Below are 91,679 nucleotides of genomic sequence, written 5' to 3'. Positions count from 1 at the left end.
TAAACTTATATAATTTTCAAAGAGCGAGCAATTCTATGAAAAATCAAGCTATTTTTTCATATCAGCTTAACAGATTCTATTAAATATAATTTTTATTATGTATTACCAAATCAAGATTTTAATTAAGATAATACTAGCACTCTTTTATTTTATAACGTATTTGCAGTTATTGTCAATTTATTACATTTTTATCATAATTACTTTTTTTGCAATAACAAAGTTGTCATTAAATATAATTTTCTTGGTTAAATTAACAATACCTAATAAGAATTGCTATATGAATTTTTATCTTTATATATTGAAATTAATAAAATCCTAATGTATAAAAAAAAATTTAAATACATTAGGATTTTTACCTATAAATTTAATATATTTTTGAATCTGATTCTATTATAAATTCTACTAAAACATCTTTTATTTCATTTATTAATTCAACATCAATAATTTCCATACTATCATTGGTAGTATGAACTACATCTGAAATTCCACATTGACCTATTATTAATGATGCGCTATCATACTTGCTAAATACTGCATGATCACTAGTTCCTACTATTCTTCCATCTTCATTCATTGCATATGGCACCATTTCATAATTAACATCATTTTTATCTAAAACATCAATAAAATCATTATATAATTCTTGTGATCGTTCAACATTATTTTCAACGGCCAAACCACCTTCATCTTTAATGCCAATACAATCAATATTTATGTTATACCATTTATCATAATTATCCTTAAATTCTTGAACAAATGCCATACTCCCTATTAGTCCTAACTCTTCTGCATTAAATGCTGCAAATATAATATCATGAGCTGGCTTTTTATTTTTATAGTATTTAGCCAAATCCTTTGCACTTTCAAGTAGTGTAGATACTCCAGATGCATTATCTACAGCACCTTGAAGCTTAGTATTTTGAGCATTATTTAATATTATATGGTCAAAATGAGCTGATATTACTACTGCATTTTTATTATCTTCACCCTTTATAACGCCTATTACATTCTTAACATCTGTATTATTAGGAACTCCTAGCTGATTTAACAACTCTCCTCTCATTCCTCTAACATCATGATAATAGTCACCATTGTTAAAAGGTTGTAATCCAATAGCTTCAAAGTAATTTTTTATAAATTTCATAGCCTTTATATTTTCTTCTGTTCCTACTTTTCTTGATAAATATGTATAACAAGTAAGTTGCTCCATAATTCCCTCAATATTTAATTCATATGCATTAGCGCCATCCTTAAAAGTTGTGGAATCTTCGTCTAAAGATTCTATCTCTTCACTTATTACTTCTTCAGCTACTAATTTATTTTCACTCTCTATATTACTATTCTTTCCTAATTTATCTTTATCATAAAACTTATATCCTGATAAAATTAAACTTAAAACTAATATACTTGATAAAATACTTATTATTTTATTTTTAATATTCATGCTTACCTCCTATTCTAAATTGCTTTTATACCATTAATTTACATTATAGATGTTTGATTATACTCCGTCTATATAATTTGAATTATTATCCAAACTACTATAATCTAACTATTTTTATATTATGTAATATAGTTAGAATTTATTTAATTATTGATTAAATAAAAAATGTGAGATTATTAAACCTCACATTTTTAAATATTTAAACTTATATCAAATTTTCTAATTCATATATTAATTAAATTATATTCAAGTCTTTTTACTCTTCAATCTTTATATTGTTTTCTCTTGCATAATAAAAAAGATATTGCTGAGCAAGTCCTGATAGTTCTCCAAATTTTTCTCTACCAAAAACTCTAATTTTATTTAAAGAAACATCAGGTGCTAAGTAAAAATGAATCATTGCTCTTTTTATCCAAACATCAACCGGAAATGCTGAATGTTTGCCCATTGAAAATAACATTATACAATCTGCAACTTTAGCTCCTACACCCATAAAGTTTTGAAGCGCCTTGTGGCATTCATCACTTGGTAATGATTTTATATAATCAAGATCAAACTGTCTTAATTCTTCTGTTAATTCTCCTTTTTGCTTTGCTTCAATAGCTGCATTTACATTTCCAATAGTATCAACTATATATTTACTTCTAAAAGATGCTCCTGTTTCTTTAATTTCATCTAATGTAGCTTTTTTTAATTGTTCAGGAGTTGGAAAAGCGTAATATATATTTCCCTTATACTCTAACTTATCTCCCCATTTTTCTGAAATCTTTTTAATAGTCTTCATTATTGATGGAATACTGTTTCTAGCAGATATTATAAAACTTATTAATATTTCAAAAGGATCTTGATTTAATATTCTGATTCCATAACCAAATTCCACACTCTTTCTTAGCAATTCATCTTTTGATAATTCTTCTTTAATTACTCCATAATCTCTATCTAAATCAAAATAAGATTTCCATATTTCATTAAAATCTTTCATGTTTGTGTTATATATTATAACTTTGTTTCCTTCTTGAACTACTTCTATTACTCTTCTAAACGCAACTATTATGTAATTTGTATCAGTTATTCTTTCCCATCTAAAGCATTGTCCACACTCAAGAATTTGTTTTATATTAAAGTCTTTTACATCCTCTATTATTATTGAATTTTGTTGTTCTACTACATTTGTGTAATTCATTTTTCACCTCTCCTATATAATAAAAGTATAGCTATAATATTATAACCATACTTTTACTATATATTATTATTTATTTGTGTATTCATTATACCTATTAATTATTTTTAATTAATAATTATTATCTTTAATTTTATATTAAACAATCATTCTTTTCAATATTATAATAAGTTATTAATAACTTTTATTAGATATATTTTTAGGTCTATAAAAACCAACAAATGCCGTTTCAATATCTTTATTCTTTAGATTTATTTTTATACTATTACTTATAGGATTTGCCTTAGATCCATAATAAGTTTTCCTAGGTTTGCAAACCTTTAATCCTTCTATACATTCAAATTCTATTCTATATCTTCCCGGAGCTAAATTATCAAATTCAAAATATCCATTAAAAAATTTATTCTTACCTGTTACTGTTAAATCAATAAGCTCATTTTTTTCATTATAGATTTTCATTATTATATTATTTATCCCACTATCAACATTTTCATAACTACAGTTCCTATTGTAATCCCAAAATACTACCCCTAATATTTTAAATAACTTTCTAAGACCTACAATAATATTTATTCCTTCCTTATTATTATAAATTCTATCAGATATAAGTGTTTTAGGACTAATATTTGAATACTCTCCCTTTTCTAATAAACCATATCCATTTGGAACCTTTATTCTTATATAATATTTATTTAATTCTATATCCTTAAACTCATAATATCCATTGGAATCTGTTAATTGTATTCTAAATGGTTTTTTTAAATTATCATAGGTATATAGTTCTACCTGTATATTTTCCAAATAAATATCTCCTTTATCTTTAACATTGTCATTATTAATATCCAAATATACAACTCCACTTATTGGATAACTTTCTTTTTCTATAGCCTTTTGTTTTTTATTTTGTCTACAATTACTATTGTTTTTTATACCTTTACTATTATTTTTTGTAGCTTTTTTTTTATTTTCATTTATATTTTTTTTATCTATATTATTTCTACTTACTTCTCCTATAATTGATGGTTCAAAAGATATTTTAGAATCAGAATCAGAAATGATATTACTTGAAAAATTTATTATTGCCATTTTTCCTCCTATTAAAAATTAAATATGATGTATATAATACTACTTTTTTTAATCTTTAATATAAATTATTATTTAATAAATATTAATAGTAATAGAGCAAATAGCTATAAACTATTTATCCTATTAATTTTTAAATTATTTCAACACAGTCTATACCTAAATATCCAGCTGTACCTTGATCTTTACCTGTAATAGTCATTCTGATAGTAAATTCTCCATCAGAAGGAATTTCAAATTGCCATAATCCCCATCTGTTTTGATACACATTAGTTTTTAAATCTATACTATCTATTAGAGTGTCTCCTGAATCAAAAAGCTCTACTTTTGCTATCTCAATTTGTCCTGGTACACTGATTTGTGCATACCCTTGAATCCTTTTTCCTTCACATGATTCAAAGCTTTGTTCAATATAAAGTTCATCATCAGAATTTGATTGTAAAAGTGCAAAATAGTCTCCACATTCTGCTGTAGGAATTCAACCTCCATTAGTTGTTACTGTAGCAGTTGCCTCTTCTGATTCACCTTCTACATTCCATCCATCAAAATTTTGTGTTTCAAAACTTCCATTTACTATTTCTTCACTTACACAATCATCCGGACATTGAGGACAAGCTGGAAACTCTATTTGGAATAACATTGAAACACAGCATATATAATGGCAAGGTATATCAAAATATGGAGTTGCTTCTCCATCATCTACTTTTTTTCTTAATTGAAGCGTATAATTTCCTGGTTCAAAAATATGACATCTTTCTACTTGATAATCTGTACCGTTATCACTAACAACCCAAAGTTCATAATCTTCTCCAATGCATAAGCTCATTAATTTTAGGCGAATTGGATCTTGTATCTCTAAAGTATCTTCAACAGATGGATTTTCATTAGCTTCATCATTTTCACATGTTATTTCACCATCATTTCCAAATACTAATACAAAACTAATATCATCACCTTTTCCGACTGTAGGATTTCCTTGATCATCATTAGGATTTTCAATATGAAAATATTTTTCACGCCATAACTTTACTTCTGCAAGAACAGGAATATTTATAATTATCTTGTTTCAAAAAAATAATATGTAAATATACTTTCAAATTATTCTCTTCTCAATAAATAAAAAAACCAGCAGGTCATATTTTAAATATTCCTACTGGCTTTATTATTAAGTTTAATTCATATCTCTATCTATATACTGTATATTTATCTTTATTTTTATATATTATATCATCCAAAGTTATTGCTGCCACTTCCATCATTTTAATACATCTATTTTCTGTATCCTTATAATGCATTTCTTTTAATGGAATACAATCAATTGCTCCTAATTTTTTATTAAATTCATTGATAAATTTAATTGTCATTTCTTTAACTTGAGGACTAGCATGTCCTCTATCTTTAGTAAACATAATACCAAGTACTGCAATACATCCTGTAATAGCTCCACAAACAGACCCTATTCCCATTCCACCACCAAATGCTGACATTGATTTTATAGCTACTTTAGGTAATCCTAAATCATATTCCTCATTTGCAGCAGTTAACATACACTCTGCACAATTTAAATCATACTTCTTATCATAATATTTTTTCATAGTTTCAACTAACACTTTATAAAAACACCTCTTATTAATTAAACTTTTGTTTTCACTTATTTACATTGTTACATAATTATTTATAACATCAAATACCTTCTTAAGTAACAAATCCATATTTTTCCCTTTTAAAAATTTCATTTCAACTTCTATTCCACCAGTTAAAAATAATTTTATTTCAGAATCCATATCAAAATGACCTGCTGTTTCTATTGCATAAGTAACTATTTTACTATATGGAACTGCATAATATTCCACCTTTTTACCAGTAATCCCTTGTTTATCGCATAACAATATTTTTTTATCAGTAAATAATGCTACATCTCTAACTGTTTTTACTGCAAATAATGGTTGTTCATATTGTCCAACAAATCCAATTAAGTGTTTTGGAATATCAGTTTCCCCATAAAAGTTAAAAATCTTTTTATTTCCTATTTGCTCCATGACTTTCCTCCTAAATTTATTTACATTACTTTTAAAACTTTTATTTTAATAATTTTTGAATTCAACTCTTTATAATAATATAATTCAATTATAGTATACTTTTGATATTTTTTTCTTGTACAACTGCAATAAATATATAGTTTTATAATAATTCTTATTACATTTCTTTTCTCTTTTATTTTATAGTAAAAATAAAAGAAGATAACCACCCGTCGATAGTTACCTTCCTCTATTAAAATAAAGCTCAAAAATTAAATTTTCTTTTCAAATATATTATTATTTCTCTTCAAATATTATTTTAAATTAATATAGTAAAAACTTTTTATTAATTCTTTTCTTTTTATAAACTTGTATTATTAACCTTGAAATACTTTAAAAAAATATTTCTTTCTTAATTTTATATACTTAAATAAATTAAGCGTTATAGTTATAGAATCCTCTTCCAGTCTTTCTACCTAACCATCCAGCTCTAACATATTTTCTTAATGTACTGCTAGCTCTGTATTTAGTATCACCAGTTTCATTATATAAAACATCCATTATTGCTAAACAAACATCTAATCCTATTAAATCTCCTAAAGCTAAAGGTCCCATTGGATGGTTTGCACCAAATTTCATAGCTGTATCTATGTCTTCAACTGATGCAATTCCTTCTTGAAGAATAAATGAAGCTTCATTAATCATTGGGATAAGTATTCTATTAACTACAAATCCTGGAGCTTCTGCAACTTCTACTGGTTCTTTTCCAATAGCTAAAGATAATTCTTTTACAGCATCAAAAGTTTCTTGAGATGTTGCCATTCCTCTAATAATTTCAACTAGCTTCATAACTGGAGCAGGGTTAAAGAAATGCATTCCTATAACCTTATCTGGTCTCTTAGTAGCTGATGCAACTTCTGTTATTGATAAAGAAGATGTATTTGAAGCTAAAATAGTTTCTGGCTTACAAATAGAATCTAATTCAGCGAATATTTCTTTTTTTATTTTCATGTTTTCAATTGCAGCTTCAACAACTAAATCACAATCTGCAGCTAAAGACATATCAGTTGTTCCTGAAATTCTAGATAATATATCTTCTTTAGTTTCTTCAGTCATCTTTCCTTTAGCTACTTGCTTAGATAAACCTTTATTGATTCCTGCAATTCCTCTTTCAACAAATTCATCTTTAATATCTCTAACTATAACTTGATAACCCTTTTGAGCAAAAGCTTGAACTATTCCAGCACCCATAGTTCCAGCACCTAAAACAAATATCTTTTCCATATTTTAACCCTCACTTTATACTATAATTCTCAATTTCTATACTCATACATTTTTATATTATTTATATGAATAGATTACTACTTTAAAATTAAACATAATTCATACACTAAAAGATTTTATTCACAATTATTAAAAATATTATAACTAATTTTCCACAAGCACTGTTTATAAAATAAAACTCCTAGGCTGTTTTACTTTATAATACATTAATCATAATTGGCCTTTTATAACTGCTTACTTATAAATTTATATTATTTCACTTTAATTTGTTATTAGAAGCTCTATTTCTGAGTTTCTTTTTTAAAATCCTATAGTCTTTTAAATTATACTAATACTTCTACGGCAGCTTCATTCATTGCATTTAATTTATTGATCATTTCTGGTAATACTTTATTTATATCTCCAACAATTGCATAATCTGCAACTTTCATTATTGGAGCTGTTTCATCTTTATTTATAGCAATAATCACATCTGATTCTTGCATACCTGCTACGTGTTGAATTGCCCCTGAAATACCACACGCAATATAAATTGTTGGTCTTACAGTTTTACCAGTTTGTCCAACTTGGTAATCTCTTTCAATCCATCCTTTATCAACAGCACCTCTTGATGCTCCAACTACACCACCTAAAATATCAGCTAATTGTTGTAAAAGTGCAAAGTTTTCTTTACTTCCAACACCCCTACCACCAGCAACAATAACTTTAGCTTCTCCAATATCAACTATGTCTTTATTTGCTTTTACTACTTCTAAAACTGTAGTTCTAATATCAGTTAATTCTAAGCTTACAGAAACATTTTCTATATTAAAGTTTTCTCTTTTTTCGTTAACTTTAGAGAACACTCCTGGTCTTACTGTAGCCATTTGTGGTCTATGATCTGGGCAAGCAATAGTTGCCATTAAGTTACCACCAAATGCAGGTCTTGTTGCAAGTAAATCACCATTTGTAACATCTACAGCTAAAGAAGTACAGTCAGCAGTTAATCCTGTTGAAAGTCTAGCTGCAACTCTTGGACCTAAATCTCTTCCAATGAAAGTTGCCCCAATAAATAATATTCCTGGTTTTCTTTCATTAGCTAACTCACAAATAACTTTTGTATATCCATCAGTTGTATACTTTTCTAATAATTCATGTTCAGCAACTAATACTTCATCAGCACCATGTTCACCTAAAATGTCTGCTAAAGCTGATACATTATTCCCTAATAATACAGCTGTTAAATTAACTCCTAATTCATCAGCTAGTCTTCTACCTTCTCCTAATATTTCTAAAGAAACCTTTTGTAATTCACCATTTCTTTGTTCAGCGAATACCCAAACGCCTTTATAATCTGCTATATTCATCGTAAATACCCTCCTACTACCTTTAGATGTAATGTTTTTCTTTTAATTTTCCTAAAACATATGCTACTGCTTCTGGAGCTGATTCTTTAACGATTTCTCCTGCGCCTTTAGCTTCTTTAGTCATTGATTTCTTAACCTTTGTTGGAGAACCTTTTAATCCTAATTCTTCAGCTGGTACGTTAAGATCTGCTGCAGTCATAACTTTTACTTCTTTATCTACTGTATCAAAGATATATTGAACATTCATATATCTTGGATGATTTAATTCTTCAATAGCTGTTAAAAGTACTGGAGTTTGAACTTTTATTAATTCATATCCATCTTCTAAAGCTCTGTTTATTACTAATCCATTTTCTTCAACTTCAACACCTTGTACATATGTTACTTGAGGTACATTTAAGTGTTCTGCTATTTCTGGACCAACTTGTGCAGTATCTCCATCAATGGCTTGTCTTCCAGCAAATATTATGTCATATTCTAACTCTTTAATTGCTGATGCAATTGTTTTTGAAGTTGCTAATGTATCAGCTCCTCCAAATGCTCTATCTGTTAAAAGAATAGCTTCATCAGCTCCCATACATAAAGCTTCTCTTAATGCATTTTTAGCTTGTGGAGGTCCCATGCTAATTACAGTCACGTGCGCTCCATGATTTTCTTTTAATTGTAATGCAGCTTCTAAAGCATGCTTATCTTCTGGATTTATTATTGAAGGAACACCATCTCTTATAAGAGTCCCTGTTTTTGGATCTATCTTTACAGCTGTTGTATCTGGTACTTGTTTTACACAAACTACTATCTTCATTATTAATGCCTCCCTATTATCTTAATGCAGCGCCTGCAATAACCATCTTTTGAACTTCTGAAGTTCCTTCATAGATTTCAGTTATCTTAGCATCTCTCATCATTCTTTCAACTGGATATTCCTTAGTATATCCATATCCGCCATGTATTTGAACAGCCTTAGTTGTTACATCCATAGCAACTTCAGCAGCAAATAATTTTGCCTTAGCCGCATCTACTGAATATGGAAGCTTATTTTGTTTAAGCCATGCAGCTTTGTAAACTAATAATTTAGCTGCTTCAATTTTTGTTTCCATTTCAGCAATCATCCATTGTAATCCTTGGAATGCTGATAATGATCTACCGAATTGCTTTCTTTCCTTCATATATTTAACAGCTTCTTCATAAGCTCCTTCTGCAATACCTAATGCTTGAGCAGCTATACCAATTCTTCCTCCATCAAGAGTTTTCATTGCTATACCAAATCCTTTACCTTCTTTACCTATTAAGTTTTCTTTTGGTACTACACAGTTTTCAAATATAAGTTCAGTAGTAGAAGATGCTCTAATTCCTAGCTTGTCTTCTTTCTTTCCAATTGAGAATCCTGGGAAGTCTTTTTCAACTATGAAAGCAGATATCCCTCTAGTTCCTTGTTTTTTATCAGTCATAGCAAATACTATGAAAGTATCTGCAACTCCACCATTTGTTATGAATATTTTAGAACCATTTAATATATAGTTATCGCCTTCTAAAACAGCTGTTGTTTGTTGTCCTGCAGCATCTGTACCTGCACCTGGTTCTGTTAAACCAAAAGCACCTATCTTTTCACCTTTTGCAAGTGGTACTAAATATTTCTCCTTTTGAGCCGGAGTTCCATTTTCATATATTAATGAAGCACAAAGTGAAGTATGAGCTGAAACTATAACTCCATGTGTTCCACAAACTTTTGATAATTCTTCAACAGTGATAATATATGATAATACATCTCCGCCAGCGCCACCTAATTCCTTAGGAAATGGTATACCCATCATGCCTAGCTTAGCCATTTTTTCTACATTTTCCATTGGAAATCTTTCTGTTTCATCAATTTCAGCAGCTATTGGTTTTACTTCATTAACTGCAAATTCTCTAACCATTTGTCTTACTAACTCTTGTTCTCTAGTTAATCCAAAATTCATTGCTTTTTTACCTCCCTGCAATACCCTTATTGTGTAAATATATATACACAACTTACTTATATATTTGAATAAATCAGTAGTCTTTAGCTTGTACTTAGTAGTTTAAGATGAAATATCCAAACCCTTAACCCTAACCTCTAACTGCTAATTATTAATCCCTAATTATTTTTAAAGTTCTTTGCTCTTCTTTCTAAGAAAGCTGTCATTCCTTCAACTTGATCTTCTGAGTCAAAGCATTTACCAAAGTCTTCTGCCTCAATCTCTATAGCTTTATCCATATCTACCTGCATTCCTCTATTAATTGCATCTTTACAAAGCTTTACTGCAATTGGAGCATTAGCATTTATAGCTGCTGCCATTTTCTTAGCTTCATCCATTAAATTTTCTAACGGAACAACCTTATTAACTAATCCAATTCTTAAAGCTTCTTCAGCATTAATCATTGCACAAGTATAAATTAATTCTTTAGCTTTACCTAGTCCAACTATTCTTGGTAATCTTTGGGTTCCTCCAAATCCTGGAGTAATTCCAAGCCCTGCTTCCGGTTGAGCAAATTTTGCCTTTTCTGATGCAATTCTTATATCACATGCCATAGCAAGTTCACAACCTCCACCTAATGCAAATCCTGAAATTGCAGCTATTACAGGTTTATTTAAAGTTTCTAATCTTCTAAATACTTTATTACCTAAAAGTCCAAACTCTTCTCCACCCTTAGAATCTAAATCTTTCATCTCAGCAATATCAGCCCCTGCAACAAAAGACTTTTCTCCTGCTCCTGTAAGTATCACACAATAAATATCGTTATCATTTTCTATATTAGTAATAGCAACATCTAAATCCTTTAAAGTGTCAGAGTTTAAAGCATTTAATGCTTTTGGTCTATTTATTGTTATAATTGCTAAATTCCCCTCTTTTTCAAGAGTTACATTTTTTAACTCTTCTTCTAAGATTACATTTTTAATTTCCATGATTCTTCCTCCCTTTTATACCCAAATTCATTTATACCCTATAATTCTTTGTTAATTATGTAACAAATAAATCAAAAAAAATAACTCATAATCTCATCTTTGGTTAGAAGATTCTGAATAATCTTAACCTACTTATAATTATAATAGCTAAATTTAGCATTTGCAATTAATATTTTCTTTTTTAGTATATTAATTCTTTATTTTCAATTTTTTTCTTGGAATACGTTTACTATTATCTCTTTTTTCCCTTTATTTTCTTTTGTATAATAAATAACAATTTAAATATTAAATTACACATTAAAAACGTATAATAGACTTAAATTTTAATAATAAAAAAAATAGCATACATCTTAAATCATGTATGCTATCATTTTACTTTTCATCTTTATTCATTAAATATACCAAAGTTAATAAACTTTCTGAAAGGTGTACATTCTCCACAGTAACATCACTTGGTACTGATAAATCTACAGGTGCAAAATTCCATATAGCTTTTACTCCACCCTTAACTAATATATCACTAACTTTTTGAGCATTTATTCTTGGAACACAAATTACTCCAATATCTATAGTATTACTTTCTAAATACTGTGCTAATGTATCAATATCGTTTATTTCTACATCTCTAATTTTCATTCCTACAAGCTTAGGATTTGCATCAAATATAGCCTCTATTGATAATCCATCATCAGAAAATCTTCCATAGTTTGCAATTGCTTGCCCTAAGTTACCTGCTCCAACTATTACTCCTTTATAATCCTTATCTAATCCTAAAATTAAACTAATTTGTTTATATAATTCTTTTACATTGTACCCATAACCTTGTTGACCAAAATCTCCAAAATTATTTAAATCCTGTCTTATTTGAGATGCAGTAAATCCTATTTTTTCTCCCAATTCTTTGGAAGAAATTCTATCTACTTCATTTCTCATCAACTCTTTCAAATATCTATGGTATTTTGGTAATCTTTTAATTACTGCCATAGAAACATTTTTTTTCTTCTCCATAGTATATGAATCTCCTTATTCTTTTAAAAATTCTCTATTTTACCAACCTAACACTTTGATAATATAATAACATACTTTTTATTTTAATTCTATATTTACAAATATGATTTAAAATTTTTAAATACTTATATAATTTAAATTAAAACTCATTTTTAATTTAAATTTAATTTTATTAACTTTTAACTTAAAAATATTTTATTTCAATTTATATATTTTTTCAATGCTTACTTTCATCTCAAACTTATTTTTGCCTAAAAATAGAGACTTATGTATAACGTAGCAGATCCGTTATACATAAGTCTCATTTAAATGCAAAGTTAGATTCTACAATCTAACTTTATACAAGAGTCAAAGCTGATCTTGTATGCTACACCCTTATGCCTTAAAAATGTTCTCGACTTAAATTATTATAATTAACATAATATATTTTGTCAATATTTATCGAATGATTCTCATTGAATTTAATACTGCTATTAAGGTTACTCCAACATCTGCAAATACAGCTGCCCACATGTTTGTTAAACCTAAAACAACTAATATCATTACTGCAATCTTAACCCCTAGTGAAAAAATTATATTTTGCCATAATATTTTACTTGTTCTTTTTGAAACTTGTATAGAATCAACTAATGAATAAATATTATCTTGCATTAATACAACATCAGCAGCCTCAATTGCTGCATCTGAACCAACGCCACCCATAGCAACTCCAATGTCAGCTCTCGCTAATACTGGTGCATCGTTTATTCCATCACCAACAAATACTACTTTTCCTTTTGTATCACTTCTATTTAATAACTCTTCAACTTTCCCAACCTTATCTCCAGGTAATAACTCTGAATATACTTCATCTATTCCTATATTCTTAGCTACCTCTTCTGCAACTAATTTATTATCTCCAGTAAGCATTACTGTCTTTTTAATCCCTGCTGATTTTAATGACTTTAAAGCTTCTTTTACATTTTCTTTTATCTCATCAGATATAACTATATTCCCTTTATATAATCCATTAATAGCAACATGTACTATAGTTCCAATGGATTTTTTTTCTTCATAGTTTATATTATAAGATTTCATTAGCTTACTATTTCCAATTAGTACGTTATTATCCCTTATACTAGCTTCTATACCATATCCGGAAATTTCTTTATAATTCTTTATCTCTTCTTTATTTATATCTTTTCCATAAGCTTGTATTATTGATTTTGCAATAGGATGATTAGAGTGACTTTCTCCAATTGCAGTAATCTCTAAAAGCTCACTTTCACTTATATTTTCTGTATTTATTTCAGTTACTTTAAACACACCTTTTGTTAAAGTTCCGGTTTTATCAAAAACCACTACTTCACTTTCTTTAAGTGCTTCTAGATAATTTCCTCCTTTAACTAGTATACCTTTTTTAGATGCAGCCCCTATTCCAGAGAAAAATCCTAAAGGAATTGATACCACTAAAGCACATGGACAGGATACTACTAATATGGATAATGCTTTATAAATCCATTCTGAAAATGTAGCATCTTTTAGTATTAATGGTGGTATTATTGCTACAACTATAGCTACTATAACTACTATTGGAGTATATACCTTTGCAAATTTTGTTATAAACTTTTCTGTTGGTGCTTTTTTATTTGAAGCATTCTCAACTAATTCTAATATTCTTGCTACGGTTGATTCACCATATTCTTTATTTACCTTAACCTTTAATACTCCATTGGTATTTATAGCTCCAGATAATATTTCATTTCCTTCTTTAATTTCTCTTGGAACTGATTCACCTGTTAATGCAGCTGTATCTATAAAGCTTGTTCCTTCAATTACTACACCATCTAGAGGTATTCTTTCACCTGGCTTAACAATTATAATTTCATCGATATAAACATCCTCTGGTGAAACCTTTATTTCTTTATTATCTCTTAATACATTTGCATAATCTGCCCTTATATTCATAAGAGATGAAATTGATTTTCTAGATTTATTTACTGCATATCCTTGGAACATTTCTCCTACTTGGTAGAAAAGCATAACAGCCACTGCTTCTGGATATTCACCTATAAAAAATGCACCAATTGTAGCTATACTCATAAGGAAATTTTCATCAAATATTTCTCCTCTAGCTATATTTTTTATTGCAGTTAAAACTACATCTCCTCCTATGATCAAATAACTAGTTGCAAATAAAATTATTGATAATAAATTTCCATCCCCTTTAAATATTAATGCAATGACATACGCTACTATACCTATAATTAACCTTAAATTGTCTTTAATATAAAATAATAATTTATTATCTGTGCTCCCTGACATTGCTTTTATTTCAGAAGTATCATTATTAACTTTACATTTATTATCATTACATATACTATTATTTGCTTTCGTATTCTTATTGGTATAAATTTCTTCAACTACAACATTAGGTTCTAAATTTAAAACTATTTTTTTTATTTCATTTATCGTATCTTTCTTGTTATAGCCTTCTTTTATTTCTACATTTAATGTTGTTGTAGTAAAATTTAAAATTGCTTCTTTTACACCTTCTAATTTACTAGCTTTATTCTCAATTTTATTTGCACAATTTGCGCAATCTAATCCCTTTAGTTCTAATTTAAATTTTAATTCTTTGTTGTCATTATTATCTTCTAAATCACTACACTTAATATTTTTACATATCTCTTTACTACTATTTATTGTTTTATTTTGTTTTCTTTCCTTAACATTAACATGTGGCTCTAATTTGTTTACTATTTCTTTAATTTGATTTATTATTTCATCCTTCAGACTTTCTTCATGAATTTCTGCAGTTAAAACACTTGTTGAAAAATTCAAATTTGCTTCTTTAATTCCATTTAACTTACTTACTTTATCTTCAATTTTATTAGCACAATTAGCACAATTTAATCCTTCTAATTCTAGTTTTACTTCCAATTATATTCCCTCCTTATCTTTAATAACTAAAATAAATTTTTATTCAGTTATATGTTTTAATCCTTCATCAAATATATGCTTTATATGTTCATCATCTAATGAATAATATATAACCTTTCCGTCTCGTCTAAACTTAACAAGCCTTGCTGATTTTAAAACTCTTAATTGATGTGAAATAGCTGATTGACTAATACTTAAAAGTGCTGATAAATCACATACACACATTTCTGATTCAAAAAGTGCACATAAAATTTTAATTCTAGTACTATCTCCAAAAACCTTAAAAAGTTCTGCTAAATCATATAATGTTTCCTCCTTCGGTAGCTTTTCTTTCACCTTAATTACAGTATCTTTATGTATTACATTACATGAACATTTTTCTATATTATTTTCCACCATTTAACTACTCTCCCTTTAACTTTTCATTAAAACATATGAATAATTGTTCATATGTTTATATTTATATTATATGCATTTCATATCATTTTAGTCAACATTCCTAGAAATTTTTTTCATTTAAAAATTAAAAACTTTTAATTTTATATTACTGATAAATCATCATTTTTTAACAAATATACCCTTAAATTCTTATTTATATGTATCCTAATAGGAACTTATAATAAATTTTTACATAATTCTAACTTTATTGTATTTTCTTAATTGTATTTTAATGGTATAATTAATACATAAACCTACCAGGCAAAAAATAGGTTTAAAACGAAGGTAGTCTGCTAATGCCTTCGTTTTGTTTTTTGTAAACATTTTAATATTTTAAGTAAACGTTTAAAGGAATTATTGTATTCTCATTGAAATATATATGTATAAGGGTATTTTTAATATATAGAAATGAGGTGTATTATGGAGGGCATATACAAGCATAATGAAGATTGCTTTGACGTATTTATTAATGAAAGAACTATTACTGATCCAGATGAATTTTTAGGAAAAGTTCTATTATATCTAAAAAATAGTGGCTATACAGTTTCATTAGAAGGTTTTGATAAATATAACAGACCATTAGTTTCTGTAAATGGTGTATTGCATACTGCAGACAAAAATTTTGCTGCTTGTGTTGTAGAAAGGTTTATTAATGTGAAATCTACCGTTTCATTATTTGAAAATAAAGAACGTTATAATAAAATTATTGAATATATTCAATAATTTTTATATAAAAAAACAAAGTACTATTCAGTGTTATAGCGCCCATTGAATAGTACTTTGTTTTGACTAAATATATAACTACAATATTACTTTTTAAATTTGATATAAAAGCCAGTCTAAAAACACACCATAAGAAAGTATAACAAATCCATTTAAAATTATTACTGTTTTATATGAAAACTTTTTATACTTTTCTTTCCACTCTTCAATATGTTCCAATTCTTTTTCTGATCTTTTTTTTAAGATTAGCATAGACCCTAAAATTACAGCTAAGCTACCTATCATTAATAGTGCTCCTCGTATGATATAAACACTTTCTAAAATATTTCCCTTATTAATCAAAAGTCCTATTATTCCCATTAAAACAACTATAATTAATGAAAGTAAACTTCCAAGCTTTATACATTTAAGGCTATCACTAATTATTCTTTTGTACATATTATATCAACTCCTGATCTTTAATTAATGCTTAGGTAAATCTAAAATTAAATTTACCTAAGCATTTCATACATCTATTTGCATAAATGACATGCTACAAAGTGATCTTTTTCCACCTCTTTTAATTGTGGAGCTTCTTTCTTACAAATATCCATAACTTTACTACATCTACCTTGGAATTTGCATCCTGGTGGAGTATTAATTGGACTTGGAACATCCCCTTCAAGCATTATTCTTTGTCTGCTTTCTTCTACATCTGGATCTGCAATCGGAATTGCTGACATTAATGCTTCTGTATATGGATGTTTTGGATTTTCATATAAAGTTTCTGATGCAGCAACTTCAACCATGCTTCCAAGATACATAACTGCAACTCTATCTGATATATGTTTAACCATAGCTAAATCATGGGCTATGAAAAGATATGTTAATCCTAATTCCTTTTGTAATTTGATTAAAAGATTAGCAACCTGAGCTTGAATAGAAACATCTAATGCTGAAATAGGTTCATCACAAAGAATAAATTTTGGTTCAACAGCTAATGCTCTTGCTATACCTATTCTTTGTCTTTGTCCACCTGAAAACTCATGAACGAATCTATTAGCATGCTCCTTATTAAGCCCTACCATTTCAAGTAGATTAAATACTTTTTCATCTCTTTCTTTTGAATTTTTAGCTAATCCATGAATGTCTATTCCTTCTGCAATAATATCTGCAACAGTCATTCTTGGATCAAGAGATGCATATGGATCTTGGAATATTATTTGTACATCTTTACTAAAAGCTTTCTTTTCTTTTCCTCTTAGTGCATGCACATCTTTTCCATTATATAATACTTGTCCGCCAGTTTTATCATACATACCTATAACAGTTCTACCACACGTAGTTTTACCACATCCTGATTCTCCAACAAGTCCTAAAGTTTCACCTTCTCTTATTGAAAAAGAAACATCATCAACTGCTTTAAGAATTTGATTTTTTCCTACTTTAAAGTGTTTTTTTAATCCTTTTACTTCCATTACAACTTTACTTGAATTACTCATTGATGTTACCTCCTGTAGCTGCAACTTCTAAAACTCCCTTTGGAGCATTTTCATGGTATAACCAACACATAGCCTTATGACCTTCTTCAAAACTATATACTTCTGGTTCTTCTTCTAAACATATATTCATGCAATATTTACAACGTGCTGCAAATGCACAACCTTTTGGTGGTGCTATTAAATCTGGAGGAGTTCCTTTTATTGTTTGAAGCAATTCTTTATTCTTCCATTCAAGCTTTGGAACAGAATTTAATAATGCATGTGTATATGGATGCTTTGGATTATAGAATATTTCATGCTTAGCACCACTTTCTATTATTTTACCAGCATACATTACAGCAATCTTATCTGCCATACCAGCAACTACACCAAAATCGTGTGTAATTAATATAACGGCTGTATTTAATCTATCTTTTAACTCTTTTATAAGTTCTAATATTTGTGCTTGTATTGTAACATCTAGAGCCGTTGTTGGTTCATCAGCGATTAATATTTTAGGATTACATGCTATAGCAATAGCTATCATAACTCTTTGTCTCATACCACCTGAAAATTCATGCGGATATTGATTAACTCTCTTTTCAGGTGTAGGGATTCCAACTGCTTCTAAAAGTTTAATTGCTTCTTTTTTAGCTTCAGCTTTACTTAATCCTCTATGCCCTATTAAGTTTTCCATAATTTGAGTTCCAACTTTCATTGTTGGATTTAGTGAAGTTAATGCATCTTGGAATATCATTGCACAATCTCCACCTCTAAAATTTCTTATTTCTTTTTTATCAAAATCTAATATATTATTACCATTGTAAAGTATTTTACTTTCTTTTTTAATTTCTCCTTGAGGAGCTTGGATAAGAGACATTACAGCTCTTGAAGTAACACTTTTACCACATCCTGATTCCCCAACTATTGCAAGAATTTCTTTTTCATCTACATCAAAAGAAACTCCTCTAACCGCTTGCACCTCTCCAGCATAAGTATGATAAGAAACTTTTAAATCCTTAACCTCTAGTAAAGGTACTTTCTTTATATCTTTAGATTTTATTTTATTTTCCATTAGCCAATACCTCCTAATGTCTTAATTTAGGATCTAGAGCATCTCTAAGCCCATCACCTAAAAGGTTAAATGATAAAACAAGTAAACATAATACTATTGATGGAAATAGTAATTGATATGGATAGAATGACATCGTTGCTTGTCCTGCTGATAATAATGATCCTAAACTAAATTCTGGTGGTTGAAGACCAAGGCCTAAGAATCCAAGTACAGTTTCACTAAATATAATTCCTGGGATAGATGATGCTACATCTAATATTAATAATCCAATTGTGTTTGGTAATAAATGCTTAATTATTACTCTCATATTTGAAGCACCTAATGCTTTTGATGCAAGAACATATTCACTTTCTCTAAGCTGCATAATTTGTCCTCTTATCATTCTAGCTGTTGAAGTCCATGCAGTTATACATAAAGCAATTAATAAAGGTACATATCCATTACCAAGTACAACTATTATAAGCATTGTTAAAATAAAACTTGGAATACTATTTAAAACTTCAACAACTCTCATCATTATTTCATCTACAACACCACCAGTATAAGCCATTACAGCTCCATAAAGTGCACCTATAACAACTTTAATTAATGTTGCAACTAATGCAATTATTATAGAAATTCTTGCCCCTGCCCATACTCTTGAGAATAAATCTCTTCCTAGAGCATCAGTACCAAACCAATACTCTGAATTTGGTGATTGATTTTTAGCACCTGTAACTATAGTTTCATAATCTAATCCTCTAAGTTTAGGACCTATTATTGTCATAATAATAATAGCTATAAGCATAAATAATGCAGTCATGGCTACTGGATTCCTTTTAAGTCTTCTCCATGCATCTTGCCAATAACCAACATTAGGTCTAACTACTGCATCTGCATTTAACAATGATGTATCTACAAATTCAAATCTTTTATCTTTTAGCGCATTCATTTTATTCTCCCTTCTGCTTACCCTTTAACTATTTTTATACGTGGGTCAACAACTGTATATAATATATCTGTCACAAAAATTACTACTAAATAAATTGCTGAGAAGAAAATAGTTTGTCCCATAACCATAGGTATATCTCTTCCTTGTACAGCTTCAACGAAGTACTTACCAATACCCGGTATAGCAAATACTCTTTCTATAAATAATGAACCAGATATTACACCTGCTATAGTCATTGGTAATACAGTTATTATTGGAATAAATGAATTTCTTAAAATGTGTCTTGTAACTACTTTAAATTCAGATAATCCCTTTGATCTTGCTGTTAAAACATATTCTTGATTTATTACATCTAGCATACTTGTTTTCATTAATCTCGCATATGATGCTATATATCCACATGCACCAGCTATTGTTGGAAGAATTGTATATTCCCAGCCTCCAAACCATAAATCTTTTCCACTTGGCCATCCTATGATAGGCAAATTAAAGAAATTTGAATTTGCTGCTCCATATTTTTGTAGTAATAAAGACAACACCAGGGATGGCATTGATATAAGTATCATTGCGACTACAAGTATTATGTAATCTATTGCAGTAGCTCTTTTCATTGCCGCTATAATTCCTAAAATAATTCCTAATGTAACTCCTACTGCAACTTGTTGTACTCCTAATCTTGTTGATATTGGCATCTTATCTCTTAATATTGTATTTAAGCTTTCACCTGGTCTATTTACTGATTGTCCAAAATCGCCTTTAAAAATCATATTTTTCATAGTTATAACATATCTTTCAAGTAATGGCTTATCATATCCATATTTAGCTAGCATTTGTTCTTGAATTTTTTCTGGGAATTTTTCAATTTTACCTGTTAACGCATTACCAGGTATTACACCTAAAAGAAAGAATGTTGATGTTGCTATTAAAAATAAAGTTAATATCATTTCACCAAATCTTCTTGCTATATATTTAGTCATTTTTCCTTCACCTCTTTATTTTTGTCGCTTATTTAAGAAATAAGGCTGATGCAAATAAATCATGCACAGCCTTTTAAGATTATTTGTTTTTTTAGTTTAAAATCTTAACTTCCTATTTACCTTCAATATGTGCCCATCTAAATTCATAGCTTGGCCCAAATACTGGCATTTGGAAATCTTTAACATAGTTATGCTTAAAGCTTCTATTATCTCTGTAGAATAATGGTGCTATAGCCATATCACTTAATAATACTTCTTCTGCTTTAGCATAAGTTTCTTTTCTCTTTTCTTCGTCATTTTCTGTCTTTAATGAGTTAATTAATGTATCATATTCTTCACTTGAGTAACCAACTGAATTGTTGCTTCCACCAGTAACCCACATATCTAAGAATGTCATTGGGTCATTGTAGTCTGCTGTCCAACCACTCATTAAGATATCATGCTTATTTTGATTTTTAGCAGCTGTGAATAATGCGTAGTCACCTTCAACTTGAACATTAACTTTGATTCCTAAGTTATTTTCAATTTGTTGCTTCCACCATTCTTGTCTTTGCTTTTCTAACTCACTATCACCATAAGTTAAGTAAGTAATTTCAATTGTGCTTAAGTCATCTGTATCTTTACCAAGTTCTTTTAGACCTTCATGTAATAAAGCTTGTAAAGCTTCTGGAGTGTTATATTTTTCTGATGGTGCTTTCATTGGCTCTTCTACTACATCTCTATAAAGATCATCACCTATGTTAATAACACCTGGTACAAATCCATAAGCTGGAGTATATCTTCCATATAATTCACTAGTTAATTCTTCTCTGTCTAAAGAATAAGCAATAGCTTGTCTAACTTTTTGGTTTGACATTAATCCAGTAGATCCACCATTAACTTGGTTAAATTCAATATAGAATACTGATGGTGCTTCACTAATGTTAGCTTGGAATTGTCCTTCTTCAGCAGCCTTCATCCATTTTTCAACATATTCATTAGTTGCACCACTAACGTCTAATTGCTTAGCTTCAAATAATTGAGCTTGAGTTGCAAACTCTTTTATTTCAGTCATGTTAACTGTTTCTAACTTAACATTTTCTGAATCCCAGTAATTTTCATTTTTAGCGAATTTAATATAGTTTCCACTTTCATATCCTTCAATTACGAAAGGTCCATTGAATACACCCTTAGTGTAATCTGTAGCATAAGCATCACCAGCAGCTTCAATTACGTCTAATCTAACTGGCTTAAATACTGTATATGATAATTTAGATAAGAAATATGGTACTGGATTTTCTAAAGTAATTTCTAATGTCTTTTCATCTAAAGCTTTAATTCCAACTTCATCAGCAGTAGCTTCTCCATTATAGAAAGCTTCACCATTCTTTATATCAAATCCAAAGAATGCATATGGGAAAGCACTTTCTGCATTTAATAGTCTGATTACAGAATCAACATAATGTTGAGCTACAACATCTTCTCCATCTGACCATTTATTATCTCTTAATTTAAATGTCCATACTAATCCATCTTCTGATGTTTCCCAGCTTTCTGCTCCTGCTGGTTCAATAGTATCTTTAGTTCCATCGTTTGATATTCTAACTAGCCCTTCGTATACTGCCCCTAATACTGTAGTTGAGTTTGAATCATAACATGCATTAACATCCCAAGTTAACGGATCAAGCATAATTAAGTTTAATACTTGTTCTGAATCCGATGTTTGAGTTTGTGATGCGTTATTATCTGCACTACCTTCATTAGTTGTTTTATTTCCACAACCGGCAAAAATCGATAATGTTAAGACAGATGCCATTAACATACCTAAAAGTCTTTTTCTTTTCATAATATTTCCCCCCAATTAATTTTATTTAATACTATTATTTTTTTTAATAATAGATTTTTTGACTAAATTTACCTCAAAAATATATTTTTGTTAATTATTTATAAATTTTAGAACTATATTAAAAACTTGTCAATACATTTTTTATCAATTTATTACTATTTTGGCTTATTTACTAATTTTATAGAATTATTATCATTTTATAATTTTATTTTCTCAAACTAGTTCAATAATTAGTACCGTGTGACACGGACACTTTTTTAGGTGCTTTTTGTCACTTTCAGTATCTGTCCGTCTCGCTTATAACTTTAAATAAATATGTTTGTTTTAAAAATAAGTTTTCTAAATTTCTCTTGTTTCTTGTTTTAAAAATTCAACTTCATCTTTGCTTAAATATGAATTAAGCTTTTCGAAAACAGTTTTATGATAATTATTTAGCCAATTTTTTTCTTCTTCAGTCAACATATCTACTACAACTGCATTTAAATCTATTGGACAATATGATATAGTATCAAATTTGTAGAATTCTCCACTTTCAGTTTCTCTATCTTTAACAACTAAAAGTGTATTTTCAATTCTTATTCCATACTTTCCTTCTTTATAAACTCCTGGCTCATTTGTAATTATCATTCCTGGTTCTAAAGTAACAGTATTTCCATAAGGTCTAATACCTTGTGGGCCTTCATGAACACTTAAAAAGAATCCTACTCCATGACCAGTACCACACTTATAATCTAATCCCTCATCCCATAATGGTTTTCTTGCTAAAATATCTAGTGTAGAACCATTTGCACCTTTTAAGAACTTAGCTTTTGCTAATCCAATATGTCCTTTTAAAACCAATGTATAATTTTTCTTTTCTTCATCAGTTAAATTTCCTAAAGCAAATGTTCTTGTAATATCTGTAGTTCCATCTAAATATTGTCCACCTGAATCTAATAAGAATAGCCCTTCTTCTTTAAGCTCATAATTACTTTCTTCAGTTGCAGAATAATGCATCATAGCAGCATGATCTTTATATCCAGCAATACTTTCAAAACTATCCCCTTTAGAATTTTCTGCTGTAGCTCTTAAAGCAGATAACTTATTAGTTGATGAAATTTCAGTAATTTTTTCTTTTCCTATATTTTCTCTAAGCCACTTAATAAATTTGACCATTACAACACCATCTCTTACTTGAGACTTTTCTATATTACTTATTTCAACCTTATTTTTTATAGCTTTTAAGGTAGTAGTTATATTAGTACCCTCAATAATCTTTACCTCTGGGTTTATATTTGAATAAATTCTTGCATTTGTTTTTGCTGGATCTATTAAAATTGAATCTTTTATCTCTTTTATATCATCAATTATTAAACTATAGTCAATAATTTCTATCCCTTCAGAATTTAAATTTTCTTTTACTTTAGTATTAACTTTATTAATATCTATATATAATTTAGCCTTTGTTTTGCTTATTAAAGCATAAGAAATTGCTACTGGAGTAAATTTAACATCAGTTCCTCGTATATTAAATAACCACGCTATATCATCTAAAGATGAAATTATATAATTCTCTGCCTTTAACTTTTCCATCTTTTCTCTAACTTCTTTTATTTTTTCACTTGCAGTTTTTCCTGCAAATTTTGAATCATGAAGGAATATTTCATCACTAGGTAAACTCGGTCTATTTTCCCAAACTTGTTGCAATAAATCTTCTTCCATTGCTATATTAAATTTGTTTTTTCTTGATATTTCTAATAATTTTTTATAGTCATTGCAACTATAACAACTTCCATAAAAACCTACATTTTCATTTTCATTAACGTTATTTTCTATCCATTCATTTAAAGTTGGATAACCTTTTTCATTCATTTTCATTAAATCAATTCCAGTACCTTTTAATTGATTTTCTGCTTGTATAAAGTATCTTCCATCGGTCCAAAGCTTTGCTGAATCTTCTGATACTAAAAGGGTTCCGGCTGATCCAGTAAACCCTGATATATAAGCTCTCCCTTTGTAATATTCAGCAACATATTCACTTTGATGAGGATCACTACTTGTAATTATGTAATGATTTATTCCTTTAATATTCATAATTTTTCTTAATTCTAATAATTTATCCATTTTTCTACCTCCTCTATTTGAAATAATTATACCCATATTTTTCTATTTGTTACAAGATATAATTCTTTCTTAGTTTATCTTTGTTATTTTTATTTAAACATATTTAATATTTCAATAAAAAAATATAGAACCAAATTAAATATAATTATCTAATTCGGTTCTATATTTTTATTTTCTTATCCAATTTTATAAGTCTTATTTCTATTTGTTTTCTAGCTTATTTTAAAATTCTTTTTGGCATAAAATAAGCGCCTATCATAAACAATATTCCTACAATTAATAATCCAATATATCCACTTTCAAAAACAGATGGATATTTATCACTTATATTAAATAAAGTTATTTTACCGTAATCTAAGGTGTTAAATAGTCCCATATCTTTAAATGCACCATAAGTCATGGAAAATGTAAATGCACCTAGCAATCCACCTATAATTGCACTTATAGCTTTCTTAATTCCAAATACTCCTCCTATAGAACCTACACAAGTACCTGGACATGTTCCAGCACCACCAAATCCAACTCCAAATATAAGTCCACCAATAATAACACCAAGATTCATTGATTTAACGCTTAAATGTGAAACATTAAATATACCTAATAGAGCAGACATTGATAATAATGTACTTGATAATCCTATAGCAAATAAAATAATTTTTGCTAATGATAAATCCTCTAGTCTAAGCATTTTAGATATATTACTAAATCCTGTTGCCCCTACATAATATAATGCAAAGCCAAAAAATCCACCTAATAATATTGCAAGTAAAATGTTAATATTCATTATATTAAGCCCTCCTATTTTTCAGTTTCTTAACTATCAAAGCTGTTGGAATGGCAGTTGCAAAAGCCGCCGCTGCAAATATATATCCACTGACGCTACCTTGCATCATACCACTCATCATATGACCACTGGTACATCCATCTGCCATTCTAGCTCCAAATAATAATACGAATCCACCTATAAAAGGTATTATATAAGTGCTTAATATCGGTCTATTTTTTCCTATTTCACAATTTTCAACTTTTTCATCATCTCTTCTTTTTTTAGTTTTATTTTTTAATAGTAAAAAACCTATAAGACTTCCAATAGGTATTGACAATACAAATACATTGCTATAGTTTAAAGGTCTTTTTATTTCTTCAGCTATTTTTCCATCATCTTTGTCATAATAAGCATTAGTACTTCTATAACCACTTTCTCTTGATGGGTCTGGTATAATTATGTCCTTCTCTATACTACTTTGAATTATTCCAGATAAAACTGAAAATTGAGTTGAAACTCCTACAGGTTTTACAATAAATATAGCAAGAAAAAATGATAATCCTAATATTATTGCACCTTTCATCCATGAATTATCTTTCATATACTACTCCTCCCAAAAATTCATAAATAATATTTTTTAATATCTCTGACTTAGTATAAATTAATTTTTAATTAAAATTAGTGATTAAATCACATTTATAACAATACTTGTAGAAATTTATTTATTTTTCATATTTATATTATTAATAATTAAAATATTTTTATTAGCGTTAATACGTAATTTTGAAATTATAAAATAAAAAAGCATTAGTTAAAGAAAATATCTAAAACTAACACTCTTTTTATAAATATTAAATTAAATTATATATTAACTCTTTCTCAATATTACCCTAAATAAACTCAATGACTCCTTTATCTAATCTAGAAATTCTAGCTAAAGAATAAACATCATAGCCTTTCTTATTTAATAAATCTCTTCCTGGTTGAAATGACTTCTCTATAACAATTCCTAAACCTACAACTTTAGCTCCAGCCTCTTCAACTAATCTTATAGCTCCAAGTGCAGCTTCACCATTTGCCAAAAAATCATCTATAATTAATACCTTATCATTTTCATTTATAAAATCTTTAGATAAAGTTAATTCATAATCTAAATCTTTTGTAAATGAATGTACTGTTGTTTGATATACATTATTATTTAAAACTTTTGAAGTTTGCTTTTTTAATATAACCATAGGTAATTCCATTTGCATTGCTGTCATTACAGTTGGTGCTATACCAGAACTTTCTATAGTAAATATCTTTGTTACACCATGGTTTTTAAAATACTCTTTAAAATTTTCTCCTATTTCATACATAAGTCTAGCATCTACACCATGATTTAAAAACGAGTCAACTTTCAATATTACTTTACTTAATGCACGACCTTCTTTTAAAATACGTTCTTTTAAAATCTCCATTATCCAAATTCTCCTTATATGATTCTAAACAAATTCATTTCTATAAATTGTTTTTTATTAAACTAAAGCAGCACCTCAAACAAAATTGAGGTGCTGCTTCTTTGCAAATATTTATAAAATATTTATAACAGATCCTCGTAGTCTGCTATTTTACGGTTAGCAGGTAGAAACACTCGGACCATATTACCGATTTATACGAGTTTTTTGTAATATATGTATATTACTATTATATCACGAACATTTTTATTGTAAATATAATTTTTATTTGTATTTAAAATTCTTTACTTAACTTTAAAATCACAAAATAATTTTTCTAATTCGTACTATTTCAAAAATAAATGTCCAAATGCATATCCTAAATATATAAATGCACAATTCCAAATTGCTATTCCTATAGTTGAGTAAATTATAAACTTTATAAAATCAACATCAAATGCCCCTGCTACTAATGATATCAATGTTCGTGCCACAGGAATAATTCTAGAAATTAATATTCCTTTATTCCCATATTTATTTATACATTTAAATGTTTTATCTATAGCATTTTTTGATTTAGGAAACTTTTTTTCAAATTTACCTATTATGGGTCTTCCAAAGTAATGCCCTAATGCATATAAAACCAAACTACCAAGTAATCCGGCAACAATCGAAATAATTATTGTAATAAAAAGATTTAAATTACCTGATTTAATTAAAATTCCTGCAGCTGGCATTATTATTCCAGCTGGTAACCCTGGTAAGTTTAAATACTCCAAAAAAACTACTATTCCTAAAAATAAATATCCATACCTACTAAAATACTCTAATACATTTTGTATATTGTTCATTTTTATCTTCCTCGTTAATATACCTTCCCCAAAAACAATACAACTGTTAAAACTCCACAAAAAAAACCTATTATTCCTCCACCAATAACATCTGAAGGATAATGTACTCCTAAATAAACTCTAGAAAAAGCAATTAAACTTGCCAAAACTATTATTTCAAAAGAAGCTACATTTTCTGTTTCAATAAAAATGGCCGCTACTGCAAAAGATGATGCTGTATGACCTGATGGAAATGAATATGTAATTGGTCTTTTTATTAATAATTGCTTTTCTTTATCTTTTGAAAAAGGTCTTTCTCTTTTTATTATGTGTTTTATTATTCCTTCTCCTATAATTGTTGTTATTATAAGAGCCGTAATTATCATTTTTCCTAATAACCTATAATCTCTCTTAGCCAATAAAAATACCGAAATAATAACCCATACTATTCCTAAATTTCCTGCTGCAGTTATTATAGGCATTATCTTATCAAAAAATTTATTTCTTAAATTAACATTTATCCATTTTAAAATTTTTTCATCAATTATTTTAAAATATTTTCTCATTATGTGCTCACTTTCAAAGTAATTTTTATACTAGTTATTATTTCCACATACTATTCATCTATTCACTTAGTATTTATATCTAAATTAATAATTTTCACCTTATTACGCTCTCTATTTATATATCTTTTTAGCTCTTGAAGTGTTGAATTCATTTTGATATAATTATTAAACATAGGGAATGAAGTTCTCCCTTGATATCTATCAAAATCGCTAATAAGCTAATGACTTCTACAACCTTTTTTGTTGTAGAAATCATTAGCTTTTTTTATTATTTTAGGAGGTCATTATGTTTATTAATTTTTTAGTAATTATAATTAGCTTAATTTTAATTGGAATCTTTTCAAATCTCACTGGTAAACTTACAGAATTTATTAAATTGCCCTCACTTATAGGTATGATTTTTTTTGGAATGATTATAGGTCCATCTTTTCTAAATATTGTTCCAAATATAACCTTAAAAATATCACCATATATTAAGGATATAGCTTTAATAACAGTTTTATTTATAGGCGGTCTTGGAATAAGTCTAAAGCAAATGAAACAAATAGGTAGACCAGCTATTGCATTAAGTATTATTCCTGCTACGCTTGAAGGTCTTACTATTAGTATTTTATCAATGATATTTTTAAAATTTACTTTTGTTCAAGGTGCAATTTTAGGTTTTATAATAGCTGCCGTAAGCCCTGCAGTGTTAGTTCCATCTATGGTAGATTTGATAAACAGAAAAATAGGACAAGATAAAGCAATTCCACAAATGCTTTTAGTTGGAGCTTCAGCTGATGATACTGTAGCAATAACTCTATTTACAACTTTTTTAGGAATATATATGTCTGGGATTAGTGGTCAATCATCTTCTATAATAAATGAACTTATTTCAATTCCATTTACTATATTTATAAGTATACTAGTTGGATGGATACTAGCTTTAATTACTAAGAATCTACTAAATTCTATTAAAAATAATAGTATTAGAGTGGTTTTTTCATTAGTTGTCTGCCTAGTTATTAGATTTATAGAAAATAAATTTAATTTTAAAATGTTTAATTCCTTATTAACTATAATGATTTATGGATTCTTTTTAAGAACATATTTAGGGGATTTAGCTAAAAAAATTCAAGATGAAATAAATATAATTTGGAAATATGGTAAATTATATTTATTTTCTTTTGTTGGAATGGCGATAAATCCTCATTTAGTCGGAGAATATTTATTAATTGGTATAATAATGCTTATATTATCATTAACTATTCGTTCTATAGGTGTATTTATTTCTTTAATAGGTACAAATTTAACTTTAAAAGAAAAAATATTTTGTGTAATAGCTTACTTACCAAAAGCTACAGTCCAATCTGCTAAGGCAGGAATCCCTCTTCAAATGGGAGTTATAGGTGGTGAAATAATGCAGGCTATTGCAATCTTAAGTGTATTAATTACTGCACCTATTGGGGCAATAGGCATTAAACTTACCTCATCAAAGTTCTTAAATCAAAGTATTGAAGAATCCTCTATTATTGCTTAAAAATTTATAATTAAATATGAAAACAGGTGAAATTTCAAAATTATTAAGAAATTTCACCTATTTTAAAAGTATTTGATATTTATAAGTAGATATTATTAGTATGGGATATAATCATATGGATCTACACGTTGTCCATTAACTATTATTTCAAAATGTAAGTGTGGTCCTGTACTTTGACCTGTGCTTCCAACAAAAGCTATTACCTCTCCTTGAGATACAGTTTGTCCATATGTCACATTAAATCCTTGAGCATGTCCATATAATGATTGTACTCCATTACCATGATTTAATATTACAGTATTACCATATCCTTCAATCCAACCAACATATTCAACAACACCACTCTTTGTTGCTAAAATTGATTCTCCAAAACTTCCTGCATAATCCATACCATTATGATTACCTGGTAAACCTGTAACTGGATTTATTCTTGGTCCAAAATATGTAGTAATTTCTCCACCAACTGGTCTCAAAAATCCACTTTCGCTTGGAAGTTGATCCACCTTATCTTGATTTTCTGAACCATTGTTAATATTATTTATTATACTATCTATCTGTGCTTGTAACTCCTGATTGTAAGCTAATAATGAATCAATTTCCTCATCTATTTCTATTCCATCATTTTCAAGTGCAATTATCATCTCTTGCTTTTCTGCTTCCATTGCTGCAAGTTCATCATAATACCCTTGTTCTTCAGCTTTTTTAGCCAATACTTCATTTTGAGAACTTACTAATTCTTTTTGCTTTACCTCAATTAGTTCTTTATTAATTTCTTGTTCTTTAATCTTTTCATCAATAGCTGCTATTTCATTCTTTATTTCTTTTTGAGTTTCTTTCAAATTTGCGATTAAATCTTTATCGTATTGCAATATTTTTCTTATTGTATTTAAATTTTGAAAAACCTCACTTATACTTTTACTAGTTATTATCATATAAATATATTGGTTAGCTAAATTTAATTTATAAACACTTCTTACTCTAGCATCTAATAATTCTTCTGTTTTAATCTCTTCTTCTTCTAATTTTTTTGCGTTAGCTTGTCTCATTTCTATTTCAATTTGACTCTCTTCAATTTCAGCTGTTACATTATCTATTTCGTGTTGTAGTTCATCAATTTGTTCTTGATATTCAGATATAATATTGTTAACCTCATTTATTTTAGCTTGTTGAGCGTCAATTTTTGCTTGAATATTACTAACTTCTTGTTGTCTTTCTTCTATATCATCATTTATATCATTTCTTTTTTCTTCTAAATCTTTGATAGCCTCATTATTACTATCCATTTCCTGTTGAAGTGAATTAGTATCTGTTGCAAAAGCATAACTAGTATTTACTAATAACGATATAACAATTATTCCTGCTATTTTTCTCTTTAGTTGCAATTTTTAACCCTCCATGTATATATCTATTATATTACTTTACTAAAAGTTTTATATTTTATAATTAGATAAAACTACATTTTTATCTAATTAACGTCTCTAAATAATTTTTCACTATTAAGGTAATCATATTATAAACTAGCTTAATGATAGTTACAATTGAATATAATTCACATATAGGTTATTTTTAACATATGATTTTAATTCTTTTATTTTTTATATTTAATTCTTAGTTAACCTTTACCTCTTAAAGTATCTATACTTCAATTTTTTCTAATTTAATATATTAAAACTAAATCCATTAATACATTGGTATAATAAGTTAATTTTTTAATATCACAGCGATCTATATTAGACAATATTCCTTCTATATTAATACATAAATCATCTAAATACTTTATTAAATATTTTTTACTATTTGTATATCCTTTAATATTATCGTCATCTTTTAATTTATTAGATATAGGTTTTATAATATTCAATACAGATTCAAGTCGTCTTTTATTCCTTATTTCAAAATTATCATCAACAGATGAAGTTAATATAACAAACCCTCTTATTTCTTCACCTATCTCTCTTAAATTATAAATTGAATCATCTAAATCAACAGAATCTTTTTTACCGATAAGTTTTAAAATTAATCTTCTATCCACATCTATCCTCTCCCTTCAATTATTCATTCTATATTTAGTTTAATTATATCAAACATGTTAGTACGTAGGAATTTATTAATAAATAAAAAAGATGATTTCTGAGTTTAACAGAAATCATCTTTTTATCGTGTGTGAACCTTTATTTTAATTATTATTTATATCTATACAATTTATTAATTATAATGATTTTATATTATTCATATTCTTTCATTTTATTAATTATTGCTTGACTTATTATATTCCCACTTTTAATATACGCAAGTAAACAAGCCCCTAAATGCGGTGATAATACCGGTGGTATAAGTTTTATATTATATTTCATTAAAGCAGTTCTTATAGGATTTAATATTAATTCTTCTGATTTAAATACTCCCCCTGTATAAGAAACTAAAACTACTTCATTTTTGTCAAAATTTCTTATAAGAACTTTTATAATTTCAGCAAGTTCTTCTCCTGCTTCTTTAAAAATATTTATAGCATTTTTATCACCATCTAAAGCTGCTATAGAACAAAAACGTGCAAGTTTTGCAATTTCTCCTCTATCATTTTTGATAACTTCATTCAAAAATGTAATTATTTGATTTTCATCATCTAGATTAAGTTCCTTCATAAAAACATCATAAAGAGCACCTTTTTCTAATCTTCCATCACATTCTTTACTAAAAACTTGTATAGATTTTTTTCCTATCCAAAAGGCTGAACCTTCATCTCCAACCGAAGGTCCCCACCCTCCACATCTATTAATTTTTTCTCCATTTATAGAAAGTCCAATTGATCCTGTTCCTGCAATTACATTTATACCATCTTTTCCACTTAAGGCTCCAGCTATAGCAACTCTAATATCACTATCTACAGTATATTCTAAACCTTTAAAAGCCGCCTTTGCTGCAGCCTCTATTTTAGGTTTAGCCTCTTGAACCTTCCCATATCCAGCTAGTCCTAAAAAAGAATGTTTAATTTCTTCTTTAGATATATTAGCTTCAGCAATCATATCATTTAAGCCAATTTTTAGAAGAATTTCAAGCCCCTCAAACCCTATCTGATTAAAATGACAAGTTCCCTTTGTTATTGAATGTACAACTTCCCCATTTTCATTTATTAAAGTAAAGGTAGTCTTAGTTCCTCCACCATCAACGCCTAAAAAATACATATTACTTCTCCTTATTTAGCTTCTTTAAAACTGAATTTTTGCCATGGTTTAATATAATCTAATATAAATACTTCTTCTTCTCTTATGTGTCCTACAACATTTGATTTACCACTATTAACCATATCATTTAATGCAATTTGAACTTCTCCTGCATAATGTCCATATTCACTACTTTCTATTATTACATCTCCTCTTTTTATTATTTCTGGAGCATTAAATAATGCAAAATAGTGACCTTTATATTTAACACGACTTTGAGTAGATCTTAAGAAATTATCAGATACATCACCTCTATTAAAGTGCATTTCTTCAAAAAGAATTTTTCTTTCAATTTCTGGTGTATTTTCATTTAATGTTATATCAAATGTAACCATATCTTTTCTCATTGATCCAATAGATTCTAATTCTTCATCTGTTGGATAACAGTTTGAAATAATTATATCATTAATATTTCCTAAAGCTATTAAGTGTTTAGCTTGAACATCTATAGGTAAATTTCTGTGTAATTCTAAAGTTGGTAATCCATATGCTACAGGCCATGGTCCAAATGTACCTTCTTTTTGGCTTGTTATAAATGCAGCTGTTCTTAACCCATACTTAGTGAAATTTTCTGTACATTTCATAAAATGATCGAAGTTTAATCCACTATAATTGTGGGGATAGAAGTTATGACAACCAATTAAGTTATCTTTGTTTGGCATATAATCCATTATCGTATCTATATAATGAGTATTATTACTCATGTTTATTTCTATTTTTAAACCTTGTGGGTTAAATGTCATTAATGATTCTTCCGAACCAGTAAATCCTGCATCTAATCTTAATCCATCTGCTCCTATTTCCTTAAAAAAACTTAAATCATTATAACTAATTCCTAAGTTTTCAAATATTCTTGGACTCACATCTACAATTATTTCAAATCCTCTTTCTTTTGCATATTGATTAGTTACTTTAAATTTTCTTACTATTTCTTTTTTGCTCTCTTCTACTGATAAAAGACAAGAGAATATTCTTGAAAATCCTTGTTTTGCAGCTCTATCTATGTAATCTAAAATTTCTCTTTCCGTTGATTTTTCTTGATATATTGATATCCCTAATTTTCCCATCCTAGTTCTCCTTTTTTATTTCAAAATTTTAATTATATGTATTTTATATAATTAAAGTGATGAACAAATATTCATCACTTTATATTAATTATGAAATAACTTTTTTCTGTGGCTTAAAGTTGTAAATTCCATTTATTAAATCAAATATTTAGAATCTTATTTATGTTTAACATTTATTATTTTCCTAATATTTCATTAACTTGCTTAAATAGCTTTGGTCCACCTAATGGACTGTAAGCTTGCGGTTGAATTAAGGCACATGGAACTCCAGCATTACTTGCTGCTTCCTTTAATATGTCAAATCTATGTCTAATTTGTGGAGCAACCATTGATACGTCCCATCCATTTTTAACTTCTTGCTCAAATTCTTGAGTACTTACTGCAAGAACTTCCATTTCAACACCGTTCTTTTCTGCTTCTTTCTTTAACGCATTTACTGCTATGGCACTTGACATTCCTTGTGAACAAACAAATAATACTTTCATCTCTAGTCCTCCTAAAATTAAGCTTTAAATTAAGCTTTTTGAAATCATTTTCAACTTACTTAAATTATAATTCTTTTTTCTTAGTTTTGCAATATATTTTTTATATTTTTTATAATTTTAACGAAATTTTATTTCATTAACTTTTATCTATCACTTTTAAAATATTATTTCAAAACTTTTCTTTAACCCCTCAGCAACAACTTTACTATCATGATTTCCTTCTACATAATAACCTTTTATATAAATATTATTTTTATTACAGTAATCTACAAACTTATAACAATTTGAAATGTCAACTATTTCATCTTGTAATCCATGAATTACTATATACTTATTTTTATTTAAATTTTTTATATTTTTAAACCAACTGTTATTCATCCATTTTTCTTCATCAAAAGGTCTTCCAAAGGCACACATCTGCCTAACACTACAATTTTCTGGTGGTACTGGATTCCATATTGCTGGCGAAATTAATATTATATTCTCAAATAGGTCTGGATATTTTAATGAAAGCCTTAAAGCTCCAAATCCCCCCATTGATACTCCACCTAACGTAATGCCTCTAATATTAATATTTTGCATTAAAAATGGAATAAGATCATTTATTATAGCTTTTTCTACTTTATCTAAATAATAAGAGTTAAATCCATTTGGTAATATAATTATTTTATTCTTATATTTCTCTACTATTTCTTGCATTGGAACTCTATCAACTAAAGTTCTATTATTTCCATTAGTTCCATGTAATAATATTACTACATCATACTCTTTTTCTTTTAAATAATTCCCTGGATAATAAGCTGTAAAACACCAATCCATTTCTAATGCTGTCGAATATATAAAGTCAGTTGTAATCATATTTATTACTCCTCATGCTATTTTCTTTTATTTATTCTATTAAAAAACATTTTATTATATAAAAAAAGAAGACTTATAAAGCCTTCTTTTTTATTTCTAAGCTGCTTCGTTTTCTTCACCTAATTCTTCAGCTAATAATTTCTTATCATACATTTTGAAGAATGGGTAGTAAACTAAAATTGATACAAATACTAAAATTAATGCTAATATAGCGGCTTTCCAGCTACCACCTGTTGCCATCCAAGCAAATAGTGGTGCAGGTAATGTCCATGGTGCAGCTATGTGCATTGATGGTACAATACCAGAAACTGTTGCTCCCCATGCTATTACTATATTAATTATTGGAGCAATTATGAATGGTATTATTAATATTGGATTTAATACTATTGGAGCACCAAACATAATTGGTTCATTAATATTAAATAGTGATGGTATTACTGTAGTTTTTCCTAACATCTTACCATATTGTGATTTAGCTCTTACAGCTAAAAGTATTGCTAATCCTAAAGTAGCACCTGCTCCTCCGATAAATACATATCCTTGGAAGAATTGTTCTGGGAATATATGTGGTGCTGCCTGTCCAGCTGCAACTGCTGCTGAGTTGTTATCTAATAATGTTAACCATAATGGTCTAGCTAAAGATCCTATAATACTCATTCCATGAATACCAAATGACCAGAAAAATCCTATTAGTGTTGAAATAAATATAGCTGATGGTAAACTATCCGCTGCTGATACTAATGGTGATATTACTTTTCCTATTATTCCATGCCAATCGATACCTAAGAAATATGTAAATATCGCAAAAAATGTTATTATAATTGCTGCTGGTGTTAAAGCTTCAAAACTTCTTGATACTGATGCTGGAACTTGTTCTGGCATTTTTATAACTATATTTTTAGTTTTAGTAAATCTTAAAACTTCAACTGCAAATATAGAAGCTAAAATTGCTACGAACATTCCTCCACCACCAAGGTTAGCCATAGGCATTGCCCATCCCATACCCTCAACTGTTTGTGGAACTAAAGTTAATAAGAATGATGTAGCTGCTAAAGTTCCCCCAGTAACTCCATCAAGATTATAAGATTTAGATAAACTATATCCTATTCCCCATGCAGCATATAAAGACATTATATACATTGTCATTCTATATGGTAAAAGAATAGTTCCTGCATGCTCACTTAACCATGATTTTATAGCTGTTCCTTCTGGAAATGGAAACAGTGCTATTATTAAGAATAAACTCCCAACTATTATAAGTGGTAAAGTTGAAATTATACCATCTCTTACTGCTCTCAAGTGACGTTGTTCCGCTAATTTAGCCATTGGTGTTGAAAGCTTTTCATCTAAAAATGTACTTAATTTTTCTAACATATTTTTTCCCCCTTGTTCGATCTATATTACTTTATGAAATTGTTTTCTTCAATTTACAAATTCATTTTAACACTTTATGAAATTGTTTGCAATATTTTTTTGGAATTTTTCTATTTTTTTTGAAATTTTATTTCTAAAACTTTTGAAAAGTATTTTTATTTATACATATACGCTCATAATTAACCATAAGAACCCTATAACGCAGAATGATACTGCAAAAATTAAATATGTATACCAGAACTTTTTGCAATAACCTTTTTTACTTTCAATAAAATACCTTGAATATGCTACAGCATAACTTGTAATTAAGGTATTTGCTATTATAGCAACCACTTCAAAATTCAATCCAGTAAATTGTAAAAGCATAGGTATAACTATTGTGGATACTATAGCAGCTCCTACTATCAACAAAGCACTTTTAAAACCAAATGTAGGAATATCGTAATCAGTTTTTGTTTTTCTCATATCTCCTACTGGCATTTTAAAACCTTTTTGATTAGATATTATACTTGTTTTTCCTTTTGTTAACTTTTCTTTACTCATTTTTACACTCTCCTAATTGGATTTGGTGTTATGTTACCTAATATAACTTTTTCTTTTGCTCCTGTGGCACTTGGAACATTAGAAAAATTATTATTTAAAGTTTCATTTCCTAATATAACAAAAGCTATAGCTTCCTTTGCATCTGATGATAAACCTATGTCATCTTGAGTAACTATACTTACATTAGGTAACTCATTTTTTAAATATGATAATAAAGTTTTATTATGTGCACCACCACCACCAATAATAACTTTATTTAAATTAACTTTATTCATTATGAAATTCTTATAATTTACTGCAATAGATTTTGCAGTAAACATAGTTACAGTTGATAAAATATCTTCCGGCTTTTTATTATTATATTTTTTTAATAATTCATCTACAAACTGCTGTCCAAACTCTTCCCTTCCAGTAGTTTTAGGTGGAAAAGCATTAATATATGAATGAGACATTAAATCATCTAATATATCATTTTGAATTTCTCCATTAGCAGCAATTTTTCCATCCTCATCGTAATTTAATTTAAATAATCTTTGACACACTTCATCTATTATCATATTTCCTGGACCAGTATCAAAGGCGAATATACTATTAATATCTCCACCTTTAGGAATCACTGTAACATTTCCTATACCCCCAATGTTTTGAAGTGCTATATTTTCTTCATCACTTCCATAAATAATATATTCACTATATGGCACTAACGGAGCTCCTTCTCCACCTGAAGCCATATCCATAACTCTAAAATTAGATACAACTTTTACTCCTGTTTCATAAGCAATTATAGCTGGTTCGCCAATTTGTAAAGTAGACGGTATAAAACTGTCTCTACTTTTAGGTAAATGATATATTGTTTGACCATGAGAAGCTATAAAATCTAAATTTTCTAAGGTTATGCCTGCTTTATTACAAACGTTTTTTGTAGCTTCTGCAAATAAATATCCTAGTTTAAAATTTAAACTGCATATTAAATCTACTGATGACTGTTCTTCCGAACAAGCTCTCTTAATTTCATCTTTTACATCTAATGGTATGGATGTAGTTATAAACTCAATTAACTTAATCTTTGTTTTTTTTCCAAAGTTATCAATTTCAACTAAAGCTGCATCTATTCCATCTAGAGATGTTCCCGACATCAATCCTACTGCATACATAAGGACCTCCGATTAATTTTAATATTCCAAAATTTATATAATTTATACTGCTTTTATGTATGGAAAAAGGATTGTTTAAAACAATCCCTTTTATTTACTTTAAATTAGCTAATTTAGTATCTATTATTTTATACATCTTAATCATTTTTTCTATTAGATTTCTAGCCTCAATAGCTGTCATTAAATGATCTTGAGCATGCACAAAAAGAACTGAAACTTCTGTATTTTCTCCTCTAGCTTCTGCTTGAATTATATCAGTTTGAACTTTATGTGCTTGGTTTAAAGCTTCATCTGCTTCTTTTAATAACTTTTCAGCTTCTTCAAAATCTCCATTTTCAGCAGCTGCTAACGCTTCATATGCTAATCCTTTAGCTGTTCCACCTGTACTTATTATTTCAAAAATTATTAATTCCATTTGTTCTGTCATCTTAAACTCCTCCTACGTATTAATGCTTTCTAAAGCTTTTCTTATATTGTTATCGTTTTTACTTAAAAATTCTATACTTTGTTCTTTATCTAAGTCTGATAGTATCATAAATATCGAAAGACGGACATCATCCCCTGTAATATTCATGTATTCTTCAGCTACTTCTCTTGTACATCCTGTACATTTCATTATTATTCCCTTAGCTCTTTCAACAAGCTTTTCGTTAGTAGCTTTAACATCTATCATAAGGTTTCCATAAACTTTACCTAGTTTAATCATTACCCCTGTTGAAATCATATTAAGAACCATTTTCTGTGCTGTTCCTGATTTCATTCTTGTTGATCCAGTCACAACTTCAGGTCCAACTATAACCTCTACTGGAAAATCTGCAATCTTTGAAATTTCAGAATTATTCACACAGGAAATTGATCCAGTTCCTGCCTTAATCTTTTTAGCATATTCAAGACCACCAATAACATAAGGTGTTCTTCCTGAAGCAGCTAAACCTATAACCATATCTTTTTCTGTTAAGTTTATATCTTTCAAATCTTCTACTGCTAATTCTTTAGAGTCTTCAGCTCCTTCTTTAGCTTTAAACATAGCGTCTTTTCCACCAGCCATTATTCCTTTAACTAATTCAAAATCAACTCCGTAAGTTGGAGGACATTCTGAAGCATCTAAAACTCCTAATCTACCTGATGTACCAGCACCTATATATATTAATCTTCCACCTCTTTTTAATCTATCATAGGTTTCATCAACAACAGATGCTATATTAGGAATAACATTTTCTACAGCTAATGCAACTTTTTTATCTTCATTATTTATAGTAGTAATCATATCAATAGTTGATAAACTATCAATACTCTTTGTATTTTCGTTTACTTGCTCAGTATCAAGTTTCTTTAAATCTATTTCCATATATGTCACCCCCGCGTTTCTTACAATTCACATTATATACACTTTCGAATAAAATTTCAATATTTTTTAAAATTTTAAGAAATTTTATTTCTGTAAACATATTCTTTATTCTTTTCTATTTTATTTTTCTTAAAAAAATAAAATGGATGTATAGAAATATATTTCTTCTTATAAATATATTTCTATACATCCATATATAATAAATATAAATTTATTTTATACTATTAATTGCCTCTCTAGTGCTCTTTATATATTCTTTTGTTTGCTTAAATTCATTCCTTGCAACACCAAGATATAAAATATCAACTATTGTTAAAGCATCTATTCTTGATGTTATAGCTCCAACTCTAAATTCTTTTTCATAATTAGGAAGATATATAGCATAATCTGAAATCTTTGAAAGAGAATTTTTATTATATCTTGTTATCGCTATAGTTTTTGCACCTTTTTCCTTTGCTATTTTTAAAGGAACATTAACCTCTTTGGTTTCTCCACTATAACTTATTCCTATTGCAACATCTTCCTTTTCAATATGAACAGCTGATGCAATTTGAGTGTGTGGATCAATTTGATATAATGTACTTTTATTTATTCTAAGAAGTTTTTGCTGTAAATCTAGTGCAACTAACCCTGAAGCTCCTATTCCAAATAAATATATTCTTTTTGCATTTATCATAGCCTCTATAATGTTTTTCATTGTATCAACATTCATTAAACCTATAGTTTCATCGATACTTGATATATTAGAAACTTTAACTTTTCTTATTATATCTTTTAAAGAATCATCTTCATTTATAATTACGCTAGTTTCATCATCTCTTTCATCTCTATCTTTAGCCAAATCTACTTTTAGTGCAGTAAACCCTTTATATCCTAGAGTTTTTGAAAATCTAACTACTGCTGCTGGTGAAATATCAGCCTTAGAAGATAATTCTTGAGCTGATAATCCTACAACCTCATCCTTATTCTTAATGATATACTCTGCTAATTTTTTTTCAGTATTTGTAAAGCTATTAAACCCTTCTTTAATTTTAAATATACAACTCATAAAATCACCTTTCATTAGTTTACTTTTATTTTAAAATCACTCTCTATCTCACTATGTTTAAATCTTACTTTATTTATAAACTCTATAGTTTATATTATCTTTTAAATATAATTTCTGCAATATTTATATTTTTAATTTTCTCTATTTCCATATGTAAAAACTAAAAAAGTAGCAAATTATAGTTATGATTTAACCTTAATTTACTACTTTTTACTCTTCATTAAATAAATGCCCCGTAATCATCAATTTCGTTGATATCATTAAGAAGATGTTTAATTTCTTGATCTTTATCCTTATCCATAACAAGTATAACATCACCAGCATCAACAACAACTAAATCTTTGACTCCAAAGCCTATAATAAGTTTTTCATCGCCTCCGAATATAGAACAATTTTCACAGTCTTGAATATATACATTGTTACTTATTTTATTGTTTCTATATTCATTTAAATATCTACTTAATGCATTAAAGCTACCTATATCATCCCACTTAAAGTCACCTTTTATTACATAAGCCTTTCTTGTTCTTTGCATTACACCAAAATCAATAGATATTCCATCTATTAAATTGTATTCCTCATTTACTACTTCTTCTTCATCTTTTTCTCCAAGATGTTGATATATATTCATTAAAGACTTATACATTTTAGGCAAATACTTTTCAATTTCTCTTAAAATAACATCTGCTCTAAAAACAAACATCCCTGAATTCCACAAATAAGTTCCCTTTAATAAGAAGTCTTTTGCCACTTCAATATTAGGTTTCTCAGTAAATCTTGCTATTTTATACGCCTGTTCAGACGAAACTATCCTTTCACCCATTTCAATATATCCATAAGCAGTTTCAGGTCTAGTTGGAGTTATTCCTATAGTAACTATACCCCTACGTCTATTTGCTATTTCAATTGCTTCCTTAAGTGTATCTAAATATACTTTTTCATTTTCTATATGATGATCTGATGGTAAAACTACCATTACAGCATCATTATCTTTCTTTAGTAGCTTTATTGCAGATAATCCTATACAAGTAGCAGTTTCTTTATTTTGAGGTTCAGTAAATATATTTTCTGAATTAACACCTGATAACTCTTGTCTTATTCTTTCTAAATAATCCTTATTAGTTACCACATAAATATTTTCCTTCTTAATTAAAGGAGTAATTCTTTCTACTGTATTTACTAAAAAGCTTTTATTATTAATAAGCTTTAAAAACTGCTTCGGCTTACTTGATCTTGATAGAGGATATAATCTTGTACCTTTTCCACCTGCTAAAATTAGCCCGTATATCACAAAATTCCACTCCACGTAGTACTATGTTTTATTATATGAGTGATTTTTTACAATTGTGAAATTATAAATAAATTAATAGTATTTTATAAATAAAAAATATTAAATTAATATCTTGTTAAGTCGCTCTATTAGTAACCTACATGTATATTTTCTATTTTTATTTATTTCATAACTTTTTTCAAAAGTTTAAACTTATCATTATATGGTGCAAATCTAACATTAAATTCAGTAAAAGTTCCTCTCACCATTACTGCTCTTTCATGAGTAAAAACATCAAAGCTTGCCTTACCATGATAATTTCCCATTCCACTACTTCCAACTCCACCAAAAGGTATATTAGAATTGGCTACATGAATGATTGTATCGTTAATAGTAACTCCTCCTGATGTTGTTGATCTTAATATATTTTCTATTTTATTTTTACTTTCTGAGAAATAATATAATGCTAATGGCTTTTCTTTATTATTCACATATTCTATTACTTCTTGTATATCGCTAAATTCTTTAACTGGAAGAATTGGACCAAATATTTCGTCTATCATTACATTTGCATCTTCATTAATATCTGTTAATATAGTTGGCTCAAAATACAAATCATTTTTATCTACTTCTCCACCAAAATAAACATTTCCCTCTTCAATATAAGATTTTAATCTATCTATAGTTTGAGTATTTATAATTCTTGGATAATCTATACTTTCTTTAATATTGTCTCCAAACTGTTTATGTATTTCATTTACAATCAATTTTAATAATTTATCTTTTATAGATTTATGCACATATAAATAATCTGGTGCAACACAAGTTTGTCCTGCATTTAAAAATTTTCCCCAAACTATTCTTTTAGCAGAAAGTTCTAGATTTGCATCATTATCTACTATACAAGGACTTTTACCTCCAAGTTCTAATGTTATAGGAGTAAGATACTTTGCCGCCTTCTCCATTACTATTTTTCCTACTCGCACACTACCTGTAAAGAATATATAGTCAAAAGGTAAATTTAATAATTCAGATACTACCTCTTTACCCTCAAGTGCTCCTACTACTTGAATATAGTTATAATCAAAATTTTCGTTTATTAACTCTTGTAACAGTATAGCCACATTTTTACTATATTCTGATGGTTTTATAATTGCAGTATTTCCAGAAGAAATAGCACCTATTAAAGGTGCTATAACTAATTGAAAAGGATAATTAAAAGGTCCAATTATTAATGTTACCCCATATGGTTCTTTATATACATAACTTTTTGAAGGATAATATAATATAGGAGATTTTCTTTTTTCCCTTCTAGCCCATTTTTTCACATTTCTTATATGTGTATTAATTTCTTCATATACTATTCCTAATTCTGTAGCATATGCCTCAAATTTTGATTTACCTAAATCTTTATTTAATGCCTCTAATATTTTATCCTCATTATTTTTAATTATATTTTTTAATTTTTTTAAGTTGTCTATCCTAAATTTAATATTAAGTGTATTTCCTGTGCAAAAATATTCTTTTTGATTATTAAAAACTGATAATATATCTTTCATACATACGCCTCATCTAATATCTATTATTTCCTTTTCTAAATTCTATCATAAATTAAATTACCATCCAATAACTTATGAGGTATAATAAATTCTGATATTCCTGATGCATACGGAGCTATTTCGTATAATCCAAAATAAATTACAAGAGAATTATTTTTAATATAAAAGCTTTGATTTTGCTTTATTCCATTAAATCCATCCTTCCCCATAAAATATCTATCTGGATCCTTTGCTATTTGTCTACCTATTTCTTTATCTATAACTCTTTTAAAATCAAACTCCTTCTTAAACAAGTCCTCTACCATCAATTCTGCACCTGTATATAAATCTACATTATATGCAATTCTAGTTGTTACTCCATGTGCTCCACCTGTAAACTGATAGTAATCTATATAAAAACTTAATATATCGCTGTTATTAGTAATCTTATATCTAGCATATAATTGATATGGCATTAATGGTGCTGGTGCATTTTTAAAATAATCATCTGCAACTTCTTTAACATCATTTATCCATGCTTCTGTCCACTTTATAATCTTATCATTAACATTTTTTTGTTGATTTTCATTAGTTAAATTTTCAATCTGAGGAATTATAACATTGACATCTAAGTACTCATTTTTACTTTTATAAACTTTATCCACAACATTAGCTTTATCAGTATATTGAATACCCACACACTTTTTCAACATTGCTTGTGGATAACTATTTAAAATTACTAACAACATAAATCCCCCTAAAAAGCCTATAATTAGACGTTTCATGTAATATCCCTCCTACTTTTCTGATAAAATTCTTCTTTTTTATATTATTATCTACATTATTGTTAATAATTATTAACAATAATATCAACAAATTAACAACAACTTATCCACATGTGGTTGTGGATTATGTGTGAAACCTCTATTTTTTGTTAATTCTTTAATTTTTTACATAGTAATTTTATAACTTATTTTTAAGAAATAAATATCAATATTTCATTTTAATATCATTTTTATCCACCTTTATTATTTATTTAATAATTAAATAGGCGTTTTAAACAAATTTTAATTTTTATCAACATTATCAACAGCACTCTTTCAATAACTGTTAATAACTTAATTATCCTTATTAGTATTAACAAAATTAACTTTCTTATAAACCTTTTTTTATTTTTTACAAAAATAAATATTTATAAAAATAACTCCTTGTTAGTAGTTTAATAAAATCACTAACAAGGAGTTCTCATTTTTATTCTTCTTCATCAACTTCTTTAGTTTTACCGGAGGTAGTTATTAATTTATTTATTACTTTTAACTCATCATAAGTTAAATCTCTCCATTTACCCATTTTTAAATCGCCTAAATCAATATTCATTATTCTTATTCTTTTTAACTTAACTACCTGATATCCTAGCGACTCACACATTCTTCTTATTTGTCTATTTAACCCTTGAGTTAAAATAATTCTAAAAGTGCAATTTCCCTCTTTTTTTACATAACATTTTTTTGTAACTTGCCCTAAAATTTTAATTCCATTTCCCATTCTTCTAATAAATTCATCATTAATAGGTTTATTAACTGTTACTATGTACTCTTTTTCATGATTGTTTCCAGCTCTTAAAATTTTATTAACTATATCACCATCATTAGTTAATAAAATTAACCCTTGTGAATCTTTATCCAATCTTCCTATAGGAAATATTCTTTTTTCATGATTAACAAAGTCAACAATATTACCTTTAACCTTATGCTCAGTAGTACAAGTAATTCCAACTGGCTTATTTAAAGCTATATAAACTAATTCCTCTTCTTTAGAAATAAGCTTACCATTTACTTTAACAACTTGACCCTTAGCTACTTTAGTTCCCATAGTAGCCTTTACGCCATCTACCATAACTTTTCCTTGTTCTATTAACTTATCTGCTTCTCTTCTTGAGCAAAAGCCTGACTCACTTATATATTTATTTAATCTTATAGTATCTCCTCTATCACTGTGTACAATTACCTGTTGATTATTTTTTCGTGACTTTTGCTGCATATTTACCTTCCTTTGTTTAATTAATTTTATGTTCGCTACCTACATTATTTAATTTAGCATTAATACCATTATTATAAATATATTTTTCACTTTTTTCTATACTTCCATACTTAATTGGTTTTCCACTAATTGTTATTATTATTCCCGAATCTAAAATCATATTGTTTTTATCTATATACTCTATAAAAGTACTTAAAGCTGTATCCATTTCTTTATCAACAACATCAATTTCCTTTATAATTTCACGACCTTCATTAGTTGTAGCTAATATATCAAAAACCCTACCATAAGTATTAACTTGTATTTTTACTTTTATTAAAGCATTATTCTCAACAACTATAGTTCTTACAATATTTCTATAGGTATATGTTATTCCTAAAGTTAAAGTAGTTATAATTATTAATATTATTGCTATATGAATCTTATAATCGCTTACAGTTTTTTTAGCAACTCCATCTCCTTCTTCACCTTTAATACATTGATTTAATAACCTTATTCTTTTAAATTCACCTAGAGATGTTATTATAATAGCACTTTTTTTATTTCTATATATGATAATACCTTTTAATAAATTGTTTTCCTTAAATTCTATTAATTCTTTTCCAATTTCATCTTTATTATTTTCTACAATTTGTACATATTCTCTAATATATCTATAAGCCGGATTTCCAAATATAATTACATATGCTATTATATATTGTTTATACTTTTCAATATAACTTTTTAACTTATTAGTTTCCTTACTAATTTCATCAACTGGTAATTCTTTACTTTCAATAAACTTATCATATAGCTCTACATTTTCAGTAATAAATAGAGCTATATTTAATATCTCATTTCTAATTTCGTAGCTTATATCATTCTCTATTAAATCTCTTATTAAAACTTTATATTCAATAAGCTCTGAAGTTATCTTATCTATCTCCTTACTTCTTGCCTCAATTATATCATCTCCAAGTAACACTAATGGGCAAGCTGAAGAAAATCTATATTTATCATTTATAAACTCCTGCATATTATTCCCCTAACATAACAAATCTTTAGTTAATATATAAAATATTTTTACAGTTTACTAATTAATCTCTATCATTAGTTATATAAGTAAATCTTTATTTCTTCTCTTAGTTATCACTTACAAAATAGCACTCTTCTTTTCTTTTATTATCCATTATTAATATCTTCAGTCTTTATTAATTTTCCCGTTACAACTACTCTTTGTTTTGCACCTACTGTACAAGTTATTAGAGTTATTTTCTCATAATCTGATTTTTCTAGAACTTCTACATCACTTGGATCAACTATAAAATTATCATCTATTTCATAAGTATATTTTTTATCCCTTGTATTAATAATTACTTCATCTCCAGCTTTAACTTTGTATAAATTAATAAATGCATCTGTATAATCAGAAACTCTATGTCCTGCAACAGCAAAATTTCCTACTTCTCCCGGCATAGCTGAATCTGGGAAATGCCCTAAAAAGTATTGTAATGTATTATCATCAATTCCTGTAACAATAGCTTGTTTTAATTTTATTCTAGGAATTTCCATAATAGCAATTGGTGAATAACCATTGATATCATCTAAGCTTACTACTTCTTGTGATGCATTTTCTCCTTCTTGTTTTTCTCCAGTAATTTGACCTTCAAATAAATCTATCATCTGCTGTTGTTTTTTATTTGTTTCTATTTTTTTATAAACTACATCCCCTACTATAAACACCCCAACTAGAATTAAAATTACCCCTACAATTCGTCTAAACTTGTCCATAAATTATCACTCCCATTTATTTTTTATTTTAGTATAAAATATCATTTTTTCTACATATATTATATCATAAAGCATTTAAAATAATATATTTATATATTAATTATGTAATATAGAGAGGTGTTTATGAAAGGGCGTAAAGATAATGTTATTTATATCGACTTTACATTCAAAAGAAAAAAAATAAAATCAAAACATTTCTTCTTTTTATACAAACTATATGCATACATCAGAAATATCTTTTCTTTTTATCCTAAAAAAACTAAAGGTAAAAAATCAAACTATGTAAAAAAATATAAATCTTCAAATTATTAATTTTAAATATCCCATTTTTATTATTATTAATATTACTTCTTTATGTTAAAATATATTAAAAAAAATTTTTATGAGGTGATTTTTATGAGAATAGGAATGGGATATGATGTACATAAGTTAGTTGAAAATAGAGACCTTATTTTAGGTGGAGTTAAAATTCCGTACGAACTTGGTCTTTTAGGCCATTCAGATGCTGATGTACTAATTCATGCAATAATGGATAGTTTACTTGGTGCATCAGCTCTTGGAGACATAGGAAAGCATTTTCCTGATACAGATCCAAAATATAAAGGTATCTCTAGTATTGAACTATTAAAAGAAGTTGGAAAGCTATTAAAGGATAATAATTTCACTATTGGTAATATCGATTCTACTATAATAGCACAAAAACCAAAAATGGCTCCACACATTGAAAGTATGAGAAAAAATATAGCTGATGCTCTAAATATATCAGTTAACCAAATTAATGTTAAAGCAACTACAGAAGAAGGTTTAGGTTTTACCGGTGAAGGACTTGGTATATCATCTCAAAGTATTTGCTTATTAAAGTAAAATAGAAAATAAAATACTACCAACAATACTTAAAACTATAAAAAATAATGAGTGAAAAGTTCTATTCATTTACTTCTCACTCATTATTTTTAACTTACCATTTTTATTTTTTTATTTTCAACTTGTTTTGTTTTTCTTTTATTATATACAATTATTGCAATAACTGCAGAAATTCCCATTAAATATGGATAGAAAAGATATTTCATTATTGCAAATGGTGAAAGCGCTGCAAGTCCTGCTGCTGATATAAGCTGTGCACCATATGGTATAATTCCTTGGAACACACAAGAGAACATGTCCATAATTCCTGCTACTCTTTTAGGCTCAAGACCAACTTCATCAGATATATCTTTAGCTATAGGTCCAACAGTAACTATAGCAACAGTATTATTAGCTGTACAAATATCAACTAAACTTACTAATGCTGCTATCCCAAATTCAGCTCCCATTTTACTTTTAAAACCTCTTAATCCCTTATTTATAATAAAATCTATTCCTCCATTAGCTTTTATTATTTCAATAGTACCTGCAATTAAAAGTGAAATTATTATAAGCTCACTCATTCCACCAATTCCATCTGCAATTGCACCGAAAAATCCTAACAAATCAAAACTTCCACTTATGAATCCAATTGCACCTGCTATTATTATTCCACCTAGTAAAACAACAATAACATTTAAACCAGCAAGAGCTCCTATAATAACGGCAATATAAGGAACTATTTTTACCAGACTATAGTCTAAAGCTTCTACAGTAGTAACTTCTGCACCTCTTGTTACTAAAACAAATATTAATGCAGTAATTATAGCTGCTGGTAATACTATTTTAAAGTTCATCTTAAATTTATCCTTCATTTCACAACCTTGAGTTCTTGTAGCCGCTATAGTTGTGTCAGAAATCATAGATAAATTATCTCCAAACATTGCTCCACATACTACAGATGCAACAGCTAATGCTACAACTATTCCTGTTTTTTCTGCAACTCCCACTGCAATTGGTACTAATGCAACTATTGTCCCCATAGATGTTCCAACTGATAATGATATAAAACAAGCTATTATAAATAATCCTGCAATCATTATATTACTTGGAAGTATTGAAAGTCCTAAATTTACTGTTGAATCAACAGCCCCCATTGATTTCGCAACTTGAGCAAAAGCTCCTGCTAATATAAATATTAATACCATTAAAATAATATTAGTATTCCCTGCCCCTTTACAGAAAATTTCTATTTTATCTTCAAATTTAACTTTTCTATTCATAATTAAAGCAACTAAAGCAGCTGCTAAAAAAGGAACTATTACAGATACCGCATAAAAATCTTTAGCAATTATTGCCGACGATACATAAACAACTATAAATACAAGTAACGGTAATAATGCCCATGCATTTCCTTTGTTATTCATTTTCCTTCCTCCTCTTTGTAATTAATTAGAACTATAATTACTAGTTCTAAACTTAAAACATAATAAACATAACAGCCCAACTATTTATTATATAAATAGTTCTTTAAATAAAATAAAGCTCCTGAGAAACTCAGAAGCTTAAATAATCAAAACTACATATATTTTCTCATCTATCAGGATTTAGCACCACAAAAATAGCTATAAGTTATAGTTTTTTAATTAGTAATTAACATTAAAAATTTAAAACAATTTAATATACAATAATTAAGACTATTAATACTCTTAATTATAAACTACTAACTTCTAACTACTAACCTCTAACTGTTAATAGGTTGCCGGGCTTCATAGGGCCAGTCCCTCCACCGCTCTTGATAAGATATTTTATTTTACAGGTTCAATTTTAACAACTTAATAAATTTATGTCAACTGGAAAGAATTTTTAATAAATTATTTTCCTTATTTTTTATATTTTATCAAACAACTTTTCCTTTAATAATTCAATAAAATACCACTTCAAATAGTATACTTATAAAAAAAGAAGTAACTAAAGTTACTTCTTTTTTGGTGCGCCATCACGGGTTCGAACCGGGGACACCCTGATTAAGAGTCAGGTGCTCTACCAACTGAGCTAATAGCGCTTATATGGAGCGGGTAGTGGGAATCGAACCCACCTTTCCAGCTTGGAAGGCTGGAGTATTACCGATATACGATACCCGCATATTCTTGACATCTATAATTATACTATTATAGATATTATGATGTCAAGAATATAATTTTAACTTATATTACTTCTGTAAGATTCTTTTGCAATATATTTCTAAATTTTTCTCCACATTCCTTATCTGTTGTGGCCTTTATACATATTTCATTCCATGTACTTATATCTTCACTAGTCTTATTTTTAAATTCTTCTTCACTAGTAGTCATATAATTAGATTCTATTACAAAATTACCTAGTTCTTCTGCAGTATCAAATATTTTTAAATATAAAAATTCTCTACTATCACCATACCAAGTTCTATTAAAATCTCTAACAAATCTTTTTAGTTCCTGACTCACTTTATTTTTAGGTAATTCCCAGCAATGTTTTATCATTTTCACATGCTTTCTCATATTTTCAGCCTCTAATTTAGTTATTTTTTTAGAACGTTCACCTTCATTTATTATTTCCTCTACCGGTTTTACTGGAATATAAGAAACTGTTCCTTTCTTGCCATTAATCCAAATATAAAATGCCTCTTGTAAAAATGAATATTGAATATATCCTATTAAAGCATTAACATTTGGAAAATAACTCCATACATTGTTTAATCCATTTCCTTTAGAAAATATTAAAGTATGGATATAAAGGCTCTTATCTGTAGGCGTTTTATCCATCAGCATATGACCTCTAATGGTTTTATTTTTGATAATAAGACTTTCCCAATATTCAAAAGAATTATAATTTTGCCTCACAATTATCACCTTTCTTCATAATTTTTAATATAATATATTATAATTTAATATTACCACTTTATAACATTTATAATCAATATAACTTTTAACAGACAGTTAATTTGAAAATTCAAAAAAATCATTCTATAATATAAGTATAAAATTTAAAGGGGGCAATTATTTGTACACGTGCGAAATATGTGGTAAAGAAGCTGATGTTCATCATATAGTTCACAGAAGCGAGGGCGGTTTTGATATAGATATAAACTATAAGTATTTATGTGCTTTTCATCATCGCGGAAAAGATGGGCCACATCAAAATATTTTTGTTGATTTACAATATAAGATAGAGATGCAAACTAAGTTGTACAATATTCTTCCTAAAAAATATTATTCACCTAAAGAAATATCTCAAATTTTAGGTCTTCACAATGGATCTTTAAAGAGATTACTAAAGAATTTAAAAAGATATAAAGAAGGATACAAGAAAGAAGATATAATATTTACATTAATGGGATGTGTAAAATATAATGTAGATATTTTAGAAGAATTAGCTTTAGATTTATTAATAGAACAACTTTAACAAATATCCACCAAGACTTAATATAATAATCTTTGGTGGTTTTTTTATTTATATAAAAACTTGTTTAAATAAAAATAAAAGACGTTGTATAATTACAACGTCTTTATCATGGAGCGGGTAGTGGGAATCGAACCCACCTTTCCAGCTTGGAAGGCTGGAGTATTACCGATATACGATACCCGCATATATTTTTATCTGAATTTCTCAGACATCTTACATTAACGATTATATAAAACACTTTATAGCTTGTCAATACACTTTTTTATATTTTTTTATATTTTTTTATTCAGCTATTTAAATTTTTATTTATAAAATGGTGCAGATGAAGGGAGTCGAACCCATACGCCAATGGCGCTAGATCCTAAGTCTAGTGCGTCTGCCAATTTCGCCACATCTGCATTTACACTTTTATATATATTATAACATTTACATTTTTACACTTCACTACATAATTGTAATTTTATTTAAATTATATTTTATACACCTTCTAAATTGAATCTAATATTAAAACCTAAATTCGGCTTTTTAAAATCATAAGTACATCCCTTTTGTTTGTCTGCAACGATAAATAATTCTTTGTTCCCCACTATCATAAATCTCTCAAAAAATTTCTCCTTATTGCTACGCCAATATCTAAAAATCCAATGATTAGATTTACTTTCAAAAAAATTTAACCAATCATAAACGCTTATTTCTCCATCATACATTTATATCACCATTCCCCTAACCTTTAATTTAATAAATTATATTCTTAAACTTTACTTAATATTCATTATTTATATACATATTTATTTTTTTATTAAAAATATATTTTTAGGTACTGTTTATCTTTGGCTTAATATAATGGTACTGTAAAATAATATATCTATTACCTATTTTATTCAAAATATTAAAATAAAATTTCAAATTAATAAGTTTGTTTTATAGTTTATGTTTATATCTATCAATACTATTAACTAATTAATAACCTAAATTAGGTTTTATAAAAAAGCAGAACCCTTTATTGACATAAATCATATAGATATTTATAATTATTCTTAAGAAAATTTATAAAGATAAATATTAAATTTTTATTTCACTGATAGATTTAAATTATAATTAATATTTACACTTTATTATTTAAAACTATATAAGATTTATAACTTTTTATAGTATAAAAGTTATTTCATATTGTTAACTCTATGAAGAGACGAGTAAATTAAACCTTCATTTCAAGAGAGAAAATACCCTGGCTGTAAGTATTTTTAAATGAAATTAATTGAAGACTACCTCTGAGAGACTCTAATCCAGTCCGTTTCATCACGTTACGATGATTCTTAAGTGGCCTTTTTAGGCAATTAAGGGTGGAACCGCGGGAATGTAATGCTCTCGTCCCTTTTCTATACTATTTTTGTATAAGAAAAGTGACGTAGGGCTTTTTTTATACAATTAATCAGCCCTTGTGCTGTTATTTATTTCTACCAAAAATATAAACAAAATAAACGAAGGGAGATTTTTTTAATGATTAAAATTACTTTAAAAGATGGATCAGTTAGAGAAGTTGAAAATGGTTCATCAGTTTTAGACGCTGCTAAGTCTATAAGTGAAGGTTTAGCTAGAGCTGCTTACTGTGGAAAAATTAATGGAAAGGTTGTTGACTTAAGAACAATCTTAAATGAAGATTGCGAGCTTGAAATCTGTACTTTTGATACTGAAGAAGGAAAAGATGCTGTAAGACACAGTATATCTCATGTACTTGCTGCTGCCGTTAAAAGATTATATCCAAATGCTAAAATTGCTATAGGACCAGCTATTGCTAATGGATTCTACTATGACTTTGATGTAGAAAAAGCCTTCACTGCTGAAGATTTAGATAAAATCGAAGCTGAAATGAAAAAAATAATAAAAGAAAATCCTCAAATTGAAAAATTTGAACTTCCAAGAAGTGAAGCTGTAGAGCTTATGAAAGATGAACCTTATAAGGTTGAATTAATAAATGATTTAGGTGAAGATGAAATAATTTCATTCTATAAGATGGGTGATTTTACAGATCTTTGTGCAGGACCTCATGTACTATCATTAAAGAACATTAAAGCAATTAAACTTCTAAGAACTGCTGGTGCTTACTGGAAAGGCGACGAAAAGAACAAAATGCTTTCTAGAATATATGGAACAGCATTCTTAAAGAAAGCCGATTTAGATGCTTATTTAGAAGCCTTAGAAGAAGCTAAAAAGAGAGATCATAATAAATTAGGTAGAGAACTTGGAATTTTCACTACTGATGAAAAAGTAGGTCAAGGACTTCCTCTATTCATGCCTAAGGGAGCTAAGTTATTCCAAACTCTTCAAAGATGGATTGAAGATGAAGAAGAAAAAAGAGGATATGTTTTAACTAAGACTCCATTTATGTCTAAAAATGACTTATTTGTAGCTTCTGGTCACTGGAGCCACTATAAAGATGGTATGTTTGTATTAGGAGATGAAGAAAAGGACACTGAAGTTATGGCTTTAAGACCAATGACTTGTCCATTCCAATTCACTGTGTATAATGCAGAGCAACACAGCTATAGAGATCTTCCAATAAGATATGCAGAAACTTCTACTCTATTTAGAAAAGAAGCTTCTGGAGAAATGCACGGTCTTACTAGAGTTAGACAATTCACTTTATCAGAAGGTCATATAATCTGTACTCCAGAGCAAGTTGAATCTGAGTTTAGAGAAGTAATTGATTTAATAAACTACGTTATGGAAACTTTAGGAATAGCTGAAGACATCTCTTATAGATTCTCTAAATGGGATCCAAAAGATACTGAAAAGTATATAAATAACCCAGAAGCTTGGGAAGCTACTCAAAATCAAATGAGAACTATACTAGATCACTTAAATATAGATTACGTTGAAGCTGAAGGCGAAGCAGCATTCTATGGACCAAAGCTTGATATTCAATCTAAAAACGTTCATGGAAAAGAAGATACAATAATTACAGTTCAAATCGACTTTGCCTTAGGTGAAAGACTTGGTATGAGCTATATTGATAAAGATGGTGAAAAGAAAATACCATTCGTTATTCATAGATCATCAATTGGATGTTATGAAAGAACAATTGCTACTTTAATAGAAAAATATGCTGGTGCTTTCCCAACTTGGATGTCTCCAGTTCAAGCTAAAGTTCTTCCACTTTCAGATAAATATGCTGAATATGCTGATGAAGTAGTTAGCACTTTAAGAAGAAATGGTGTTAGAGTTGAAGTTGACCACAGAACTGAAAAAATTGGTTATAAGATTAGAGAAGCTAGACTTGAAAGAGTTCCTTATATCCTAGTTGTTGGTGAAAAGGAAGCTGCAAACAATGAAGTTTCTGTAAGAAGTAGAAAGAATGATGATGAAGGTGCAATGGCTTTAGATGCATTTGTAGATAGAATTACTACTGAAATAGCTAATAAAGAAAGATAAGATTAAAGTTAAATAAGATATATCAAATAATTTTTGATATATCTTATTTTTTTAATTAAATTACACAAATTTTAACATAATTTTCAAAGTAACATAAAAAACTAATATTATGTATATCCTTAATATATAAATATTATTAAAGAATAGAGGATTGATTTAATTTGAGTTTTAATGAAAATAGTTATATACAATTAACAAAAGAAGAAATAGAAAATTGTAGACATGAGTCTGAAAAAAAATGGTACTTGTTTTTAGTATTTATTAATTTATTAATAATATTTTCTGTTATAGTAATTTGTATCATTAACATTCATAATTATAATACTCTACAAAAAACACTAACAGATTCTTTTGCTGATATGTCTTCATATGCTACTATTGTGTTTTCACCTTCATCAATACTTAACAACTTTCCTACTGAGTTACAGTTACTAATAACAGGATTAGTAGTTTTGATTTGTTTTCCATTTGGAGTAAACCTTTATTATGCAAAATATAAATCTAGAGCTATAAAAATTACTGAAAATAATTTTCCTGAAGTTTATTATAAAATACAGGAATACTCATATAAATTAGGACTTAAAAAAGTTCCAGAAGCACTTTTAATTCAACAAAATGGTATTATGAATGCATTTTCTGCTTTTATAATAAATAAACAATATATAGAAATTAATAGTGACTTATTTGAAATAGCTTATAGAGAATATCATGATTTAGATTCCCTTAACTTTATTATTGCTCATGAATTAGCTCACATTAAATATAAACATGCAACTTTTTCCTACAACATATTTATTTTATTTTCAAGTTTAATTCCTATAATAGGACCTACAGCTTCAAGAGCAAGAGAATACAGTTGTGATAGATTAGCTCAAAAAGTTACTGAAACTAGTGGAATTGAAGCTATGTTTTCTTTATTTGCTGGAAAGCACCTATATAAAAAAATTGATGTTTATGATTATATTGAAAATAGTAAAGACATAAAAGGTTTTTTTGTGTGGTGCAATAATTTAGTAAGTACTCACCCTATATTACCTAAAAGAATTAGAGCTTTAGCTAAAGGTGAAGGAAATGGTGAACTTTATTAATTAAAAATTTATTATTTTTTAAACTAAAAAGAAAAAGACAATGTAATCTGCACATTACATTGTCTTTTTCTTTTACACAACGTTATTAAATTCAACAGTGGCTTTATAAATGGCCCAAGATATAACTCTAGGATAGCTATTTCTTACAACAAAGATACTTTAACTAATTTTTAGAATAGTACTCTACAACTAAAACTTCGTTAATTTCTATTGGTACTTCTGCTCTCTCTGGATATCTTTCTAATATTCCAGAAAAGTTACCTTCATTCTTACTTAAGTAAGGTAACACATTTAGTATGTTAGCTTCAAAGTTTTCTTTGAACATTTCATTTTTTTGAGATTTCTCTCTTAGTTTAATTTCATCACCAACAGAAACTTGATATGATGGTATATCAATCTTTTGTCCATTAACTAATATATGTCCATGTACAACCATTTGACGTGCTTGTCTTATTGAGTTTGCAAATCCTAATCTATAAACTAAATTATCTAGTCTGCACTCTAGTAATTTAATTAAAGCATATCCTGTTAAATCTTTAGATTTAGATGCTTTCTTGAAATAGTTAGCAAATTGCTTTTCCATAACTCCATAATACGCTCTTAATCTTTGTTTTTCTAATAATTGAGTACCATAGTCTGAAAGCTTTTTATCACTTCTTGCAGTACCTTTAGTCGCTCTATTCATCGCTTTTGGATGACCACAAACATTTAAGCCAAGTCTTCTACACTGCTTAAATCTTGGTCCCATCATCTTCGCCATAGTATCATCTCCTAAAATTATTTCCGGCAGTACTTAAGCCTTAAATTCAATATAGCATACTTTTTTCTTTTTGTAAATGATAATAATTATCATTATCATTATTTTTTAAATTTTATAGAGAGGCTTAAATCCTCTCTATCTTAATACTTAGATAAATATTAATTTTTTACAACCTTTATAATAAATTTCATCTTTTATAGTTTCAATAAACTTTTGGACATATGCTTCTGATGTGCACTCAATATATAATACAACTTCATCTTTTAAACTTTTATCAATAATCTTTATATTATTGAAAATATCTCTACATCTACTTACAACCTCATCCTTATCAGATGTTCTTATTCTTAAAATAGAATTACAAGTTTTATGTGCATAATTAATCATTTCTGCTTTTTCTTTATTAAAGCTACCTATATCAGAAAATCTACAATTTATAATATCATTTAAATCACTATAAACTGAACTTCCTGTTGGTAACTTTCCAGCCCCTTTTCCTATAAATATTAATTCCCCAATTTCATCCCCATTTAAAATTACTCCATTAACTTCATTATCGATTTTAGCCAATATACTATCTTCATCTACTAAAACTGGTTTTACTGAAGTATATATTTTATTCCTACACTTTACTGCTTCTGCAACTAATTTAATTTTACAATTAAATTTTTTTGCATATTTAAAATCATTGCTATCTATTTCAGTAATTCCATTTATATTGATATCTTCCCATTTAAAACTCTTATCAAAAGCTAAGCTAGACAATATTGCTAACTTTCTAGCTGCATCATATCCTTCAACATCTGCTTCTGGATTAGCTTCTGCAAAACCTAGTTTTTGTGCCTCCTTTAATGCCTCATCATAAGATAACTTTTCAGACCCCATCTTAGTTAAAATAAAATTAGTAGTTCCATTTAAAATTGCCTTTATAGCATTTACCTTATTGCCACAAAGACTTTCAGTTAATGCTTTTATTATAGGAATTCCTCCTGCAACTGCAGCTTCAAATTTTAATGAAACTGAGTTTTCTTTAGCTATATTAAATAACTCTTGACCAAAGGTCGCTATTAAGTCTTTATTAGCTGTAATAACATGTTTTTTTAAAGTTAATGCTCTTTTAACATATTCATAAGCTGGATGAATACCACCCATTACTTCAATTACAATATCACTCTCTTTTGAAAATAACTCTTCTGAATCTGTTGTAATAACCTCATAATGACTACAATTTTTATGTTTTTCTTTATTTCTAACTAATATACTAGTAATGACAACTTCATTATCATTCTTTTCTCTATTTTTATCTATTAGCTCTATTAACCCACTACCAACTACCCCATATCCCATAATAGCTACCTTAGTCATTATTCTTCCTCCTATTAATTCTTATATAGCTTCTAATGCTTCTTTAATATCATTTATTAAATCCTTACTATCTTCTATTCCAACAGAAAGTCTTAGCAAATCTGGTGTAACACCACTAGCTAACAACTCTTGCTCATTTAGTTGACTATGACTTGTAGTTGCTGGATGTAAAAGACAACTTCTTGAGTCTCCTAAAGTTACTGCTAATGCTATTAAATTTAACTTTCTACTAAATTCTTTAGCATTCTCTATTCCACCTTTTATACCAAATGTTAAAATACCACTTGCTCCACCTTTTAGATATTTCTTTGCTAAATCATAAGTTTTACTTCCTTCAAGTAATGGATAATTAACCCATGAAACTTTTTCTTGAGTTGTTAACCACTGTGCAATTTCTAAAGCATTTTTAGAATGTCTTTCCATTCTTAAATGTAAAGTTTCTAATCCTAAATTAGTTAAATAAGCATTAAATGGACTCATGCATGCTCCTAAATCTCTTAATAATGTTACTCTAAGCTTAACTATATATGCTGCTTTTCCAAAACTTTCAACATATTTAATTCCATGATAGCTTGGATCTGGTGTTGTAAAAGCACTAAATTTTTTATTTGTCCAATCGAAATTTCCACCATCAACAACTATTCCTCCAATAGTTTGAGCATGCCCCTCTGAATACTTAGTTGTTGAATGAACAACAATATTTGCTCCATGTTCAAATGGATTGCAAAGATATGGTGTTGCTACTGTATTATCAACTATAAATGGAACTTTAATTTTCTTAGCTACACTGGAAAACTTATTAAAATCTAAAACATTTAAACCTGGATTCCCTATTGTTTCTCCATATATTGCTTTTGTATTTGGTCTAACTTTAGATAAAATTTCTTCTTCAGATGCATCTGGCTCAACAAATGTAACTTCTATGCCCAAATTTTTTAAATGTACTGTAAATAAATTAACTGTTCCGCCATATAAAGAAGTTACAGAAATTAAATGATCCCCAGATTTACAAACATTTAAAACTGCATAAAGAATTGCTGATTGACCTGAAGCTGTTGCAACCGCTCCAACTCCACCTTCTAACTTTGCATACTTTTCTTCCAACGCCCCAACTGTTGGATTAGAAATTCTGCTATATAAATGTCCATCTGCTTTTAAAGCAAATAATGCTTCTAATGTATCTGGATCATCATACTTATAAGTTGCACTTTGATAAATTGGTAAAACCCTAGGTTCACCTGATTTTGGCGAATATCCACCATGAATTCCTACTGTTCCTTTTCCTAAATTATTTGACATAAATAAAGCCCCCTTTTTATTAATTTAAATTTTTATAACAAAAAAGCTATTTCTTATTATCCTTTATAGATAATGAGAAATAGCTCAATAAGCTAATTTATTAATATATACTCTCATTTCTCAGGTAAAAACCTGCAGGATTTAGCACCACATTAATAATTAACAATTTATAGTTAAACTTAATAGATAAAAATCTTCTCTAAATTCTAACTATTAATAGGTTGCTAGGTTTCTCAGGGCCAGTCCCTCCACCATTCTTAATAAAAGTTCTTTTTATTCAATTTATTATCTTTATTATACACTTATGGAATATATTTTCAATACTTTTCTAAATTTTATTTTATATAGATAAATTTATCATTTGTAATTATACAATCTACATTAATATCATGCTCTTCACTTTCAATTTTATTTATAACTTGAAAATCATATGCTAATGCTAATTTTACACTTTTACATTTAATAGCTGAAATATATTTATCATAGTATCCTCCACCATAACCAATCCTATTCCCACTTCTATCAAAAACTACTCCTGGCATTATTATCAAATCAAATTTTTCACCAAATTTATTTTTATCCACATCTATTGGTTCAAGTATACCCCACTTATCCACAATCATCTTATCTAAACTGTGAATTCTTATTGCCTTCATTTCCTTCTTACTTTTATCTGTCTTAGGCACATATATCTTTTTATTATCCATCAAAGCATAATTTATTATTTCTTTAGTGTCAACCTCTGACCCAAAACTTACATAAATAAATATGCTCTCTGAATTTTTGTAAATATCACTATCAATTACTTTTTTTAAAATTAAATTATCATACTTGCTTTTAATTTCCAAGGATAATTCATTCCGTTTATTTATAGCTTCTCTTCTTAAAATATTTTTATCCATAAATTCTATCATATACTCACTTTCTATATTTTAAATTTCACATATATAATCTATAAATAATTACTTTTAATACTGCTTCTATTAACTTATTATCTACCCTTATTTTAGTTTAATATTCTTTAAGTAATATTATATCTCTCAATATTGAAGCTGCTGCATTCATTGTTCCTGAAGCTCCTCCAATTATACTTATATCTCCTAATGTATCTGTTTTATAATAAACTCCCTTATTTTTATAATCAACAGAATATAAAGGATGGCTTTCATCTATTTGCATTGGTTTTATATATGCAATAACCTCATCATTATTCTTTTCTATCTTCCCTATTAATTTTACTTTTTTATTCTTACTTTTCTCTAATTTTAAATCCTCTAATTTAATATCTGTTATTCCTTGTATTTTTAAATCACTAAGCTTAATATCTGTATTCATTAACACATTAGATAATATTATTATTTTACTTGCTGTATCATAGCCTAATACATCAAGACTAGGATTAGATTCTACAATTCCTTCTTCTTGTGCTTCTTTTAAAGCTTTTTCGTACGTTACCTCATCATTAGTCATTTTAGTTAATATATAATTGGTAGTTCCATTTAATATTCCTTCAATAGATTTAATTTCACTTCCTGCAACATCATATATTCCTCCAGAAATAGAAGGTAATGCTCCACCTGTTGTGCATCCTATCTTTAGCTTAACTCCATTATTGTCAGCTATAGCTTTCAATTCCTTATATTTTAATACTATTGGCCCCTTATTTCCTGTAATTACATTTTTCTTATTTTCTAATGCATTTCTTATATAAGTTAATGCAGGTTCTCCATCTACTATATTAGTTGGTGTTAACTCAATTAATGTATCTATATTTGCATTTTTAATCATTGATTCAACTTTTATTTCATTATGCCATAACTTATGTTTACAAACTTCGTTTTTCTTTATAAAACTCATAAGTTCCTCTAAATCTATTCCAGTTTCACTATAAAGCCCACCATTGCTTTTAATTATACACTTCACATTAATTTTTAAATTATATTTATCAAAAATATACTTTTTCTTAGTTATAAAAAGTTCTATTAATGCTTGTCCCACTCTCCCAAATCCTATTAACGCTATATTCATCGTTTTCCCCCCAATTTATAAAATTTTATATTCACCCTTTATATTTTAAAAGCTAATTATTTTATTTAAACTTATTATAATAATTTTATTTTACTGTATAATTATTGTAAATATAGTTAAAATGACAAATTAAATATAAAATTTAATTTGTCATTTTCTATTTTTAATTAAAGCCTTGGTACAAAACTAGCACATTCTGTTCCTGTTTGAGAAGTTGCTGCTCCGCCTTCTATACTTATATCTTCAGCTTCACACATTTTACAGTTATTATATGTACAATTTTCAGCTTCACAGGTAATGTTTAATGAGAATTTTGGTGATTCTATACTATTTGTAAAAGCTCCTGTCTTTTCTTCAAAACTTTCACAACAAGTATTAACTGAACTAACTGCACTTTTTCCACCTACTTGTATTCCATCTTTACAACACATATTACTTGAATTATGAGTACAATTATGAACATTGCATATTAAATTAGTCATATAAAATCCTCCTAAAAATAAATTGTTTAAAAATGAACCTTCTTCAAAAGCCTTTTATAAAAATTATATTTCAAATAATATTATTTAGATTAATATCCATTTTTATTCTTATATATCAACAATTTTAAATAGAATCGCCAATATAATAGCTTTTTTCTCACGTAAAAGCCTAACTTTTTATATAAGTTACTTTATTTTTTACTTATATTAGATTAAAATTATTAGTAATAGTCAAAATATAAGTTAAAGTTATTTTATTTAAGAATTAATTTTATTATTAGCTTTAAGTAATAATAATTTTAAATAAATAAATCAACTTAAATATTAATAAGTAGGAGAGGTACGATATGTCAACTGAAATTAATTCTTCTAATTTTATAAGAAATATAATAGTAGATGATTTAGAAAGTGGAAAACATAAAGAAATAATAACTCGTTTCCCACCAGAACCAAATGGTTATTTACACATTGGTCATGCAAAATCTATTCTTTTAAACTTTGGGTTAGCTGAGGAATTTAAAGGTAAAACTCATCTTAGATTTGATGATACAAATCCAGTAAAGGAAGATACTGAATATGTTGAATCAATAAAAGAAGATGTTAAATGGCTTGGTGGAAACTGGGATGAACTTTATTTTGCATCAGATTATTTTGATGAAATGTATAACAGAGCTGTTCTTTTAATAAAAAAGGGATTAGCTTATGTTTGTGATTTAACTCCAGAAGAAGCTAAAGAATATAGAGGTACTTTAACTGAACCTGGTAAAGAAAGCCCTTATAGAAATAGATCTGTTGAAGAAAACTTAGATTTATTTGAAAGAATGAAAAATGGTGAATTTAAAGATGGAGAAAAAGTCCTAAGAGCTAAGATTGATATGAGCTCTCCTAATATGAATATGAGAGATCCTATTATCTATAGAATTGCTCATGCAACTCACCACAATACTGGAGATAAATGGTGTATATATCCTATGTATGACTTTGCTCATCCATTAGAAGATGCTATAGAACATGTAACTCATTCTATTTGTACTCTAGAATTTGAAGATCATAGACCTTTATATGATTGGGTTGTTAAAGAATGTGAAATGGAATCGCAACCTAGACAAATTGAATTTGCTAGATTAAACATGACTAATACAGTTATGAGTAAAAGAAAGCTTAAACAATTAGTTGACGAAGGGATTGTTGATGGTTGGGATGATCCAAGAATGCCTACTATCTCTGGATTAAGAAGAAGAGGATGTACGCCTGAAGCATTAAAGAACTTCTGTGCTGCTATTGGTGTAGCTAAAGCTAATTCTACTGTAGATTCTCAAATGCTTGATTACTTTGTAAGAGAAGATTTACAAATGAAAGCACCTAATGCCATGGCAGTTCTAAGACCTTTAAAACTAGTTATAACTAACTATCCAGAAGGTCAAACTGAAATGCTTGAAGTTAGTAATAATGCCAAAGATGAATCTTTTGGAAAGAGACTTGTTCCATTCTCAAGAGAATTATATATAGAACAAGAAGACTTTATGGAAGTTCCAATAAAAAAATATTTTAGATTATTCCCTGGTAATGAAGTTAGATTAATGGGCGCTTATTTTGTTACATGTACAGATGTAATTAAAGATGAAGAAGGTAATGTAACTGAAATTCACTGTACTTATGACCCAGAAACTAAGAGTGGTTCAGGCTTTACAGGAAGAAAAGTTAAAGGTACTATTCACTGGGTAGATGCAAATAATTGTGTACCTGCTGAATTTAGATTATACGAACCATTAATCTTAGATGATACTGAAGGAAATGAAGGAAAGCACTTCTTAGAGCAAATAAATCCAAATTCTATGGAAGTATTACAAGGATTTATTGAGCCAACGGCAATAGAAAATGCTAAACCTCAAGATAAATTCCAAATGGTTAGAAACGGATTCTTTAATATTGATACTAAATATACTACTGATGAAAAATTAGTATTTAACAGAATAGTTTCATTAAAATCTTCTTTTAAATTAAAATAAAAATACTTAAAAAGAGCTATGAGTTGATTCATAGCTCTTTTTTATTTATCTCCATCATTAGGTATAGTGAGTGTCATTGAGGTTTCATACACAGTGAATTCTTTAATTAAGGTACATACTGAGTCGCCATTTTATTCTTTTTATATTTTATTTTTTATGGTTCCTCTATCTTCGTGAAATCCATAATCTTCGGTTATGTCATTTAACAAATTAGTATCACAATCAATATCCCAATTGTTTGCTCTAATATTACTCATATTAACGATATATTTATTTACATCTGTAGTTTTTTCTTTTTTATTTATCCCATCGGTTTACCCTCCTATTTATATTTTAAAAAACTATTTTTGCATTGGTGGACACCTCCTGAATCGTATTTATATTACTTTTCCATTGGTTTGCCCTCCTAACTTTGTTTTCATTAATAGTTTGTACTTTAATACTTTCTTTATACTAGTACTTATTTCTAAAATATTTTTATATTTATAAATTTTTATTACCCGTAGTTATAACCATTTGCTAACACCATTGATTATTAGTTGCTGTTTTTTCTTTTTTCTTTCCTTTACAGCATTCTTCTACCTCTGCTTTTACTCCCGCTGGTGATGCCCATTGATTATTATATTCAGATTTTGGTGCTCCACTACTTGCACAACTACAATCTGAATGACAGCTATGACTCTCTACTTTATCACATTGACAAGTATGATTAGATTCAGTATTACATTCGCAATTTGAGTGTTTTTTCATAACTATCTCCTCCTAAAAATTTAAATAAATTTAGTCCTGATACAGCCAAGTCCAATACTTAGTTCTACCACCACTACAATATTAGTTTGTACATTTTTACTACTTAAATACCTTGTATTAATTGTTGTTGATAACATAGTAAAGTTTTTTTTCTATAATATAAAAAGTCTTAAATTTTTAGGCAATTTTCTCATAAAATTAAAGTTTTTAATATAAAAATAAAAGCCCTCAAATAATCGAGCTTTTATTTTTATTCATATTTACTTTTATTGCATTGAATTTTGACTTGGATTTTGATGAGATTTTTTATATGCATCAATATTAGAATCAATTTGTGCACTACTCATTCCATTTTGCATACTACCACTTTGTTGGCTTTGATTATTAACAGAATTAGTCATTGCTGAATTATTTTGACCTTGTTTATTCATTTTAGAATTATTACTCATAAATTTACCTCCATTTCCATTTCGATATTATTTTATGAACTTTACACCATATAATACATGTCAATGATTTCCTTGAATCTAAAATGGAAATACACATTTATAAATTAAGTAATAATTTTAATTCTCTACCCTTAATAAAAAAAAGATAAGCTTTCGCTTATCTTTTTTTATTATATTTCTAAAAACTTATTAAATCTTTCTCTAACTTTTTCTTCACCCATAATTTGCATTATTGTGTAAAGATCTGGAGTGTTTGTTCTATGTGATAATGCACTTCTTACTGCTCCAGCAACATCAGAAATCATTCCTTTGTATGAATCTGGGTTAGCTTTATATTCTTTTCTATTTGCACAATATCCAAGTTCTGCTCCAATTACTTTTAAATCTTCAAACCAATTTTCTTGACTTCCAGCATTAAAGTTAAACTTTTTAGCATATTCTTCAATTACAGCTTTAGCATTTTCTAATGATAAAGTTTTTGGTAATTCTATTTGTTCAGCAGTTTCATTGTAGAATAATTCATCATAGAAATAGAATATTTTATCTTTTACTTCATCCCATTTAGCAAAGTCTTTTCTTGGTTTTGGACCATCTTTATCTATGTTGAATATTTCTTTAGACATTGTTTCATTTGAAATTACTAAGTTATACATTTCTTCATCATACACTTTTGCCCATTCAGTATATTGTTCATATACTTCATTAGCTGACATTCTTGCTATAACATCCTTAGAAACGTCATTTAACTTAACTAAATCAAATAATGCCCCACTCTTACTCATTTTTTCTAGAGCAACATGGAATTCATGATAATCAGCAGTAGGATTTTCTGCTCTCCATTCTTCATAGCTTGAATTTACTATATTTAATAAGTATTCAATAACACATACTACTGGATATCCTACTTCATGATAATAAGAAACTGCAGCTTCTGCATCTTTTCTCTTAGAAAGCTTTCTCTTAGATCCACCTTCTTGCTTCATTATTGTTGGAATATGAGCATAGTTTGGTCTTTCAAATCCTAATACTTCAAATAATTGAACATGTATTGGAAGTGATGATAACCATTCTTCTCCTCTTATTACATCTGTAGTTCTCATTAAATAATCATCAATTGCATGTGCAAAATGATATGTAGGAAGTCCATCTCCTTTTATTAAAACTACATCCTGATTGTTTTCTGGGAAAGATATATCTCCCTTTATTAAATCATGGAATTCTACTCTATTTTCTATATTTCCAGGTGATTTTAATCTTATTATATAAGTTTCACCATTATTTATTCTTTCAATAGCTTCCTCTTCAGTAATATTTCTATACTTAGCATATTCTCCATAATATCCAGGAGTAATCTTATTTGCAATTTGTTCTTCTCTAAGAGCTGCTAATTCTTCTGGAGTACAAAAATCTGGATATGCTAATCCTTTTATTAATAAATCTTTAGCAAAAGTTCTATATATTTCTGCTCTTTCACTTTGTCTGTATGGACCATATTCACCTTTTGAAGTTTCTTGTCCAGTCATACCTTCGCTAAAGTCCATTCCAAACTTATGCATAGTCATAATTGTATCTTCAATAGCACCTTCTACTTCTCTCTTTTGATCTGTATCTTCTATTCTTAAGTAGAATACGCCTTCACTTTGGCTTGCTAATCTTTCATTGATTAATGCAGCAAAAACCCCACCTATATGTTGAAATCCTGTTGGTGATGGTGCATATCTAGTTACTCTAGCACCTTCTTTTAAATTTCTCTTCGGATATTTTTCAATATAATATTCTCTATCATGCTCTACATTAGGGAATATTAATTCAGCTAATTTTTCAAATGCCATATTACTTTCTCCTTTACTTTTATAAAATATAAATAACAATTAAGCAAAGATACCTATATAAATAATTATCTTAATTTCTTAATTGATTTCTTTACAATAATTAATTTCTTAGTAAATAAAAAAGTTTCCATCCCAAATACTCTTAGGACGAAAACTTATATTCCGCGTTACCACCTAAATTGATTAATATAAATTAACCCACTCAAATACTTATTCACTTTTCTTGCTCCAAGGCTTCCTTCAATAGTTTTAAATTTTAGGCTTCCACCATTCCTAAATCGCTTTAAAATAAAATTCTATTTACTGCTCCTCTTCAACGCATTTATTATCTTAGTTATTTCCAAACTACAGATTAATTATACAGTTAGACTTTTCATTTGTAAATATAGCTTTATCTATTAATCTTGTAACAACTATATAATAAAAGTAAAATATATTAAATACTAATAATGATTCTATATTAAAATAATAACCGTATATATTTTTATCTAATAGCAAAATATATTATAAATAATACTGCTAAAACATACATAACTGGATGTACTTTTTTAGCTTTTCCTTTAAACATCATAAGCACTACATAAGATAAGAATCCGCATGCAATTCCTTCACCTATACTATAAGTTAAAGGCATTAATATTATAGTTAAAAATGCTGATATTGAAACTTCACTTTTCTCCCACTCAATTTCTTTAAGTGAACTACACATTAATGACCCAACTATAATAAGTGCTGGTGCAGTTACTGCAGAAGTTATGACTGTAAGTAATGGTGAGAAAAATAATGAAACTAAAAATAACACTCCTACTACAACACTTGAAAAACCTGTTTTTGCTCCTACTGCTACTCCTGATAATGATTCAACATAAGATGTTGTATTAGTAGTTCCAAATATTGAACCTATACAAGTTGCAACAGAGTCTGCAAGTAATGCCTTAGAACCACCTTCTACTGAACCATCTTTTTTAAGTAATCCCACCTTTGAACCAACTGCAACTAATGTTCCTGCTGTATCAAAGAAATCCATAAATAAGAAAGTAAATATAACTAAAACCATTTGTGGATTAAATATATTTCCGATATTTTTTATTGCAACTCCAAAAGTTGGTGCCATTGATGGTGGCATTGATATTACTGAAGTTGGTAAATCAATTAATCCAAATATCATACCTACAATTACTGTTAAAGCCATTCCTAAAAATATTGCAATTTGTGAACCTCTTACCATAAATATTGATATAGCTACTAAACCAAATACTGAAAGTAAAACTGTCGGATTTGTTAAATCTCCAAGTGCTACAAATGTTGATGAATTAGCTACAACAATCCCTGCGTTTTTTAAACCTATAAAAGCTATAAATAAACCTATTCCTGAACTTACTGCAAATTTTAAATTTGTTGGTATTGCTTTAATTACTAACTCTCTTAATCCTGTTGCTGATATTATTAAAAATATAATTCCTGACGCTAATACTCCTGATAATGCTGTTTGCCATGGAATATCCATACCGATGCAAACACTATATGTAAAGAAAGCATTTAATCCTACTCCTGGTGCTAATGCCATTGGGAATTTAGCAAATATCCCCATAATTAATGTACCAACTGCCGCTGCTACTGCAGTTGCAACGAAAACACTATCCTTTGGCATTCCTGCATCAGCTAAAACACTAGGAATTAAAAATAAAGCATATGACATTGTTAAAAATGTAGTTATACCCGCTATTGTTTCTGTTTTTAAACTTGTATTTTTTTCTTGAAAATTAAAATATTTAGATATGAAATCTGTCATTTGTTATCCCTCCATGCATTTTTATGTAATCGTAATATTTATCGCATGCCGAGGATAAAATTTGATATTAAATTTGATATGAATAACACTAATATCGTAGTCAAACCATTTATGGTGATTTGGTAGAAACTGTTGGACCTTATTTCCAACTTTATACGATAAATCCGATTACTTTTTATTTATTATACAAATAATATTAATATAAAACTACAAAATTGTCTATATTTTTTCGATTTATTCCATATTTTTCTCTTAAATTCACTTGTAAATATTCGTGTTTTTATTAATTTCATAAAAAAATAGCCTGAAACTAATCAAGCTATTTTTTATTCTTAAATATATTATATATTGTTAATACTTCTTATACTTATCTAATTTATCTTTCTCTTCTTTCTTTTCTTTTAATCTAGACGATATAGCCCAAATAATTAGTGCTATAGCTCCAATAAATAATATGGTATAAATCACTAAAATAATTATAGGAATAATCATAATATCCACTATTCCTCACCTACTCAATAACTACTGCTGTACCATAGGCTACCATTTCTGCAGCCCCTGCTGCCACAGCTGAAGACATAAGCTTCATTCCTATTATTGCATTTGCTCCTATAGCTTCTGCTTCATCTACCATTCTTCCTATAGCAATTTGTCTTGCTTCAGTTAGCATTTCATTATATCCTGTCATTTCGCCACCAACTAAATTTTTAAAGCTTGCAGTAATATCTTTCCCTATGTTCTTACATCTAACTGTGCTTCCTTTTACTAATCCCTTAATTTCTTTAATCTCTTTTCCTGGTATATTTTCAATAGTTAAAATCAACATAATTCTTTCCCCTTTATCAACTCTTTTAAATTATCTCTTTAAACAAATAATATTACCTTTAAATAAGTTATTTGTTACCTTATAATTTATAATATATTACCTTTTATGACTTTGCAATACTTTTTTAAATATATTGTTAAATATATTTTAAATTGCCAATATTAAACTTTACACTTATATAAGAATATATATCATTGATGCTAAACATATAATTACATATAATATCATTCCTGTATTAACCCAAATAGTTTTAAACTCTGAGCTTTTATCTAATATTATTTCTCCTTCTGACAAATATATTTTTTTCCTATTCTTTAGTAATAATACTACACCTATAATTGAAACTATTATTAAAATAATACCCGCTAATCCAACTAATTGTATATTAGATCCATCCCCAACAATCGCTGGCATTATTACACTTCCAACCATATTAACTGCTATATGAAGTATTATTGAGTATTTTATAGTTCCTGTTTTTAATGTCACATATGCAAAAACAAGTCCTAATGCAACTGCATAAAAGAATTGAGAAAAGTTTGCATGAAACAATCCAAATAAAATAGCTGTTGTAATTATAGCTACTTTATCTCCATATATTCTTATTTTATTAAGCATTATACCTCTAAACATTAATTCCTCAATAATAGGCGATAATATTCCAACAAAAATTAAGCTCCATATCCATGTACTATTTCCTACTACCTCAGCTATTGGATTTACTACATCACTACCTTTCAAACTTCCAACAAGCATTATAAGAATTGAAGTTAAAAAATTTATTATATAAACCATAGCATATGACATGAAAAACAGTGATATTATTTTACCTATACTTAAATTTTTAACCTCCTTCTTTTCTCCTTCTGGAAGTTTTTTTACCATTCCATAAAATATAGGAAATCCTATTAAATAAAAACTAATTGCAATTGCTAAATAATTCACCCACGGTTTTTGTAATAATCCTGGATCTATTAAATTTAAAACTGAAAAATACACTACTTGCACTACATTAACCACAATCATACAAACCAAAACTGCAAATCCAATTCTAGTAAATACTTTTTTATCCTCTATTTTTGTCTTCAATTCCATTTTATTTCCCCCTAAATAAATAAAATATGTTCAATACCTATTTACCTAATTCTACCATTAACCAAATATTGTTGTAAACTTCTTACATTTAATAAGATAAAAAACACATCCCTATTAAATATAAAGATGCGTTTCATTACTATTGCTACTTACATATAATATTAGTCTAATTTCTTAGTATCTATCCAAGACATCATTTCTCTTAACTCTTTTCCAACTTTCTCAATTGGATGTTCTGATTCTATTCTTCTCATTGCATTAAATTGTGGTCTACCAACTTGATTTTCCATTAACCAATTTCTAGCAAATGTACCATCTTGAATTTCAGTTAATACTTTTTTCATTTCCTTTTTAGTTTCTTCTGTAACAATTCTACTACCAGTTACATAATCTCCATATTCAGCTGTATCTGAAATAGAATATCTCATTGCAGCCATACCACCTTGATACATTAAATCAACAATAAGCTTCATCTCATGTAAACATTCAAAATAAGCATTTTCTGGGGCATATCCAGCTTCAACTAAAGTTTCAAACCCTGCTTTAATAAGAGCTGTACACCCTCCACAAAGAACTGCTTGTTCCCCAAATAAATCTGTTTCTGTTTCATCCTTAAATGTAGTTTCTAGAACTCCTGCTCTAGCTCCACCAATTCCATTTGAATAAGCTAATGCTAATTCCTTTGCATGTCCAGTATAATCTTGTTGAACAGCTATTAAACAAGGTACTCCAGAACCCTCAGTATATGTTCTTCTTACCATATGTCCAGGTCCCTTTGGTGCAACCATGAACACATCAACATTTGAAGGTGGAACTATTTGTCCATAGTGAATATTAAATCCATGAGCAAATGCTAAAGCATTTCCTTCTTCTAAATATGGAGCAACTTCTTCTCTATATAATTTAGCTTGCTTTTCATCTGGTACAAGCATCATTACAACATCTGCTCCTTTTACTGCATTTGAAACTGTTTCAACTTCTAAACCTGCTTCCTTAACTTTATCCCAAGATTTACTACCTTCATAAAGTCCAACTACTACATTAACTCCACTTTCATAAAGATTTAAAGCATGAGCATGTCCTTGGCTACCATAACCAATTATAGCTACTTTCTTTCCTTTTAATAAATCTAAATTTGTGTCCTTTTCATAAAACATTTTTGCCATTTTCAATACCCCCAATTTACTAATTATATTTATCTAATAAAATTACTACCAATAAATTTTGATAGAAATTTAGATTACATGGTTAACTGCCCATAACATCTTCTTCATTTATTATTTGATGAATTGGTGCACCTGGTGCCACCATAGGAAAAACTTTTTTATCACTATCTATTCTATAATCAATTATTACCGGCTTATTTGTAATTAAAGCACTTGATAATACATTTTCTAGTTCTTCTCTTTTTTCTACTCTAAATCCAACTCCACCAAAAGCTTCTGCAAGCTTTACAAAATCTGTTGCTCTATCAAGAGTAGTTTGTGAATATCTAGCTTCATAAAACAAGCTTTGCCATTGTCTAACCATTCCTAAAGCATTATTATTCATTACAATAACCTTTATTGGAATATTATATTTAACAGCTGTTGCAAACTCATTACAATTCATCCCAAAGCTACCATCGCCAGCAATATTAAATACTGTCTTATCTGGTTGAGCTATTTTAACTCCAATTGCTGCACCAAGTCCAAATCCCATAGTTCCAAGACCTCCTGATGATATTAAAGTCCTTGGATTTTTAAAATTAAAGTACTGTGCAGTCCACATTTGATGCTGTCCAACTTCTGTAGTAATAATAAACTTTCCATCATCTATTTCACTAAGTTTTTCAAATAGAAATCTTGGAGTTAATTCTTCACTTTTTTCATCATTATTTTTGCTTGCAGATAAATTTTTTAAATTTTCTACTGTTTGTAACCACTCTTCATTTTTCTTTTCCTTTATTAATGGTATTAATTTTTGTAATGTGCTTTTAATATCTCCAATTATAAAAGAGTCTACCTTTACATTCTTATTTATTTCTGCAGGATCGACATCAATTTGTACAACTTTTGCATTATTAATAAACTCTTTATCACTTATTACTCTATCACTAAATCTAGCACCCAAAGCAATTATTAAATCACATTTTGTTGCCAAAATATTTGAAGCATTACTTCCATGCATCCCTATCATACCTGTATTTAATCTATGTTCAGATGGTATAGCACCTCTACACATTAAAGTTGTTGCAACAGGTGCATTTATTTTTTCAGCAATATCAATCAATTCTTCTGTTGCGCCTGAATTTATAACACCGCCACCAGCATATATCAATGGTTTTTGTGATGAATTTATATATCTTGCAACCTCATCTAGAACATCTTTTGTGATATGTTTTACTTTTGGAGTTACTTCTATAGGATCTAAATCTTCATAATCTGACTTCTCGATAGTTATATCTTTTGGAATATCTATTAATACAGGTCCCGGTCTTCCTTCTTTTGCAATATAAAATGCTTTTCTAATTATCCCCTGCAATTCATTAACATCTTTAACAATGAAATTGTGCTTTGTTATTGGAATTGTAATCCCTGTTATATCGACTTCTTGAAAACTATCTTTTCCTAACAATGCTTTCGGTACATTTCCTGTAATTGCAACCATTGGAGTTGAATCCATATAAGCAGTAGCTATTCCAGTTACAAGATTAGTTGCTCCAGGTCCTGAAGTTGCTATACAGACTCCAACCTTTCCAGTTGCTCTAGCATATCCATCTGCTGCATGAGCAGCACTTTGTTCATGACATGTTAAATAATGCTTTAATTGATCTTTATATTTATATAGATAATCATAAATATTCAGAACTGATCCCCCTGGATATCCAAATATGGTATCAACGCCTTCACTAATTAAAGTCTTTACTAAAATTTCAGCCCCACTTAATAACATATAAAAATACACCCCCTTAATTTAGTTATAAATTAAAAATTTATAACTATTTATATACTGCTCCTGTGCTTGCTGAACTTACTAATTTTGCATATCTCGCTAAATATCCTTCTTTAACCTTTGGTTCTATAGGTCTAAGTTTCTCTCTTCTCTTATTTAGCTCTTCATTGCTTACAAGTAAATCTAATTTTCCATTTAATATATCAATAGATATTAAATCTCCATCTTCAACAAGCGCAATAGTTCCACCCTCAGCTGCCTCGGGTGATACATGTCCTATTGCAGCTCCTTTTGTTGCTCCACTAAATCTTCCATCGGTGATTAGTGCTACTGATGTATCAAGTCCCATTCCACAAATTGCTGATGTTGGAGATAACATTTCTCTCATACCTGGACCACCCTTTGGTCCTTCATATCTAATTACTACAACATCTCCTTTTACTATTTTCTTTCCTAAAATGGCCTCTATTGCTTCTTCCTCAGAATTAAATACCTTTGCTGGTCCCTCATGCTTTAACATTTCCTTAAGTACTGCTGATCTTTTTACAACAGCTCCATCTACAGCTAAGTTACCTTTTAATATTGCAATCCCACCTGTTTCACTATACGGCTCTTCTATATGTTTTATTACTGAATAATCTAATACCTTTGCATTTTTTATATTTTCTCCAACACACTTTCCTGTTGCAGTAATACAATTTAAATTTATTAAGTGTTTCTTATTTAATTCACTCATTACAGCTCTTATTCCACCAGCTGCATATAAATTTTCTATATGAGTATCCGATGCTGGTGCAAGTTTACAAAGATTAGGAATCTTTGCCGACATTTCATTTATAATATCAAGATTTATAGGTAACTTTGCTTCATTTGCAATTGCCGTCAAATGAAGAACACTATTGGTTGAACATCCAAGTGCCATATCTACTGTTAGTGCATTTTTTATGGCATCTTCAGTAACTATATCCCTTGGTTTTATATCTCTTTCTAATAATTTCATTACAGCCATTCCAGCTTGTTTTGCAAGTCTTATTCTTTCTGAATAAACTGCAGGTATTGTTCCATTACCTGGTAAGGCTAATCCTAAAACTTCAGCTAAACAATTCATTGAATTGGCTGTAAACATACCTGAACATGAACCACATGTAGGGCAAGCTTTTTCTTCTAACTCTGCTAAATCTGCTTCAAGCATCAATCCGCTTTCAACAGCTCCTACCGCTTCAAATACAGTTGATAAAGAAACATCATCTCCATTAAATTTTCCTGCAAGCATTGGTCCACCGCTTACAATCACTGATGGTATATTTAATCTCAATGAAGCCATTATCATTCCCGGAACAATCTTATCACAATTTGGTATAAATACTAATGCATCAAATCCATGTGCCTTTACCATACACTCAATAGAATCTGCAATAAGCTCTCTAGTTGCTAAAGAGTATTTCATTCCCTCATGTCCCATTGCTATACCATCACAAACTCCTATAGTAGGAAATACTAATGGTGTTCCTCCTGATAACAATATTCCTTTCTTTACAGCCTCAACTATCTTATCTAAATTTATATGACCTGGGATAATATCATTTTGAGATGTAACAACACCTATTAAAGGTTTATTTATCTCATCATCAGTTAATCCTATAGCTTTAAAAAGAGACCTATGTGGTGCTCTAGAAACTCCCTTTTTTACAATATCACTTCTCACTTAAAATCCCCCCATTAATTCAGTTAATAATTAGTTATTTTGTTCTAATAGTTATGAATTAAAGTTGATTTATATTAACTTTATAGGAGCCTATTTTTTATAAACCCAGTAAAAATCTCATCATAAATTCATAACTTCTACCTAATTTAAATTCTTTCTACCACAAGTTGTCCCATTTCTTTTGTGCCAACAAGTTTAGTTCCATAACTATAAATATCACCGGTTCTATATCCTGCTTCTAAAACTTCTAATACAGCATCTTCAATTAATTTTGCTTCTTTTTCTAAATTAAAACTATATCTAAGCATCATTGCTGATGAAAGAATTGTTGCTAATGGATTCGCAACACCCTTTCCTGCAATGTCAGGAGCTGATCCATGAATAGGTTCATACATTCCAAGTGTTCCTTCACCTAATGAAGCAGATGGCAGCATTCCTATAGATCCTGTTATCATAGATGCTTCATCTGATAATATATCTCCAAACATATTTGAAGTTACTATAACATCAAATTGTTTTGGATCTCTAACTAATTGCATTGATGCATTATCTATATATAAATGATTTACTTCAACTTCTGGATAATCCTTTGCCATTTTATCCACTATACTTCTCCATAACCTAGAACTCTCTAATATATTAGCCTTATCAACACTAGTTAACTTTTTCTTTCTCTTCATAGCTGTATCAAAGCCTATTCTTACTATTCTCTCTATTTCATGAACATTATATCTTTCAGTATCATATGCCGATTCTATCCCATCTATTACTTTTCTTCCTCTTTCACCAAAATAAATACCCCCAGTAAGTTCTCTTACTACACAAATATCTATTCCATCACCTATTATGTTGTCCTTTAATGGTGATGCTTCTTTTAATGGTTTATATAAGAATGCTGGTCTTAAATTACAATAAAGATTCAACCCTCCCCTTAAACCTAATAAAGCTTGCTCTGGTCTTACTTTAGAATCAGGATTATCCCACTTTGGCCCTCCGACTGCCCCTAATAATACAGCATCACTCTTTTTACACGCTTCTAAAGTCTTATCTGGAAGTGGTACACCAAGTTCATCTATTGCACATCCTCCAGCTGGTAAAAACTCAAATTCAAAATTATGTTTATATTTACTACCTATTTTATTTAATACATTTATTGTTTCATCTATAACTTCAGGTCCAATTCCATCTCCAGGAATAACTGCAACTTTAAAATTCATTTTAAATCCCCCTTAACCTAGTTAAAACTCTATAACTTATTGCTTTATTTATTTTTTTAATTAAGAAATTTTAAAAAATTTAAAGATAAACTTCTAATTTCTAGCTGCCTTAATATATCCAACAAGTCCATTACTTTTTATTATTTTTTGCATAAATTCTGGGAAAGCTTCACTCTGATATTTTTCATTTTTAGTTAAATTTTTAATAACTCCATTATCAAAATTAACCTCAAGCTCATCTCCAGCTTCTATATTTTTAACAGCTTCATCACATTCTAATATTGGTAATCCAATATTTATAGCATTTCTATAAAATATCCTTGCAAAAGTTGAAGCTATAACACAACTAACTCCACTCTCTTTTATTGCTATTGGTGCATGTTCTCTAGACGACCCACATCCAAAGTTTTTATTCGCAACTATTATATCTCCTACTTTTACTTTCTTTGAAAACTCCAAGTCTATATCTTCCATACAATGACTTGCAAGTTCCTTTGGATCTGATGTATTTAAGTATCTTGCTGGTATAATTACATCTGTGTCTACATTATCCCCATATTTAAAAACCTTTCCTATTGCTTTCATATTTATTTACCCCCTTAAAGTTCCTCTGGATTTGTTATTTTTCCTGTTATTGCTGAAGCTGCAGCTACTGCTGGACTAGCTAAATATACTTCCGATTCAACATGCCCCATTCTTCCAACAAAATTTCTATTTGTTGTTGAAATAGCTCTTTCCCCTTTAGCTAATATACCCATATGGCCACCTAAACATGGTCCACAAGTTGGAGTTGAAACTACTGCTCCTGCTTCCACTAAATCTTTAATTATACCTTCTTCTAATGCTTGTAAATAAATTTTTTGAGTACCTGGGAATACTATACACCTAACTCTTTTATTAACTTTTTTCCCTTTTAATAAATCTCTAGCAACTCTTAAATCTGAAATTCTACCATTTGTACATGATCCTATTACTGCTTGATCTATTTCTATATCTCCAACTTCATCAATAGTTCTCGTATTATCAGGTAAATGTGGAAAAGCAACTGTTGGTCTTAAAGCACTTAAATCTATTTCATATACTTCATCGTACTCTGCATCTTCATCAGCTTCATATACCTTCCACTCTTTCTTTCCATGTTCTTTTAAATATTCAATTGTTTTTTCATCTACTGGAAATATTCCATTCTTTCCACCAGCTTCAATAGCCATATTTGCCATTGTAAATCTATCGTCCATTGATAAATATTTTAATCCATCCCCAATAAATTCCATTGATTTATATAAAGCCCCATCTACTCCAATCATTCCAATTATATGAAGTACTACATCTTTACCACTTACCCATTTTGATGGTTTTCCTTTTAATATAAATTTTAATGCTGAAGGAACTTTAAACCAACACTTACCTGTAGCCATTCCAGCTGCCATATCTGTTGAACCAATTCCTGTAGAAAAAGCTCCTAATGCTCCATAAGTGCAAGTGTGTGAATCTGCCCCTATTACAACATCCCCTGCAACTACTAGTCCCTTTTCAGGTAATAGACAATGTTCAATTCCCATTTCTCCTATTTCAAAGAAATTAACTATTCCTTTATCTCTTGAAAATTCTCTTATAAATTTACATTGTTCTGCTGCCTTTATATCTTTATTTGGAGTAAAGTGATCTGGTACTATCGCAATCTTTTCTTTATCAAAAACATTTTTAACTCCAAACTTTTCAAATTCCTTTACTGCAACCGGTGAAGTAATATCATTACCTAATACTAAGTCTAAGTTTGCTTCAATTAATTGTCCTGCTTTTACTTTTTCTAATCCTGCATGAGCAGCTAATATTTTTTGAGTCATTGTCATTCCCATTGTTTTTTCCCCCTTTAAAAATATGCTTTTGCTTTTCTTTCAATATCTTTAATAAGCTTGTATTCTATTGAATCAACTAATGCAATCCAACTTGCTTGAATTACATCTTTAGATACCCCAACTGTACTCCAGCTTTCATTGCCATCAGTACTTTCAATTAATACTCTAACTTTTGCTCCTGTTGTACTTTCTGAATCTAGAACTCTAACCTTATAATCAACTAATCTTACACATCTTAGTTCTGGGTAAAATACCTCAAGAGCCTTTCTAAGTGCTTTATCTAAAGCATTTACCGGACCATCTCCTTCTGCCGCTGTCATTTCTGTCTTTCCATCAACTGTTATATTAATTAAAGCAGTGGAACTAAATTCACTATTATTCCAAGGGTTTTCCCCTATAGTCTTAAAATGATTTAATTTAAAAAATGGTTTATATTTTCCTATTGTTTTTCTAATTAATAATTCAATAGTTCCCTCTGCTCCTTCAAATTGATACCCATCATACTCTAATTCTTTCAATTTTTTAGTTACATTTTTTACTTCTTCCCCATCCTTTTTTACACTAGGAAATATTTTGTGTATTTCTTGTAATATAGTGCTTTTACCACTAACTTCAGATACTAAAAACCTTCTTTTATTTCCTATAAGCTCTGGATCTATATGCTCATAAGATTTTGGCATCTTACAAATTGCATCTATATGCATACCACCTTTATGTGCAAATGCAGACTTTCCAATATACGGAGTGGTATCATCTAGCTGTATATTGGATATTTCTGAAATATATCTAGCTTTTGATGTTAAGTCGTTAATATGATTATTAACTACAAGGTTATAGTTCATTTTTAATGATAATGTTGGTATTATAGTACTTAAATTAGCATTACCACAACGTTCTCCAACCCCTATAAAAGTTCCTTGTATATGGCTAGCTCCAGCTTCTACAGCTATAATAGAATTAGCAACTGCCATTCCCATATCATTATGACAATGTACTCCTATGTTTATTCCTAATACCTTTATTACTTCCTCTAATACATTTTTAATTTCAGTGGGTAATGTACCACCATTGGTATCACATAAAACTAATACATTGGCACCTGCTTCTTTTGCTACTTTTAAAGTAGAAAGTGCATATTCCTTATCTTCCTTAAATCCATCAAAAAAGTGTTCTGCATCAAATATAATTTCTTTATTTTTAGATTTTAGATATTCAATTGTATCTTTTATCATATTTAAATTTTCTTCAAGTGTCGTTTTTAATATTTCTCTTACTTGAAAGGACCATGACTTTCCAAAAATAGATACTACATTTGTATCTGCATTTATTAGACTTTGTATATTTTCATCATTTAATATGTTTATTTCCGGTTTTCTTGTTGCCCCAAAAGCTACTAATTTTGAATTAGTTAAATTAATATTTTTTATTATTTTAAAAAATTCCATATCCTTAGGATTTGAACATGGGTTGCCAGCTTCAATATAATCAATTCCTATTTCATCTAAAGCCTTAACTATTTTTACTTTGTCTTCTAACGAAAAAGATATTCCCTGACCCTGTGCACCATCCCTCAAAGTAGAATCAAATATTTCAATTCTCCTATTCATTTAAAAGCCCCCTGATGATTTAATTAAATATTTCGCAGTAATTTGTTATGTCATTAGAGCCCCTTTCTAATGCACATATTCCCGTTCTTACTAATTCCTTTATTTCATATTCTTCCATAAGCTTTATTAAAGCATTTATTTTACTATCATCCCCTGTTAATTCTATCGTTAAAGTATCTGTTGAAATATCAATTACTTTACTTCTAAATATTCTTACAACTTCATTTATAGCTGCTCTTTCTTCTGCATTCGCTTTCACTTTAATTAAAACTAACTCCCTATAAACTGAATTATCTGATTTAAGCTCTAAAACTCTAAGAACATCTTCAAGCTTATTTAACTGTTTTATAAATTGCTCTAAAATATCCTCATTTCCATTTAAGCTAATAGTCATCCTTGATATTTCTGGATTTTCTGTTCTTCCAACAGTTAAACTGTCAATATTAAACCCTCTTCGTGAAAATAAACCTGAAACTCTTGTTAAAACACCTGAAGAATTTCTAACTAAAACTGATAACACATGTCTATCCATTCTCCCACCCCTTTAAACATAAATTTCCTATTATTCAATAAAAAGTAATTAAATTTGATAAAAAAAATCCCACCCTTAATGATAAAATCATAACGGTGGGACAAACTTCCTCATCATTAATATCACTAGGTTCTATCAAACCCTCGCATTTAACGGTGCTTACCGGTAATCACCTACTAACTTTTTTAGCTTTCAGAATACAACTCAAGAGTGATTTTTATTTAGCTAAAGTATCCAATCTCAGCATCTTGGACTCTCTGTACCTTTTTATACTAAATAACAGTCTCTATCAACGTTTTTATTTTTAAAATGACTTCCACTATATTGTTATTGTTAATATATTACTCTTATTTTTAATACACTGTCAATGCTTTATTGAAATTTTTAACATTTTAGTATTTTATTTTTATTTTACTCTTTCATTTTTGTTATTAAGGTAATTTTCATGGTATTTTTTTACTATTTTTTCATTTTATATATTTATTCTAATATATAATAAAAATTCCTCATTTTTATTTTAATATAAAAAACTATTTAAAAATGATAAAAGAGTTATAAACATAATTCTTTTAAAATTATATTTATAACTCTTTATTATTATATCTTACTTAGTATTAAATTTACTAAACTATGTGCCATTTCATTTATTTCTTCTTGATTTTCTCCTTCAAGCATAACTCTTACTAAAGGTTCTGTTCCTGATGGTCTTATTAATACTCTTCCTGCTCCTTCTAACTTAGCTTCAACCTTTTTAATAGCCTCAACTATTTCTGCATCTTCTAAATAAATATTCTTTTTATCATTTGGAACAGTTGCATTAACTAATACTTGTGGTAATTCCTTCATTACTGAAGCAAGTTCACTAAAAGTCTTTCCACTTTCTTTAAGTATTGATGCTACTTGAAGTGCTGTAACAAGCCCATCTCCTGTAGTATTATGTTCTAAGAATATTATATGACCTGACTGCTCTCCGCCTAATATATATCCATCCTTAAGCATTTCTTCAAGTACATATCTATCTCCAACCTTAGTTTTAATTAAGTTAATTTGTTCTTTCTTAGCTGCAATATCTAACCCTAAGTTACTCATTACTGTAACAACTAAAGTATCATCCTTTAACTTTCCAGCATCTTTTAAAGCTTTTGCACATATTGTTAATAAGAAATCACCATTAATCATATTTCCTTTTTCATCAACAGCTAAACATCTATCTGCATCACCATCAAATGCAAATCCAATATCACAATTTTTTCTAACAACGTAATCCATTAGTTCTTCCATATGAGTTGAACCACAATTTTCATTTATATTATTTCCATCTGGATTATCGTTAATTACATACACTCTAGCCCCTAAACTTCTAAACGCTTTAACAGCAGCTTTATATGCTGCACCGTTAGCACAATCTAACGCAATCTTTAACCCTTTAAGGTCTGTTTTTATTGTACTTACTGCATAATCTATATATTGCTTTAATGCTGTTTCTTCTGTGTATGATCTTCCTACATTTCCTCCTACCGGACTTGGAACTCCTTCAAATCCACTTTCTATTACTCTTTGTATCTCATCTTCTAAGCTATCAGATAACTTATATCCTTTTCCATCAAAGAACTTAATTCCATTATATTCAACTGGATTATGAGATGCTGATATCATTACCCCTGCATCTGCATTATATTCTCTTGTTAAATGAGCAACTGCTGGCGTTGGTACAACTCCTAATATTACTGCCTCTGCCCCAACTGAAAGTATACCTGCAACTAAAGCTGCTTCTAACATATCACCAGATATTCTAGTATCTTTAGCTACTAATATCTTTGGTTTATGCGTTCCTTCTGTTAATACAAAAGCTCCTGCTCTTCCTAAACTATAAGCTAATTCAGCACTTAACTCTGTATTAGCTATACCTCTAACACCATCTGTTCCAAACATTCTACTCATATATTTTTATACCTCACTTATTAAATTTATTAAATGGATAGTTTATTTACTATTTAATTTTACTTTAAATATATACTATATAATTAAAATATATCACCATCTAACCTAGTATATCTATTGCTTTGACTTATATAGTATATAACTTATACCGAAATTTTACAACATTCTATAAATGATATAAAATTCCTACAATTTTAGTTATTTTTAGGATACATTCTCTCTAGTACTATATTGTATCCACCTTCACCATAATTAAGGCACTTATTTACCCTACTAATAGTTGCTGTACTAGCTCCTGTAGTTTCTGCTATCTCTGTATATACCTTTTTATCTTTTAACATTTTTGCAACTTGTATTCTTTGTGAAATAGCTTTTAACTCATTAATTGTTGCAATATCCTCAAAAAATTTATAACATTCATCAATATTTTGCAATTTTAAAACTGCTTCAAATAGTACATCTAAATCTTCTTTAAAGTCTAAATTTTCAAGACTCATTGTATCACTCCTAAATTTTATATATCATAATTTTAACACTTTATCATATTAAATTTAATAACTTTTTATATTTAGTATTATGTATTTTTAGTATTTGATAATATACTTTATATAATAAAGCCAAGAGGTTATATCAATTAAATTTGATATAACCTCTTGTTCATTATTATAAAACCTATTTTTAATAAACCTTTGCTTTTTCCTCTCCATTAAGAACTCTAATAGCTCCTTGAGCTAATGCTAAAAGTTCATCTTCTCCAGGATAAACTACTATTTTACTAATCCATTCAGTTCTTTCTTTTATATTCTCTACAACTACAGGTGAATATGCAATTCCTCCTGTTAATATTATTGCATCAACTTTTCCTTTTAAAACAGTTGCCATTTCACCAATTGCTTTAGAAACTTGATAAATAAATGCATCATAAATTAATGAAGCATATTCATCACCCTCTTCTTTAGCCTTTAACACATCTCTAGCATCATTAGTTTTCAGATATGCAACATATCCACCTTTACCAACTATTTTGCTATAAATTTCTGATTCAGTATATTGTCCACTAAAGCACATTTTAACTAAGTCACCTGCTGGAACTGTCCCTGCTCTTTCTGGCGAAAATGCTCCTTCTCCATCTAAAGCATTATTTACATCAATAACTTTCCCAAGTTTATGAGCTCCTACTGAAACTCCACCTCCCATATGAACAACTATAAGATTTAAGTTTTCATATCCTTTTCCACTTTCTTTTCCATATCTCTTAGCTACTGCTTTTTGATTTAAAGCGTGAAATTTACTCTTTCTTGGCAATTCTGGCACTCCAGAAATTCTTGCAATCTCTTCTAACTCATCAACAACAACAGGGTCAACAATAAATGCTTTTGAATTAGCCTCTTTTGCAATTTCATTGGCTAAAATTCCACCTAAATTAGAAGCATGTTGTCCTTGAATTCCTACTTTTAAGTCATTTATTAATTCATTATTAATTTCATAAGTACCACCAGCCATTGGTTTTAGCATTCCACCTCTACCTACAACTGCATCTAATGTATCAATTTTAAAATTATTTTCCTTTAATATTTTCATTATTACTTCTTTTCTAAAATCTTTTTGATCAAATATAGTATCATATTTTGAAATTTCTTCTGTTGAATGTCTTAATGTTTCAACAAAAAGTTCTTTTTCATCTTCATAAACTCCAATTTTAGTTGATGTAGAACCTGGATTAACTATTAATAATTTATATCCCATCTTTCAATACCTCCAAATATATTACTTCTTAGCTTCTGCAACTACTGCTGCTAATGCTATTGAATTTACCTTTGTTTCAAAACTATCTGCCCTTGAAGTTAATATAACTGGAGCTGAAGTTCCTACTAATATACCACCATTTTTAGTTTTTGAAGTATATGTTAAAGTTTTATACATTACATTTGCTACATCGATATTTGGAAGTAATAATATATCTGCCTTACCTGCAACTGGTCCTGTTATTCCTTTATGATGTGCTGCTTCTTCACTTAATGCATTATCTAATGCTAATGGACCATCAACTATACATCCTTTAATTTGTCCTCTATCACTCATTTTAGATAAAAGTGCTGCATCTACTGTTGCTGGCATATCTGGATTAACTACTTCTACTGCACAAACCGGAGCAACCTTTGGCATATCAATTCCACACGCCTTAGCAACCATTACTGAATTATTTATAATTTGAGTTTTAGCTTTTAAATCTGGATAAGTAGTAAAAGCTGCGTCAGTTAATAAAATTAATCTATCTATTCCTTCAATTTCAAATACAGCTACATGTGACATAAGTTTACCAGTTCTAAGACCAACTTCCTTATTTAATACACTTCTTAAAAACGTTGCTGTATCTACTAATCCCTTCATAACCATATCAGCGGAACCACTTGAAACTAACTGTACAGCTAATAAAGCAGCTTTATTTACATCCTCTTCATGAAGTATTTCAAAATCATTTAAGTCCATGTCTATACCATGTGCTATTGCTTTTATTTTCTCAGTATCCCCTACTAATATTGCATCTGCAATTCCTCTCTCCTTTGCAGCTTTAACTGCTTCTAAAACAGGCTCATCTTGAGCTACTGCTACTGCCACCTTCTTTGTTGTTGTAACCTTTAATTTAGAAAGTAAATCGTCAAAATTCTTACTCATAATACACCTCTCCTATAATACCCTTAATAAATATCATATATTTAAATATTTTGAATTTATTTTTATATAATGAAATATTTACCTAAGCTAATTTTACCAAAGTTTTTTATAAAAACCTAAATTTTCAGAAAACTTCACGTTAATTTTTTAACTATTTCTATAAAAAATAAGATACCAAAAAATTAAGTATTAATTTTTTAGTATCTTATTTATATTTTTATCTATACATAATAAATTTTTATATTTTATAAAGGTTTATATTTAGAAATTATTCTTTCTGCAACCTTAATCCCATCAACAGCAGCTGATACAATACCACCTGCAAATCCTGCACCTTCTCCACATGGATATAATCCACTTATAGAAATACTTTCTAAATTTTCATTTCTTGTTATTTTAACTGGTGCTGAAGTTCTAGTTTCTATTCCTGTTAAAACAGCATCTTGTCTTCCATATCCTTTAATCTTTCTATCAAAATTATTTATACTGTCCTTTATTCCATCAACAACAAATTTAGGTAAACATTCTCTCATATCAGCAAATTCATATCCTGGCTTATAACTTGGAGTAACTGCACCTAATTTACTTGATTTCCTATCATTCATAAAATCACCTAATAACTGAACTGGAGCTTTATACTCTCCTCCACCTACCTTATAAGCTAATGCTTCATAATGTCTTTGGAATTCCATCCCTTTTAATACTGAATTTCCTTCAAAATCATCTGGACCCACAGTTACAACTAAAGCAGAATTTGAATTCTCTAAATCTCTAGCATGATAACTCATTCCATTGGAAACTAATCTTTTTTCTTCAGAAGCTGCTGCAACGACAACTCCTCCTGGACACATACAGAATGAATATACCCCTCTATTTAATGCTCTGCTTTGATAAGTTAAATTATAACTAGCAGCATGTAGCCTTGGATGATTAGCCATCTTTCCATATTGCCCTACATTTATCATCTCTTGTGGATGTTCAATTCTAACTCCAATAGCAAAAGCCTTCGGCTCCATAAACACGCCAATATCACTTAACATCTCATATGTATCCCTTGAGCTATGTCCTAACGCTAAAACAAGTGCATCACATGGTATTTCATCACCATTTACTATAATACTTTTTATTTTACCATCACTACTTTTTATGTACTCAAGCTTAGAAGAAAATTTTACTTCTCCACCTAAAGCAATTATTTTATTTCTTATATTTTTAACAACATCTTTTAATATGTCTGTTCCAACATGTGGTTTTGCTTCATATGTAATTTCACTTGGTGCACCAGCATTAACAAGCTCTGCTAATACATAATCACATTTTCTATCTTTGATTCTAGTAGTTAATTTTCCATCAGAGAAAGATCCTGCTCCCCCTTCTCCAAATTGTACATTAGATTCTAAGTTTAACTCTCCAGTTTTCCAAAACTTATCCACAGTCTCTGTTCTTTTATCAACATCTTCTCCTCGTTCTATCACCAACGGTTTATAACCTTTTTGTGCAAGCATTAATGCTGAAAATAATCCTGCTGGTCCAAGTCCTACTACTACTGGTCTACTATTTAAGATTTCATTTCCTGGCTCAACATCAGGATCATATTTTGATACATCTATTCTTACATCATTATCATGTATTCTATTTACTAGTTTTTCTTCATCCTTATGTTCAAGTTCTATTGCATAAGTTAATTTAATATTATCTTTATTTCTAGCATCCAAACTTTCTCTAACAATTTTAAAATCTTTAATTTCATCAACTGATATTCTTAATTTTTTACTGATTTTCTTTTTTATTAATTTTTTATCATCATCTAAACCTAAGTTTATATTATTAATTCTTATAGTCATATAATCACCCTTATAAATTTCTTACTTATATTTCATTATTGTATCATATCTTATTACATAATAAATATTATTTTAATATTCCAATACTTAGTATTAATATATTAAAGGTTATTTAACCATAACATATTTTTATAAACTAATAATTAAAATAAAAAAACAAATGGCAAACTATTTTAAACCTAATAATTTGCCATTTGCTTTTATTGTGTTTGTTCTTCATCCTCACTTACTTCTGGTATAGTTTCCTTAGTAATATTGAACTCAATCTTACTTACATCACTTATATAAACACCTTCTATAGGATTTACTAAAGTTACTACCGGATCCACAGTAAAAGTACCTTCCTCTGTGTAGTTTCCTAAATCTAAAGTAGCAGTAAAACTTGCCTCTGTTAAAGCATTTAATTGTTCATCATATCCCGATACTTTAAACGTAATTTTATCTGCAGTTGGCGTAACAATAAATCCTGTTTGTTGATTTATTATAGAATATCCTATAGTAAATTCCTTAGTTTGAGATTTTTCTATAACTATATTAACAGCAACTGAATATTCGCCACTATCAATTAAAATATCATCTGGAACTCCCAAAGCTAAATTTAACGTGGTACTATCAGTAATTTGTGATAAATCTAATACTTCTGTTCCTATTTCATTTATATTATCTAAGGCACTTTGTGGCCCTGCTATTCCGATTTCTTTAACTGTTGGTTCAATTGAAATTAATCTTAAACCATCTGGTAACTGCCCAGTAGTATTTACTTTTACAGGTACATTTTTGCCTTCATTAACTAATATTTTGGCTTCTACCCATTGCTCTGATAGTTCTACACCTTCTATTAAATTATCATTTTCATCTACTGCTGTTACCATATAATTTTTAACTATAGTCTCCACTACATTACTTTCTTGACCTTGTGCAATAACCTTATCAACTTTATTTACTAAAGACTCTGCACCTGATATAGTTATTACCTCTGGCGTAAATGTAGGGGTTGAAACATAATAATTAGATTTAGATATTACCTCTATCCTAGACTTAACAGGAACCTCTTTACTTATATAATCTTCTATTGATACAGTTACTGTTAACGCACTACTATTCTTAACTCGTATATTATCAGGAACTTCTTTTATTGTAACAGGTATTTTTTGTGTTCCCTTTACAAACGCGAATTCACTCAAGTCTACAGTTATTTTGAAATCACTTTTATCTACTCTAAAAATATCTTGACTCTGTCCCTCTATTGTTAAATTAACATAAAATTGCTGATTTGGTGCTAATATAAGCCCTGCTGACTTTAATGAATCTTGGTTAAGTAACTCTACTGGAACTTTACTTATATCATAAGTTTTTATTGGATTTTCAATATTAGTTACATAAAACCATAAGCCTATAGATAATATAAGGCATACTATTTGAACAATTACTTTTTGTTTATTATTCCAGTTATCCACGATTTCACCTTCTTGCCTGCAGTTTTAACATTTTTATTTTCTCTATGCTCCATTATTTTCAAAAGTATATTTCTTAGTCTTTCTTTATCATAGTGCCTAGTTAACCTTCCATTTATAGCCAATGAAATAACCCCAGTTTCTTCAGAAACAACTATAATTAGAGCATCAGATATTTCTGAAAGCCCTATTGCCGCTCTATGCCTAGTTCCAAGCTTTTTATTTATTTCCTGATTATTCGTAAGAGGCAAAACGCAACCTGCTGCAATAATTTTATCTCTACCTATTATTGTTGCTCCATCATGAAGTGGTGTATTAACTACAAATATATTTTCCAAAAGATTAGCTGTTATATTAGCATCTAATTTTGTTCCTGAGCTTATAATTTCTCCAAGACCTGTTCCCTGCTCAATTGCTATTAACGCTCCTGTTTTAGTTTCAGCTAAATTTGATACTGCAGTTACAATTTCACTTACATAAATATTCCTTTGTTTCTCATCTGCAAAACCTCTTTTATCTTCAAATGCACTTCTTCCTAAATGCTCTAATGCTCTTCTTATTTCCGGTTGAAATATAATTACAACAGATATAATTCCAATAGTTAATGTTTTACTTAAAATAAAGTACAACATACTCAAATTTAATATTGAGCTTATAGGAATCAAAATAACTATAAATGCAATCCCCTTTAATAATTGTTCTGCTCTTGTTTCTTTAATAAGCATGTATCCCTTATAAAATATAAAAGCTACTACTAAAATATCAATAACAGCTGTAAAGGACATACTTCTTAGTGAATTTAGTATAATTGTTATAAAATCTTGCATTTAATTCACCACCATAAATTTTTCTAATTAAATTATACACTATTATTTAATTTGTTAAAATTTATAATTTATTTATTTTTTATTTATTTTTTATTTTTTTATTATGTAATTATATTTAAGTAATTTTAACAATATAAATAAAATGTAAGAATCATTAATACTCTATATTTAATAATAAAAATAAATATTATAAATATAATTTATTATGCAAAAGGATGTGACTATATGGAAAATATTAAAGAAAAAATTATAAATAATAAACTTTTCTTAATTACCTTATTAATTTGTGTAACTTTAACTTCTAGTATTATGCTTTTAATATATAAACATAATACATCTTCTGTTTCAATAAAAATTGATCCTATAACAGATAGTACAATAGATGAAGAGTTTACTCCATACTTACAAAAATTTTATGATATAAATTTATCATTAAAAGACTGTGTTAACGGTCTAACTATTGATACTAAAAATACTATATCAATATTAAATAGCAATATTAATGAACTTTCCGAATTACAAAATAACATTTCATCTTTAAGTATAGCTAATAATGAATATCCTGACTTAATTCCTAAACTAGTATCATCAATTGACTTAACTAAATCTCTTTATAATTATTGCATTGATGTATTATCTTATAATACTAATCTAAATAACACTGAAGTTACATCTCAAATATTACTATTGAAAGAAGATTGTATTAAAAGCTATGAAGATTTGACATACTACGGTATAACATTTACTTTTCCTGATGATAGTATTTTATTTTTTGATAATTTAATAGGCTATTTAAATACCTTAGACAAATTGGATAAAGAAAATATTGTTAAAACTTCTCAATATAATAATTTTATATCTAATTTAAATACTGCTATAGATAACTTTACTCCTTTACTCGAGGATTTAAGACCGGCCATAGAAAAAATACGTGAAGATAGTCGTTCATTGGATGTAATATTAGAAGATATTGCTTCTAAGGAGTCTAAATTTGCTGATGTAAAAAAAGCTTTCAGTTATTCTTCTATTCCTGAAAATTGTGTATCTTACTATAATAGTTTGAATAGTACCTTTAAATTATACTCAACTTATTTGAATACACTTAAAATTGCTGTAATATACGAAAAGTCTTCTTCTGGTTATGAAAGCAATAAACAAGATATAGATAAAAATTATTCTAATGCATATTCAAAATTAAAAGATGTCCAAACCTCTCTTGATACACTAAAAAATTCAATAGATTAATTATTGTATTTTTTTAAAACTTTTGGATAAAATATACCTTGATTGGGTTATTTCTAAAGGAGGTTTCTTATGAAAATTTCAAAACTTATATTTTGTTTTATACTAACCCTTTCACTTTCAGCACTTAGTATATACTCACCTAAAGCGCTTACTGCAAGACGCTCTCAGTATAATACTGGTGAATATTTAGCTTTAAATTGTAAAGAAAATAACTACATTAATAGTAGCGTAATAAATTTATCAGAAGATGATTATGTAGAAGTTTTTAAAGAAAATAACCAAATAATTTATTTAACACAAAGCGATATTTATCTAATGTCGCAAATTGTATATGCTGAAAGTAAAGGCGAACCATTTGAAGGAAAAGTGGCTGTTGCATCAGTTATTTTAAACAGAGTATTAAACTCAGGTTTTCCTGATACAATAGAAGAAGTTGTTTTCCAACCATACGCTTTTTCTTGCGTTGTGGATGGTCAAATAAGTGTTGAACCAACACAAGAATGCTTTGATGCAGTATACGAAGCATTAAATGGTAATGATCCTACAGGAGAAGCTTTATTTTTCTATAATCCCGCTACAGCAACTTGCAGTTGGATGCATGATGTAGAAAAATATAACTTAATACCCATAGGACAACATTTATTCTTTACATTATAAAAATATAAGGGCTACTTTTTAATGTAGCCCTTATATTTTTCAGACTGCTGACAAAGTGTCAGTAGTCTTTAATTTTATACAAATATGTAATATAATTTAAAATATATTAAT

Annotated in this window: 86 protein-coding genes, 4 tRNA genes, 4 riboswitches and 1 other annotated feature; of the genes, 10 read left to right on the top strand and 80 right to left on the bottom strand. The window is 28.3% G+C overall.

Annotated features, from left to right (window positions below; all coding sequences use genetic code 11):
* Window positions 1-364: 364 nt before the first annotated feature.
* From LPC13_RS06670 to LPC13_RS06655, 5 genes are all read right to left on the bottom strand, one after another.
* Window positions 365-1,444 carry a M28 family metallopeptidase gene (locus LPC13_RS06670; RefSeq protein WP_234088709.1) on the bottom strand — a complete coding sequence of 360 codons (1,080 nt, stop codon included), beginning with the start codon at window positions 1,442-1,444 and terminating at the stop codon, window positions 365-367.
* A gap of 256 nt (window positions 1,445-1,700) precedes the next feature.
* Window positions 1,701-2,627 carry a DNA-3-methyladenine glycosylase family protein gene (locus LPC13_RS06665; protein WP_195244204.1) on the bottom strand — a complete coding sequence of 309 codons (927 nt, stop codon included), beginning with the start codon at window positions 2,625-2,627 and terminating at the stop codon, window positions 1,701-1,703.
* Between the two features lie 171 nt (window positions 2,628-2,798).
* Window positions 2,799-3,710: an MSCRAMM family protein gene (locus LPC13_RS06660; protein WP_195244203.1), complete on the bottom strand. Its 912-nt coding sequence runs from the start codon at window positions 3,708-3,710 to the stop codon at window positions 2,799-2,801.
* Window positions 3,711-3,840: 130 nt separating this feature from the next.
* Window positions 3,841-3,975, bottom strand: coding sequence for a hypothetical protein (locus LPC13_RS16955; protein ID WP_005210929.1), 135 nt, complete (start codon window positions 3,973-3,975; stop codon window positions 3,841-3,843).
* Window positions 3,976-4,185: 210 nt separating this feature from the next.
* Window positions 4,186-4,533 (bottom strand): carbohydrate binding domain-containing protein, encoded by a 348-nt coding sequence (locus LPC13_RS06655; protein ID WP_005210931.1) that lies wholly within the window; start codon window positions 4,531-4,533, stop codon window positions 4,186-4,188.
* Here LPC13_RS06655 and LPC13_RS06650 point away from each other — a divergent pair.
* Complete coding sequence (locus LPC13_RS06650; RefSeq protein ID WP_234088708.1) at window positions 4,520-4,687, top strand: hypothetical protein; 168 nt, start codon at window positions 4,520-4,522, stop codon at window positions 4,685-4,687. The genes LPC13_RS06655 and LPC13_RS06650 overlap by 14 nt on opposite strands.
* A gap of 204 nt (window positions 4,688-4,891) precedes the next feature.
* On the opposite strand, the gene LPC13_RS06645 is transcribed toward LPC13_RS06650, so the two are convergent.
* The 10 genes from LPC13_RS06645 to LPC13_RS06600 all read right to left on the bottom strand — a co-directional run bounded on the left by LPC13_RS06645 (window position 4,892) and on the right by LPC13_RS06600 (window position 15,610).
* Window positions 4,892-5,317: a C-GCAxxG-C-C family (seleno)protein gene (locus LPC13_RS06645; RefSeq protein WP_005210933.1), complete on the bottom strand. Its 426-nt coding sequence runs from the start codon at window positions 5,315-5,317 to the stop codon at window positions 4,892-4,894.
* 45 nt (window positions 5,318-5,362) lie between these two features.
* Window positions 5,363-5,746: a PH domain-containing protein gene (locus LPC13_RS06640; protein ID WP_005210935.1), complete on the bottom strand. Its 384-nt coding sequence runs from the start codon at window positions 5,744-5,746 to the stop codon at window positions 5,363-5,365.
* A gap of 414 nt (window positions 5,747-6,160) precedes the next feature.
* Entirely contained in the window at window positions 6,161-7,009 is an 849-nt protein-coding gene (locus LPC13_RS06635; protein WP_195244200.1) for a 3-hydroxybutyryl-CoA dehydrogenase, read from the bottom strand.
* A 323-nt stretch (window positions 7,010-7,332) separates the two neighbouring features.
* On the bottom strand, window positions 7,333-8,355 hold the full coding sequence (locus tag LPC13_RS06630) for an electron transfer flavoprotein subunit alpha/FixB family protein (RefSeq protein WP_005210942.1): 1,023 nt from the start codon (window positions 8,353-8,355) through the stop codon (window positions 7,333-7,335).
* Window positions 8,356-8,377: 22 nt separating this feature from the next.
* Window positions 8,378-9,157: an electron transfer flavoprotein subunit beta/FixA family protein gene (locus tag LPC13_RS06625; protein WP_005210943.1), complete on the bottom strand. Its 780-nt coding sequence runs from the start codon at window positions 9,155-9,157 to the stop codon at window positions 8,378-8,380.
* Between the two features lie 16 nt (window positions 9,158-9,173).
* The gene (locus tag LPC13_RS06620; RefSeq protein ID WP_040418685.1) at window positions 9,174-10,313 is read right to left on the bottom strand and encodes an acyl-CoA dehydrogenase; all 1,140 of its coding nucleotides are present in this window, start codon (window positions 10,311-10,313) and stop codon (window positions 9,174-9,176) included.
* Between the two features lie 158 nt (window positions 10,314-10,471).
* Window positions 10,472-11,281 carry a short-chain-enoyl-CoA hydratase gene (locus LPC13_RS06615; protein ID WP_005210946.1) on the bottom strand — a complete coding sequence of 270 codons (810 nt, stop codon included), beginning with the start codon at window positions 11,279-11,281 and terminating at the stop codon, window positions 10,472-10,474.
* A gap of 372 nt (window positions 11,282-11,653) precedes the next feature.
* Window positions 11,654-12,289: a redox-sensing transcriptional repressor Rex gene (locus LPC13_RS06610; protein ID WP_005210947.1), complete on the bottom strand. Its 636-nt coding sequence runs from the start codon at window positions 12,287-12,289 to the stop codon at window positions 11,654-11,656.
* A gap of 438 nt (window positions 12,290-12,727) precedes the next feature.
* Entirely contained in the window at window positions 12,728-15,211 is a 2,484-nt protein-coding gene (locus tag LPC13_RS06605) for a heavy metal translocating P-type ATPase (RefSeq protein ID WP_195244199.1), read from the bottom strand.
* Between the two features lie 39 nt (window positions 15,212-15,250).
* A complete protein-coding gene (locus LPC13_RS06600) occupies window positions 15,251-15,610 on the bottom strand; it encodes an ArsR/SmtB family transcription factor (protein WP_005210952.1) in 360 nt (119 codons plus the stop codon).
* Between the two features lie 459 nt (window positions 15,611-16,069).
* Between LPC13_RS06600 and LPC13_RS06595 the strand changes: the two genes are divergently transcribed.
* Complete coding sequence (locus tag LPC13_RS06595; protein WP_005210954.1) at window positions 16,070-16,372, top strand: hypothetical protein; 303 nt, start codon at window positions 16,070-16,072, stop codon at window positions 16,370-16,372.
* Between the two features lie 93 nt (window positions 16,373-16,465).
* On the opposite strand, the gene LPC13_RS06590 is transcribed toward LPC13_RS06595, so the two are convergent.
* The 12 genes from LPC13_RS06590 to LPC13_RS06535 all read right to left on the bottom strand — a co-directional run bounded on the left by LPC13_RS06590 (window position 16,466) and on the right by LPC13_RS06535 (window position 28,341).
* Window positions 16,466-16,810, bottom strand: coding sequence for a hypothetical protein (locus LPC13_RS06590; protein WP_005210956.1), 345 nt, complete (start codon window positions 16,808-16,810; stop codon window positions 16,466-16,468).
* 74 nt (window positions 16,811-16,884) lie between these two features.
* Window positions 16,885-17,853 carry an ABC transporter ATP-binding protein gene (locus LPC13_RS06585; RefSeq protein ID WP_005210957.1) on the bottom strand — a complete coding sequence of 323 codons (969 nt, stop codon included), beginning with the start codon at window positions 17,851-17,853 and terminating at the stop codon, window positions 16,885-16,887.
* Window positions 17,846-18,907: an ABC transporter ATP-binding protein gene (locus LPC13_RS06580; RefSeq protein WP_005210960.1), complete on the bottom strand. Its 1,062-nt coding sequence runs from the start codon at window positions 18,905-18,907 to the stop codon at window positions 17,846-17,848. The genes LPC13_RS06585 and LPC13_RS06580 overlap by 8 nt, the downstream gene beginning before the upstream one ends.
* Window positions 18,908-18,920: 13 nt before the next feature.
* Entirely contained in the window at window positions 18,921-19,838 is a 918-nt protein-coding gene (locus LPC13_RS06575; RefSeq protein WP_005210961.1) for an ABC transporter permease, read from the bottom strand.
* 17 nt (window positions 19,839-19,855) lie between these two features.
* Window positions 19,856-20,815, bottom strand: coding sequence for an ABC transporter permease (locus LPC13_RS06570; RefSeq protein ID WP_005210964.1), 960 nt, complete (start codon window positions 20,813-20,815; stop codon window positions 19,856-19,858).
* Between the two features lie 112 nt (window positions 20,816-20,927).
* On the bottom strand, window positions 20,928-22,640 hold the full coding sequence (locus LPC13_RS06565) for a peptide ABC transporter substrate-binding protein (RefSeq protein ID WP_005210966.1): 1,713 nt from the start codon (window positions 22,638-22,640) through the stop codon (window positions 20,928-20,930).
* 339 nt (window positions 22,641-22,979) lie between these two features.
* The gene (locus tag LPC13_RS06560; protein WP_040418690.1) at window positions 22,980-24,743 is read right to left on the bottom strand and encodes an aminopeptidase P family protein; all 1,764 of its coding nucleotides are present in this window, start codon (window positions 24,741-24,743) and stop codon (window positions 22,980-22,982) included.
* Window positions 24,744-24,960: 217 nt separating this feature from the next.
* Entirely contained in the window at window positions 24,961-25,527 is a 567-nt protein-coding gene (locus LPC13_RS06555; protein ID WP_005210969.1) for a YeeE/YedE thiosulfate transporter family protein, read from the bottom strand.
* A 4-nt stretch (window positions 25,528-25,531) separates the two neighbouring features.
* Window positions 25,532-26,110 carry a YeeE/YedE thiosulfate transporter family protein gene (locus LPC13_RS06550; RefSeq protein ID WP_195244197.1) on the bottom strand — a complete coding sequence of 193 codons (579 nt, stop codon included), beginning with the start codon at window positions 26,108-26,110 and terminating at the stop codon, window positions 25,532-25,534.
* A 289-nt stretch (window positions 26,111-26,399) separates the two neighbouring features.
* Window positions 26,400-26,969, bottom strand: a complete 570-nt coding sequence (locus LPC13_RS06545; protein WP_005210974.1) for a xanthine phosphoribosyltransferase — start codon at window positions 26,967-26,969, stop codon at window positions 26,400-26,402.
* A 118-nt stretch (window positions 26,970-27,087) separates the two neighbouring features.
* Window positions 27,088-27,188: riboswitch (purine riboswitch) on the bottom strand.
* A 104-nt stretch (window positions 27,189-27,292) separates the two neighbouring features.
* A complete protein-coding gene (locus tag LPC13_RS06540) occupies window positions 27,293-27,796 on the bottom strand; it encodes a DedA family protein (RefSeq protein WP_005210976.1) in 504 nt (167 codons plus the stop codon).
* 14 nt (window positions 27,797-27,810) lie between these two features.
* Window positions 27,811-28,341, bottom strand: a complete 531-nt coding sequence (locus LPC13_RS06535) for a phosphatase PAP2 family protein (RefSeq protein ID WP_195244196.1) — start codon at window positions 28,339-28,341, stop codon at window positions 27,811-27,813.
* Between the two features lie 165 nt (window positions 28,342-28,506).
* Window positions 28,507-28,579: riboswitch (Fluoride riboswitch) on the top strand.
* Window positions 28,580-28,627: 48 nt separating this feature from the next.
* On the opposite strand from LPC13_RS06535, the gene LPC13_RS06530 reads away from it, so the two are divergent.
* Window positions 28,628-29,860 carry a cation:proton antiporter domain-containing protein gene (locus tag LPC13_RS06530; protein ID WP_005210983.1) on the top strand — a complete coding sequence of 411 codons (1,233 nt, stop codon included), beginning with the start codon at window positions 28,628-28,630 and terminating at the stop codon, window positions 29,858-29,860.
* A 95-nt stretch (window positions 29,861-29,955) separates the two neighbouring features.
* Here LPC13_RS06530 and LPC13_RS06525 read toward each other — a convergent pair whose 3' ends face one another.
* From LPC13_RS06525 to LPC13_RS06440, 18 genes are all read right to left on the bottom strand, one after another.
* Window positions 29,956-31,242, bottom strand: coding sequence for a murein hydrolase activator EnvC family protein (locus tag LPC13_RS06525; RefSeq protein WP_234088707.1), 1,287 nt, complete (start codon window positions 31,240-31,242; stop codon window positions 29,956-29,958).
* A 275-nt stretch (window positions 31,243-31,517) separates the two neighbouring features.
* Window positions 31,518-31,892 carry a hypothetical protein gene (locus tag LPC13_RS06520; RefSeq protein ID WP_005210988.1) on the bottom strand — a complete coding sequence of 125 codons (375 nt, stop codon included), beginning with the start codon at window positions 31,890-31,892 and terminating at the stop codon, window positions 31,518-31,520.
* Window positions 31,893-32,085: 193 nt separating this feature from the next.
* A complete protein-coding gene (locus tag LPC13_RS06515; RefSeq protein WP_005210990.1) occupies window positions 32,086-33,042 on the bottom strand; it encodes an N-acetylglucosamine kinase in 957 nt (318 codons plus the stop codon).
* 11 nt (window positions 33,043-33,053) lie between these two features.
* On the bottom strand, window positions 33,054-34,148 hold the full coding sequence (locus LPC13_RS06510; RefSeq protein WP_005210992.1) for a DUF871 domain-containing protein: 1,095 nt from the start codon (window positions 34,146-34,148) through the stop codon (window positions 33,054-33,056).
* Window positions 34,149-34,324: 176 nt separating this feature from the next.
* Window positions 34,325-34,633 carry a PTS sugar transporter subunit IIB gene (locus tag LPC13_RS06505; protein ID WP_005210993.1) on the bottom strand — a complete coding sequence of 103 codons (309 nt, stop codon included), beginning with the start codon at window positions 34,631-34,633 and terminating at the stop codon, window positions 34,325-34,327.
* Between the two features lie 156 nt (window positions 34,634-34,789).
* Window positions 34,790-35,491, bottom strand: a complete 702-nt coding sequence (locus LPC13_RS06500) for an alpha/beta hydrolase (RefSeq protein WP_005210994.1) — start codon at window positions 35,489-35,491, stop codon at window positions 34,790-34,792.
* Window positions 35,492-35,587: 96 nt separating this feature from the next.
* A complete protein-coding gene (locus LPC13_RS06495; protein WP_005210995.1) occupies window positions 35,588-36,865 on the bottom strand; it encodes a PTS sugar transporter subunit IIC in 1,278 nt (425 codons plus the stop codon).
* A 159-nt stretch (window positions 36,866-37,024) separates the two neighbouring features.
* Window positions 37,025-37,408, bottom strand: a complete 384-nt coding sequence (locus tag LPC13_RS06490; protein ID WP_005210996.1) for a hypothetical protein — start codon at window positions 37,406-37,408, stop codon at window positions 37,025-37,027.
* Window positions 37,409-37,410: 2 nt separating this feature from the next.
* The gene (gene anmK / locus LPC13_RS06485; RefSeq protein ID WP_005210997.1) at window positions 37,411-38,562 is read right to left on the bottom strand and encodes an anhydro-N-acetylmuramic acid kinase AnmK; all 1,152 of its coding nucleotides are present in this window, start codon (window positions 38,560-38,562) and stop codon (window positions 37,411-37,413) included.
* A 94-nt stretch (window positions 38,563-38,656) separates the two neighbouring features.
* Window positions 38,657-38,989, bottom strand: a complete 333-nt coding sequence (locus LPC13_RS06480; protein WP_005211000.1) for a PTS lactose/cellobiose transporter subunit IIA — start codon at window positions 38,987-38,989, stop codon at window positions 38,657-38,659.
* A gap of 12 nt (window positions 38,990-39,001) precedes the next feature.
* The gene (gene murQ / locus LPC13_RS06475) at window positions 39,002-39,910 is read right to left on the bottom strand and encodes an N-acetylmuramic acid 6-phosphate etherase (RefSeq protein ID WP_005211002.1); all 909 of its coding nucleotides are present in this window, start codon (window positions 39,908-39,910) and stop codon (window positions 39,002-39,004) included.
* Between the two features lie 211 nt (window positions 39,911-40,121).
* Complete coding sequence (locus LPC13_RS06470; RefSeq protein ID WP_040418692.1) at window positions 40,122-40,958, bottom strand: MurR/RpiR family transcriptional regulator; 837 nt, start codon at window positions 40,956-40,958, stop codon at window positions 40,122-40,124.
* Window positions 40,959-41,178: 220 nt separating this feature from the next.
* On the bottom strand, window positions 41,179-42,249 hold the full coding sequence (locus LPC13_RS06465; RefSeq protein ID WP_195244193.1) for a mannose-1-phosphate guanylyltransferase: 1,071 nt from the start codon (window positions 42,247-42,249) through the stop codon (window positions 41,179-41,181).
* Window positions 42,250-42,410: 161 nt separating this feature from the next.
* The gene (locus LPC13_RS06460; protein ID WP_234088706.1) at window positions 42,411-43,787 is read right to left on the bottom strand and encodes an aldehyde dehydrogenase; all 1,377 of its coding nucleotides are present in this window, start codon (window positions 43,785-43,787) and stop codon (window positions 42,411-42,413) included.
* Window positions 43,788-43,822: 35 nt separating this feature from the next.
* Window positions 43,823-44,551 (bottom strand): DUF3298 and DUF4163 domain-containing protein, encoded by a 729-nt coding sequence (locus LPC13_RS06455; protein ID WP_234088705.1) that lies wholly within the window; start codon window positions 44,549-44,551, stop codon window positions 43,823-43,825.
* A 466-nt stretch (window positions 44,552-45,017) separates the two neighbouring features.
* Window positions 45,018-45,806, bottom strand: coding sequence for a 23S rRNA pseudouridine(2604) synthase RluF (gene rluF, locus LPC13_RS06450; protein WP_005211060.1), 789 nt, complete (start codon window positions 45,804-45,806; stop codon window positions 45,018-45,020).
* A 16-nt stretch (window positions 45,807-45,822) separates the two neighbouring features.
* On the bottom strand, window positions 45,823-46,821 hold the full coding sequence (locus LPC13_RS06445) for an anti-sigma-I factor RsgI family protein (RefSeq protein ID WP_005211062.1): 999 nt from the start codon (window positions 46,819-46,821) through the stop codon (window positions 45,823-45,825).
* Between the two features lie 146 nt (window positions 46,822-46,967).
* The gene (locus LPC13_RS06440) at window positions 46,968-47,576 is read right to left on the bottom strand and encodes a class D sortase (protein ID WP_005211064.1); all 609 of its coding nucleotides are present in this window, start codon (window positions 47,574-47,576) and stop codon (window positions 46,968-46,970) included.
* Between the two features lie 396 nt (window positions 47,577-47,972).
* Between LPC13_RS06440 and ispF the strand changes: the two genes are divergently transcribed.
* The gene (gene ispF, locus LPC13_RS06435) at window positions 47,973-48,440 is read left to right on the top strand and encodes a 2-C-methyl-D-erythritol 2,4-cyclodiphosphate synthase (protein WP_040418704.1); all 468 of its coding nucleotides are present in this window, start codon (window positions 47,973-47,975) and stop codon (window positions 48,438-48,440) included.
* A gap of 89 nt (window positions 48,441-48,529) precedes the next feature.
* On the opposite strand, the gene LPC13_RS06430 is transcribed toward ispF, so the two are convergent.
* The 4 genes from LPC13_RS06430 to LPC13_RS06415 form a co-directional block, all read right to left on the bottom strand.
* Window positions 48,530-49,846, bottom strand: coding sequence for a Na+/H+ antiporter NhaC family protein (locus LPC13_RS06430; RefSeq protein ID WP_234088704.1), 1,317 nt, complete (start codon window positions 49,844-49,846; stop codon window positions 48,530-48,532).
* Between the two features lie 562 nt (window positions 49,847-50,408).
* A tRNA-Lys gene (locus LPC13_RS06425) sits at window positions 50,409-50,484 on the bottom strand.
* 5 nt (window positions 50,485-50,489) lie between these two features.
* Window positions 50,490-50,563 (bottom strand) — tRNA-Gly (locus LPC13_RS06420).
* A gap of 63 nt (window positions 50,564-50,626) precedes the next feature.
* Entirely contained in the window at window positions 50,627-51,301 is a 675-nt protein-coding gene (locus tag LPC13_RS06415; RefSeq protein ID WP_040418706.1) for a hypothetical protein, read from the bottom strand.
* 160 nt (window positions 51,302-51,461) lie between these two features.
* On the opposite strand from LPC13_RS06415, the gene LPC13_RS06410 reads away from it, so the two are divergent.
* Window positions 51,462-51,863: an HNH endonuclease gene (locus LPC13_RS06410; RefSeq protein ID WP_005211071.1), complete on the top strand. Its 402-nt coding sequence runs from the start codon at window positions 51,462-51,464 to the stop codon at window positions 51,861-51,863.
* A gap of 109 nt (window positions 51,864-51,972) precedes the next feature.
* Here the strand turns inward: LPC13_RS06410 and LPC13_RS06405 are convergent.
* From LPC13_RS06405 to LPC13_RS06395, 3 genes are all read right to left on the bottom strand, one after another.
* Window positions 51,973-52,046: transfer RNA gene (locus LPC13_RS06405), tRNA-Gly, on the bottom strand.
* 131 nt (window positions 52,047-52,177) lie between these two features.
* Window positions 52,178-52,261 (bottom strand) — tRNA-Leu (locus LPC13_RS06400).
* A 78-nt stretch (window positions 52,262-52,339) separates the two neighbouring features.
* Window positions 52,340-52,570, bottom strand: coding sequence for a hypothetical protein (locus LPC13_RS06395; protein WP_005211072.1), 231 nt, complete (start codon window positions 52,568-52,570; stop codon window positions 52,340-52,342).
* Window positions 52,571-53,035: 465 nt separating this feature from the next.
* Window positions 53,036-53,242 (top strand) — a binding site (T-box leader).
* Between the two features lie 121 nt (window positions 53,243-53,363).
* On the opposite strand from LPC13_RS06395, the gene thrS reads away from it, so the two are divergent.
* Window positions 53,364-55,295 carry a threonine--tRNA ligase gene (thrS, locus tag LPC13_RS06390; RefSeq protein ID WP_005211073.1) on the top strand — a complete coding sequence of 644 codons (1,932 nt, stop codon included), beginning with the start codon at window positions 53,364-53,366 and terminating at the stop codon, window positions 55,293-55,295.
* A 161-nt stretch (window positions 55,296-55,456) separates the two neighbouring features.
* On the top strand, window positions 55,457-56,383 hold the full coding sequence (locus LPC13_RS06385) for a M48 family metallopeptidase (protein ID WP_005211074.1): 927 nt from the start codon (window positions 55,457-55,459) through the stop codon (window positions 56,381-56,383).
* Between the two features lie 163 nt (window positions 56,384-56,546).
* Here LPC13_RS06385 and rpsD read toward each other — a convergent pair whose 3' ends face one another.
* The 6 genes from rpsD to LPC13_RS06355 all read right to left on the bottom strand — a co-directional run bounded on the left by rpsD (window position 56,547) and on the right by LPC13_RS06355 (window position 62,317).
* Entirely contained in the window at window positions 56,547-57,143 is a 597-nt protein-coding gene (gene rpsD, locus LPC13_RS06380; protein ID WP_005211075.1) for a 30S ribosomal protein S4, read from the bottom strand.
* Between the two features lie 147 nt (window positions 57,144-57,290).
* A complete protein-coding gene (locus LPC13_RS06375) occupies window positions 57,291-58,508 on the bottom strand; it encodes a homoserine dehydrogenase (RefSeq protein ID WP_005211077.1) in 1,218 nt (405 codons plus the stop codon).
* A gap of 21 nt (window positions 58,509-58,529) precedes the next feature.
* Window positions 58,530-59,807, bottom strand: coding sequence for an O-acetylhomoserine aminocarboxypropyltransferase/cysteine synthase family protein (locus LPC13_RS06370; protein ID WP_005211079.1), 1,278 nt, complete (start codon window positions 59,805-59,807; stop codon window positions 58,530-58,532).
* Window positions 59,808-59,917: 110 nt separating this feature from the next.
* Window positions 59,918-60,074: riboswitch (SAM riboswitch) on the bottom strand.
* Window positions 60,075-60,142: 68 nt separating this feature from the next.
* Window positions 60,143-60,721 carry a 5-formyltetrahydrofolate cyclo-ligase gene (locus LPC13_RS06365; RefSeq protein WP_005211080.1) on the bottom strand — a complete coding sequence of 193 codons (579 nt, stop codon included), beginning with the start codon at window positions 60,719-60,721 and terminating at the stop codon, window positions 60,143-60,145.
* Between the two features lie 97 nt (window positions 60,722-60,818).
* Window positions 60,819-61,835 (bottom strand): homoserine dehydrogenase, encoded by a 1,017-nt coding sequence (locus LPC13_RS06360; protein WP_005211082.1) that lies wholly within the window; start codon window positions 61,833-61,835, stop codon window positions 60,819-60,821.
* A gap of 167 nt (window positions 61,836-62,002) precedes the next feature.
* Window positions 62,003-62,317 carry a DUF1540 domain-containing protein gene (locus LPC13_RS06355; protein ID WP_040418710.1) on the bottom strand — a complete coding sequence of 105 codons (315 nt, stop codon included), beginning with the start codon at window positions 62,315-62,317 and terminating at the stop codon, window positions 62,003-62,005.
* Between the two features lie 347 nt (window positions 62,318-62,664).
* Between LPC13_RS06355 and LPC13_RS06350 the strand changes: the two genes are divergently transcribed.
* A complete protein-coding gene (locus tag LPC13_RS06350) occupies window positions 62,665-64,326 on the top strand; it encodes a glutamine--tRNA ligase/YqeY domain fusion protein (RefSeq protein WP_005211085.1) in 1,662 nt (553 codons plus the stop codon).
* Between the two features lie 519 nt (window positions 64,327-64,845).
* Here LPC13_RS06350 and LPC13_RS06345 read toward each other — a convergent pair.
* From LPC13_RS06345 to cdaA, 22 genes are all read right to left on the bottom strand, one after another.
* On the bottom strand, window positions 64,846-65,076 hold the full coding sequence (locus LPC13_RS06345; protein ID WP_005211087.1) for a hypothetical protein: 231 nt from the start codon (window positions 65,074-65,076) through the stop codon (window positions 64,846-64,848).
* A 266-nt stretch (window positions 65,077-65,342) separates the two neighbouring features.
* Window positions 65,343-65,525 (bottom strand): hypothetical protein, encoded by a 183-nt coding sequence (locus LPC13_RS06340; RefSeq protein ID WP_005211090.1) that lies wholly within the window; start codon window positions 65,523-65,525, stop codon window positions 65,343-65,345.
* 170 nt (window positions 65,526-65,695) lie between these two features.
* Entirely contained in the window at window positions 65,696-67,357 is a 1,662-nt protein-coding gene (gene gltX / locus LPC13_RS06335; RefSeq protein ID WP_234088703.1) for a glutamate--tRNA ligase, read from the bottom strand.
* 484 nt (window positions 67,358-67,841) lie between these two features.
* Window positions 67,842-69,149: an NCS2 family permease gene (locus tag LPC13_RS06330; protein WP_005211094.1), complete on the bottom strand. Its 1,308-nt coding sequence runs from the start codon at window positions 69,147-69,149 to the stop codon at window positions 67,842-67,844.
* Between the two features lie 77 nt (window positions 69,150-69,226).
* A riboswitch (purine riboswitch) is annotated at window positions 69,227-69,328 on the bottom strand.
* Between the two features lie 172 nt (window positions 69,329-69,500).
* Complete coding sequence (locus LPC13_RS06325) at window positions 69,501-69,650, bottom strand: hypothetical protein (RefSeq protein ID WP_005211096.1); 150 nt, start codon at window positions 69,648-69,650, stop codon at window positions 69,501-69,503.
* Between the two features lie 10 nt (window positions 69,651-69,660).
* Window positions 69,661-69,975, bottom strand: a complete 315-nt coding sequence (locus tag LPC13_RS06320) for a heavy metal-binding domain-containing protein (protein WP_195244181.1) — start codon at window positions 69,973-69,975, stop codon at window positions 69,661-69,663.
* A 174-nt stretch (window positions 69,976-70,149) separates the two neighbouring features.
* Window positions 70,150-71,070: a CPBP family intramembrane glutamic endopeptidase gene (locus tag LPC13_RS06315; protein WP_234088702.1), complete on the bottom strand. Its 921-nt coding sequence runs from the start codon at window positions 71,068-71,070 to the stop codon at window positions 70,150-70,152.
* Window positions 71,071-71,231: 161 nt separating this feature from the next.
* Window positions 71,232-72,236 (bottom strand): ketol-acid reductoisomerase, encoded by a 1,005-nt coding sequence (gene ilvC, locus LPC13_RS06310; RefSeq protein ID WP_195244179.1) that lies wholly within the window; start codon window positions 72,234-72,236, stop codon window positions 71,232-71,234.
* Between the two features lie 82 nt (window positions 72,237-72,318).
* Entirely contained in the window at window positions 72,319-74,004 is a 1,686-nt protein-coding gene (gene ilvB, locus LPC13_RS06305) for a biosynthetic-type acetolactate synthase large subunit (protein WP_005211104.1), read from the bottom strand.
* A gap of 46 nt (window positions 74,005-74,050) precedes the next feature.
* The gene (gene ilvD / locus LPC13_RS06300; protein WP_005211106.1) at window positions 74,051-75,709 is read right to left on the bottom strand and encodes a dihydroxy-acid dehydratase; all 1,659 of its coding nucleotides are present in this window, start codon (window positions 75,707-75,709) and stop codon (window positions 74,051-74,053) included.
* Between the two features lie 146 nt (window positions 75,710-75,855).
* Complete coding sequence (gene leuB, locus LPC13_RS06295; protein WP_234088701.1) at window positions 75,856-76,926, bottom strand: 3-isopropylmalate dehydrogenase; 1,071 nt, start codon at window positions 76,924-76,926, stop codon at window positions 75,856-75,858.
* 93 nt (window positions 76,927-77,019) lie between these two features.
* On the bottom strand, window positions 77,020-77,511 hold the full coding sequence (gene leuD, locus LPC13_RS06290; RefSeq protein ID WP_005211110.1) for a 3-isopropylmalate dehydratase small subunit: 492 nt from the start codon (window positions 77,509-77,511) through the stop codon (window positions 77,020-77,022).
* A gap of 14 nt (window positions 77,512-77,525) precedes the next feature.
* Window positions 77,526-78,785, bottom strand: a complete 1,260-nt coding sequence (gene leuC, locus LPC13_RS06285) for a 3-isopropylmalate dehydratase large subunit (protein ID WP_005211112.1) — start codon at window positions 78,783-78,785, stop codon at window positions 77,526-77,528.
* A 14-nt stretch (window positions 78,786-78,799) separates the two neighbouring features.
* Window positions 78,800-80,392 carry a citramalate synthase gene (gene cimA, locus LPC13_RS06280; RefSeq protein WP_005211113.1) on the bottom strand — a complete coding sequence of 531 codons (1,593 nt, stop codon included), beginning with the start codon at window positions 80,390-80,392 and terminating at the stop codon, window positions 78,800-78,802.
* Between the two features lie 19 nt (window positions 80,393-80,411).
* Window positions 80,412-80,924 carry an acetolactate synthase small subunit gene (ilvN, locus tag LPC13_RS06275; protein WP_005211123.1) on the bottom strand — a complete coding sequence of 171 codons (513 nt, stop codon included), beginning with the start codon at window positions 80,922-80,924 and terminating at the stop codon, window positions 80,412-80,414.
* Between the two features lie 597 nt (window positions 80,925-81,521).
* Complete coding sequence (gene glmM / locus LPC13_RS06270; protein WP_195244174.1) at window positions 81,522-82,865, bottom strand: phosphoglucosamine mutase; 1,344 nt, start codon at window positions 82,863-82,865, stop codon at window positions 81,522-81,524.
* Window positions 82,866-83,059: 194 nt separating this feature from the next.
* Window positions 83,060-83,362: a YerC/YecD family TrpR-related protein gene (locus LPC13_RS06265; RefSeq protein ID WP_005211127.1), complete on the bottom strand. Its 303-nt coding sequence runs from the start codon at window positions 83,360-83,362 to the stop codon at window positions 83,060-83,062.
* A gap of 181 nt (window positions 83,363-83,543) precedes the next feature.
* On the bottom strand, window positions 83,544-84,611 hold the full coding sequence (gene buk / locus LPC13_RS06260) for a butyrate kinase (protein WP_195244173.1): 1,068 nt from the start codon (window positions 84,609-84,611) through the stop codon (window positions 83,544-83,546).
* A 21-nt stretch (window positions 84,612-84,632) separates the two neighbouring features.
* Complete coding sequence (gene ptb / locus LPC13_RS06255) at window positions 84,633-85,541, bottom strand: phosphate butyryltransferase (protein WP_005211129.1); 909 nt, start codon at window positions 85,539-85,541, stop codon at window positions 84,633-84,635.
* Between the two features lie 245 nt (window positions 85,542-85,786).
* Complete coding sequence (locus LPC13_RS06250; protein WP_195244172.1) at window positions 85,787-87,385, bottom strand: NAD(P)/FAD-dependent oxidoreductase; 1,599 nt, start codon at window positions 87,383-87,385, stop codon at window positions 85,787-85,789.
* A gap of 200 nt (window positions 87,386-87,585) precedes the next feature.
* Window positions 87,586-88,842 carry a CdaR family protein gene (locus LPC13_RS06245; protein WP_195244171.1) on the bottom strand — a complete coding sequence of 419 codons (1,257 nt, stop codon included), beginning with the start codon at window positions 88,840-88,842 and terminating at the stop codon, window positions 87,586-87,588.
* Entirely contained in the window at window positions 88,812-89,666 is an 855-nt protein-coding gene (gene cdaA / locus LPC13_RS06240; protein ID WP_005211137.1) for a diadenylate cyclase CdaA, read from the bottom strand. Before cdaA ends, LPC13_RS06245 begins: the two co-directional genes overlap by 31 nt.
* 225 nt (window positions 89,667-89,891) lie before the next feature.
* Here cdaA and LPC13_RS06235 point away from each other — a divergent pair, with 225 nt between their 5' ends.
* Window positions 89,892-90,911, top strand: coding sequence for a hypothetical protein (locus tag LPC13_RS06235; RefSeq protein ID WP_195244170.1), 1,020 nt, complete (start codon window positions 89,892-89,894; stop codon window positions 90,909-90,911).
* Window positions 90,912-90,980: 69 nt separating this feature from the next.
* Window positions 90,981-91,568, top strand: a complete 588-nt coding sequence (locus tag LPC13_RS06230; protein ID WP_005211142.1) for a cell wall hydrolase — start codon at window positions 90,981-90,983, stop codon at window positions 91,566-91,568.
* The last annotated feature ends 111 nt before the right edge of the window (window positions 91,569-91,679 follow it).

It is taken from the genome of Clostridium celatum (genome assembly GCF_021412605.1).
Classification (GTDB): Bacteria; Bacillota; Clostridia; order Clostridiales; family Clostridiaceae; genus Clostridium; species Clostridium celatum.
This window is presented reverse-complemented; position numbering and strand designations above follow the sequence as displayed.

Bases quoted from the DNA above. Each gene is read 5' to 3' on its own strand.
- LPC13_RS06670 (WP_234088709.1), bottom strand. From the start codon at position 1,444: ATGAATATTAAAAATAAAATAATAAGTATTTTATCAAGTATATTAGTT.
- LPC13_RS06665 (WP_195244204.1), bottom strand. From the start codon at position 2,627: ATGAATTACACAAATGTAGTAGAACAACAAAATTCAATAATAATAGAG.
- LPC13_RS06660 (WP_195244203.1), bottom strand. From the start codon at position 3,710: ATGGCAATAATAAATTTTTCAAGTAATATCATTTCTGATTCTGATTCT.
- LPC13_RS06650 (WP_234088708.1), top strand. From the start codon at position 4,520: ATGCATAAGCTCATTAATTTTAGGCGAATTGGATCTTGTATCTCTAAA.
- LPC13_RS06655 (WP_005210931.1), bottom strand. From the start codon at position 4,533: ATGAGCTTATGCATTGGAGAAGATTATGAACTTTGGGTTGTTAGTGAT.
- LPC13_RS06640 (WP_005210935.1), bottom strand. From the start codon at position 5,746: ATGGAGCAAATAGGAAATAAAAAGATTTTTAACTTTTATGGGGAAACT.
- LPC13_RS06635 (WP_195244200.1), bottom strand. From the start codon at position 7,009: ATGGAAAAGATATTTGTTTTAGGTGCTGGAACTATGGGTGCTGGAATA.
- LPC13_RS06630 (WP_005210942.1), bottom strand. From the start codon at position 8,355: ATGAATATAGCAGATTATAAAGGCGTTTGGGTATTCGCTGAACAAAGA.
- LPC13_RS06625 (WP_005210943.1), bottom strand. From the start codon at position 9,157: ATGAAGATAGTAGTTTGTGTAAAACAAGTACCAGATACAACAGCTGTA.
- LPC13_RS06620 (WP_040418685.1), bottom strand. From the start codon at position 10,313: ATGAATTTTGGATTAACTAGAGAACAAGAGTTAGTAAGACAAATGGTT.
- LPC13_RS06615 (WP_005210946.1), bottom strand. From the start codon at position 11,281: ATGGAAATTAAAAATGTAATCTTAGAAGAAGAGTTAAAAAATGTAACT.
- LPC13_RS06610 (WP_005210947.1), bottom strand. From the start codon at position 12,289: ATGGAGAAGAAAAAAAATGTTTCTATGGCAGTAATTAAAAGATTACCA.
- LPC13_RS06600 (WP_005210952.1), bottom strand. From the start codon at position 15,610: ATGGTGGAAAATAATATAGAAAAATGTTCATGTAATGTAATACATAAA.
- LPC13_RS06595 (WP_005210954.1), top strand. From the start codon at position 16,070: ATGGAGGGCATATACAAGCATAATGAAGATTGCTTTGACGTATTTATT.
- LPC13_RS06590 (WP_005210956.1), bottom strand. From the start codon at position 16,810: ATGTACAAAAGAATAATTAGTGATAGCCTTAAATGTATAAAGCTTGGA.
- LPC13_RS06585 (WP_005210957.1), bottom strand. From the start codon at position 17,853: ATGAGTAATTCAAGTAAAGTTGTAATGGAAGTAAAAGGATTAAAAAAA.
- LPC13_RS06580 (WP_005210960.1), bottom strand. From the start codon at position 18,907: ATGGAAAATAAAATAAAATCTAAAGATATAAAGAAAGTACCTTTACTA.
- LPC13_RS06575 (WP_005210961.1), bottom strand. From the start codon at position 19,838: ATGAATGCGCTAAAAGATAAAAGATTTGAATTTGTAGATACATCATTG.
- LPC13_RS06570 (WP_005210964.1), bottom strand. From the start codon at position 20,815: ATGACTAAATATATAGCAAGAAGATTTGGTGAAATGATATTAACTTTA.
- LPC13_RS06565 (WP_005210966.1), bottom strand. From the start codon at position 22,640: ATGAAAAGAAAAAGACTTTTAGGTATGTTAATGGCATCTGTCTTAACA.
- LPC13_RS06560 (WP_040418690.1), bottom strand. From the start codon at position 24,743: ATGGATAAATTATTAGAATTAAGAAAAATTATGAATATTAAAGGAATA.
- LPC13_RS06555 (WP_005210969.1), bottom strand. From the start codon at position 25,527: ATGAATATTAACATTTTACTTGCAATATTATTAGGTGGATTTTTTGGC.
- LPC13_RS06550 (WP_195244197.1), bottom strand. From the start codon at position 26,110: ATGAAAGATAATTCATGGATGAAAGGTGCAATAATATTAGGATTATCA.
- LPC13_RS06545 (WP_005210974.1), bottom strand. From the start codon at position 26,969: ATGGAGATTTTAAAAGAACGTATTTTAAAAGAAGGTCGTGCATTAAGT.
- LPC13_RS06540 (WP_005210976.1), bottom strand. From the start codon at position 27,796: ATGAACAATATACAAAATGTATTAGAGTATTTTAGTAGGTATGGATAT.
- LPC13_RS06535 (WP_195244196.1), bottom strand. From the start codon at position 28,341: ATGAGAAAATATTTTAAAATAATTGATGAAAAAATTTTAAAATGGATA.
- LPC13_RS06530 (WP_005210983.1), top strand. From the start codon at position 28,628: ATGTTTATTAATTTTTTAGTAATTATAATTAGCTTAATTTTAATTGGA.
- LPC13_RS06515 (WP_005210990.1), bottom strand. From the start codon at position 33,042: ATGTATTTTTTAGGCGTTGATGGTGGAGGAACTAAGACTACCTTTACT.
- LPC13_RS06510 (WP_005210992.1), bottom strand. From the start codon at position 34,148: ATGGGAAAATTAGGGATATCAATATATCAAGAAAAATCAACGGAAAGA.
- LPC13_RS06505 (WP_005210993.1), bottom strand. From the start codon at position 34,633: ATGAAAGTATTATTTGTTTGTTCACAAGGAATGTCAAGTGCCATAGCA.
- LPC13_RS06500 (WP_005210994.1), bottom strand. From the start codon at position 35,491: ATGATTACAACTGACTTTATATATTCGACAGCATTAGAAATGGATTGG.
- LPC13_RS06495 (WP_005210995.1), bottom strand. From the start codon at position 36,865: ATGTTAGAAAAATTAAGTACATTTTTAGATGAAAAGCTTTCAACACCA.
- LPC13_RS06490 (WP_005210996.1), bottom strand. From the start codon at position 37,408: ATGAGTAAAGAAAAGTTAACAAAAGGAAAAACAAGTATAATATCTAAT.
- anmK (WP_005210997.1), bottom strand. From the start codon at position 38,562: ATGTATGCAGTAGGATTGATGTCGGGAACATCTCTAGATGGAATAGAT.
- LPC13_RS06480 (WP_005211000.1), bottom strand. From the start codon at position 38,989: ATGACAGAACAAATGGAATTAATAATTTTTGAAATAATAAGTACAGGT.
- murQ (WP_005211002.1), bottom strand. From the start codon at position 39,910: ATGGAAATAGATTTAAAGAAACTTGATACTGAGCAAGTAAACGAAAAT.
- LPC13_RS06470 (WP_040418692.1), bottom strand. From the start codon at position 40,958: ATGAGTTGTATATTTAAAATTAAAGAAGGGTTTAATAGCTTTACAAAT.
- LPC13_RS06460 (WP_234088706.1), bottom strand. From the start codon at position 43,787: ATGAAAGATATATTATCAGTTTTTAATAATCAAAAAGAATATTTTTGC.
- LPC13_RS06455 (WP_234088705.1), bottom strand. From the start codon at position 44,551: ATGAAACGTCTAATTATAGGCTTTTTAGGGGGATTTATGTTGTTAGTA.
- rluF (WP_005211060.1), bottom strand. From the start codon at position 45,806: ATGCAGCAAAAGTCACGAAAAAATAATCAACAGGTAATTGTACACAGT.
- LPC13_RS06445 (WP_005211062.1), bottom strand. From the start codon at position 46,821: ATGCAGGAGTTTATAAATGATAAATATAGATTTTCTTCAGCTTGCCCA.
- LPC13_RS06440 (WP_005211064.1), bottom strand. From the start codon at position 47,576: ATGGACAAGTTTAGACGAATTGTAGGGGTAATTTTAATTCTAGTTGGG.
- ispF (WP_040418704.1), top strand. From the start codon at position 47,973: ATGAGAATAGGAATGGGATATGATGTACATAAGTTAGTTGAAAATAGA.
- LPC13_RS06430 (WP_234088704.1), bottom strand. From the start codon at position 49,846: ATGAATAACAAAGGAAATGCATGGGCATTATTACCGTTACTTGTATTT.
- LPC13_RS06395 (WP_005211072.1), bottom strand. From the start codon at position 52,570: ATGTATGATGGAGAAATAAGCGTTTATGATTGGTTAAATTTTTTTGAA.
- thrS (WP_005211073.1), top strand. From the start codon at position 53,364: ATGATTAAAATTACTTTAAAAGATGGATCAGTTAGAGAAGTTGAAAAT.
- rpsD (WP_005211075.1), bottom strand. From the start codon at position 57,143: ATGGCGAAGATGATGGGACCAAGATTTAAGCAGTGTAGAAGACTTGGC.
- LPC13_RS06375 (WP_005211077.1), bottom strand. From the start codon at position 58,508: ATGACTAAGGTAGCTATTATGGGATATGGGGTAGTTGGTAGTGGGTTA.
- LPC13_RS06370 (WP_005211079.1), bottom strand. From the start codon at position 59,807: ATGTCAAATAATTTAGGAAAAGGAACAGTAGGAATTCATGGTGGATAT.
- LPC13_RS06365 (WP_005211080.1), bottom strand. From the start codon at position 60,721: ATGATAGAATTTATGGATAAAAATATTTTAAGAAGAGAAGCTATAAAT.
- LPC13_RS06360 (WP_005211082.1), bottom strand. From the start codon at position 61,835: ATGAATATAGCGTTAATAGGATTTGGGAGAGTGGGACAAGCATTAATA.
- LPC13_RS06355 (WP_040418710.1), bottom strand. From the start codon at position 62,317: ATGACTAATTTAATATGCAATGTTCATAATTGTACTCATAATTCAAGT.
- LPC13_RS06350 (WP_005211085.1), top strand. From the start codon at position 62,665: ATGTCAACTGAAATTAATTCTTCTAATTTTATAAGAAATATAATAGTA.
- LPC13_RS06345 (WP_005211087.1), bottom strand. From the start codon at position 65,076: ATGAAAAAACACTCAAATTGCGAATGTAATACTGAATCTAATCATACT.
- LPC13_RS06340 (WP_005211090.1), bottom strand. From the start codon at position 65,525: ATGAGTAATAATTCTAAAATGAATAAACAAGGTCAAAATAATTCAGCA.
- gltX (WP_234088703.1), bottom strand. From the start codon at position 67,357: ATGGCATTTGAAAAATTAGCTGAATTAATATTCCCTAATGTAGAGCAT.
- LPC13_RS06330 (WP_005211094.1), bottom strand. From the start codon at position 69,149: ATGACAGATTTCATATCTAAATATTTTAATTTTCAAGAAAAAAATACA.
- LPC13_RS06320 (WP_195244181.1), bottom strand. From the start codon at position 69,975: ATGTTGATTTTAACTATTGAAAATATACCAGGAAAAGAGATTAAAGAA.
- LPC13_RS06315 (WP_234088702.1), bottom strand. From the start codon at position 71,070: ATGGAATTGAAGACAAAAATAGAGGATAAAAAAGTATTTACTAGAATT.
- ilvC (WP_195244179.1), bottom strand. From the start codon at position 72,236: ATGGCAAAAATGTTTTATGAAAAGGACACAAATTTAGATTTATTAAAA.
- ilvB (WP_005211104.1), bottom strand. From the start codon at position 74,004: ATGTTATTAAGTGGGGCTGAAATTTTAGTAAAGACTTTAATTAGTGAA.
- leuB (WP_234088701.1), bottom strand. From the start codon at position 76,926: ATGAATTTTAAAGTTGCAGTTATTCCTGGAGATGGAATTGGACCTGAA.
- leuD (WP_005211110.1), bottom strand. From the start codon at position 77,511: ATGAAAGCAATAGGAAAGGTTTTTAAATATGGGGATAATGTAGACACA.
- leuC (WP_005211112.1), bottom strand. From the start codon at position 78,785: ATGGGAATGACAATGACTCAAAAAATATTAGCTGCTCATGCAGGATTA.
- cimA (WP_005211113.1), bottom strand. From the start codon at position 80,392: ATGAATAGGAGAATTGAAATATTTGATTCTACTTTGAGGGATGGTGCA.
- ilvN (WP_005211123.1), bottom strand. From the start codon at position 80,924: ATGGATAGACATGTGTTATCAGTTTTAGTTAGAAATTCTTCAGGTGTT.
- glmM (WP_195244174.1), bottom strand. From the start codon at position 82,865: ATGAGTAGAATGTTTGGAACAGATGGTGTTAGAGGTATAGCTAATACA.
- LPC13_RS06265 (WP_005211127.1), bottom strand. From the start codon at position 83,362: ATGAGTCTTGAAAATTTAGACTTTAAAGAAGATTTAGATGTACTATTT.
- buk (WP_195244173.1), bottom strand. From the start codon at position 84,611: ATGGGATATAAATTATTAATAGTTAATCCAGGTTCTACATCAACTAAA.
- ptb (WP_005211129.1), bottom strand. From the start codon at position 85,541: ATGAGTAAGAATTTTGACGATTTACTTTCTAAATTAAAGGTTACAACA.
- LPC13_RS06250 (WP_195244172.1), bottom strand. From the start codon at position 87,385: ATGACTATAAGAATTAATAATATAAACTTAGGTTTAGATGATGATAAA.
- cdaA (WP_005211137.1), bottom strand. From the start codon at position 89,666: ATGCAAGATTTTATAACAATTATACTAAATTCACTAAGAAGTATGTCC.
- LPC13_RS06235 (WP_195244170.1), top strand. From the start codon at position 89,892: ATGGAAAATATTAAAGAAAAAATTATAAATAATAAACTTTTCTTAATT.
- LPC13_RS06230 (WP_005211142.1), top strand. From the start codon at position 90,981: ATGAAAATTTCAAAACTTATATTTTGTTTTATACTAACCCTTTCACTT.